This window comes from Pseudomonas sp. A-RE-19, assembly GCF_019956555.1.
GTDB lineage: Bacteria > Pseudomonadota > Gammaproteobacteria > Pseudomonadales > Pseudomonadaceae > Aquipseudomonas.
Genome location: NZ_JAHBDQ010000002.1, coordinates 1 through 115343, shown reverse-complemented (window position 1 = coordinate 115343; position 115343 = coordinate 1). Strand labels below are relative to the sequence as shown.

Annotated in this window: 102 protein-coding genes (1 of these 102 running past the window's edge); 34 read left to right on the top strand and 68 right to left on the bottom strand. The window is 56.6% G+C overall.

Annotated features, from left to right (window positions below; translation table 11 throughout):
- Positions 1-414 carry the 5' portion of a DEAD/DEAH box helicase gene (locus tag KGB14_RS01630; RefSeq protein WP_223483799.1) on the bottom strand. It extends 1260 nt beyond the left edge of the window, so the window shows 414 of its 1674 coding nt (coding positions 1-414); its start codon is at positions 412-414; its stop codon lies off the left edge, out of view.
- 421 nt (positions 415-835) lie between these two features.
- Here KGB14_RS01630 and KGB14_RS01625 point away from each other — a divergent pair, with 421 nt between their 5' ends.
- On the top strand, positions 836-1627 hold the full coding sequence (locus tag KGB14_RS01625; protein WP_223483798.1) for a crotonase/enoyl-CoA hydratase family protein: 792 nt from the start codon (positions 836-838) through the stop codon (positions 1625-1627).
- Between the two features lie 159 nt (positions 1628-1786).
- Here the strand turns inward: KGB14_RS01625 and KGB14_RS01620 are convergent, their stop codons facing one another.
- Complete coding sequence (locus tag KGB14_RS01620) at positions 1787-2542, bottom strand: spermidine synthase (RefSeq protein ID WP_223483797.1); 756 nt, start codon at positions 2540-2542, stop codon at positions 1787-1789.
- 151 nt (positions 2543-2693) lie between these two features.
- Here KGB14_RS01620 and KGB14_RS01615 point away from each other — a divergent pair, with 151 nt between their 5' ends.
- A complete protein-coding gene (locus KGB14_RS01615; RefSeq protein WP_007899909.1) occupies positions 2694-4040 on the top strand; it encodes a class II 3-deoxy-7-phosphoheptulonate synthase in 1347 nt (448 codons plus the stop codon).
- Positions 4041-4126: 86 nt separating this feature from the next.
- Here KGB14_RS01615 and KGB14_RS01610 read toward each other — a convergent pair whose 3' ends face one another.
- Together KGB14_RS01610 and KGB14_RS01605 are read right to left on the bottom strand one after the other, a co-directional pair.
- Entirely contained in the window at positions 4127-5356 is a 1230-nt protein-coding gene (locus KGB14_RS01610; protein ID WP_223483796.1) for a winged helix-turn-helix domain-containing protein, read from the bottom strand.
- A gap of 64 nt (positions 5357-5420) precedes the next feature.
- Positions 5421-5636, bottom strand: a complete 216-nt coding sequence (locus KGB14_RS01605; RefSeq protein WP_032835366.1) for a DUF1127 domain-containing protein — start codon at positions 5634-5636, stop codon at positions 5421-5423.
- A gap of 96 nt (positions 5637-5732) precedes the next feature.
- Here KGB14_RS01605 and KGB14_RS01600 point away from each other — a divergent pair, with 96 nt between their 5' ends.
- Positions 5733-6587, top strand: a complete 855-nt coding sequence (locus KGB14_RS01600) for a LysR substrate-binding domain-containing protein (RefSeq protein WP_007899911.1) — start codon at positions 5733-5735, stop codon at positions 6585-6587.
- Here KGB14_RS01600 and KGB14_RS01595 read toward each other — a convergent pair.
- Positions 6577-7311, bottom strand: coding sequence for a sulfite exporter TauE/SafE family protein (locus KGB14_RS01595; RefSeq protein WP_223483795.1), 735 nt, complete (start codon positions 7309-7311; stop codon positions 6577-6579). The two genes, KGB14_RS01600 and KGB14_RS01595, sit on opposite strands and share 11 nt — an antisense overlap.
- Positions 7312-7436: 125 nt before the next feature.
- Here KGB14_RS01595 and KGB14_RS01590 point away from each other — a divergent pair, with 125 nt between their 5' ends.
- The 3 genes from KGB14_RS01590 (at position 7437) to KGB14_RS01580 (ending at position 9709) form a co-directional block, all read left to right on the top strand.
- The gene (locus tag KGB14_RS01590; protein ID WP_223483794.1) at positions 7437-8393 is read left to right on the top strand and encodes a LysR family transcriptional regulator; all 957 of its coding nucleotides are present in this window, start codon (positions 7437-7439) and stop codon (positions 8391-8393) included.
- 69 nt (positions 8394-8462) lie between these two features.
- Positions 8463-8924: a MarR family winged helix-turn-helix transcriptional regulator gene (locus tag KGB14_RS01585; protein ID WP_223483870.1), complete on the top strand. Its 462-nt coding sequence runs from the start codon at positions 8463-8465 to the stop codon at positions 8922-8924.
- 365 nt (positions 8925-9289) lie between these two features.
- Positions 9290-9709: an organic hydroperoxide resistance protein gene (locus KGB14_RS01580; RefSeq protein ID WP_223483793.1), complete on the top strand. Its 420-nt coding sequence runs from the start codon at positions 9290-9292 to the stop codon at positions 9707-9709.
- Positions 9710-9874: 165 nt separating this feature from the next.
- Here the strand turns inward: KGB14_RS01580 and KGB14_RS01575 are convergent, their stop codons facing one another.
- A complete protein-coding gene (locus KGB14_RS01575) occupies positions 9875-10444 on the bottom strand; it encodes an elongation factor P (RefSeq protein WP_223483792.1) in 570 nt (189 codons plus the stop codon).
- A 48-nt stretch (positions 10445-10492) separates the two neighbouring features.
- Positions 10493-11635, bottom strand: coding sequence for an elongation factor P maturation arginine rhamnosyltransferase EarP (gene earP, locus KGB14_RS01570; protein WP_223483791.1), 1143 nt, complete (start codon positions 11633-11635; stop codon positions 10493-10495).
- Between the two features lie 124 nt (positions 11636-11759).
- Between earP and KGB14_RS01565 the strand changes: the two genes are divergently transcribed.
- Both KGB14_RS01565 and KGB14_RS01560 read left to right on the top strand, forming a co-directional pair.
- Complete coding sequence (locus tag KGB14_RS01565) at positions 11760-12158, top strand: hypothetical protein (RefSeq protein WP_223483790.1); 399 nt, start codon at positions 11760-11762, stop codon at positions 12156-12158.
- Between the two features lie 2 nt (positions 12159-12160).
- Complete coding sequence (locus tag KGB14_RS01560) at positions 12161-12643, top strand: transcription elongation factor GreAB (protein ID WP_223483789.1); 483 nt, start codon at positions 12161-12163, stop codon at positions 12641-12643.
- 16 nt (positions 12644-12659) lie between these two features.
- Here KGB14_RS01560 and cysB read toward each other — a convergent pair whose 3' ends face one another.
- The 5 genes from cysB to KGB14_RS01535 form a co-directional block, all read right to left on the bottom strand.
- Positions 12660-13634 (bottom strand): HTH-type transcriptional regulator CysB, encoded by a 975-nt coding sequence (gene cysB, locus KGB14_RS01555; protein WP_007899921.1) that lies wholly within the window; start codon positions 13632-13634, stop codon positions 12660-12662.
- Between the two features lie 113 nt (positions 13635-13747).
- On the bottom strand, positions 13748-14251 hold the full coding sequence (locus KGB14_RS01550; protein ID WP_223483788.1) for a universal stress protein: 504 nt from the start codon (positions 14249-14251) through the stop codon (positions 13748-13750).
- Positions 14252-14354: 103 nt separating this feature from the next.
- On the bottom strand, positions 14355-15260 hold the full coding sequence (locus KGB14_RS01545) for a 5'-nucleotidase (RefSeq protein WP_223483787.1): 906 nt from the start codon (positions 15258-15260) through the stop codon (positions 14355-14357).
- Positions 15261-15285: 25 nt separating this feature from the next.
- Positions 15286-16239: a putative 2-dehydropantoate 2-reductase gene (locus KGB14_RS01540; protein ID WP_223483786.1), complete on the bottom strand. Its 954-nt coding sequence runs from the start codon at positions 16237-16239 to the stop codon at positions 15286-15288.
- Positions 16236-16622, bottom strand: a complete 387-nt coding sequence (locus KGB14_RS01535; RefSeq protein WP_223483785.1) for a thioredoxin family protein — start codon at positions 16620-16622, stop codon at positions 16236-16238. The genes KGB14_RS01540 and KGB14_RS01535 overlap by 4 nt, the downstream gene beginning before the upstream one ends.
- Between KGB14_RS01535 and KGB14_RS01530 the strand changes: the two genes are divergently transcribed.
- Together KGB14_RS01530 and KGB14_RS01525 are read left to right on the top strand one after the other, a co-directional pair.
- Entirely contained in the window at positions 16621-17049 is a 429-nt protein-coding gene (locus KGB14_RS01530; protein ID WP_052964035.1) for a PilZ domain-containing protein, read from the top strand. The genes KGB14_RS01535 and KGB14_RS01530 overlap by 2 nt on opposite strands.
- Positions 17050-17212: 163 nt before the next feature.
- On the top strand, positions 17213-18289 hold the full coding sequence (locus KGB14_RS01525) for a 3-deoxy-7-phosphoheptulonate synthase (protein ID WP_038982203.1): 1077 nt from the start codon (positions 17213-17215) through the stop codon (positions 18287-18289).
- Between the two features lie 66 nt (positions 18290-18355).
- Here KGB14_RS01525 and KGB14_RS01520 read toward each other — a convergent pair whose 3' ends face one another.
- Complete coding sequence (locus tag KGB14_RS01520) at positions 18356-18637, bottom strand: GNAT family N-acetyltransferase (RefSeq protein ID WP_030132333.1); 282 nt, start codon at positions 18635-18637, stop codon at positions 18356-18358.
- A 632-nt stretch (positions 18638-19269) separates the two neighbouring features.
- Here KGB14_RS01520 and oprI point away from each other — a divergent pair.
- Positions 19270-19521 (top strand): outer membrane lipoprotei OprI, encoded by a 252-nt coding sequence (gene oprI / locus KGB14_RS01515; protein ID WP_002553018.1) that lies wholly within the window; start codon positions 19270-19272, stop codon positions 19519-19521.
- 123 nt (positions 19522-19644) lie between these two features.
- Here the strand turns inward: oprI and KGB14_RS01510 are convergent, their stop codons facing one another.
- From KGB14_RS01510 to KGB14_RS01500, 3 genes are all read right to left on the bottom strand, one after another.
- Positions 19645-20616 (bottom strand): L,D-transpeptidase family protein, encoded by a 972-nt coding sequence (locus tag KGB14_RS01510; protein ID WP_223483784.1) that lies wholly within the window; start codon positions 20614-20616, stop codon positions 19645-19647.
- Positions 20617-20749: 133 nt separating this feature from the next.
- Positions 20750-21043, bottom strand: coding sequence for a hypothetical protein (locus KGB14_RS01505; protein ID WP_007899882.1), 294 nt, complete (start codon positions 21041-21043; stop codon positions 20750-20752).
- A gap of 56 nt (positions 21044-21099) precedes the next feature.
- Complete coding sequence (locus KGB14_RS01500) at positions 21100-21705, bottom strand: arylesterase (RefSeq protein ID WP_223483783.1); 606 nt, start codon at positions 21703-21705, stop codon at positions 21100-21102.
- Positions 21706-21715: 10 nt separating this feature from the next.
- On the opposite strand from KGB14_RS01500, the gene KGB14_RS01495 reads away from it, so the two are divergent.
- From KGB14_RS01495 to greB, 3 genes are read left to right on the top strand one after another with little or no spacing between them, the layout of a single operon-like run.
- A complete protein-coding gene (locus KGB14_RS01495) occupies positions 21716-22399 on the top strand; it encodes an ABC transporter ATP-binding protein (RefSeq protein WP_223483782.1) in 684 nt (227 codons plus the stop codon).
- A complete protein-coding gene (locus tag KGB14_RS01490) occupies positions 22399-24903 on the top strand; it encodes an ABC transporter permease (RefSeq protein ID WP_223483781.1) in 2505 nt (834 codons plus the stop codon). The genes KGB14_RS01495 and KGB14_RS01490 overlap by 1 nt, the downstream gene beginning before the upstream one ends.
- A gap of 46 nt (positions 24904-24949) precedes the next feature.
- A complete protein-coding gene (gene greB / locus KGB14_RS01485) occupies positions 24950-25447 on the top strand; it encodes a transcription elongation factor GreB (protein WP_223483780.1) in 498 nt (165 codons plus the stop codon).
- A gap of 18 nt (positions 25448-25465) precedes the next feature.
- Here greB and KGB14_RS01480 read toward each other — a convergent pair whose 3' ends face one another.
- The 3 genes from KGB14_RS01480 to KGB14_RS01470 form a co-directional block, all read right to left on the bottom strand.
- Complete coding sequence (locus KGB14_RS01480; protein WP_223483779.1) at positions 25466-25774, bottom strand: class I SAM-dependent methyltransferase; 309 nt, start codon at positions 25772-25774, stop codon at positions 25466-25468.
- 258 nt (positions 25775-26032) lie between these two features.
- On the bottom strand, positions 26033-26467 hold the full coding sequence (locus KGB14_RS01475) for a DoxX family protein (protein WP_223483778.1): 435 nt from the start codon (positions 26465-26467) through the stop codon (positions 26033-26035).
- 103 nt (positions 26468-26570) lie between these two features.
- Positions 26571-27992 carry a transglycosylase SLT domain-containing protein gene (locus KGB14_RS01470; protein ID WP_223483777.1) on the bottom strand — a complete coding sequence of 474 codons (1422 nt, stop codon included), beginning with the start codon at positions 27990-27992 and terminating at the stop codon, positions 26571-26573.
- Between the two features lie 236 nt (positions 27993-28228).
- Between KGB14_RS01470 and KGB14_RS01465 the strand changes: the two genes are divergently transcribed.
- The 3 genes from KGB14_RS01465 (at position 28229) to KGB14_RS01455 (ending at position 31304) form a co-directional block, all read left to right on the top strand.
- Complete coding sequence (locus KGB14_RS01465) at positions 28229-29038, top strand: TatD family hydrolase (RefSeq protein WP_223483776.1); 810 nt, start codon at positions 28229-28231, stop codon at positions 29036-29038.
- Between the two features lie 204 nt (positions 29039-29242).
- On the top strand, positions 29243-30724 hold the full coding sequence (locus tag KGB14_RS01460) for a methyl-accepting chemotaxis protein (protein ID WP_223483775.1): 1482 nt from the start codon (positions 29243-29245) through the stop codon (positions 30722-30724).
- Between the two features lie 211 nt (positions 30725-30935).
- Positions 30936-31304, top strand: coding sequence for a terminase (locus KGB14_RS01455; protein ID WP_223483774.1), 369 nt, complete (start codon positions 30936-30938; stop codon positions 31302-31304).
- Here KGB14_RS01455 and KGB14_RS01450 read toward each other — a convergent pair whose 3' ends face one another.
- From KGB14_RS01450 to KGB14_RS01440, 3 genes are all read right to left on the bottom strand, one after another.
- Entirely contained in the window at positions 31305-32102 is a 798-nt protein-coding gene (locus KGB14_RS01450) for an acyl-CoA thioesterase (protein WP_223483773.1), read from the bottom strand.
- Between the two features lie 221 nt (positions 32103-32323).
- The gene (locus KGB14_RS01445; RefSeq protein WP_223483772.1) at positions 32324-33091 is read right to left on the bottom strand and encodes a CHAD domain-containing protein; all 768 of its coding nucleotides are present in this window, start codon (positions 33089-33091) and stop codon (positions 32324-32326) included.
- Between the two features lie 45 nt (positions 33092-33136).
- Complete coding sequence (locus tag KGB14_RS01440) at positions 33137-33415, bottom strand: hypothetical protein (protein ID WP_223483771.1); 279 nt, start codon at positions 33413-33415, stop codon at positions 33137-33139.
- A gap of 219 nt (positions 33416-33634) precedes the next feature.
- Here KGB14_RS01440 and KGB14_RS01435 point away from each other — a divergent pair, with 219 nt between their 5' ends.
- Positions 33635-34675, top strand: coding sequence for a patatin-like phospholipase family protein (locus KGB14_RS01435; protein ID WP_223483770.1), 1041 nt, complete (start codon positions 33635-33637; stop codon positions 34673-34675).
- A gap of 140 nt (positions 34676-34815) precedes the next feature.
- On the opposite strand, the gene KGB14_RS01430 is transcribed toward KGB14_RS01435, so the two are convergent.
- The 6 genes from KGB14_RS01430 to kdpF all read right to left on the bottom strand — a co-directional run bounded on the left by KGB14_RS01430 (position 34816) and on the right by kdpF (position 42946).
- The gene (locus KGB14_RS01430; RefSeq protein ID WP_223483769.1) at positions 34816-35514 is read right to left on the bottom strand and encodes a response regulator; all 699 of its coding nucleotides are present in this window, start codon (positions 35512-35514) and stop codon (positions 34816-34818) included.
- A 48-nt stretch (positions 35515-35562) separates the two neighbouring features.
- On the bottom strand, positions 35563-38214 hold the full coding sequence (locus tag KGB14_RS01425; RefSeq protein WP_223483768.1) for a sensor histidine kinase: 2652 nt from the start codon (positions 38212-38214) through the stop codon (positions 35563-35565).
- Between the two features lie 141 nt (positions 38215-38355).
- Entirely contained in the window at positions 38356-38901 is a 546-nt protein-coding gene (gene kdpC / locus KGB14_RS01420) for a potassium-transporting ATPase subunit KdpC (RefSeq protein WP_223483767.1), read from the bottom strand.
- A 184-nt stretch (positions 38902-39085) separates the two neighbouring features.
- Positions 39086-41143, bottom strand: coding sequence for a potassium-transporting ATPase subunit KdpB (gene kdpB, locus KGB14_RS01415; RefSeq protein ID WP_223483766.1), 2058 nt, complete (start codon positions 41141-41143; stop codon positions 39086-39088).
- A gap of 10 nt (positions 41144-41153) precedes the next feature.
- A complete protein-coding gene (gene kdpA / locus KGB14_RS01410) occupies positions 41154-42848 on the bottom strand; it encodes a potassium-transporting ATPase subunit KdpA (protein ID WP_223483765.1) in 1695 nt (564 codons plus the stop codon).
- 8 nt (positions 42849-42856) lie between these two features.
- Positions 42857-42946, bottom strand: a complete 90-nt coding sequence (gene kdpF / locus KGB14_RS01405) for a K(+)-transporting ATPase subunit F (protein WP_007899818.1) — start codon at positions 42944-42946, stop codon at positions 42857-42859.
- 404 nt (positions 42947-43350) lie between these two features.
- Between kdpF and eat the strand changes: the two genes are divergently transcribed.
- Together eat and KGB14_RS01395 are read left to right on the top strand one after the other, a co-directional pair.
- Entirely contained in the window at positions 43351-44715 is a 1365-nt protein-coding gene (gene eat, locus KGB14_RS01400) for an ethanolamine permease (protein ID WP_223483764.1), read from the top strand.
- Positions 44716-44976: 261 nt separating this feature from the next.
- Complete coding sequence (locus KGB14_RS01395) at positions 44977-45144, top strand: DUF2897 family protein (protein WP_111450692.1); 168 nt, start codon at positions 44977-44979, stop codon at positions 45142-45144.
- Between the two features lie 108 nt (positions 45145-45252).
- On the opposite strand, the gene KGB14_RS01390 is transcribed toward KGB14_RS01395, so the two are convergent.
- The 8 genes from KGB14_RS01390 to KGB14_RS01355 form a co-directional block, all read right to left on the bottom strand.
- On the bottom strand, positions 45253-46104 hold the full coding sequence (locus KGB14_RS01390) for an urea carboxylase-associated family protein (RefSeq protein ID WP_223483763.1): 852 nt from the start codon (positions 46102-46104) through the stop codon (positions 45253-45255).
- A 15-nt stretch (positions 46105-46119) separates the two neighbouring features.
- Positions 46120-46773: a GntR family transcriptional regulator gene (locus KGB14_RS01385; RefSeq protein ID WP_223483762.1), complete on the bottom strand. Its 654-nt coding sequence runs from the start codon at positions 46771-46773 to the stop codon at positions 46120-46122.
- Positions 46774-46843: 70 nt separating this feature from the next.
- Complete coding sequence (fabF, locus tag KGB14_RS01380; RefSeq protein ID WP_223483761.1) at positions 46844-48118, bottom strand: beta-ketoacyl-ACP synthase II; 1275 nt, start codon at positions 48116-48118, stop codon at positions 46844-46846.
- Between the two features lie 32 nt (positions 48119-48150).
- Entirely contained in the window at positions 48151-48945 is a 795-nt protein-coding gene (locus KGB14_RS01375; protein WP_223483760.1) for an SDR family NAD(P)-dependent oxidoreductase, read from the bottom strand.
- Between the two features lie 209 nt (positions 48946-49154).
- Entirely contained in the window at positions 49155-49490 is a 336-nt protein-coding gene (locus KGB14_RS01370) for a ComEA family DNA-binding protein (RefSeq protein WP_223483759.1), read from the bottom strand.
- Positions 49491-49603: 113 nt separating this feature from the next.
- Positions 49604-51598, bottom strand: coding sequence for a polysaccharide biosynthesis protein (locus KGB14_RS01365; RefSeq protein ID WP_223483758.1), 1995 nt, complete (start codon positions 51596-51598; stop codon positions 49604-49606).
- 103 nt (positions 51599-51701) lie between these two features.
- A complete protein-coding gene (locus KGB14_RS01360; protein ID WP_223483757.1) occupies positions 51702-52730 on the bottom strand; it encodes an MraY family glycosyltransferase in 1029 nt (342 codons plus the stop codon).
- Between the two features lie 2 nt (positions 52731-52732).
- Positions 52733-53695 (bottom strand): UDP-glucose 4-epimerase family protein, encoded by a 963-nt coding sequence (locus tag KGB14_RS01355; protein WP_223483869.1) that lies wholly within the window; start codon positions 53693-53695, stop codon positions 52733-52735.
- Between the two features lie 328 nt (positions 53696-54023).
- Between KGB14_RS01355 and KGB14_RS01350 the strand changes: the two genes are divergently transcribed.
- The 7 genes from KGB14_RS01350 to KGB14_RS01310 all read left to right on the top strand — a co-directional run bounded on the left by KGB14_RS01350 (position 54024) and on the right by KGB14_RS01310 (position 62894).
- A complete protein-coding gene (locus KGB14_RS01350; RefSeq protein WP_223483756.1) occupies positions 54024-55121 on the top strand; it encodes a DegT/DnrJ/EryC1/StrS family aminotransferase in 1098 nt (365 codons plus the stop codon).
- Positions 55118-56065: a glycosyltransferase family 2 protein gene (locus KGB14_RS01345; RefSeq protein WP_223483755.1), complete on the top strand. Its 948-nt coding sequence runs from the start codon at positions 55118-55120 to the stop codon at positions 56063-56065. Before KGB14_RS01350 ends, KGB14_RS01345 begins: the two co-directional genes overlap by 4 nt.
- Positions 56058-57011: a WxcM-like domain-containing protein gene (locus KGB14_RS28510; protein ID WP_317851005.1), complete on the top strand. Its 954-nt coding sequence runs from the start codon at positions 56058-56060 to the stop codon at positions 57009-57011. Before KGB14_RS01345 ends, KGB14_RS28510 begins: the two co-directional genes overlap by 8 nt.
- Positions 57011-57424, top strand: a complete 414-nt coding sequence (locus KGB14_RS01325; protein WP_223483754.1) for a GtrA family protein — start codon at positions 57011-57013, stop codon at positions 57422-57424. Before KGB14_RS28510 ends, KGB14_RS01325 begins: the two co-directional genes overlap by 1 nt.
- 6 nt (positions 57425-57430) lie before the next feature.
- Positions 57431-59617 (top strand): hypothetical protein, encoded by a 2187-nt coding sequence (locus tag KGB14_RS01320; protein WP_223483753.1) that lies wholly within the window; start codon positions 57431-57433, stop codon positions 59615-59617.
- Positions 59618-59705: 88 nt separating this feature from the next.
- On the top strand, positions 59706-61061 hold the full coding sequence (locus KGB14_RS01315; RefSeq protein WP_223483752.1) for a hypothetical protein: 1356 nt from the start codon (positions 59706-59708) through the stop codon (positions 61059-61061).
- Between the two features lie 132 nt (positions 61062-61193).
- On the top strand, positions 61194-62894 hold the full coding sequence (locus tag KGB14_RS01310) for a hypothetical protein (RefSeq protein ID WP_223483751.1): 1701 nt from the start codon (positions 61194-61196) through the stop codon (positions 62892-62894).
- Between the two features lie 502 nt (positions 62895-63396).
- Here the strand turns inward: KGB14_RS01310 and KGB14_RS01305 are convergent.
- The 25 genes from KGB14_RS01305 to mtnA form a co-directional block, all read right to left on the bottom strand.
- Positions 63397-65487 (bottom strand): acyltransferase family protein, encoded by a 2091-nt coding sequence (locus KGB14_RS01305; protein WP_223483750.1) that lies wholly within the window; start codon positions 65485-65487, stop codon positions 63397-63399.
- 618 nt (positions 65488-66105) lie between these two features.
- Positions 66106-67215: a glycosyltransferase family 4 protein gene (locus tag KGB14_RS01300; RefSeq protein WP_223483749.1), complete on the bottom strand. Its 1110-nt coding sequence runs from the start codon at positions 67213-67215 to the stop codon at positions 66106-66108.
- The gene (locus tag KGB14_RS01295) at positions 67212-67841 is read right to left on the bottom strand and encodes an acetyltransferase (RefSeq protein ID WP_223483748.1); all 630 of its coding nucleotides are present in this window, start codon (positions 67839-67841) and stop codon (positions 67212-67214) included. Before KGB14_RS01295 ends, KGB14_RS01300 begins: the two co-directional genes overlap by 4 nt.
- Positions 67838-69490, bottom strand: coding sequence for a glycosyltransferase (locus KGB14_RS01290; RefSeq protein WP_223483747.1), 1653 nt, complete (start codon positions 69488-69490; stop codon positions 67838-67840). The genes KGB14_RS01295 and KGB14_RS01290 overlap by 4 nt, the downstream gene beginning before the upstream one ends.
- Positions 69481-71778, bottom strand: coding sequence for a glycosyltransferase (locus KGB14_RS01285; RefSeq protein WP_223483746.1), 2298 nt, complete (start codon positions 71776-71778; stop codon positions 69481-69483). Before KGB14_RS01285 ends, KGB14_RS01290 begins: the two co-directional genes overlap by 10 nt.
- Entirely contained in the window at positions 71756-72526 is a 771-nt protein-coding gene (locus KGB14_RS01280; RefSeq protein WP_223483745.1) for an ABC transporter ATP-binding protein, read from the bottom strand. The genes KGB14_RS01285 and KGB14_RS01280 overlap by 23 nt, the downstream gene beginning before the upstream one ends.
- Entirely contained in the window at positions 72523-73305 is a 783-nt protein-coding gene (locus KGB14_RS01275) for an ABC transporter permease (RefSeq protein WP_223483744.1), read from the bottom strand. The genes KGB14_RS01280 and KGB14_RS01275 overlap by 4 nt, the downstream gene beginning before the upstream one ends.
- A 101-nt stretch (positions 73306-73406) precedes the next feature.
- Complete coding sequence (locus tag KGB14_RS01270) at positions 73407-74492, bottom strand: DegT/DnrJ/EryC1/StrS family aminotransferase (RefSeq protein ID WP_223483743.1); 1086 nt, start codon at positions 74490-74492, stop codon at positions 73407-73409.
- A 12-nt stretch (positions 74493-74504) separates the two neighbouring features.
- A complete protein-coding gene (gmd, locus tag KGB14_RS01265; protein ID WP_074874785.1) occupies positions 74505-75599 on the bottom strand; it encodes a GDP-mannose 4,6-dehydratase in 1095 nt (364 codons plus the stop codon).
- A 100-nt stretch (positions 75600-75699) separates the two neighbouring features.
- Positions 75700-77073, bottom strand: a complete 1374-nt coding sequence (locus KGB14_RS01260; protein ID WP_223483742.1) for a phosphomannomutase — start codon at positions 77071-77073, stop codon at positions 75700-75702.
- A 150-nt stretch (positions 77074-77223) separates the two neighbouring features.
- On the bottom strand, positions 77224-78666 hold the full coding sequence (locus tag KGB14_RS01255) for a mannose-1-phosphate guanylyltransferase/mannose-6-phosphate isomerase (protein ID WP_223483741.1): 1443 nt from the start codon (positions 78664-78666) through the stop codon (positions 77224-77226).
- 385 nt (positions 78667-79051) lie between these two features.
- Positions 79052-79939 carry a glucose-1-phosphate thymidylyltransferase RfbA gene (gene rfbA / locus KGB14_RS01250; protein WP_223483740.1) on the bottom strand — a complete coding sequence of 296 codons (888 nt, stop codon included), beginning with the start codon at positions 79937-79939 and terminating at the stop codon, positions 79052-79054.
- Positions 79936-80829: a dTDP-4-dehydrorhamnose reductase gene (rfbD, locus tag KGB14_RS01245; protein ID WP_223483739.1), complete on the bottom strand. Its 894-nt coding sequence runs from the start codon at positions 80827-80829 to the stop codon at positions 79936-79938. Before rfbD ends, rfbA begins: the two co-directional genes overlap by 4 nt.
- Positions 80826-81902 carry a dTDP-glucose 4,6-dehydratase gene (gene rfbB / locus KGB14_RS01240; RefSeq protein ID WP_223483738.1) on the bottom strand — a complete coding sequence of 359 codons (1077 nt, stop codon included), beginning with the start codon at positions 81900-81902 and terminating at the stop codon, positions 80826-80828. The genes rfbD and rfbB overlap by 4 nt, the downstream gene beginning before the upstream one ends.
- 225 nt (positions 81903-82127) lie before the next feature.
- The gene (locus KGB14_RS01235) at positions 82128-82367 is read right to left on the bottom strand and encodes a LapA family protein (protein ID WP_223483737.1); all 240 of its coding nucleotides are present in this window, start codon (positions 82365-82367) and stop codon (positions 82128-82130) included.
- Positions 82368-82394: 27 nt separating this feature from the next.
- A complete protein-coding gene (ihfB, locus tag KGB14_RS01230; RefSeq protein ID WP_003369729.1) occupies positions 82395-82691 on the bottom strand; it encodes an integration host factor subunit beta in 297 nt (98 codons plus the stop codon).
- Positions 82692-82841: 150 nt separating this feature from the next.
- Positions 82842-83120 (bottom strand): hypothetical protein, encoded by a 279-nt coding sequence (locus KGB14_RS01225; RefSeq protein ID WP_223483736.1) that lies wholly within the window; start codon positions 83118-83120, stop codon positions 82842-82844.
- 317 nt (positions 83121-83437) lie between these two features.
- Positions 83438-85129 (bottom strand): 30S ribosomal protein S1, encoded by a 1692-nt coding sequence (gene rpsA / locus KGB14_RS01220; protein WP_008148721.1) that lies wholly within the window; start codon positions 85127-85129, stop codon positions 83438-83440.
- A 120-nt stretch (positions 85130-85249) separates the two neighbouring features.
- Complete coding sequence (gene cmk, locus KGB14_RS01215; RefSeq protein ID WP_223483735.1) at positions 85250-85939, bottom strand: (d)CMP kinase; 690 nt, start codon at positions 85937-85939, stop codon at positions 85250-85252.
- Complete coding sequence (locus tag KGB14_RS01210; protein WP_263294490.1) at positions 85936-88143, bottom strand: bifunctional prephenate dehydrogenase/3-phosphoshikimate 1-carboxyvinyltransferase; 2208 nt, start codon at positions 88141-88143, stop codon at positions 85936-85938. The genes cmk and KGB14_RS01210 overlap by 4 nt, the downstream gene beginning before the upstream one ends.
- A gap of 28 nt (positions 88144-88171) precedes the next feature.
- Positions 88172-89284, bottom strand: a complete 1113-nt coding sequence (gene hisC, locus KGB14_RS01205) for a histidinol-phosphate transaminase (RefSeq protein WP_223483733.1) — start codon at positions 89282-89284, stop codon at positions 88172-88174.
- A 12-nt stretch (positions 89285-89296) separates the two neighbouring features.
- A complete protein-coding gene (gene pheA, locus KGB14_RS01200; protein ID WP_030128742.1) occupies positions 89297-90391 on the bottom strand; it encodes a prephenate dehydratase in 1095 nt (364 codons plus the stop codon).
- Complete coding sequence (serC, locus tag KGB14_RS01195) at positions 90391-91476, bottom strand: 3-phosphoserine/phosphohydroxythreonine transaminase (protein WP_223483732.1); 1086 nt, start codon at positions 91474-91476, stop codon at positions 90391-90393. Before serC ends, pheA begins: the two co-directional genes overlap by 1 nt.
- Positions 91477-91725: 249 nt before the next feature.
- Positions 91726-94395: a DNA gyrase subunit A gene (gene gyrA, locus KGB14_RS01190; protein ID WP_223483731.1), complete on the bottom strand. Its 2670-nt coding sequence runs from the start codon at positions 94393-94395 to the stop codon at positions 91726-91728.
- A gap of 418 nt (positions 94396-94813) precedes the next feature.
- Positions 94814-95890, bottom strand: coding sequence for an S-methyl-5-thioribose-1-phosphate isomerase (gene mtnA, locus KGB14_RS01185; protein WP_223483730.1), 1077 nt, complete (start codon positions 95888-95890; stop codon positions 94814-94816).
- Positions 95891-95997: 107 nt separating this feature from the next.
- On the opposite strand from mtnA, the gene KGB14_RS01180 reads away from it, so the two are divergent.
- The 5 genes from KGB14_RS01180 to KGB14_RS01160 all read left to right on the top strand — a co-directional run bounded on the left by KGB14_RS01180 (position 95998) and on the right by KGB14_RS01160 (position 100936).
- On the top strand, positions 95998-97332 hold the full coding sequence (locus KGB14_RS01180) for a TRZ/ATZ family hydrolase (protein WP_223483729.1): 1335 nt from the start codon (positions 95998-96000) through the stop codon (positions 97330-97332).
- A 56-nt stretch (positions 97333-97388) separates the two neighbouring features.
- Positions 97389-98087 carry a bifunctional 2-polyprenyl-6-hydroxyphenol methylase/3-demethylubiquinol 3-O-methyltransferase UbiG gene (gene ubiG / locus KGB14_RS01175; protein WP_223483728.1) on the top strand — a complete coding sequence of 233 codons (699 nt, stop codon included), beginning with the start codon at positions 97389-97391 and terminating at the stop codon, positions 98085-98087.
- A gap of 4 nt (positions 98088-98091) precedes the next feature.
- The gene (gene mupP / locus KGB14_RS01170; RefSeq protein ID WP_223483727.1) at positions 98092-98763 is read left to right on the top strand and encodes an N-acetylmuramic acid 6-phosphate phosphatase MupP; all 672 of its coding nucleotides are present in this window, start codon (positions 98092-98094) and stop codon (positions 98761-98763) included.
- A 132-nt stretch (positions 98764-98895) separates the two neighbouring features.
- Positions 98896-99636: a YciK family oxidoreductase gene (locus KGB14_RS01165; RefSeq protein WP_223483726.1), complete on the top strand. Its 741-nt coding sequence runs from the start codon at positions 98896-98898 to the stop codon at positions 99634-99636.
- Between the two features lie 373 nt (positions 99637-100009).
- Entirely contained in the window at positions 100010-100936 is a 927-nt protein-coding gene (locus KGB14_RS01160) for a GGDEF domain-containing protein (protein WP_223483725.1), read from the top strand.
- Positions 100937-101071: 135 nt separating this feature from the next.
- Here KGB14_RS01160 and KGB14_RS01155 read toward each other — a convergent pair whose 3' ends face one another.
- Positions 101072-101833 (bottom strand): iron-containing redox enzyme family protein, encoded by a 762-nt coding sequence (locus KGB14_RS01155; protein WP_263294485.1) that lies wholly within the window; start codon positions 101831-101833, stop codon positions 101072-101074.
- 77 nt (positions 101834-101910) lie between these two features.
- The gene (locus KGB14_RS01150) at positions 101911-104370 is read right to left on the bottom strand and encodes an EAL domain-containing protein (RefSeq protein WP_223483723.1); all 2460 of its coding nucleotides are present in this window, start codon (positions 104368-104370) and stop codon (positions 101911-101913) included.
- Between the two features lie 156 nt (positions 104371-104526).
- Between KGB14_RS01150 and KGB14_RS01145 the strand changes: the two genes are divergently transcribed.
- Entirely contained in the window at positions 104527-109179 is a 4653-nt protein-coding gene (locus KGB14_RS01145) for a hypothetical protein (protein WP_223483722.1), read from the top strand.
- Between the two features lies 1 nt (position 109180).
- Here the strand turns inward: KGB14_RS01145 and KGB14_RS01140 are convergent, their stop codons facing one another.
- From KGB14_RS01140 to KGB14_RS01120, 5 genes are all read right to left on the bottom strand, one after another.
- Positions 109181-110998, bottom strand: a complete 1818-nt coding sequence (locus tag KGB14_RS01140) for an ABC transporter ATP-binding protein (protein ID WP_223483721.1) — start codon at positions 110996-110998, stop codon at positions 109181-109183.
- Positions 110991-111593, bottom strand: coding sequence for a DsbA family protein (locus KGB14_RS01135; protein WP_185022063.1), 603 nt, complete (start codon positions 111591-111593; stop codon positions 110991-110993). The genes KGB14_RS01140 and KGB14_RS01135 overlap by 8 nt, the downstream gene beginning before the upstream one ends.
- A gap of 39 nt (positions 111594-111632) precedes the next feature.
- Complete coding sequence (locus KGB14_RS01130; RefSeq protein ID WP_223483720.1) at positions 111633-112574, bottom strand: rhodanese-related sulfurtransferase; 942 nt, start codon at positions 112572-112574, stop codon at positions 111633-111635.
- 188 nt (positions 112575-112762) lie between these two features.
- The gene (locus KGB14_RS01125; RefSeq protein ID WP_052964137.1) at positions 112763-113062 is read right to left on the bottom strand and encodes a BolA family protein; all 300 of its coding nucleotides are present in this window, start codon (positions 113060-113062) and stop codon (positions 112763-112765) included.
- A gap of 12 nt (positions 113063-113074) precedes the next feature.
- The gene (locus tag KGB14_RS01120; protein WP_223483719.1) at positions 113075-113599 is read right to left on the bottom strand and encodes a DUF2059 domain-containing protein; all 525 of its coding nucleotides are present in this window, start codon (positions 113597-113599) and stop codon (positions 113075-113077) included.
- A 191-nt stretch (positions 113600-113790) separates the two neighbouring features.
- Here KGB14_RS01120 and KGB14_RS01115 point away from each other — a divergent pair, with 191 nt between their 5' ends.
- The gene (locus KGB14_RS01115; protein WP_223483718.1) at positions 113791-115185 is read left to right on the top strand and encodes a class II fumarate hydratase; all 1395 of its coding nucleotides are present in this window, start codon (positions 113791-113793) and stop codon (positions 115183-115185) included.
- The last annotated feature ends 158 nt before the right edge of the window (positions 115186-115343 follow it).

Here is a 115343-nt window from a genome sequence, read left to right as displayed (position 1 = left end):
GTCGCACAGACGGCCCGGCGTGGCGACAACGATCTGTGCGCCATTACGGATTGCTTTCAGTTGCGGGCCCATAGGCGCGCCGCCGTAAACGGCCACAACGGTAACGCCCGGCATTTGCTTGGCGTAGGTTTCGAAAGCGGTTGCTACTTGCAGCGCCAACTCACGGGTTGGCGCCAGGATCAGGGCTTGCGGCTCGCGCTTGGCAGGATCGATGCGGTGCAGGATCGGCAGGGCGAACGCGGCGGTTTTACCCGTACCGGTTTGCGCCTGACCAATCATGTCGTGACCGGCCATGATGATCGGGATCGATTGCTGCTGAATAGCCGAAGGCTCTTCGTAGCCGGTCGCAATGACGGCTGCAAGAATATTCGGATTAAGATTAAAAGCGGCGAAGCCGCCGGTTTCCTGGGTCATGGGTCTGCCTCTAAGTGCATCCGCAAAGACCCATGCTCCAAAGCTGCGCATGCCGTGTAAGACTCAAGAGTCGCCCTGGCTGCTTTGTCGGCGGGGATTTGCGAAAACGAATGAATGAAAAAGATTCGTCAAGGAAGAGTCCGCTGTGCGGACATGCAGCCGAAGCTGGCTTCGGGGAATTGCGCTACCTAAACGCGGCCCGGTTAAAGGCCGGCGCGCACTATACCGGAATTCGCCCGAAAAGGGAGCTTTTTTTATCGGAAAAAACCGGCGTACGCCGTTCTGTCACGGGCTTTGCGGATAATTGTGCGACAGTCTATTTTGCAAAGGCCCGGCCCTGCTGGCGACGACGCTAAAACGGTTCACCCTGGGGACGCAGACCTCTGGTCTGACACACCCTTCCCGCCCGAGGAAATGCTCCATGAATCAGCCCAGCCCCAGTCGTGTAACCCGTGAACGGAACGGCCATGTCCTGATGATCGGCCTGGATCGGGTGGCCAAACGCAATGCCTTCGATCTTGAGCTGCTCAACGAACTCAGCCTGGCCTATGGCGAGTTCGAGGCTGACAGCGAGGCGCGCGTAGCGGTGGTGTTCGGGCATGGCGAGCATTTCACCGCCGGGCTCGATCTGATCAGTGCCAGCGCGGCCCTGGCCGAAGGCTGGCAGGCACCCCCCGGTGGTTGCGATCCATGGGGCGTGTTCGCCGGCCCCAGGGTCACTAAACCGGTGATTGTCGCCGCGCAAGGTTACTGCCTGACCGTGGGCATCGAGTTGATGCTGGCCGCCGACATCAACCTGTGCGCCAGCAACACCCGTTTTGCCCAGAAGGAAGTGCAGCGCGGGATCTTCCCGTTCGGCGGCGCCACCTTGCGCCTGCATCAGGTCGCCGGTTGGGGCAATGCCATGCGCTGGCTGCTCACCGGCGATGAGTTCGACGCTCATGACGCCTTGCATCTGGGGTTAGTGCAGGAGGTCATGGCCAGCGAGGACTTGCTGCCACGGGCAATTGAATTGGCGGAGCGGATTGCCCGGCAGGCACCGCTGGGGGTTCAGGCGACTCTGATGTCTGCCCGGCAGGCGCGCTATGAGGGTGAAATGGCAGCAGCTCAGGCCTTGCCGGCGCTGGTGAAGACATTGCTGAACAGCGAGGATGCCAGGGAGGGTGTGCGGTCGATGATCGAGAAACGGCCGGGCGTCTTCAAAGGCTGCTGACACCTGTTGATACAACAATCACCCTGTAGGAGCTGCCGAAGGCTGCGATCTTTTGATCTTGATTTTCAGCGCATTCAAGGACCCCGGAAGATCAAAATCAAAAGATCGCAGCCTTCGGCAGCTCCTACACGGATTCCATTCGCAAAATCGGTCAGGCCTTCAAGTTGCCGGCCGAATCGCCTTGATCAACGACTGCAACGAATACCCCAATCGCGGTGCCAGACCTTCAGCGCGCGCGATCAGCCCATCGCTATCCAGTTCCTGATCCAGCTCGGATGGCACGATCAGAATCACGTTGCCCTCCTTCACCGGCAGTTCCCAGTAATGGCGGTGATAAAGGCCGCGCAACAATGCTGCCCCCAACGGCTTGCCGTCGTCGGTGGCCCACTGGTTGATCACCAGCCAGCCCCCCGGATTCAACCGTTTCTGACAGTTTTCCAGAAAACTCCAGGCCAGATGCCCGACACCTGGCCCGACATCGGTATAGAGGTCGACGAAAATCAGATCGGCCGGTTCAGCCGTATCGAGCAATTCCAAAGCATCGCCGACGCGAATGTACAGCCGCGGATCATCATCGAGCCCCAGATACTCGATGGCCAGGCGCGGCACGTCGGGGCGCAGCTCAATGGCTTCGACGTCCTCCAGCGGCAGGAATTTCAGGCAAGCCTGGGTCAGCGTCCCGGCGCCGAGGCCGAGGAACAGCGCGCTTTCCGGTTGTTCGTGGCACAGCGCGCCGATCAGCATCGCGCGGGTGTAATCGTATTCGAGCCAGCTCGGGTCAGCGGTGAACACGCAGCTCTGTTCGATGGCATCACCGAACTCCAGGAAACGGTAATCGGCCACTTCCAGCACGCGAATCACGCCGAACTCATCCTGTACCTCGGCGAGCAGATGCTCGACGCGCTCCTCAGTCATTTCGTCTCCTGATCGTCACCGTGACCCGGTAACGCAATAAGACCGCGTGGGTGGCGCGGCAAAGGCGCGATTGTCCGCGAAGCAACGGGAACAGGTCACGCACTAATTGCTGATAACATAACCGTCCGAGCGTAAAACACTAGAGACTGCAATGAGCCAACCCTGGAGCCCTGACAGCTGGCGCGCCCTGCCGATCCAGCAACAACCTCAATATCCCGACGCGGCGCATTTGCTGCACGTCGAGCAAACCCTGGCGAGCTATCCGCCGCTGGTGTTTGCCGGCGAAGCCCGGGAGTTGCGCCGTCAGTTTGCCGAAGTGACCCAGGGCCGGGCGTTTCTGTTGCAGGGCGGCGATTGCGCTGAAAGCTTTGCCGAGTTTTCCGCCGCGAAAATTCGCGACACGTTTAAAGTGTTGCTGCAAATGGCGATCGTCATGACCTTCGCCGCCGGTTGCCCGGTGGTCAAGGTCGGACGCATGGCCGGCCAGTTCGCCAAACCCCGTTCGGCCAACGATGAAACCATCAACGGCGTGACGCTGCCGGCCTACCGTGGCGACATCGTCAATGGTATTGGTTTCGACGAAAAAAGCCGCGTACCGGACCCGGATCGCCTGCTGCAGTCCTACCATCAGTCCACTGCGACCCTTAACCTGTTGCGCGCCTTCGCCCAGGGCGGTTTCGCCGACCTGCATCAGGTACACAAGTGGAACCTGGACTTCATCGCCAACTCGGCGCTGGCCGAGAAGTACAGCCACCTGGCTGATCGCATCGATGAAACCCTGGCCTTCATGCGCGCCTGCGGCATGGACAGCTCGCCGCAACTGCGCGAAACCAGTTTCTTCACCGCCCATGAAGCGCTGCTGCTGAACTACGAAGAAGCCTTCGTGCGTCGCGACAGCCTGACCAACGACTACTACGACTGCTCGGCCCACATGCTGTGGATTGGCGACCGCACCCGTCAACTGGACGGTGCTCATGTCGAATTCCTGCGCGGGGTGCACAACCCGATCGGCGTGAAGGTCGGCCCGAGCATGAACCCTGAAGACCTGATTCGCCTGATCGATGTGCTCAACCCGGACAACGACCCGGGTCGCCTGAACCTGATTGCGCGGATGGGCGCGAACAAGGTCGGCGATCACCTGCCACAGCTGATCCGCGCGGTGCAGCGCGAAGGCAAGCAGGTGCTTTGGAGCTCCGACCCGATGCACGGCAATACCATCAAGGCCAGCAGCGGCTACAAGACCCGCGACTTCGCACAGATCCTTGGCGAGGTGAAGCAGTTCTTCCAGGTTCACGAGGCGGAAGGCAGTTATGCCGGTGGCATCCACATCGAAATGACCGGGCAGAATGTCACCGAATGCATCGGCGGCGCACGGCCGATTACCGAGGACGGGTTGTCGGATCGCTACCACACCCACTGCGATCCACGGATGAATGCCGATCAGTCGCTGGAATTGGCGTTTTTGATTGCTGAAACCCTGAAGCAGGTTCGGCGCTAAACCGCATTGAACCCATCGCGAGCAGGCTCGCTCCCACAGGATTGCGCTGTACCTGTGGGAGCGAGCCTGCTCGCGATGGCGCCAGTTCAAACAACACTGAATTGAGCCAATGCCACCCGCAACCGCGCCGCACTCGCCCGCGGGCAATTCAACTGAACCTGCGCCAGCCCCAACCAATCGGCCATCTGCCGCAGATTGACCGCCAACGCCAGCATCCCCGCCTCATCCAGCCCCGGCGCCTCCTCATGCACGGCGTGCACCGCCAGCCGACCCAACGCTCGCTCGGCGCGCAAGTCGACCCGTGCGGCAATCCGTTCATGGTGCAAAAACGGCAGTACGTAATAGCCATAGACGCGCTTGTGCTGCGGCGTATAAATCTCCAGCCGATAACGGAAATCGAACAATCGCTCGGTACGGCTGCGTTCCCAGATCAGCGAATCAAACGGTGAAAGCAGCGCACTGGCCTCGACCTTGCGGGGGACTTTCGGCGATGGCAGGCAATAGGCCGGTTGCCGCCAGCCTTCAACCTCACACACCAACAGACCACCCTCCTCGACCAGCTCCGCCAGACGCGGTCGGCTATCGGCAGGGTTCAAGCGAAAATAGTCCCGCAGGTCCTTTTCCGTGCCGACGCCCAAAGCCGAGGCGGCGTGCAATAACAGTCCGCGCTGAGCCTCGGCCTCGCTGAGCAAGGGCTGTTGAAGTATTGCCGAAGGAATCACCCGCTCTGGCAAATCATAAAGCCGTTCGAACCCGCGCCGACCGGCCACGGTCACTTCACCGGCAGCGAACAACCATTCCAGTGCATGTTTTTCCGCGCTCCAGTCCCACCACGGTCCTGCCCGTTCCTGACGGGTCGACAAACTGCCGGCACCCAGCGCACCGAGTTCCTGAACCGACGCCAGAACGCGGCGAATCGTGTCTTGCTGCTCACGACCGAAGCGCGCCAGTTGCTGATAGATGTATTCGCCACGGGTCGCGCGCTGCATCCGCCAGCGCATCAGGGGGTACATCGACAAGGGCAGCAGCGACGCTTCGTGGCCCCAATACTCGAATAACGTGCGTCGACGACCCTGACTCCAGGCAGCCTGATCAAGCAAGTCGGATGAGTAATTGCCAAGACGGGAAAACAAGGGAAGGTAGTGCGAACGCACTAACGCATTGACCGAATCGATCTGCAGAATCCCCAGGCGTTCGATCAGCCGGTTGAGCTGAACCGCTTTGATCGCCGCTGGCGGCTGGCGCCCGTTGAATCCTTGGGCGGCCAGCGCCAGACGCCGAGCCTGTTTAAGGGAAAAGGACAGTGTGGCGGGCATGAGCATCTCCTTGTCTGCTCGCAACCTACCTCACCCACAAGCGGTTTGTGTAGCGATGGCATCATCATTTATGCATCGGATCATCCCAGAACGGTCTTACCGTCTCATGCTCCACATCCGCACGGCTCACGCCGATATCCTTCAGTGCTTCGTCGCTCAAGCTCGCCAACATTTCACGTTCGCGGTGAAGTTCGTACCAGCGACTAAACTTGTGCAGCAGATCGGATACCGCGTGGATTGAAAATTTTTGTTCCGTTACATGCTCGTTATGACCTTTCATCGTATTGCCCTCCTTTTGGGATGGCTCAAGTCTCGCGTCAGCGATAAGATCAATCCAACGAATGTTTCTGATGGCATACATCTCGGAGATTGATGAATGTCCGCCTACCCCAGTATCGACACCGATGTACTGCGCACTTTCGTCGCGATCGCCGATCAGGGCGGTTTTACCCGCGCCGGTGAAATGGTCAACCGCACCCAGTCGGCGGTGAGCATGCAGATGAAACGCCTGGAAGAGGACGTGTTGCAGCGCCAACTGTTCGAACGCGACGGGCGCCAGGTCAAGCTGACCGCCGAAGGCCAGGTATTGCTGGGCTATGCGCGACGCATCCTCAAACTCCACAGCGAAGTCTTCAATACCCTGCGCGAGCCACACATGGTCGGCACGGTGCGCATCGGTACGCCCGATGATTACGTCATGCGCTTTCTGCCGGGCATCCTGTCGCGCTTCGCGCAGTTCTACCCGCTGATCCAGATCGAGGTTCACTGCGAATCGACCCGGCAACTGTTGCAGCGCCAGGACCTGGACCTGTCCATCGTCACCCGAGAGCCGGGTAACGAGATTGGCCAATTGTTGCGCAAGGAGCGTTTTGTCTGGGCCGAAGCCCAATGCTTCAGCGCCCACGAACAGACGCCGCTGCCGCTGGCGATGTTCAACAGTGATTGCTTCTGCCGCCTCTGGGCGTGCAATGCCCTGGATGCCATGGGCCGCGATTACCGCATTGCCTACAACAGCTCCAGCCTGTCGGCGTTGATGGCCGTGGTCAGCGCGGGTCTGGCGATCACCGCGCAGCTGGAAAGCCTGATCACACCGGACATGCGCATCCTCGGCGCCAACGAAGACCTGCCGCTGTTGCCGGAAGCCAGCATCATGTTGATCCGCAACCTGAACAACCCTTCGCCCATCACCGAATGCCTGGCCGAGCACATCGTCGAAGGTTTCAAACTTTAAGTGCGAGCATGACCGCGCAGAACACCAGAAAACCACAGAACAGCCCACGCAGGAGTCGCTCCGGCAGTGCGTGGGCAATTCTCACGCCCCAACTGATACTCATCAATCCACCGATCGCCAACGGTAGGCCGATCGTCCAGTTCACCTGATGATGCACCGCGTAGGTCACCAGAGTGACGCCGGTACTTGGCAACGCCAGGGCCAGCGACAAACCTTGGGCAACCACTTGAGTGGTGCCAAACAGGCTGGTCAACACCGGCGTGGCCACCACTGCCCCGCCCACCCCAAACAATCCGCCCATCGTCCCGGAAGCTGCGCCGAGCACACCCAGCCACGGCCAGGAATAGTGCATCTGCGAAGAAGCGGGTGGGGTGGCGGTGAACATTCGCACCAGGTTGTAGGCCGACAGGGCAATCAGGAATGCGACGAATCCCACGCGCATGGTCTGAGCGTCGATACCCACCGCCCAAATCGAACCGATCCAGGCAAAGCAGAAACCCATTGAGGCCAGTGGCAACGCATGACGCAATTCGATGCGATTGCGCTGGTGATAGCGCCACAGCGCCAGCATCACATTGGGCACCACCATCACCAGCGCCGTGCCTTGGGCGATCTGTTGATCGAGCCCGAACAACACCCCTAGCAGCGGAATGGCGATCAAGCCACCACCAATGCCGAAGAGCCCCCCGAGGGTTCCCAGGGCAGCGCCAAAGATCAGATACATCACAAACTCAATCACAGGCAATTTTCCTTTTGTCGGGCTGTTCATCCTACGCAGTCCGCTCTGGCGGGGAAACGCACAGCAACGCACAATGGCTGTGCCAAATTCGCACAAGCGCTAACAAAACCATGAACCCAAATCAGTTGACCGAACAGCTTGGTCTGTTTCTGGACGTGTTGGAAAGCGGCAGTTTTTCCGCCGCCTCCCGCCGTCATCCACTGACGCCATCGGCGGTGGCACGACGCATCGACAGCCTGGAAAGCGCGGTCGGTAGCCAGTTGTTCATTCGCAGCACCCATGCGGTGCGCGCCACCCCGGCCGGCCTGGCCTTTGCCGAGCGTGCGCGGCGGATCGTCGCTGAACTGCGCCTGGCCCGGGCAGAAGCGGTGTCCTTGAGCAGCGCGCCGGAAGGACTGATTCGGGTCGATGCGCCAGCAGCGTTTGGACGACGACACCTGGCGCCGGTGATTGCCGATTTCCTGACGCTTTATCCTGGCCTCGACGTGCAACTGCACCTGATCGACAGCTTTGTCGACATGCAGGGCTCGAACCTGGGCAAGGTCGATCTGGTACTGCGTGCCGGGCAAATGGCCGACACCCGACTGGTGGCCACGCCGCTGGCGAGCATGGTGCGCATCGCCTGCGCCAGCCCCGATTATTTGCAACGCCGTGGCGTGCCGACCGACCCGGCGCAGTTGAGCGAACACGATGGCCTCGACTGGGAGGGCCTGGCTCCGCCCTTCGCCTGGCGTTTCGAGCGTGATGGACAGATGCATTTGCACCGGCCAGCGCGAATCCGCATGAGCGCCAACAATGCCGAAGCACTGGCCTGCGGGGCGCTGGCCGGGCTGGGCATCGCACACCTGCCGACCTGGCTGGCCAGCGAATATTTATTACGTGGCGAACTGCTGCCACTGTTCTGCGAAAACGGTCTGCCAAAACCGGAAAGCACCGGCATTTATGCGTTGCGCCTGGAGCAGCAACCCAGTTCGCGCAGCCGACTGTTACTGGAATACCTGAAGACTCGTTTCAGTCCCATCCCGCCGTGGGATCTGGCACTGCAAACCAACCTGGATCGCCACTAATCCAGAATTATCTGGCGCATTAAAGATTCGCCCGCTAGATTCATGACGATCACTGATCAAGGCTTTGAAATGAACACCGAGCGCAACACCCCGGACAACTGCGACAACCTGCTGCTGGACAATCAGGTCTGCTTCGCCCTGCATTCCACCTCGCTGCTGATGACCAAAGTCTACAAGCCGTTGCTACAAGCGCTGGGCCTGACCTATCCGCAGTACCTGGCGATGATGGTGTTGTGGGAAAAGGATGGGCTGACGGTCGGCGAAATCAGTACCCGGCTGCTGACCGATCCTGGATCACTGACTCCCTTGCTCAAGCGCCTGGAAGCCGAAGGTCTTTTGAGCCGCACTCGCAGTCGTGAAGACGAACGGGTGGTGATTGTCGAACTCACCGAACAAGGCCGTGCGCTGCGAGACAAGGCCCGCGACATTCCCCAATGCATCCTCGGTGCGAGCGGGCAGACGCTGGAACAGTTGAAGAAGCTGCAAGCGGATCTTCAAGAGTTGCGTGGCCATCTGCAAGACAGCCTCTGACCTCCAAAACACCATCAATCCTTTGTGGGAGCGAGCCTGCTCGCGATAGCGGAGTGACTTTCAGCATTGATGTTGACTGACACACAGCTATCGCGAGCAGGCTCGCTCCCACATTTGTTTTGTGGAGCGCTCAAAAATCGCCTCGCCAGCCCTCTCCTCGAAAAAAATCTTCGCTGAACAATCCCACCTAGACCTTCTATCTCGGCACTTTCAACCCCACGCACTCACTGACCAGCAGGTTCTTGCCAATTTTTTTCGAAAAATTATATTGCACACTAAACATTTGCGGACTACATTCACCTCGCACTTACTTAGCGCGCAAACATATTGCGCTAAATACTCAGAATCCGAATGAGGCTCACCCCATGCAAACTCTCTACACCGCAATCGCAACCTCCACCGGCGGCCGTGACGGTCGTGCGATTTCCAGTGACAACATCCTCGACGTCAAACTCGCCACGCCTAAAGAACTCGGTGGTGCTGGCGGCGCGGCAACCAACCCTGAACAACTGTTTGCAGCCGGCTACTCCGCCTGCTTCATCGGCGCGCTGAAATTCGTCGCCAGCCAGACCAAGCGTAAAATCCCGGACGACGCCTCGATCACCGCCCATGTCGGCATCGGTCAGATCCCTGGCGGTTTTGGTCTGGACATCGACCTGCACATCAGCCTGCCGGGCCTTGAACAAGCCGATGCACAGAGCCTGGTCGAAGCCGCCCACCAAGTCTGCCCGTACTCCAATGCCACCCGTGGCAACGTCGATGTACGCCTGCACGTTAGCGTTTAATCACTGAGCAAAAGATCGCAGCCTCGTTTCACTCGACAGCTCCTACGAAGGTTTGATTGATTCCCTGTAGGAGCTGTCGAGTGAAACGAGGCTGCGATCTTTTGATCTTGCAGGCACAAAAAAGCCCGACTCAATGGTCGGGCTTTTTCATTCCTGAGGCTGTGCTTATTTAGCACGGCCTTTGTAGGAACCGCCTTCGCGGGTATCGATTTCGATCTTGTCACCGATTTCGATGAAGTCAGCAACTTGCAGCTCAGTACCGTTGCTCAGCTTGGCAGGCTTCATCACCTTGCCGGAAGTGTCGCCGCGAGCCGAACCTTCGGTGTAGTCAACTACGCGCACGATGGTGGTCGGCAGCTCTACGGAAACCAGACGCTCTTCGAAGAAGATCGCTTCGCAAACATCGGTCATGCCTTCTTCAACGAAAGGCAGAACGGCTTCGATATCTTCAGCGTTCAGCTCGTACATGGTGTAGTCAGTGGTGTCCATGAACGTGTAGGAGTCGCCGCTGATGAAGGACAGGGTCGCTTCTTTACGGTCGAGGATTACGTCGTCCAGTTTGTCGTCGGCGCTGTAAACGATCTCGGTCTTGTAACCGGTCAGCAGGTTCTTCAGCTTGGTCTTCATGATCGCGCTGTTACGACCCGACTTGGTGAATTCAGCTTTCTGAACCAGCCAAGGATCGTTTTCGAGACGGATCACCATCCCGGGTTTAAGTTCTTTACCAGTTTTCATTGCGAATATCCGAATTTGGATGGGATTTACAAAAATCTAGGCCGCGTATCATATCCAATTTAGGTAAAACTGTACCAGCGCTGCGGCAAGATCTGCCAGCAAGGCTTGTTCCAGACACCATGTCTCGGCATGTTTTTCCAGTTCAGGCCAGTGTTTGCGGGTTGATTTCCAGTGATCGGTCATTGTCTCACCTGCATTCCACGCCCGCCATAGACCGCTGATCGCCTCGCGGGCAGGCTCGGACAGGTCTTGGGTGTACAGGGCCAGGAAGGCGTCGAGCTTGTCCAGATGGATGTCTTCGTCCTGCCGATAGATGTGCCAGAGCAGCGGCCGACCTGCCCATTGGGCGCGGACAAAGGAATCTTCGCCGCGCACGGCGTTGAAATCGCAGCACCATAGCAGCAGGTCATATTGATCCTGTCGGATGAACGGCAGCACTTGCACGGTCAAGGCGTCGCGCACATGCACCGCCCCGGCCTTCAGCCCATCCACCCCGAGCCAGCGTTCGACATCGCCGAGAATCCGCCCCTCAGGCACCAGCAGATGAGTGGACGTCGAATCGGCGGCCATGGTGTCGAGCCAACTGGCCAGGCCGGTATTTTCGTAGGCAAACAACGAAATCAGTTGTGCATTCGGTGCGCGATCAACCCCCAAGCCTTGCAGGAATTCTCGCTGAGCTTGCGGACTTTGCTGAAACTGCCGACGCCGCTCAAGCAATCCTTTTTCACGCAGCAAACCACCGGTGCCGTTGCGGAACCCCGGGAAGAAGAAATACTTCTGCACATTCCTGTACTTCACCGACGGCAAGCCGTGGCAGCCGACGACCCAGTCTTCGGCACTCAGATAATCCAGATTCATCCACAACGGCGGCTTTTCCCGCTCGGCCATGGCCTCCATGTAAGCACTCGGCAACTGGCAAGCGAATGCGGCGATCACGACATCAGCGGCCTCGGTGGGTTGCCAGTCCGCCGGCCACTGTCGTACCTCGACACCCTGCTGCCACTGCTGCGAAACATCGATGTCAATGTCCGGGCATAAACGCTCGAAGGCCCGCAGGTCGTCAACCCACAGACGCACCGCCACTGAATGTTCGGCCACCAGTTGTCGGGCCAGGCGCCAGGTCACACCGATGTCGCCGAAGTTATCGACCACGGTGCAAAAAATATCCCAGCGGGTTTTCATTTCAAGCATTCCAGGCTCCCGTTGGCAAAGGCGCCGATTGTCCGCATAAATTACCCCGTGCAGAAGAGCCGACGGCGATTAATCTTCATGCGACAATCGCCACTTGCCCGCGACCACCCGCCAGGAGGCAGTAATGCCCTACCGTCCCAACCCGCGCCGTCCCTTGCCGATCCAGTTTAATGCACTGCAACTGACCGGCAGCATTGCCCTCGGTTTGTGGTTGGGCTTCATCGCGATCGCACTGACCTGCTGGCTCGCCTGGCGCTTGTTGTTCAACGAGCAATTGGCACCTTTGGCTCAAGCGGTGGAGCAACTGGCCAAACCGCCGGTGATGGAGCAACCCGCCCCACAGAACCCGATGTTCGACCAGTACGAGGAACACCTGCGCAGGAACGAGCAGCAGCAAATGGTGGAGCAGGCCAGAACCAGCAAACACAATCTGTCCAATCCAAAATGCCAGTTCTGGCTGCAACAGGATCAGACCGCGCCGAGCGAAAAAAGCCGCGCCAACGTCCTGCAATTCTGCGATTGATCATGAACAAACAAACTGTCCACCAACTGATTATCGACAAGCTGCGGATCGATCTCGATATCGCCGAGCGTGCCGCGCAAACCGCTTACGAAACGGCGACCCACGAAGAAAACATCGCCGAAAACAAATACGACACCCTGGGGTTGGAGGCGTCTTATCTGGCGGCTGGACAGGCCAGACGAGTGGAAGAAATCAGGCAGTCATTGACCCTTTGCCAGAACCTGACACTGCGACCTTATGACGATCAGCGTGGTATCGAAGTCGGCGCCCTGCTCGGTCTGGAAGACGAAAAAGGTCGCGAGCAATGGCTATTCCTGGCCCCCGACGCGGCGGGATTGAAGGTTGATCTGGTGGGGCAATCGATTACCGTCATCACCCCCCGCTCGCCGCTGGGCAAAAGCCTGCTGGGCAAGTTCGAAGGGGATGAAGTGGAGATTCTGGTAGCGGGTGCTCGGCAACAGTTTTCTGTCACCGAGGTGGTCTAGGCAAGACGATTGACGATTAATGCACCGGCAGTTCGACGCCGTCGAACAGCTCTTCCAGTTCCTGCTTGTTGTGGCACTGAATGGCCTTGGCCATCACTTCGCGAGTCAGGTGCGGAGCGAACTTCTCGATGAAGTCGCACATGAAGCCACGCAGGAAGGTGCCGCGACGGAAACCGATTTTGGTAATGCTGGATTCGAACAACTCGCTGGCATCGAGTACCACCAGGTCGCTATCGAGTTTGGTGTCGACCGCCATTTTCGCCACGATCCCCACGCCCAGACCCAGGCGAACGTAAGTCTTGATCACGTCGGCGTCGGCGGCGGTGAATACCACTTTCGGCGTCAGGCCGCGATGGCTGAAGGCTTCATCGAGTTTCGAACGGCCGGTGAAACCGAACACGTAGGTCACGATCGGGTATTCAGCCAGGGCTTCGAGGGTCAGCTTCGACAGCTTGGTCAGCGGGTGGCCCTGAGGCACGACCACGCAACGGTTCCAGCGGTAGCACGGCATCATCACCAGGTCACCGAACAGCTCCAGGGCTTCGGTGGCGATGGCGAAGTCGACAGTGCCGTCAGCGGCCATCTCGGCGATCTGCATCGGCGACCCCTGGTGCATGTGCAGGGCGACGTCCGGGTATTGCTTGATGAAATTGCTGATCACCGGCGGCAATGCATAACGCGCCTGGGTGTGCGTGGTGGCGATCGACAGGGTGCCCTTTTTCTCGTTGGAGAACTCCTGGGCGATCTGCTTGATGCTTTCAACCTTGCGCAGGATTTCGCCGGCGGTGGTGATGATGCGCTCGCCGGCCGGGGTAACGCGGGTCAGATGCTTGCCGCTGCGGGCGAAAACCTCGACCCCCAATTCGTCTTCCAGCAGACGGATCTGTTTGCTGATGCCCGGTTGCGAGGTGTAGAGGCTTTGGGCGGTAGCAGAAACGTTGAGGTCGTGGTGCGCCACTTCCCAGATGTAGCGCAATTGTTGAAGCTTCATATGAATCCCTCAAAGCAGGTGGACGCCACGGGCATCAGCGAAGATATATAACTATATTAATGGTTTGATTAATAAATCTAGAACTTTTTTGTCAAAATGCCAGTATTCGTGCCCTAGCGATCCCCTTTGCGGCGACGCTCCATCAGCGGCACCAGATAGACCGGCACCCTGGCCAGTTGCAACACTCGCGCAGCGGTTCTGCCCAATGGCGTTTCCGCGCCAGCACCATGGCTGTGACTTCCTACGATCAGCAAATCGACAGAGAGTTTCTGTGCCTGGTCGAGAATCACCTGCGACGGATCGCCCTGCAGCACCCGCACCGCCCGAATCCGTTGCAAATCCTGCCCCCCCTCATCCCCCAGCTCTTCACGAAAGCTGTCGAGCACTCGTTGCTCGATATTGGCGATCACCGTGTTCAACCCCTGACTGTGGAACTCGTTCAAGGCCTGCTCATCGAGGTAACTCTGAAGCACCGATTCAGCGAACAACCCCATGGGTTCAACCGCGTGCACCACATACAAATCGGCGTTGAATGTTCGAGCCAGTGCCAACGCATGCTGCATCACAAAAGGTGCATACAGACCAAGGTCAGTGGCATACAGCATCGAATGAATCATAGTGACCTCCTTGAATGCCAACTTGGCGGAGATTGATTCAGCTTAGCAGTGCCGTGGCGAGTGCGGCGTCCTGGCGTCCGGCGCAAGGCATTGAACCGTGGGCTTAAACCTTCTGCTCGTTACTGATGCCATGCGGCACATGACCGGTGGCGACCACTTCGCGAGCCAGCTCGCAATGGCCGGCCTGATCGTCGAAAAACACGTCGGCCGCGAAGGCTTCGAGAAAGGCCGATTTGGTCAGGCCGCCAAGGAACAGCGATTCGTCCAGACGGATGTCCCATTCGCGCAAGGTGCGAATCACCCGCTCATGGGCCGGTGCCGATCGCGCAGTCACCAGCGCGGTGCGGATCGGACAGGCGTCATCGGGAAACTCTCGCTGCAACAGATTGAGCGCCGCCAGGAAACCCTTGAACGGCCCACCGCGCAAAGGCTCACGGGCCGCTTCACGCTCGCTGGCCTGAAACGCCGCAAGGCCTCCCGACTGATAGACCCGCTCCGACTCATCGGAAAACAACACCGCGTCACCGTCAAAAGCAATGCGCAATTCATCGCTGGCGGCGCGACTGGCACCGCCCGAGAGAATAGTCGCTGCAGCGAACCCGGCATCCAGCGCACTGCGCACGTCTTCGGCATGGGTTGAAAGAAACAGGTCACAGCCAAAGGCCTTGAGATACGGATAAGGACTGCGCCCACCGACAAATGCCGCGCGCGAGATCGCCAGGCCATAGTGATGAATCGAGTTGAAAACCCGCAGGCCGGTGTCGGCGCTGTTGCGCGACACCAGGATCACCTCGACCCGGGCACGACCAAGACGAGTGTTCAGGTTCAGGAGTTTTTCCACCAACGGGAATGCATCGCCGGGCTCGAGGATTTCGTCTTCGTGTTCGATCTGGTACTGCCGATAGGCCTCGACGCCGCTCGACAGATAGACCTTGTGGCTCTCGCTCAAGTCGAACAGCGCCCGCGAAGAAATCGCCAGCACCAGTTTGTCGTCGATTGCATTTGCCATCCCTTTCCCCTTCAGGTTGACCGACTCAGTTGCGTCGGTCGATAAAACTCAAGCTGCGATACAAGGCCTCGATTCGCGGCAACTCACATCCAGCCGCCTTCGCCGCTGTCAGGGGTCGAGTGTAGATCGCGTCCAGCTCCAGCGGCCGCTTGTGCAGAAAATCGTGGTACATGCTCGGCCAGTAGTCGGGCATTTTCTCGGTCATCATGAACAGATAGTCGGCGTAACCCGTTGGTATCTCATGACCACAGGCCTTGGCCCCCTGCACCACTTCAGCCATCAAGGCCTGAATCAGCGCGCGGCTGTCGACATCCGCCATCAACGGGGTGGTGCTGGCCCCGAGCAAAACCGACAAACCGTTGTAGGGAATATTCCAGACCAGCTTCTGCCAACGCGCCTGGTACAGGTTCGCCATGGCCTGGGCGTCGATGCCGGCAGCGCGAAACAGCCCGGCGCCCTCCTCGACGATATTCATGCGCGCCTGTTCATCGGCGGCGGTGCCGCTGTGGTAGCCGACGTTTACCGCACCGAGCGCCTGATGGGTGATCACGCCAGGGCCGGCGCGATGAACGCAGATCAGACAAAGCCCACCGAGCAGGTGCAGTGAATCGGGGAGCAACTCGCGCAGGCTGTCTTCGACGTCCAGGCCATTTTGCAGCAACAGCACTTTGGCGTCGGGTGCCGCGGCTTGAATAATGATCGGTGCCAGGTCCACGTTACTGGTGGTCTTGGCGCCCACGAGTAACCAGTCACAGGGCGGCATGTCTGCCGCCGACGAATACGCCTGGACCGGGTTCAGAGCCAGCGGACCCAGCAGCGCATGGTCGAGATGCAAGCCGCGCTCGGCTACCGCCGAGAACTCACTGCGTAACAGAAAGTGCACATCGAAGCCGGCACGCGCCAGCATCACCCCATAGAAACCGCCGATCGCGCCGGTCCCGATAATGCCGATCGTCGGCCTGGCCTTTTTGCCTGTCATGGCAACTCCTCTGCTTGTCGACTCAGCGCCTGACCCACGGCTTCGTTGAGCGCCGCGCAGGTCAGGCGCGACTGTAGCGCCCCGAAGAACTCACCGTCGCGCACCACAAACAGCGCCGGTAAATGAAAGACCCGATAACGCTCGACCACCCCGCCATTGTTCCCGGCATCGATCCAGCACAGTCGATCGACCGCCAGATCGAACCAGGGCAATTGCTCACGGGCAAAACGACAAGCGGCACAACCGACGCTGGTAAAAATCACCAGGGAAATGCCGTTCATCGCCAGCAACCGTTGGTCGGCGTCGAAATCGGTCAGTTCCGATTCGACCACTATACTGGGAGAAACGATGTCAGATGGCCGACACAGGGAGTCCGTGTTCATGAGACGTTATCTTCCTCATCCTGACGATGTACCCGTTGAATTAACGTTGTTCAAACACGAGTGTATTTCTCGACAACAGCTGCACACTATCAGCCTCGGCGGCATGGCTTGCAATTACCACCGCGCGTGGCGCCACGGTACGGCGCTGGAAATACGCATGCCGACCCTGAACCCGGACTTGCGTTTTCTGGGTTATGTGGCTTGGTGCCTGCGACGCAAGCGTGGCTATCTGGTCGGCATCGCCTTTGTTGACGAACAGATGCTGTTCAGTGCCAGGATGGGCGAACAGGTGTGTCAGATCGAACGTTACCGCCGCCAGCATGACGCGCACGACGACCTGCAGGACATTCAGGCCCTCGCTCTCGAATGGGTCCAGCAGCACGCCGACGAGTTCTCCCACGACACGGTTCGCAAGGCATTTGCATAGCCAGTGCCGGTTTAGGGGGCGTTCTGCCCCCTAACCGGTGTCTGCCCATTGTCGAGCCACGGTGTAACGCGCTAAGGTTCAGCTCCCCGACGCGCTTAAATCTGCTGTGCTCCGCCGCGCGGGGATCGCTGGCGGCCGGCACCCGTGACCTGACGAGTAAACGATGGCTGATTTACCGATCAACGACCTTAACGTCGCCTCCAACGAGACCCTGATCACTCCCGATCAGCTCAAGCGTGATATCCCTCTGAGCGACGCTGCCCTGCGCACCGTCACCAAGGGCCGCGAAGTCATTCGCAACATTCTTGATGGCACCGACCACCGCCTGTTCGTCGTGATCGGGCCGTGCTCGATCCATGACATCAAGGCTGCCCACGAATATGCCGAGCGCCTGAAAGTGCTCGCAGCCGAAGTGTCCGATACCCTGTATCTGGTCATGCGCGTGTATTTCGAGAAGCCACGCACCACCGTCGGCTGGAAAGGCTTGATCAACGACCCGTACCTGGACGACTCGTTCAAGATTCAGGATGGCTTGCACATTGGTCGTCAGTTGCTGCTGGACCTGGCCGAGATGGGCCTGCCAACCGCGACCGAAGCCCTCGACCCGATCTCCCCGCAATACTTGCAGGACCTGATCAGCTGGTCGGCGATCGGTGCACGCACCACCGAGTCCCAGACTCACCGTGAAATGGCTTCCGGCCTGTCCTCGGCCGTCGGCTTCAAGAACGGCACCGATGGCGGCCTGACCGTGGCGATCAACGCCCTGCAGTCGGTCTCCAGCCCACACCGCTTCCTGGGCATCAACCAGGAAGGTGGCGTGTCGATCGTCACCACCAAGGGCAACGCCTACGGTCACGTGGTGTTGCGCGGTGGTAACGGCAAGCCGAATTACGATTCGGTCAGCGTCGCGCTCTGCGAGCAAGCGCTGAACAAGGCGAAGATCAAGCCGAATATCATGGTCGATTGCAGCCACGCCAACTCCAACAAGGACCCGGCTCTGCAACCATTGGTGATGGAGAACGTCGCCAACCAGATCCTCGAAGGCAACCAGTCGATCATCGGCCTGATGGTCGAAAGTCACCTGAACTGGGGCTGTCAGGCGATCCCGAAAGACCTCGCCGACCTGCAATACGGCGTGTCGATCACCGATGCCTGCATCGATTGGACCGCCACCGAAAACACCTTGCGCAGCATGCACGCCAAGCTCAAGGATGTGCTGCCTAAACGCAATCGCAGCTGATCGTCGTTTCACGCATAAAAAAACGCCAGGCTTAAACCTGGCGTTTTTTTTATGCGTGGGTTTTGTTCACAGCTTGGCGGCATGCCGCTGGTGACGTTCCATGTAACGCTCCACGTAGGAGCACGATGGAATGACTGTGTAGCCCATTTCCTCAGCGTATTGCAGTGCCTGCTCGGTCAATGCCGCTGCGATACCGCGACCACGCAATGCGTTGGGCACAAAGGTGCGATAAATATCCAGGGTCTGTTTTCCCAGATCCATATAGGTCAGGTAGGCACGATAACCGTCCACAGTGGTCTCGAACTGATGACCAGCCTGGTCATGGTGGATGGACAACGCCTCGCTCATCACTACTCCTCGCGGGTCTTTAATTCTGACCCCTACCTTACCGATGTTTTTCCGGCGAAGGAACCTCTACGCCACCCCGTGCCTGAATGGACACCGAGAAGAGCTGCACCAATCTCGCGCAACCGAGCACGTATCAAATAGTAGGCACCATTGGCAGAAATGCTCAAGGGACGCTCGTCATTGTGTTGGCAGGCGGGTGCAGCTGCGGGTGAGCAGGGACGGCTCGACCGGGATCTTCCCGGGTCGAGCCTGAACATTGCCGGACATTGAGACATAAGACGAGCACCCTTTGTTAAAGTCACTCAACATGGATAAAGATATGAGAGCCGCTGCGCAAAAATCGAACAAAAGTATGGACGAATCCATCTAGACAGACTTTAGCCAAGACCGAAACACAGCGACCGACACGGGGAACTTTTCCCAGGCGGATCGCTCAGCTCGGGCCTTGCAGCTGGATATTTTTTATACAACGCAGTTAAAAGTTGCTCGAAAAAGAATCAACGCCTACAATTTTTTTTGCTTCTTGCGCTACGTCAGTTTACTTACTACAAGTAATGGGTAGTATGTACGCCGGCTATTTCCTCACTCTGAGGAGATAGCTACTTAATAGAAAGTCCTTGAAGGGGAACACGATGAACAACGTTCTGAAATTCTCTGCTCTGGCTCTGGCCGCAGTTCTGGCTACCGGTTGCAGCAGCGTATCGAAAGAAACCGAAGCACGTCTGACTGCTACTGAAGACGCAGCAGCTCGCTCCCAGGCTCGTGCAGACGAAGCTTACCGTAAAGCTGATGAAGCTCTGGCTGCTGCTCAAAAAGCACAACAGACTGCTGACGAAGCTAACGAGCGTGCTCTGCGCATGCTGGACAAAGCTAGCCGCAAGTAATAATCCTTCGGGATTGTTATCAAGCCGACCCATTTTTTGGGTCGGCTTTTTTATTGCCCGCCGTTTCTGCAGACAATAAAAAACCCGCCGACGTGACCTGCGTCGGCGGGCTCCTTTAAAGCATTACTGCTGCGGGTCGATCGGTGCACTCGAAACTATCGGTACCGAGGTATTCGGCACGGCGATTTCCACCGGCAGGCCATCTTCAGCGGCGACCACGTCACGCACCACATCCCAGTTCATGCGCAAGTTGTTGGTGATGTCCTCACGCTTGAGCATCGCATTGATCACTGCGGTGTGCTTGTCGACCACCGAAGGGTTGCCCTTGTCGTCCAGCGGCGTATGCGCTTCCAGATAAACCTTGCCGCCACTGAGGCCGAACTTGTACGGGTCGTTGAGGATCCGCACGGACGTCCCTACCGGCACCATGCTGGCCATCTCCAACACGTTGTTGTTGAACATGCGGAAGCAACCGTGGCTGGTGCGCATGCCGATACCGAACTTCTTGTTCGAACCGTGGATCAGGTAGCCCGGAGTGCCCAGCGTGAATTTGAACGGCCCCAGAGGGTTGTCCGGGCCGGCCGGCACCACGTTCGGCAGTGGATCGCCATCGGCGGCGTGCTCGGCCTTGATCGAGGCTGGAGGCGTCCAGGTCGGGTTCGGTGTCTTGGCGATGATGCTGGTGTGGGCGATCGGCGAGCCCCAGCCTTCACGACCGATACCCAGCGGGAAGGTGTACACCACGTTCCGCCCTTTCGGGTAGTAGTAGAGACGGTATTCAGCCAGGTTGATGACGATGCCTTCGCGCGGGCCCGGCGGCAGGATGAAGCGCGTCGGCAGCACGACTTCGGTACCTGCGCCCGGCAACCATGGATCGACACCAGGGTTGGCCGCGACCATTTCCAGATAGCCCAGATCGTAGGTGGTGCCAAGGTCGGCGAAGGTGTCTTCGTACTTGGCCTTGATCACTTGCACCTGGCCGACAATGTCTTCACCGGGTGGGGGCAGGGGCAACTCCAACGCTGCTACAGGACCCGCGACGCAGAGGGCGGCAAGAGACAGGCAGCGGGTGACGGCGGGAAAGCGCGGCAACATCCGGAAAATCCTTCGCATGATCGACAAGGGTATAAAAACGGGATTGTACACCGCCTCCCGTTATTTCGGGGAGACGTAAAGACCTGCGGTTGTGGGGCTTGCCTGTGGCGAGGGAGCCCCTCGCCACAGGGTCTTAAAGCTCGAACCGCAACTCAGGCCAGATCGGTGAGGTGCCGCGTTTTTGCGACTCCAGAATGGCCCGGCACAATGAGCACAGACGCTGGTCCTGGAACACTGTACGGTCAACGCTCGACCAGCGCGGTTGCGCCGGCAGCAGGCTGCCGCACAAGGTCCGGTCCGCCGAGCCGCCCAACTCCAGTTGACGGGTCACCAGATGCACCCGCACTTCCTGGCAGGCGAACAGATCCAGCTGTTCGTCAGGCTCGATCAGTTGGTAGGCAAAAAGGGACCAGGCAGGACGTGGCATCGGGGGCTCCAAATCGGGGGCGCCACCTTAGCCGAAACACCGCCACTAGAAAAGCGTCAAAGCAGCGGTTTCAGTGTCGGCCAGACATTTTCCAGCAACTTGTCCTGAGCCGCCGCAGCCGGGTGCAGACCGTCGCCTTGCATCAGGTCTGGATGACCGCCCACGCCTTCGAGAAAAAACGGCACCAGCGGGATCTTTTTCTCGTTGGCCACCCTGGTGAAAACCTCGGCAAATGCCTGGGAGTAGCGGACGCCGTAATTGGGCGGCAATTGCATGCCCAGCAGCAACACCTTGGCACCACTGACACGGGAGCTCTCGATCATCGACGCAAGATTTTGTTGCAATTGCGTTGGCAGCATTCCCCGCAACCCATCGTTGCCCCCCAACTCAAGGATAACGAGTTCCGGCTTATGCTCTGCAAGCAGCGCCGGCAGGCGCGCCCGGCCTCCGGCGCTGGTGTCGCCGCTGATGGACGCATTGACCACCTTATCGTCGAAACCTTCGCGCTTGAGCCGTTGCTCGAGCAGGGACACCCACCCCAAGCGGGTATCCAGGCCGAAACCGGCGCTGATACTATCGCCAACGATCAGGACTGTACCCGCCGCTGCGTTCTGGGCCATGCACATCAAGGCCAGGCCAGCACTCAAAAACCACACACGCATCGGATTCTCCATGGGCGCAAGCATTCTCACCGCGAAGAACCTCAGCAAAGTGGTTCCCAGCGCGGAAGGTGAACTGACTATCCTGCACGAACTCAGCCTGGAACTGAACAAGGGCGATAGCCTGGCCATCGTCGGCGCCTCCGGTTCCGGCAAATCCACCCTCCTCGGCCTGCTTGCCGGCCTCGACCTGCCGAGCAGCGGCGAAGTCACCCTGGCCGGGCAAGGCCTGAGCAATCTCGACGAAGATCAACGCGCGCGCATCCGCGCCGAGCATGTGGGGTTTGTCTTTCAATCATTCCAGCTGCTCGACAGTCTCAACGCTTTGGAAAACGTCATGCTGCCGCTGGAACTCGATGGCCGCAAAGACGCCCGCGAGCGCGCCACCGAACTGCTGCAACGGGTCGGTCTGGGCCAGCGCCTGACTCACTCGCCGCGCCAGCTCTCCGGCGGTGAGCAGCAGCGCGTGGCGATTGCCCGGGCGTTCGCCGCCGAGCCCGACGTGCTGTTCGCCGACGAACCCACCGGCAATCTCGACAGCCACACCGGCGAGCGCATCAGCGATCTGCTGTTCGAACTCAACAAGGAAAGCGGCACGACCCTGGTGCTGGTGACCCACGACGAACGCCTGGCACATCGCTGCCGGCGCCTGATCCGACTTGAAGCCGGCCTGTTGGTCGCCCCTCTGGAGCCTTGATGGCACGCCTGCCGCTGTTGCGCCTGTTCAGTCTCGCCATCCGCCAATTGCTGCGCGATGCCCGCGCCGGTGAGTTGCGGGTATTGTTTTTCGCCTTGCTGGTGGCTGTGGCGGCGAGTACCGCTATCGGTTACTTCGGCGCTCGCCTGAACGGCGCCATGATGCTGCGCGCCACCGAGTTTCTCGGGGCCGACCTGGTGCTCGAAGGCAGCTCACCGGCGCGCCCGGAACAAATAAGAAGCGGCACAGAACTGGGCCTGGTACACGCTCAGGTGGTGGAGTTTTCCAGCGTCATCGCCACCGACAATGGCATTCAGCTGTCCAGCATCAAAGCCGTCGATGACGTCTACCCGTTGCGCGGCGAACTGAAAAGCGCCCCCGCGCCCTTCGCGCCGGAACAACCCGGAGGCAGTCCGAAACCCGGCGAAGCCTGGGTCGAAGCGCGACTGCTGACCGCACTGGACTTGAAGATCGGCGACAGTATCGACGTCGGCATGAAAACCCTGACGCTGGCGCGGGTGCTGACCTACGAACCGGATCGCGCCGGCAACTTCTACAGCCTGACGCCGCGGGTACTGATCAACCTCAGCGACCTTGAGGCGACCGGCGTGGTGCAACCCGGCAGCCGGGTCAGTTACCGCGAACTCTGGCGCGGCAACGCCCAGGCGCTGGAAACCTATCGTCAGTTGACCAAACCCGGCCTGGCCGCCAATCAGCGCATCCAGGATGCTCGCGATGGCAATCGGCAGATCGGCGGTGCCCTGGGCAAAGCCGAACGTTATTTGAACATGGCCAGTCTGGTGGCGGTTCTGCTGTCCGGCGTGGCAGTGGCGTTGTCGGCGACGCGCTTCGCAACTCGCCGATTCGATGCCAGTGCATTGCTGCGCTGCCTGGGCCTGTCCCGTCGGGAAACCATGGTGCTGTTCAGTCTGCAACTGACCGTACTCGGATTGCTCGCCAGCATCAGCGGTGCCCTGCTCGGCTGGCTGGCACAGCTCGGGCTGTTTGCGCTGCTGCATGATTTACTGCCGACCGATGTCCCACCGGGCGGCCTGCTGCCGGCCATCGCCGGGATCGGCACAGGGTTGGTTGCGCTGGCCGGTTTCGCCCTGCCGCCGCTGGCTGCGTTGGGTCGAGTACCACCGCTGCGCGTGTTGCGTCGCGATATGCTGCCGATTCCGTCCAGCACCTGGATGGTCTATGGCGCAGCGTTGGGCGCACTCGGCCTGATCATGTGGCGCCTGAGCCTGGACCTGGTGCTGACCTTCGCCCTGCTCGGTGGTGGCGTGATCGCGGCGCTGGTGCTGGGCGGCTTGTTATTGCTGCTGCTCAAGAGCCTGCGTCGGATGCTGGCGCGCGCCGCATTGCCATGGCGCCTCGGGCTGGGCCAACTGTTGCGCCATCCACTGGCGGCAGCGGGCCAATCCCTGGCCTTTGGTTTGATTCTGCTGTCCATGGCGCTGATCGCTTTGCTGCGCGGCGAGCTGCTCGACACCTGGAAAAACCAGTTGCCGAAAAATGCCCCGAACTATTTCGCCCTGAACATTCTGCCCGCGGACAAACAGGCCTTTACCGATCGATTGATGGAATTGTCGGCACAGTCCGCGCCGCTGTACCCGGTGGTGCCGGGACGGCTGATCAGCATCAATGGCGAACCGGTGCAGGACATCGTCAGCAAGGATTCGGCCGGTGATCGAGCCATTCAACGCGACCTGAGCCTGACCTGGGCGGCAGACCTGCCGGCGGGCAATAAACTCACCGCCGGCAACTGGTGGGATCAGCAACCCGCGGATGAAATACCCGGTGTTTCGGTGGAAGGCAAAGTCGCCGAAAGCCTTAAACTCAAGCTCGGTGATCACTTGGTGTTTACCGTCGGCGGGGTCAATCGGGAGGCGAAAGTCACCAGCCTGCGGGAGATTAACTGGGATAACTTCCAACCGAATTTCTTCATGATTTTCCAGCCTGGCACCCTCAAAGACTTGCCGGCGACCTACCTGACCAGTTTCTATCTGGCGGCCGGTCACGATCAGCAGATCGTCGACCTGTCCCGCAGCTTTCCGGCAGTGACCATTCTGCAAGTCGAGGCTTTGCTGGAGCAACTGCGCAGCATCCTCGCTCAGGTCACCCTGGCGGTGGAATACGTGCTGTTGTTTGTGCTGGCGGCGGGGATGGCGGTGTTGTTTTCCGGTTTGCAGGCGACCCTCGATGAGCGCATTCGCCAAGGCGCGTTGCTGCGAGCGTTGGGTGCCGAGCGGCAGTTGCTGGTCAGGGCACGGCGGATCGAGTTCGGCCTGCTCGGCGCGGTCAGCGGATTGTTGGCGGCACTGGGGTCGGAACTGGTGAGCCTGGTGCTCTACCGCTACGCCTTCGACCTGCCCTGGCATCCGCATCCATGGCTGCTGGTGTTGCCGCTGATCGGCGCCGTGTTGATCGGTGGTGCCGGTGTGTTCGGTACGCGTCGCGCCTTGAACGCCAGCCCCCTGACAGTCTTGCGCGAGGGTTGATAAACTCAAGCGCTCTGCCCCCTGTCCTCAACCACAAGAAGTCGTCATGAGCCGCTATCGCCCTCCCCGCACCGCCGGCACCGCGCTGATCACCCCCGAAGGCGAAGCGCGGATGCGGGCCGAATTTCACGAACTCTGGCATGTGCGCCGACCGCAAGTGACGCAATCGGTCAGTGAGGCGGCGGCACAGGGTGATCGCTCGGAAAACGCTGAGTACACCTACGGCAAAAAAATGCTGCGCGAGATCGATAGCCGCGTGCGCTTTCTCACCAAACGCCTGGAAGCGCTCAAGGTTGTCAGTGAGAAACCCAGCGATCCGAACAAGGTTTACTTTGGCGCCTGGGTCACGATTGAAGATGAAGACGGCAAAGAGTCGCGCTATCGCATCGTCGGGCCGGATGAGCTGGACTTGAAACTGAACCTGATCAGCATTGACTCACCACTGGCCCGCGCCTTGATCGGCAAGGCACTGGACGCCGAAGTACGGGTCCAGACGCCAACGGGTGAACAATGCGTGTATATCGTGGCGATCGAATACCTTTGAGCCGCAGCGCTCTGAGCCTTAGCGGCGGGCAATCAGCCCTTGGCGCGCAACACGGGCCAGCTGTTTGATCATTTCAGGTGCATCCTCGGCGCTGGGCGCCTGAATGACCGCCAGATCGAAGCTGTCGTTGGCAAACCGTGCCAATGACTCGCCATCATCGACAAACTGAATCAGGAACGCTGCGGGGCCGCCGGTACGTCGTGGCCAGCCATCGAGATAACGCAACAGCGTTGGCTGATGTTTGCCGCCAAGCAGGATTTTTGGATTGCGCTGGGAGAGGTGTGCCGTGATCGGCGCGGGGCGTACAACTGGGCTTAATGCATTCATTGTGTCGTGTCTCTGCCTCAAAAGTCTGCATGGCAGGTGAGAGGCAACACCGAACCAGCGCTTTAGCGGTATTTCGAAGCCTGTTTCAAGCTTCTATCGGCAACTGGATGAGTCACCTGGCGCCCCGCAAGTAGCTGTTTAAATCGGCGCATGAGCAGCATCCTAGAGAAGCTGACCGGACAGTGTCAAGAATCACCAGCAACAAAAAGGCCCGCACAGTGAGCTCACCGTACGGGCCTTTTCGTTGAACCAGAGCAGTCAGCCGGTGATGGCGCGGTCTACCGACAGCTTGCCTGCACCTTCGATCAGCACCGCGAGGCTGCCACCGAGCAAGGCCAGGGCGAATTCATAACCGTTGTTGGCCATGAACAGGCCGTTGCCGATGTGCACCGTGAAAATAGCCACCAGCGAGAGGAAGGTCAGCCCCAGCGCTGCCGGGCGTGCCAGCAGGCCGATGATCAGCGCCAGACCACCAAAGAACTCGGTACCACCGGCCATGATCGCCATCAGGTGACCGGGTGCCAGCCCGATGCTTTCCATGTACTGCGCAGTGCCGGCAATTCCGTAGCCACCGAACGCGCCGAAGAGTTTCTGTGAGCCGTGGGCCGCGAAGATGATGCCGACGAAGATCCGCAAAATGGTCAGACCGTAGCCCGCGCGGGTGGACAGTACCTTGTTGATCAGTGTGCTCATGCTGTGTCATCCATTGTGAGTGTGTGTTGGTTGGCCGCTATATTAATCAATAAAACTCATGTTAAAAGCGCAAAAAACGCACCATAACAATCAGATTAATCGATTATTTCCGTGAGGCAACTTTTTGCCCCTGGGGCTCCAACGACTCCCGCTCCCGATCGAACGCCAGGTAATACTTGTTCACGCTATTAACATAGCTGACGGCGCCCATCCCCACCTGCTCCATGGCAATGCGCTCGACCTGGAAGAACCACTGATTAGGATTCAAGCCGCGCCGCCGGGCCTCGGCGCGCATGCCCTGAACCCGCTCCGGCCCCATGTTGTAAGCCGCCAGCACGAACGCCATGCGCTCGCGCTCGTTGAGTTTGGGGCTGGCAAAAAACTTGCGGCGGATCATCGCCAGGTACTTGGCACCGGCCTGCACATTGGCATCGAGGTTCTCAATGTTACTGACGCCAACCCGCTCGGCAGCGGACGGGGTGATTTGCATCAGGCCGGTGGGGCCATTGCCGCTTCTGGCATTGGGTTGCAGGGCCGACTCCTTGAAGGCCAGCGCCGCCAGGTTCAGCCAGTCCATGCCTTGGGCCTCGGCATGTTTTTGCAGCACCGGTCGAAGTTTTTCCAGGCGCTGCCGGTCAGCCTTGGCCAAGGGGTAATGCACTTGATACAAGCGCCGATAGATCCGCAGGAACGCCGCATCCTGATCCGACGGCGTCTTGTAGGTGGTCAGGAAGCGATCGATGCTTGCGCGAAGCATCGAGGCGTCGCGGCGCACGAACCAGTATTCCTCACCCGGCTCGCTGATGAGCACCTGGCGATCAAAGCGCAACTTGGGCAGGATCTTGCCCCAGCGCTCGGCAATCGGTTGCTCGACGATCGTCAGATGAAAGATTCCGCCCTGGACCATTTCCAGCACGTCCTCGACGGCCAGGCTTGGATCGACCCACTCGATCTTCACCGGGGGCAGTTTGTGCAGCGTGAGTTTCTGATTGATCTGACTGATTGCATCCCCGGCAGCACTGCCAGTGGGTAGCGCCAGGGTTTTACCCGAGAGTTGCTCGAGTCGGGTGTAACGTCGTTCGCCTTTGATCCCCACCAGTAGCATCGGCACGTTACTGGCGATTGGTTCACTGGTGCTGACGCCGTGGCCCGATTGCGGATCGAGCAGTTCCCCCGGCGCAACCAGATCCCCTTCCCCGCGCTGCAACGCGCCGAGCAGTTGATCCTTGGCCTTGGGGATGATTTTGAGGGTGACTTCCTGGCCATCACGGGCGTGGCCATTAAGGTATTGCTCGAAAGCGCGCAGACGGTGGTATTCGACGCCGATGGTCTGGCCCTGGACTTCGCCGGAGCTGTTGCGGCTCTGGTTGACCAGCACCCGCAACACGCGGCTGCTGCGAATGTCCGCAAGGTCGCGGACCTTGGCCGCGGGCACGGTTTGCAACGGCCCGGCCAGACGCGCAACCGCCGGCATCGGCAGCAGCAACGAACAACACAGCAGTAACAAAACCGAGGGACGAGTCATCCACTCTCCGGAAAGAATACTGGCCGACCTCATGGGTGATTTCATGACATCGGGCAACAGAAACAGAGCGCCTGAAGCGCTGGTAAAGTGCGAGAGAGTGGCACAGTGATGGCAATTCTACCAACCCGACCTGTCTCGCGGCCTCAACAGACAGCTTTAACTCGTTGTAGTTCTTGGCTTTTCTTATAAATCTACAGCTCTGATATGCTTTCCGGCCTTTGGTCTGAGGTAGCACCATGCAACTCATCGATATCGGCGTCAACCTGACCAACCCCAGTTTTGCCGACAAACACCAGGCTGTGCTCGACCGCGCGTATGCTGCCGGGGTCTGCCAACTGGTGCTCACCGGTACCAGCGTCGAGGGCAGTGAACAGGCGCTGGAGCTGTGCCAGCAACTGGACGAAAGCGCTCAACGGCTGTTCGCCACGGCCGGTATTCACCCGCACTCGGCCAGTGACTGGAACGCCGACAGCGCTCAGCGTCTGCGCGGTTTGCTCAAGGAGCCAAATGTGGTGGCCGTAGGCGAATGCGGTCTCGATTTCAATCGTGATTTCTCGCCCCGCCCGAAACAGGAAAAAGTCCTCGAAGAACATCTGGCGATGGCAGTCGAGCTGCAATTGCCGGTATTCCTGCATGAGCGCGACGCCAGTCAACGGTTGCTGGAGATCCTGCGCGATTATCGCGACCAGTTGCCGGCGGCCGTGGTGCACTGCTTCACCGGTGAAAAGAAGGCGCTGTTCAGCTATCTCGACCTGGATTTGCACATCGGCATCACCGGCTGGATCTGCGATGAACGCCGAGGCACGCACCTGCATCCGTTGGTCAAAGAAATTAAACCCGGGCGTTTGATGCTGGAGAGTGACGCGCCGTATCTGCTGCCGCGCAGTCTGCGTCCCAAGCCGAAGAATGGTCGCAACGAACCGGCGTATCTGACCGAAGTGTTGCGTGAGGTGGCGTTGCATCGTGGGGAAAGCCAAGAAGAGCTGGCCGCCCACAGCACCGCCTGTGCGCGGGCGTTCTTCGGGTTGCCTTCGATCCCCCAGTAACCACAAATCCCCTGTGGGAGCGAGCCTGCTCGCGATAGCGGTCCGTCAGCAACATAAATGCTGCAGGTGCCACCATCGCGAGCAGGCTCGCTCCCACATTGGGATAGGCTGTGCTCGTTGACCTGCATCAACATCTGAATCCCTGAATAGCGGCACAATGCTGGCACCTTGCCAAAACTGTTTCCGCTATCAGAGAAGACCTCCATGGGTGCCTGGCTTAGCAACATCTCGCTGAAATACAAATTCTGGGCGGTCAATGCGGTCGCCTTCGTCACCACCCTGTTGCTGGTGCTATACGCCGTACAGCTTGAACAGCAGGCTCGCAGCCACGCCGCCCAGGCTTCGGCCCAGGCCCAGGGGCGATTGCTCAATGCCTGGCCTGCCGGGCAACCGCTGCCCAAGGCCGATAACCTGCTGACCTTCAATCGCGGGCAGGCGCCGTTGCTGAATGGGCAACCGGTGCTGGAGCTGGCCGACACCAACGGTTGGGTCGAGATCAACGCCATGCCACTGTTCGGTGAAAACCCGTTGATGGGCGCCGAGGTGTTCACCCGCCCCGACGGTCAACAGGTCGCGGTGATTGCCTACGGCCCGAGCCTGAGTCAGGTGTTCGCCGAACGCTTCACCCATTACGCGGTAGCGGTATTTATCCTGATGCTGGCGATGCTCGGCGCGTCGCAACTGTTGATCCGTTTCCTGCTCAGCCAGCTCAATACCTTGAAAGACGTGATGCTCCACGTCGAGAAAACCGGTGACTTGTCGGCCCGTGTACCGCTGGCCTGCCAGGATGAAGTCGGACAGATGGCCAACGCGTTCAACGCCATGCAGGCCGGTTATCAACGGGTGGTCAACACCGTCGCCAGCACCGCCCGACAATTGGATGTCGGCGCTGCGCGGCTGGCCTCGAGCATGAACGAGGTGCGTCACGGCATGCTCGGTCAACAAAGCGAAACCGATCAGGCCGCCACGGCGATCAACGAAATGACCGCCACTGTCCATCACATCGCCCAGCACGCCGGCGCCACCCGCGACCTCTCGCAAACCGCCGACACCCTGGCCGGCAGCGGTCAGGAAGTGGTGACTCGGGTGCAAAAATCGATTGGCGGATTGTCCTCTGGCGTACAGCAAACGGCCGAGATGATTCAGCGTCTGGCCGAGGACAGCCAGAAGATCAACGGCGTGGTCAGCGTGATCCACAGCATCGCCGAACAGACCAACCTGCTGGCCCTTAACGCGGCCATCGAAGCGGCCCGGGCCGGTGAAATGGGCCGCGGGTTTGCGGTAGTCGCCGATGAGGTGCGCAACCTCGCCAAGCGAGTCCAGACGTCCACGGACGAAATCACCACCATGGTTTCAGCGCTGCAAGCCGGCACTCGGGACGCGGTGGACTTCATGCAGGAAAGCTCATACAAGGCGGACGACTGCATGCAGCAGGCTCAGGAAGCCAGCGTGGCCCTGGCCGAGATCACCGGCGCGGTGGCGCAGATGCGTGAAAGCAATACGCAGATCGCGGTGGCAGCCGAGCAGCAGAGCCATGTGGCGGAAGAAATGAATCGGGCGGTGGTGAGCATTCGCGATGTGACCGAAAACACCGTGCAGCAGACCGTGAATTCGGCGATCACCAGCAATGAGTTGGCGATGTTGGCCGGGGAATTGAGCAAGGCCATCGGGCAGCTCAAGCTTTGAGGGCCTCTTCGCGGGCAAGCCTCGCTCCTACACGAGATGGGTGCGTTCACAAATCCTCGTAGGAGCGAGGCTTGCCCGCGAAGGCGTCAGCCCGGTCAACATCAATATTGCCCATGACCCCTATCACTTCGATAGCCAGCCTTGATTCGCCGATGACTTGTGCCGGGCCTATTCTTTGTTCAAGAGCCTCAACGAACCAAGGATAAGCACCATGGGCAAACGTCACCCCAACCTTCCCGCCTGGCAATGGCGAGCGTACCCGCACAATCACCAGCACCCGACCAATCTGGTGCTGCACCTGATTGCCGTGCCGTTGTTCATCGTGGCGTTTTTGCTGATGGTCTCGGGTGTGTTCAGCCTGGACCTGGCGAGCATCGCGATCGGTGTCATCGGCCTGCTCGCCGCCCTGGGCTTGCAGCGCCACGGTCACAGCCTGGAAGCGCAAGCCTCCGAGCCGTTCAGTGATCGCAAAGATGCGGTATCACGCTTGCTGGTCGAGCAGTTCCTGACCTTCCCACGGTTTTTCCTCAGCGGCGGCTGGTGGCGCGCCTGGCGTGAGCGCCACCGTCGTCGTCATTGATCAGGCGAAAATCGTGACGGTCTGCCGGCTCATGGCGATCAACTGACCATCTTCGCTCCAGAGTTTTGCCGCGGCGTGCCCGTAGCCGTCAGCGGCATACTCGATTTCCACCAGGTACTTGCACCAATCCAGCGTGCTCAACGCAAGCAACGGCTGGACGAACTCGATGGTCCAGGTCAGCGTGCTGCCTGCCGCCGGCTTCTTCAGATGCGACAACAAGGACGGAGGCCAGGCGTCGACCAGCGCCAGAATATGCGCCTCGCTGACCGCCTCGTCCTCCCCACCCTCGCGCAAGCGTACCCAACCACCCATTTCCCGCGATTGGTTACCCGTGAACGGCAGGCCACCGACACTCCAGCGCATGGCCAGGTAACGCATGAATTCCGGGGTCACGCCTTTGATATAGGGCATTTCCTGGCAGTCGTCCCAGTGCTTCATCTCAGGCGCTACGTTGGCCGTAACCGCCACTTCGGATGGCCGCGAAGCGCCGAAGCTGCCCTGAATCAACGTCACCACTTGCCCCTTCTGCATCGCCCGACCCAGCACCTGGCTGACGGCTTTGCCTTCGCGCAGTACATCGACTTCAAAGCTGACCGGCACATCGGGCTCGACCGGGCCGACAAAGGTGATTGCCAGCGAACGCACCGGACGATCCGCCGGGACTTTTGCGCGCATGGCTTCGTATTGCAAAGCAGCTATCAGCCCGCCAAAACTCGCCCGCCCCTGACCCCATTCGGCCGGAATAGACAGCTCCAGCGGCTGGCTTCGAACAGCGTCGAGCAGATCGGAAAAGCGCATGGGAACCTCAGAGGCAGGAAATGGATGGAGCGATCTTAACCAGCCCGCAAAGCTGGCACAGCGCTTATTCCGGCCAAAGAGCCCGACAGATAGGCCGGATAACACCGCCGCCCCCGTAGGCGCTGCCGAAGGCTGCGATCTTTTGATCTTTAGCGTCATCACTTACGCTGAAAATCAAAAGATCGCAGCCTGCGGCAGCTCCTACGGGGGCGGTGGGGTTTTCAGGATTTGAAGCAGGCGGCGCTGAATTTTTCGAGGACGCGGTCGGCGCGCTCTTCGGCCGTGGCCAGGGTGGTTTTCCAGACCGCGACACACGGCTGTAAATCGGGTTCTTCTTTGGCCCGGTCCAGCCACTGCCAGCTGTCGTGCCAATCGCCCAAAGCAGCCTGGGCCGATTTCAGTCTGGGCAGGGCCGCCTTCGGCAAGCGGTCCAGTTCGGGGTAGGCTTCGATGCCATAGCGCACGCGCTTGATCAGCAAGCGCAAACGATGGCGGTCATGGGCGGGATCGTGCAGGGCCTGGTCGAGTTTCTTCCATTGTTTGGCCAGGCGTTTTTCGATGCGCTTGCGCAATCCCTTGAGCAAGCCCTGACGCTGGGAAGCCCGCAGAAAGCGCGGAAAGGCATCGAAAATCATCAGCAACTGCGCCAGCTCCGGGCTTGCCGCCACCGCCGGATAAGCCTCGGCCATCCGCGCCATGCGCCGGTGAGCGGCCTCAGGTTGATCGTGCTGGAGCAAGTACGCCGCCAGCACTTCGCGATCGCGCAATGGTGTGGTCAGGTCACCGACCCGGGACGCCGCTGCTTCCAGTTGCTCCACACCCGGCAAACCGCGCAAGGGCCGCACCAGGCTACGCAAACGCCGCACAGTGGTGCGCAGATCGTGCAACGCTTCCGGGTCGGTACGAGCACTCAAGCGCGCCTGACAAGCGAGCAGGCGAACGTCCAGGCTCAGAACCTGAGCCACCAACCGATCAACCAAGTCAGACATCGCTTGCTCCCTGAATCGAATGCCCTTTAGGGCCTATACCATGCCTCAACGGCCGGCGCGGGACTCACGAATATAGAAGCGTGCCTTCTCGGCCTTCCTGGTACACCCCTCGTATGCTTCGAATTGCTGCTGGGTTTTGGCACCGGTCAGTAACGAAAGCGCCTTGGAGTAGCTGACAGTCCCGGCGAAACCTTCGGCCTTGGCCAGGTCCAGCTCATGCCAGGCGGCGTCGAGCTGACTACCGCAGCTATCACGGTAAGCGGTTTTACCAGCACAACCGGCGAGCGCCAGGGCAATCAACGGCACACAAATCCAAGCTTTCATCACTCACACCTCAAAGGTAAATAAACAATCGTGCAGGTAAGACGGTACGGCGCATGAAAAGTGCCTTGCTCCGAAGTACAAACTATAGCGCTCGCGAGCGCTACCCATTGATCTTCTTGCAGTGTCGAAAAACGACGCCCAGCCCCCTCGAACGACCATAGTGATTGAAGCCTGTCCCTCGATGGGTGCATTGTTGAACCTTGTCAAAGAGGGCGATTCATGAAAAAGCGTGTCGCACTGGTACTGGGCTCAGGCGGAGCCCGGGGCTACGCTCACATTGGGGTCATTGAAGAAATAGAACGACGTGGCTACGACATCGCCTGCATCGCCGGTTGTTCCATGGGTGCGGTGGTCGGTGGGATTTATGCCGCCGGTAAACTCAACGATTATCGCGACTGGATCGAGAGCCTGGATTACCTCGACGTCTTGCGCCTGGTGGACGTCAGTTTTCGCCTGGGCGCGATTCGCGGGGAGAAGGTCTTCGGGCAGATCCGCAAGATCGTCGGCGAGGTCAACATCGAAGACTTGCGCATTCCCTACACGGCGGTGGCCACAGACCTGACCAACCAGCAGGAAATCTGGTTCCAGGAAGGCTGCCTGCACCAGGCCATGCGCGCTTCGGCGGCGATCCCCAGCCTGTTCACGCCGGTGATGCAGGGCAATCGGATGCTGGTGGACGGCGGCATTCTCAACCCTTTGCCGATCGTGCCAGTGGTGTCGAGCCATTGCGACCTGATCATCGCGGTCAACCTCAACTCCACCAACCAGCGTCACTATCAACTGCCGGTGATCCAGCGCCCGGCCGCGTTCAGGTCCCGCTTCGACAGCCTGATCAACTCGCTGGGTTCGAAGATGCCATTCCGCCGTAAACAGGCCGAACAATTGCTGCTGATTGAACAGGAAGCGCTGAAGGCCGACGCCGCGGACATTAACCCGTGGATCGAATCCGCCGAGCCCGAAGGCCAGCAACCGGCGGCGGCCCCGGAAAGTAATGGCGCACCGAAATCCGCCACCGGATCGTTCATTATCGACAACGTGGGGCCAGCGTCTTTGCTGGACTTGATCAACCAGAGCTTTGAGGTGATGCAGACGTCATTGGCGCAGTACAAGATTGCCGGGTATCCGCCGGATATCCTGATCAACGTGCCCAAGCGGGTGTGCCGGTTCTTCGAGTTCTACAAGGCACCGGAACTGATCGCGCTGGGGCGCGAAATTGCGCGCGATACGCTGGATCGGTATGAGAATGAACGGGAATCTTGAGGTTCTCGGGTGAATCAAAGGGCCTCATCGCGGGCAAGCCTCGCTCCTACAGGGTTTGAGTCGGTCATATGTGTTGTGACCGACATCAATCCGTAGGAGCGAGGCTTGCCCGCGAAAGCAATCGCCCGAACAACACAAAACTAAAGACTTCCCTCACTCAACAACCGATACCCCACCCCCGCTTCGGTGACGATGAACCGTGGCTGAGTCGGATCATCCGCCAGTTTCTGCCGCAGGTGCCCGACCACAATCCGCAGATAGTGGCTGTCCTCGGTGTGGGTCGGGCCCCAGATGTCCTTGAGCAATTGCTGCTGGGTGATGACCCGCCCCGGATGCCGCGCCAGTTGCGCCAGTACGGCGTATTCCTTACGCGTCAGCGCCACTTCGGCGCCGTCCAGTAGCACCCGGCGATAAGCCAGGTCCACGGTGAGCGGACCGAAACTGAGTGCCGCTTCCTGGGCTTCACCGGCCGGTGCCTGACGCAGCAAGGCGCGTACTCGGGCCAGAAACTCCTGGATGCCGAATGGCTTGGTCACGTAATCGTTGGCGCCGCCATCCAGGGCTTGTACTTTCTGCCCTTCGCTGGCGCGCACCGAGAGCACCAGGACCGGCACCGTCGACCACTCGCGAAACTCGCGCAACACCTGCTGGCCGTCCATGTCCGGCAGGCCGAGGTCAAGCACCAGCAGGTCGGGTTGGTTTAACGCGGCCTGGGCCAGGCCTTCCGTGCCGGTGCCGGCTTCCAGCACTTTGTAGCCCTGGGAGGCGAGACTGATGCGCAGGAACTTGCGGATCTGCGGTTCGTCGTCGATGACCAAAATGGTCGTGGTCTGGTTCATGAATTCACATCAACACAAAGAAGAGGCAAGAGAGTAGCGCAGACGAGTTCAGGCTTCACTGTCCAGCCCCGGTTGAGTCTGCAGCGGCAAGTGCAAGGTGATGCAGGTACCGCGCCCTTCGATGCCGTCGGCGATGCTGATCCGCCCGCCATGGGCACCAATCATACCCTGACAGATGGCCAGCCCCAGCCCGGTGCCCTGCCCGCCCCGATCACCGCGAGCGGCGGTGTAGAACATGTCGAAAACCTTCGCCCGTTCCTCCTCCGGAATGCCCGGCCCTTCATCGCTCACCGAGAAAAACAGCTCGCTGTCATTGACCCCGGCACGCAACTCAAGACGCCCGTGGGGCGGTGAGAAACGCGCGGCGTTTTCCAGCACATTGACCAGCGCTTGCTCGATCAACGCGGCATGCACATAGAGCAGCGGCAGTTCGCCCGGCACTTCGGTGCTGACCTGCAACGACGCCAGCACCGCGCGCAGACGATTGAGTGCACTGCCGACGATGTCTGCCGGCGACACCCAATCGCGCGCCAGCTTCAGGGCACCGTGACCGAGGCGAGTCATGTCCAGCAGGTTCTGTATGTAGCGATCCAGCCGCTCGGCTTCATCGCGAGTGCCTTCGAGCAGTTCGCGACGATCCTCCAGGGGAATGGCCTCACCAAGCGCCAACAGGCTGTCGATGCTGCCGCGCATGGACGTCAGCGGCGTGCGCAAATCGTGAGACACCGAGGCCAGCAGCGCACTGCGCAGTTGCTCGGTTTCGCCATGCAAACGCGCAGCTTCAAGGTCATCGGCCAGTTGCGCACGGGCCAACGCCTGGGCCAACGGTTGACTCAGCGCGGTCAGCAAGCGTCGACGCTGGCCACTCAGGGTCTGACCTTCCTTGGCGCACACGCCGAGCAGCGCCAGCGGCCCATCATCCACCGACAACGGCCACCACCACCAGCGGCCAAACGGCAAGGTACCGGTGCTCGCGCCGGCCGGTTGATCATGCTGCCAGGCCCAATCGGCGGCGGCGCGCTCGGTTTCGGAGAACTCCAGCGGCCCACCGGTTTCAACTTTCCAGCTATTTTGGCCATCGCGATTGAGCAGGCACACAGTCAGGTCGTTCCAGCCATTGAGGTGCTGCGCCGCGGCACTGACCACAGCCTGACGGTCGGTGGCGGCGGTGAGTTTGCGCGACAGGTCGAGCAGTTCACTGGTTTCTTCCTGGGTATCGCGCAAGGCCTGCAACTGCCGCCGTTGCCGGGCCGCAAGGTTGCCGGTGAGGGCCGCCATCAGCAGGAAGAACAGCAAGGTCAGCACGTCTTCTTCACGCTGGATGCTGAAGGAGAACGTGGGGGGGATGAACAGAAAGTCATAGGTCAGAAACGACAGCGCCGCGCAGGCCAGCGCCGGGCCGAGGCTGCTGCGCACCGCCACCAGCAACACCGCCGCGAGGAACACCAGCGAGATGTTCGGCAATGGCAGAACACTCGCCACCGCCCAGGCCAGGGCACTGGCGAGAACGGTCGCCAGCAGCGCCAACGCGTAGTCGAACCAGACCAGCGATAGCGCCGAGCGTTGGCGCGGTTGATGCTGTTCGTGATCGCTGTCGAGCACGTTGATTTCCAGCCCACGGGCATCGCGCAGTAAACGGGACGCCAGACCACCGCCGAACAACCGTCGACGCAACCGCTGGCGGGACTGCCCCACCAATATCAGACTGGCGCGACGTTCGGCGGCGTGCTGGATCAAGGTTTTCACCACTTCACCGGCGCGCAGCAACACCACTTCCCCGCCGAGGCGTTCGGCCAGTTGCTGAGCGTTTTGCAGGCGCAGGCGTGACTGCTCGTCGCGCACACGGCCGTTGTCCACATGCACCAGACTCCACGGCAGATGCCGGCGCTGGGCGACACGGCTGGCATGACGCACCAGACGCTCGGCCTGAGCATCGCCATCGACGCCCACCAGCAAGCGACCGCGCACGGTCGGCGCGGCCTGCCCCAACTGGCGATAACCCTGGGCCAGATCGTTATCCACCTGAGCGGCCGCGGTTTGCATCGCCAGTTCGCGCAGGGCAGTGAGGTTGGTCTGGGTGAAAAACGCATCGATGGCCGCCCGCGCCTGCTCCGGCACGTAGACCTTGCCGTCGCGCAGACGCTCCAGCAGTTCACGCGATGGCAGGTCGATCAACAGCAGTTCATCAGCTTCTTGCAGCACCCAGTCCGGCAGGGTTTCGCGCACCTGCACGCCGGTGATGCCGCGCACCTGATCGTTGAGGCTTTCCAGGTGCTGGACGTTGACCGTGGTGTACACGTTGATGCCGGCGGCCAGCAGTTCCTGGATGTCTTGCCAGCGTTTGGCGTGCCGACTGCCGGGGGCGTTGCTGTGGGCCAGCTCGTCCACCAGCACCAGTTTCGGTTTGGCGGCAAGCAGACCGTCGAGGTCCATTTCTTCGAGCATCACGCCGCGGTATTCCGAGCGCACCAACGGCTGCTGCGGCAAGCCAGCCAGTAGCGCTTCGGTTTCGGCGCGACCGTGGGTTTCGACCACCCCGGCCATGACTTTCACGCCTTGGCGCAGTTGAGTGTGGGCGGCTTGCAGCATGGCGTAAGTCTTGCCAACCCCCGGGGCTGCGCCAAGGAACACCTTGAGCCGGCCACGGCCATCGCGGGGCAGGTCTGCTAACAGCGCGTCGGCGCGGCCGGAGTCACTCATGCTTGGGGATCTCTTTTTTCATATGTTGGTGTAGTGATTGTTCAGCCGCCATCGCGAGCAGGCTCGCTCCCACAAGGGATCTTCAGTGTTCACAGATCCAATGTGGGAGCGAGCCTGCTCGCGATTGGCGGCGCCACCGACTTACAACTTTTCCAGCGCCATATTCAGCGCCAACACATTCACCACCGGCGGCCCCACCAAGGGCTTCTCGATGTGCGCGTTCAGCAGTTGCTCAAGCGTAGACACCGGTAGATTGCGCGCCGCCGCGACATGCGCCAGTTGATAGGCAATCGCGGCCGGTGGCAAGTGCGGATCGAGGCCGCTGCCGGAGGTGGTCAGCAGGGCCAACGGCACCGGGCCTTGCCCTGGCACCTGCAATTTATTGGCCTCCTCGATAACCCGAGTGGCCAACGCCGGATTGCTTGGCGAAAGGTTGCTGGCGCTACTCGACACGGTGGCAAACGCACCGGCCGACGGCCGTGGGTGGAACCAGGCGTCACCGACGAAATCCTGGGCAATCAGCGACGAGCCGCGGACCTTGCCGTCGGCATCACGCACCAGGCTGCCGTTGGCCTGATCCGGGAAGGCGACCTGGGCGACACCGGTGACCACCAAGGGGTAAGCGACGCCGGTGATCAGGGTCATCAGCACCAGCAGGCTCAGGGCCGGACGTATCAATGTGGACATTTCAAAATCCTCGGATTCGGATAACAAATACAGCATTCAGTCAGGTGCACCGTGGCGCATTCATCGCGAGCAGGCTCGCTCCCACAATTAGATAGCTGTCGTGCGCACAATTTGTGGTCAACGAAGATCCCCTGTGGGAGCGAGCCTGCTCGCGATGGCGGCGCAGCTGGCACACCGCTCGGGGTCAAACCAGATGCAACGCCGTCAACAGCATGTCGATCGCCTTGATGCCCACGAACGGCACCAGAATCCCGCCCAACCCGTAGATCAGTAGATTGCGCCGCAGCAACGCCGCCGCGCTCACCGCTTGCACCCGCACACCGCGCAATGCCAACGGAATCAGCACCACGATGATCAAGGCGTTGAACACGATCGCCGACAGAATCGCGCTCTGCGGACTGCTCAGGTGCATGACGTTGAGCACACCCAGTTGCGGGTAGATCGAGGCGAACAGCGCCGGCAGGATCGCAAAGTACTTGGCCACGTCGTTGGCGATGGAAAACGTGGTGAGCGCACCGCGGGTCACTAGCAATTCCTTGCCGATCTGCACCACGTCCAACAGCTTGGTCGGGTCGCTGTCGAGGTCGACCATGTTCGCCGCCTCCCGCGCCGCTTGCGTACCGTCGTTCATCGCCATGCCCACGTCTGCCTGGGCCAGGGCCGGGGCGTCGTTGGCGCCGTCGCCGCACATGGCGACCAGGCGACCGTCGTTCTGCTCGTGACGAATGCGCGCCAGTTTTTTCTCCGGTGTGGCTTCGGCCAGCACGTCATCCACGCCCGCTTCGGCGGCAATCGCGGCGGCGGTCAGCGGGTTGTCGCCCGTGACCATGACCGTACGAATCCCCAGTTTGCGCAGTTCAGCGAAACGCTCGCGGATGCCAGGCTTGACCACGTCCTTGAGGTGGATGACACCAAGCAATTTACCGTCGGCGCAGACCAGCAACGGCGTGCCGCCGCTCTGGGCGATTTTGTCGATTTCCCGGGACAGGGCCGGCGCCAGGTCGGCACGTTGCAGGCCGACGAAGGTCAGCAGCGAATCCACCGCGCCTTTGCGATAGACCCGGCCTTGATAGTCGACACCGGACAAGCGGGTTTCAGCGCTGAACGGGACCGCGGTCAGCACCTCGGCGGATGGCTCGGGTTGCGGGTGCAGACCACGCAGGTAGTCGACGATGGATTTGCCTTCAGCGGTGTCATCGGCCAGTGAGGCGAACAACGCGCCTTCGGCCAGTTCTTTGGCGCTGACGCCAGGGGCGGCATAGACCGCGGAGCAACGACGGTTGCCGAAAGTGATGGTGCCGGTCTTGTCCAGCAGCAGGACGTGCACGTCCCCCGCAGCCTCCACGGCGCGACCGGATTTGGCGATCACGTTCAGGCGCACCAGACGGTCCATCCCGGCGATACCGATGGCCGACAGCAAGCCACCGATGGTGGTTGGAATCAGCGTGACCAATAACGCCACCAGAAACACCAGCGGCAGGCTGCCGTTGGCGAAGTGGGCGAACGGTTGCAGGGTCACCACCACCAGCAGGAAGATCAGGGTCAGGCCGATCAGCAGGATATCCAGCGCCACTTCGTTGGGGGTTTTCTGGCGTTTGGCGCCTTCGACCAGCGCGATCATGCGGTCCAGGGTCGACTCGCCGGGGTTGGCGGTGATGCGCACCAGCAGCCAGTCAGACACCAGTCGAGTATTGCCGGTGACGGCCGAACGGTCGCCACCGGACTCGCGAATCACGGGGGCCGATTCACCGGTAATCGCCGCCTCATTGACCGCCGCGATGCCTTCGATCACCTCGCCGTCACCGGGAATCATCTCCCCCGCTTCGACGCGCACCACATCGTCCTTGCGCAGGCTGGTGGCGGGCACGATCTGAAAGCTGCCGTTGGCATTTTTGCGCCGGGCACTCAAGCCTTCGCTGCCGGCCTTGAGGCTGTCGGCGCGGGCCTTGCCGCGACCTTCGGCCAACGCTTCGGCGAAGTTGGCGAACAACACGGTGAACCACAGCCACAACGCGATTTGCGCGGCGACGAAGGTCGGCACGGCGCTGTCGGGAATGAAGCACAGCACGGTGGTCAGAATCGCGGTCAGTTCCACCACCAGCATCACCGGCGCACGCTGCAATTGCCGTGGATCAAGTTTGACGAAGGCTTGCACCAGCGCCGGGCGCCAAAGGGCCGAGATCGCGGTTTTCGGTTGTTCCGGCGCCTTGACGACGGCGGCTTTAGTTGCGGGCATATTCATCATTGACTCCTTAGAAGCCCAGGCTCAGGTGTTCAGCAATCGGACCCAGCGCCAGCGTCGGCAGGAAGGTCAAACCACCCACCAGCAAAATGGTCACGGTCAACAAGGTCACGAACAGCGGGCCGTGGGTCGGGAAGCTGTTCTGGCCGATCGGCGCGGTTTTCTTCATCGCCAGGCTGCCGGCCAGGGCCAGCACCGGGAGGATGTAGCCGAAGCGACCGATCAACATGCCCAGGCCCAGCATCAGGTTGTGGAACGCGGTGTTGGCACCGAAGCCGCCAAACGCCGAACCGTTGTTGGCACTGGCGGAGGTGTAGGCATAAAGCAACTGACTGAAACCGTGAGCACCAGGGTTACTCACCGCCGCGACCGGGCCTGGCAGGCTGGCGGCAATCGCACCCAGCACCAGCACGCCGACCGGCATCACCAGCAAGGTCACCACCAGCAACTGAACTTCCCGGGCCTGCAGTTTCTTGCCAAGGTATTCCGGGGTGCGGCCGATCATCAGGCCGGCGAGGAACACCGCGATCAGCACGTTGAGCAACATGCCATAGAGCCCGGCTCCGACGCCGCCGAAGATCACTTCGCCAACCATCATGTTGACCAACGCGACCATGCCGCTCAGTGGGTTGAGGCTGTCGTGCATGCCGTTGACCGAACCGTTCGACGCCGCAGTGGTGGTCACCGACCACAGCACGGTGGCGGTGGTGCCGAATCGCGCTTCCTTGCCTTCCAGTGGCGCGGTCTGCTCGACGGCGACGTTGGCCAGGGTCGGATTGGGTTGGTATTCAGCCCACAAGGAGGTCGCGCCGCCGATCAAGAACAGCGCCAGCATGCAGGCGATGATCGCGCGGCTCTGACGCAGGTCTTTCACGTAGTGGCCGAAGGTGAACACCAGTGCCACCGGAATCAGAATGATCGAGGCAACTTCGAACAGGTTGCTCCAGGCCGTCGGGTTCTCGAACGGGTGCGCCGAGTTGACGCCGAAGAAACCACCGCCATTGGTGCCCAGTTGCTTGATCGCAATCTGGCTGGCAGCCGGGCCGAGTGGAATCACTTGATCGACGCCCTGCATGGTCACGGCATTCACGTAATGAGCGAAGGTTTGTGGCACGCCCTGCCAGACCAGAAACAGCGCCAGCAACAGGCACAACGGCAACAGGCCGTAGAGGGTAGCGCGGGTCATGTCGACCCAGAAGTTGCCCAGGGTCTTGGTGGATTTGCGCCCGATGCCACGACACAGCGCAACCAACACGGCGAGCCCGGTGGCGGCGCTGACGAAGTTCTGCACGGTGAGTCCGACCATCTGACTCAGGTAGCTCAGGGTCGCTTCACCGCTGTAGGACTGCCAGTTGGTGTTGGTCATGAAGCTGACGGCGGTATTGAACGCTTGCGTCCATTCCTGACCCGGCAGGTTTTGCGGATTCAGCGGCAAGTAATCCTGGAACAGCAGAATCGCGAACAACAGCAAAAAACCCGCGAGGTTGAAGGCGAGCAAGGCCAGGGTGTATTTCTGCCAGCTCTGTTCGGCCTGCGGATCGACGCCGGCCACCCGATAGCAACCACGCTCCACCGGCCCGAGAATCGGTGAAAGCCAGGTGCGCTGACCTTCCATCACCTTGTAGTAGAAGCGCCCCAGGAACGGTGCCGGGATCAGCACCAGGGCGAAGAAGGCGAGGATCAGCCAATAGTCATAACTGTGCATAGCCGCTCCTAGTTCCGGTCCGCGCGCAACAGCGCAACCAACAGATAAATGAACAGCCCCACTGCCAATAGCAGTGACACCCCGTCCAGAACGCTCATGGAAGTTCTCCGTGTTACGGCGTATTGCCGTGTGTGGAGTGATTGTCTGCAGGGAGGCTGTAAAGGCGCGAGATCGAGGGAGGTGGCGGGGCATAAAGAATGCGTAAAGAGTGGGTTTATACCGGGCTTGCAGCGGTGTCAGGACGACCGCTATCGCGAGCAGGCTCGCTCCCACAGGGTATCTGCGGTGTGTCGGCAAACACTATTCCATGTGGGAGCGAGCCTGCTCGCGATAGGGTCAGAACAGGCAACACCGCCCTCAACTGGCGCACAAAAAGCGCCCATCCAGCCGCGAACATCCTCGATACGACAGCTTTCAGCGCTTTACGACGCCCACCTGCAAAATGGCACGCCCGCTGCACACGCCCTCCCCCGAGCTTTCCAAACCGTTCAGGGAGCAACGCATGAACACACAACTCAAACCCACGCTGGGCACGCTGCACCTGTGGGGTATCGCGGTCGGGCTGGTGATTTCCGGTGAGTACTTCGGCTGGAGTTACGGCTGGGGCGTGGCCGGCACCCTGGGTTTTCTGGTGACCTCCTTTATGGTCGCCACCATGTACACCTGCTTCATCTTCAGCTACACTGAACTGACCACGGCGATCCCCCATGCCGGCGGTCCCTTTGCCTACAGCCGCCGCGCCTTTGGCGAAAAAGGTGGATTGATTGCCGGGCTGGCAACCCTGATCGAATTCGTCTTCGCCCCACCGGCGATTGCCCTGGCGATCGGTGCCTACCTGAACGTGCAGTTTCCGGCCCTCGACCCGAAACATGCGGCGGTCGGTGCCTACATCGTGTTCATGGGCCTGAACATCCTCGGCGTGAAACTGGCCGCGACCTTCGAACTGGTGGTCTGCGTATTGGCGGTCGCCGAATTGCTGGTGTTCATGGGTGTGGTCGCCCCGGCGTTCAGCTTCAGTAACTTCGCCCTCAACGGCTGGGCCGGTTCTGATGTGTTCGGTGCGCCGGCGATTGCCGGTATGTTCGCGGCCATTCCGTTCGCCATCTGGTTCTTCCTGGCCATCGAAGGCGCGGCCATGGCCGCCGAAGAAGCCAAGGACCCGAAACGCACGATTCCCAAGGCCTATATCAGCGGCATCCTGACCCTGGTGCTGCTGGCCATGGGCGTGATGTTCTTTGCCGGCGGCGTTGGCGACTGGCGCACCCTGTCGAACATCAACGATCCGCTACCCCAAGCCATGAAAGCCGTGGTCGGCGAAAGCTCCGGCTGGTTGCACATGCTGGTGTGGATCGGTCTGTTCGGTCTGGTGGCGAGTTTCCACGGGATCATCCTCGGCTACTCGCGGCAGTTTTTCGCCCTCGCCCGGGCCGGTTATCTGCCGACATCCCTGGCCAAACTGTCGCGCTTCCAGACCCCGCACCGGGCGATTATCGCCGGTGGCGTGATCGGCATTGCGGCGATCTATAGCGACGGTTTGATCAACCTCGGTGGCATGACGCTGACGGCGGCGATGATCACCATGGCGGTATTCGGCGCGATCGTGATGTACATCATGAGCATGCTCAGCCTGTTCAAACTGCGCAAAACCGAACCGAACCTGGAACGCACCTTCCGCGCGCCTTGCTACCCATTGGTGCCATTCATTGCGCTGGTGCTGGCGGTGGTGTGCCTGGTGGCGATGGCCTGGTTCAACACCTTGATCGGGTTGATATTCCTCGGCTTCATGGCAGTGGGTTTCGTGTACTTCATGCTCACCGCGCAACTACGTGCCGATGCGCCGGCCGATGCGATGTTGACCGGGCTCTAACTTCACACACCGCTTCCGCGTAGGAGCTGCCGCAGGCTGCGATCTTTTGATCTTCGGTGCCAGATGTATCGCTGAAGATCAAAAGATCGCAGCCTGCGGCAGCTCCTACCCGGGAATGTGCAGGTTTCGAAGACGTGGCGCAGATGAACGGGGCATAACAGGCCTAGAATGGAACCACTGCGAAATTCCATCGCTCAAAAGTGGTATGCAGGATCGATCGGCGAACCTTCGCCCACCGGCCTGCCTTTAAGGAGAGCCGTTATGCCCTGGTATGCCTGGTTGATTCTGATCGTTGCCATTGGCTCGATCGTTGGCGGTTTGATGATGCTGCGCGATACCGCCAACAAGGTCGAATTGACTGAAGAGCAACGTAAACGCGTCGCCGAACGCAATGCGCAAGCGGATGCCAAGGATGCGCAGGACCGCTAGACCGCTAGACCGCTAGATCAAAAGATCGCAGCCTTCGGCAGCTCCTACATGGAATATGCGTTTCCCTGTAGGAGCTGCCGAAGGCTGCGATCTTTTTGCTTTTAAGGCTTACTTTTCCCAATCCGCCTTGGCAATGTGCAAGCCATGCATCCCTTTGTAAGCCGCACGCTCCGGCTGGCTCCAGCCCTCAAGCAACGAATCCTCCAACCGGTAAATTTCCACCCCCAGCGGACGACACACGCTCAACGGATCCTGCGCATCCGGCCCCCACATGGCGAGCGACAGATCGCCACCCGGGCAGGTCGACAGCGCGCACAGCAAATCAATCTCGGCAAAGAACTCCAGGTAATCGCCCTTTTGCGCCGGGCAGGCTTTCATGAAGTACATGTCGTCGTGATTCAAGCCGGTGCACTGAAAAATGTTCAGCACATCATGCACGTCAAACTCGGTCAGGCCATGGGGCAACACTGCGCGAGTCAGATTGGAGTGGCAGTGATGATGGAAATCCTCGCCCGTGAGCATTTTGTTCACATAGGGATCGCAGCGCGTCCCCAGCAAATCGTGCAAACGCCCACCATGTTCGTCGATGCCATAACCCGCCAGGCTGTCGTCGGTAATGGTCACCAGCGGCCGTAAAAAGGGCAGGTTCGACCAGAGCCGGTCATGGGTGCTGACATGCGCGCCCTGCAACTGCCGGGTCCGCGCGGCCCACAAGCGTTCGCGCGGGTCGTGGGCATTCCAGACATTGAAGTCCCCGACTTGCGGGCCGACAGGCGTCGTGACCCTGAACACATGCCCCGCCGGCACATTCCAGGCACGGCCGGTGCGGATCGGCACTTCAAACTGCTCGATCAGCGTGCGCCCCTCTTTTTTGTCGCGGATCCTTTCGTAGAAGGCTGTATCCACCTGCAAGGCCGAGCCTTTGCTGACTTGGTAGGCCGCCGGATAGTCTTTGTACATGGCACAAATCCTCGATCAGTGATGGGAAGAAGGGGCAAGCATCTGCAACAGGAGGTGTTCGGAGTCATCGAGATAAAGGCTCATGGCGTCCCCGGCCGCACGCTTATCGCCGTCGGCCAGCAAGTCATGTATTTGCCGATCGCGAGCCAGCCAGGGCGCCTGAAAACGTGATTCATCGGGAGCGGCGCAAAACACCAGGCGCAGTTGCGCGACGACGTTGGTGAAGAACTCATCGAACAACGGGCTGCGCAGCAACCCGACGATGTGTTGATGAAACGCCAGGCTGTGGGTGCCGACGGCGCGCCAGTCCTCACGCTCCCGGGCCAGCTCGGTGGCCTCCAGCGCTTCGAGCATCCGATCGGACTGATACTCACGCAATGGCTGACTGGTGCTGATGGCTTGCAGTTCCAGAGTGCGACGGACCTTGAACAGATCGCGCACATCATCGACTCCCAGCCTGCGCACCATCACGCCCTTGTTGCGGACATAACGGGTCAGCCCTTCCTGCCCCAGACGGTGCAACGCCTCGCGAATCGTGTTTCGCGAGGCGTTATAAGCCGACACCAGATCGTTTTCCACCAGCGCCATGCCAGGCAGCAAACGACCACCGATGATGTCAGCGCGTAACTCCAATGTGATGTGGTCGGCCAGGGACAGTCCGCTGCTCATACTCAATGCCTCGTGATTGTTCAACAATCGTCAGCGAATGAGTAATCACTATTCGTGCCATCCCTGCGAACTAGCCCTCCCAGCGCTTGAACAACACACTGGCGTTCACGCCACCAAATCCGAAGCCGTTGGACAACGCATACTCGATGGCCATCGGACGCGCCTGACCGTGAACGATGTCCACCCCTTGCGCCGCCGGATCCGGGTTATCGAAGTTGAGCGTCGCCGGCGCCACCTGATCGCGGATCGCCAACAGGGTAAAGATCGCCTCGATTCCGCCAGCAGCGCCGAGTAAATGCCCGGTCGCGGACTTGGTCGACGTCACGGCTATCTTGTTGTCCGAGCCGAACAACGACTTGATGGCCGCCAACTCGCCCAAATCCCCAATCGGTGTCGAGGTGGCATGAGCGTTGAGATGCTGCACCTGTGCCGGCGAAATGCCCGCCTGGGCCAACGCCAGTGACATCGCTCGTCGTGCACCGCTGCCATCTTCAGGACCCGCCGTCAGGTGATAGGCATCGGCAGTGGTGCCATAACCGACCAGCTCGGCCAAGGGTTGAGCGCCGCGCGCCAAGGCATGCTCCAGGGATTCGATCACCAGAAGGCCCGCGCCCTCGCCCATCACAAAGCCATCGCGGCCACTGTCGAACGGCCGCGAGGCGCGTTCCGGTGTGTCGTTGTAACCGCTGGACAAGGCTCGAGCCGCCGCAAACCCGGCGAGGCTGACACGATCGATCGCCGCCTCCGCACCGCCACACACCGCAATGTCCGCCTCGCCACATCGAATCAGCCGCGCCGCGTCACCAATCGCCTGAACCCCGGCCGCGCACGCTGTTACCGGAGCCCCCAAAGGCCCCTTGAAACCGTGCTGGATCGACACATGGCCCGCCGCAAGGTTGACCAGAAACGAAGGAATGGTGAACGGCGACAAACGTCGCGGGCCACGGCTATCGGTAGTGCGCACCGCGTCGGCAATCGCGCCAAAACCACCCACGCCCGAGCCAATAATGGTGGCGGTGCGCTCCTGGGCATTGGCGTCCAGCGCTTGCCAACCGGCCTGCTCCAGCGCCTGACGCGCCGCCTCCATGGCAAACATGATGAAGCGATCCATCTTCTTCTGCTCTTTGGGCGACGTCGCCCGATCCGGGTCAAAACCCGCCTCGGCGTCTTCCGCCAGCGTCTGCACCGCGCCACCGACCTTGGCCGGCAGATCGGCCACCACTTCGTCCGGCAACACCCGCAACCCCGAGCGCCCGGCCAACAGGCGTGCCCAAACCGCTTCGACACCGCTACCCAACGGCGACACGAGGCCCATACCCGTGACGACTACTCGACGATTACTCATAACGCAAATACCTCAAGCCGATTCATGGTGCCTCACTTGTAACGCGTGGCGGCCGTGCTTCTGGACAGATTCGGCGCCATCGCATGACGCGCCGCTACATAGGACTCCCACTCAGAGAGATTCGGCAAGGAAGGAATGGTGATCAACTCACCCTGATCCAGCCCCGACAACGCCGCATCGACCATCTCCTCTGCTTCCATGACCATCTCCGCCGGAATCTGGGTTGCATCGATACCGGAGCGCTCCCAGATTTCGGTGCGTGTTACGCCCGGCAACACCGCTTGAACCTGAACCCCGGTGCCGTCCAGCTCAGCGTTCAACGACTGGGTCAGACTCAACACATACGCCTTGCTCGCGCTGTACGTCGCGTTGAACCGCTCAGGAAACAACGCCACCACCGACGCGATATTAATGATCGTCCCGCGACCGGCCTTGGCAAAGCTGGCAGCCGCTGCCGAGGCCAGACGCGTCACCGTGGTGACGTTCAGCTGAATCAACCGTTCCAGTTGATCCATGTCGGCGTTGGCCAACAAACCGTCCGCTCCAACACCGGCATTGTTCAGTAACAGACTGATGCTCGAATCACTGCGCAGACGCTGCTCGACCTTCAACACATCATCCTTTTGCGTCAGGTCCGCCTTCAGCACCTCCACCTGAACACCATGCGCGGCGCGCAACTTGCTCGCCGCGGCCTCTAGCCGTTCCTGATCACGGGCCACCAACAATAAATCAAAACCACGCGCCGCCAACCGCTGCGCGTAAACCGCACCAATGCCGGAAGATGCGCCGGTGACAAGGGCCGTACCTTGGCTCTGGACAGAATTCATGACTGTGCTCCCGAGAGGAATGCTGGAGGGAAGGCAAGCGCCTGAGAATCAGGGCGTCTGCGCGAATTACGAATTTATTATAGGCATAATTTAATCACCGTATGATAGCCGTAATTTTTTTCATTCCGATGAAAGGAGCCAATCGCTCACTGCGGCAATATGCAAAAAAGGCCAGTCAATGACCGGCCTCTTGTGGTGGACTTACAAGCTTAGTTCACTTCCAGTTTCTCGCGATTCTTGTCCAGAATGGCTTTGCCGATCCCTTTCACTTCCAGCAATTCGTCGACGGACGAAAACGGCCCATTATTCTCACGATACGCAACAATCGCCTTGGCCTTCGCCTCACCAATCCCGGACAACTCGCGCTGCAGAGTCGGCGCATCGGCCCCATTGAGATCGACCTTACCGGTTTGAGCCTTGGCGGCAACGTCCAGCATCAAGGGTGCCTTGGCAGCCTCTGGCGCAGCCGTCGGCGCAGCAATGGCCGCAATAGAGGCGCTAGTGAGAAGGGCAAAAACCAGAGAGTAGAAATAGCCAGTACGCATAAATGAAGCTCCATGACATCGATTGGAAGAAGCAGCTTTTCCGAAGCTGCCTTCCAAACTTAGGCGATGTGGTGGAGCTGTCAAAAATGTGTCCGTTACAGGATGTGAAACAATCAGGGTTCGAGGCGACGTTGCTGGTGGATCCAGTCGACAATCTCGCCGTCGGGGGTATAGCCACTGACCGTTTCGCGCAAGAGCTGGCGCACGCGGGAGTAGTCGTCCTGCTCGACCGCCAATAACAGCTCAGTCAAACGCCCCTTGAGCACGTCCCAGGGAAGATGGTCTTCGTTGGCGGTCATGATCATCGGATGTGGCGTCGCTGCGACGTTATCCCCAATCAGCAACTCTTCGTAAAGCTTCTCGCCCGGACGCAGCCCCGTGAACTCGATCGAAATATCGCCCTGGGGATTTCGCTCGGAGCGAATGCTCAAACCGGACAGGTGAATCATCTTCTCCGCCAGCTCGACAATCCTCACCGGCTCGCCCATGTCCAGCACGAACACATCGCCCCCCTGCCCCATGGAACCGGCCTGAATCACCAGTTGCGCGGCTTCGGGAATCGTCATGAAGTAACGGGTGATCTTCGGGTGCGTGACCGTCAGCGGCCCACCGGACTTGATCTGGCTATGGAACAACGGAATCACCGAACCGGACGACCCCAACACATTGCCAAAACGCACCATGGTGAAACGGGTTTTGTTGACCCGAGATACATTGGCCTTGTCACCAAACAGCACAGGAGCAATTTCACGACTGAGGGCCTGAAGGGTCAACTCCGCCAAACGCTTGGTGCTGCCCATGATGTTGGTCGGACGAACGGCTTTATCGGTGGAGATCAACACAAAGTTGGCCACACCCGCCTGCAAGGCAGCCTGAGCGGTGTTCAATGTGCCGATGACATTGTTGAGCACGCCTTCGGCAATGTTGTGCTCGACCATCGGCACATGCTTATAAGCGGCCGCGTGATAAACGGTATCCACACGCCAGGTCTTCATCACATCAAGCAGCTTGTGCGGGTGACGGATGGAACCGAGGATAGGCAACAGCTTGACCGACACCGACTCACGGCAGCCGCGCTGCTCCAACTCCGACAGAATGCTGTAAAGGTTGAATTCACTGTGCTCGAACAACAGAAGCGTGGTTGGGCCGAGGGAGAAAATCTGCCGACACAACTCCGAACCGATCGAACCGCCCGCGCCAGTGACCATCACCGTTTTGCCTTTGATACAACGCTTGAGCAAATCGGCCTGGGCCGGCACGGCATCACGGCCCAGCAAATCGGCGATATCCACTTCCTGAATGTCTTCAACCTTGACCCGACCGCTGGCCAGATCGGTGAAGTTCGGGACGCTTCGTACGTGAAGCGGATAAGCTTCCAGCAGATTGAGAATTTCCCTGCGTCGTGCGCGGGTGGATGACGGTAGGGCCAAGAGGATTTCCTGGGCGCCGGTTTCGTCGATCATCTGTTGGATGTGTTTGGGTTTGTAGACTTGGAGACCTGCGATCGAACGATCCGCAATGCTCGGATCATCATCGATAAACGCCACGGGACGCATTACTCGACCCATCCGAAGTGCCGCTACAAGCTGGTTGCCGGCCACACCTGCACCGTAGATGGCGACTTTGGTAAGGCCATCATCTCGGTTGGTGAACGGTACATGTTGGGCGGCGGTGAACCAGTCGCCCATGAAGTATTGGCGCATGCATAGGCGTAGGCCGCCGATGATGACGAGGCTTAGCCACCAGTAGTTGAAGATGATGGAGCGTGGGACGACAGCTTCATGGTTGCTGTACCAGTAGACCACGACCGTCAGAATCAACGAAGACAGGCTGACTGCCTTGATAATGGCGATGAGAGCGTCATTACCGAAATAGCGCATGACGGCACGGTACATGCCAAAGCGCACAAACAAGGGAATTGCGATAACCGGAGCACAGACAAAGAGCCAAAAATGGACCTTCAAGGGGTTGTACATATCATCCAGGCCCAAGCGCACGATAAATGCTAACCACAGGGCAATCCAGACCAGCAGGATGTCTGTAGCAACCTGTATCAACCTTTTTCGACGCCGAGGGAGCCCTACCAGGTACGCTCTGATTTTATCCATAAACCCTTCAAACACCTTAGTCCCCTCCGCTCAGCAGCCCCGTCACCCGGAACCTCAAAGGCGCGCGCAATCACTCTAAACCTAATGACAGAGTAGTCGCTGCTTAGTTCTTTACCGCTGGATCTTCCAGATCTCCGGCGCGAAATATTATTGCCATCACGATTAGAGGCACATAAGCCAAAATGACTCCCAAAGCTCCGTCCAGACCAAAACGTGTCACGCACACGGCTATGGGCAACAGCCAGAACAGATTGATCATGCCAACAGCGATAGTTACCGGTAAATGTTTGCCGAAACGGCGTGAGGCAAATTGGTAGGCATGACTGCGATGCGCTTCATAGACTTTCTCCCCTCTAAACAAACGGCGAAACAGCGTAAATGTTGCATCGACGATGAATACCCCAAGCAAAATCATCCAGGCCCATAGCATGGGCGCACTCACCAACGCAGCCTGCAGAGAAAGACCACCCAGCATAATGCCAAGAAATCCGCTGCCGGCATCCCCCATGAAAATCCTCGCGGGCGGGAAATTCCAATAAAGGAAACCTGCCACAGAAGCGGCGAGCAGCAATGGCCCCCAAATCAGGCTGTCCAGACCTGCCAACCAATAAAGCAAACAGGCTCCCAGACAGGAACACATCGCTTCTACGCTGGCAATGCCATCGATTCCGTCCATGAAATTGTAGAGATTGAGTAGCCACACCAGATAAAAAGCGGCCAGCACATGACCCACCCAGCCCAGATCGACATGGATGCCAAACAATTTGATTGGAGGTAGACCACCCATCCAGCCCAGCAGCCACGCCGCTGCTGCAAAATGCCCCAACAAACGCCAACGTGCGGCGATATGTCCGTGATCGTCCATAAAGCCAATCAGTGCTATCGAGAGCCCTGCCCCTGCACTTGCAAAAAAGGCGGATGGCGTAATCAGGTCAGCGGCGGACAGGAATATCAACGAGGCAATAAAAGCCACGACAATTGCGACGCCACCGCCACGCGGTGTGGCTATCAAGTGAGAGCTACGGGCGTTCGGTACATCCATCAAACTTCGAGAAATCGCGTATTTGCGTAACGCCGCCGTCAGCAAAAAGGAAATACAGACAGCCACCGGAATGAACCACGCATAATTCATTTTTAGCGAGACTCCAGAAAATGCTGCGCCGTCAATTTCAATCCATCATCCAGACTTGTTGGTGGACGCCAGCCCAATAGTTCCTGGTTTTTCTTGATATCCACTTGCAACGAGCCAAAAAGCCGCTGTGCTGTTGCACGTCGTCCAAACAGACCGGCCAGGGGCATCAGTACCCAGACGGGAACAGGTACGAGTCGGCTTTTCACACCTAAACAGGCGATCAGGCGCTGCATTAGCTGAGTCGTTGAAATATCCTCATCATCGCTCACCAGAAATATCTGATTCACAGCCTTGGGATGATCGACGCATATATTGATCAGATCAACGACATTTTCCAGCGAAACGAGACTTCGTTGATTTGTCACCGCTCCGAACGGTAACGGAATGCCCTTCACAAGCCAGCGCATCATTTGCTGAAAATTCGCGCCTACACCCGCACCGTAAATCAGGACCGGACGGATAATGACAACTTCAATCGCTCCGGTATTGGCGAGTTGCATGAGTTGCTGTTCTGCTTCGTACTTGGAAATACCGTAAGGATCCAATGGGTGCGGAATGTCATCCGCCGAAAATGCGCTGCCTGACTCCGTCGCTTCCCCATTAACCTTGATTGAACTGATAAAGATAAATCTTTTAACACCCGCCTGTATGGCTTGGCGTGCAAGATTAAGTGTTCCTTCAACATTAATCGCGCGAAACTTTTCCAACGATTGCGTAGGATCTTCGTGCATGACATGCACCCGTGCTGCCGAATGCACCACTACATCTACACCAGAGAGGGATTGCGTCCAGTCGGTGGTTTTATCTATGTTTGATATATAAGTCTTTTCTACTACGTCAGGTAATTTGCTATTTATATTTCTAAGGGGCGCCACAACCGATGTTTCCGGCAAAGTGCAAAAACGCGTTACCAGAGCATTCCCCAGAAATCCCGTCGCACCGGTCACAAGTATTTTTTTCGACATTCCGAACCGATTCAAAAATAGATAGCAATGGAATAATCTATCACAAAAAGGCGTCATTTTGACCCCTGAATTTGGATGCTAGAGTCCCCCTCCTCACCCTGACTGTCCGGCAACTGGCTCGAAGATGAAAAATTCAACGCCTTTCGATCCAAGACCAGTTGTCATCACACAGGTTGGAGCAAACACCCAAGAGAGATAGAATCCCCCCAATTTTGACTAAACGCTCACTGAATAGAGCCCTAGACACCTCGCCAAGATGGGTGGCGTCAGCAAATTTTTCAAAATAAATACTAATTTCAGCAGGTTAGGCCTCGAAGGGAGCATATCGATGCAGCAAATCAATAATCTCAGCGCGAAAATCGCCAAATACCGAGATCAGATCGATGCATCCATCCAACGCGTGGTGTCCAGCGGATGGGTTGTGCTGGGTCCGGAGGTCAAACGTTTTGAAGCGTCCTTTGCCCAATACCTGGGCGCTGACCACTGCATAACCGTCGCCAATGGCACCGATGCAATTGAATTGGCCCTCAAGGCTCTGGGTGTTGAAAAAGGTGACGTGGTCGCTACTGTCGCCAACGCCGGCATGTATACCACCACTTCGGTCCTGGCCATTGGTGCCGTACCCACCTTCATGGATGTCGACTTCGATACCCAGGTCGTAACGCTTGCCCAAGTCAAACGTGCCGTTGAGGCAGGCGCCAAAGTCGTTGTCGTCACTCACCTTTATGGTTTGGCTATCCCGGAAATTCAGGAAATCGCCACTTTCTGCGCGGACAACGGCATTGCGCTCCTGGAAGATTGCGCACAAGCACACGGAGCCAGCCTGCATGGCAAACGTGTGGGGACGTTCGGTGACGCTGCCAGTTTTAGCTTCTACCCTACAAAAAACCTCGGCGCGCTTGGCGACGGCGGTGCAGTAGTCACCAACTCTGCTGAAATTGCGCAGCGCGTCGCACAATTGCGTCAATACGGCTGGTCCTCCAAATATTGCGTGGAGTTGGACGGTGCCAGAAACAGTCGCCTGGACGAAATGCAAGCTGCCATTCTCTCCGAGTTCCTGCCCCATCTTGATCAGGGCAATGCCCGACGCAACGAAATTGCCGAACGTTATCGCAATGAAATAAATCAACCCGACATTGTTCATCCGCAAGGGAAAAGCGATGCCTGGGTCGCTCACCTGTATGTCATCAAGAGCCCGAAACGGGACTCCTTGCAGCAACATCTGCGCGGCTTGCAAATCGCTTCCGAGGTCCACTACCCGATTCCTGACTACAAACAACCTGTATTCAAGAACGTGAACGTTGACTGCCACTTGGCCAACACCGAGCGTTTGGCAAAAGAGATTCTGACATTGCCATGCTATCCAGAAATGGAAGAGCATGAAGTCAGCGCAGTGATCAAAGCAGTCAATGGATGGGCTGCATGACGTACTCGATCATCATCCCGGTTTATAAAAACGCAGAATCCATTCCACGCTTGATTCAAGCACTCAGCGAAATCAACGAGAGCCTGAACAACGAGGTAGAAGCGGTTTTTGTCGTCGATGGCAGCCCGGATGCATCGTTTGAGTTGATTCAAAAAGAACTGCCAAACCTGCCGTTTGCCGCGCAGTTAATCGCTCATTCGAGGAATTTCGGCTCCTTCCCGGCCATTCGTACGGGCCTGATGGCAGCAACCGGGGAATATTTCGGCGTCATGGCGGCCGACTTGCAGGAACCACCGGAACTGTTGATCAGCTTCTTCCAGTCGCTGTCAAACGATGAGTGTGATGTGGCCATCGGGACACGTAACGCCCGTAAGGATCCGCTTTTCAGCCGACTGGCCTCTTCAATGTTCTGGGGCCTCTATAGAAAGCTGGTGGTCCACGACATGCCTAAAGGTGGCGTGGATATCTTTGGCTGCAACAACGTCTTCAAAGAGCAGCTTCTGAAGCTTGAAGAATCTCGTTCGTCTTTGATCGCATTAATATTCTGGCTCGGCTTCAGAAGAAAATTCGTCGACTACGATCGCCAGGTTCGCCAGGAAGGCAAGTCAGCCTGGACGTTCAAGAAGAAGCTGGAATACATGATGGACAGCGTCTTCGCTTTCACCGACTACCCTATACGTCTATTGATAAAAATGGGCGCGATAGGCTCATTGATATCAGCAGCAATAGGCCTGCTGGTCATCATTGCAAGAATTCACGGCACCATCGCAGTACCAGGGTATGCCGCCACCATGGTCGTGGTCCTGCTGCTGGGCACCTTGAATCTACTGGGCCTGGGACTTGTAGGCACTTATGCCTGGCGCGCTTACGAGAACACCAAACAACGACCGTTGGCAGTCGTAAGCATACAGTTGAACAACCGAGAGCAAATCAGCCATGTCTAATCCGACAATCCACCCTAGCGCAGATGTCAAAAGTACCAACATTGGCCAAAACACCCGTGTTTGGCAGTACGTTGTCATTTTTCCTGAAGCGGTGATCGGTTCGGATGTCAACATCTGCTCTCACTGCCTGATTGAAAATGATGTCGTGATCGGCGACCGAACGACGATCAAGTCGGGTGTATATGTTTGGGATGGCCTGAGAGTTGGCAATGATGTGTTCATTGGTCCAAATGTCACCTTTACCAATGACAAGTTTCCTCGCTCCAAGGTCTACCCGGAAACGTTTCTGCAAACCGTGATACACGACAAGGCTTCGATCGGCGGCGGTGCTGTGATCCTCCCTGGCGTTACTATCGGTATGGGGGCGATGGTTGGAGCGGGCGCAGTGGTCACCAAATCCGTGCCTCCGTATGCGATCGTGACAGGGTCACCGGCACGGATTACCGGATACGTAGAGAATTCAGCTGCAAGCGACAACAGCGAAAAACCGAAGCTCGTTGGAAATGCAGAGTCGCAAGAAGGGATTACAAGGGTTGGAGTGGGCGACGTCACCTCACACAACTTCAAATTCGTTGCGGACATGCGGGGCGACTTGTCAGTCGGGGAATTTGAAAAAGAAATACCATTTGTTCCGAAGCGCTATTTTCTGGTGTTTAACGTACCCAGCCAAAAAACCCGCGGCGAACATGCTCATCACAAATGCCATCAGTTCCTTATCTGCGTCAAAGGGAGTTGCGCTGTAGTGGTAGATGACGGTCAAAGCCGCGCAGAAGTAATGCTCGACGCTCCGAACAAAGGCATTTACTTGCCGCCCTTGATCTGGGGTATCCAGTATAAATACTCGGAAGATGCTGTCCTGCTGGTATTCACTTCCGACTACTATGACGCGGCAGATTACATTCGGGATTACTCTGACTTTTTAAAAATAACAGGCTCGAAAAACTAGTGCGCATTACCATTTCAAAAGAACATGTACGCCGATGGGTATCGTTCCTGGCAGGAGGTTTTTTAAACACCCTCCTGACCTATGGAATCTATTTATTGCTTAACATGTATATAAGCTATCAAAAATCTTATGTCATCGCTTATGTAACCGGAATCGTATTTTCGTATCTGTTTAATGCACAAATTGTTTTCAATGTAAAAAAATCATGGAAAGGCTTGATGGCCTACCCTTTAGTGTATTTGCTCCAGTATATATTGGCTGCCTTAATGCTTAGTCTTATGGTGGAGAGATTAGGCATACCTAAAGAAATAGCGCCGCTTTTGATCATTGTCCTGCTTCTGCCTGTAACTTACTTGCTGAGCAAAACAATACTTAAAGCTACACATCAGTCCAAGACAGAAATAGACCAGTAGGACTCAATGACAAATACAACTGAGCAAATCTTATCTCACAGGTATTCCTGGCTGCACCCGTCTGGCGTGACAAAATTCTGGATGGCACAAATTATCCCGGTTGCTTTTTTGGTCTTTGCGTTGTGGTTACCCTACGGTTTCTCGCTGATCGGCCTGATAGAAGAGTGGGGATTACTAGGGTTGTTCACAACTAGTGGATTATTCTTTTTTGCCGATACTTCTAGCCCTCTGGCCGCCCACGCACTTAGACCTTTAACGATTTTTCCTCAGGCACTTGCATACTTTCTTGACCCATACTCATTCAAGTATTGGAACTTATTGCTCGCATTATCGCTATGCGTAAAAGGCTCGAGTCTTAGCTATATAACAACTCACCTCACAGGCTCCTTGAAATGGGGAGTGATCGCGGGACTGTTAATCGTAATTTACCCAGCTGACACCATGCAGTTGTCGTTTAGAGCACTCCATATAAATTGGGCGCTTAGCTCGATTCTACTTGGAACCGCTGTATTCATAGCTGCTAAAAATTCGACAACGCCAATCGCGTCATATCTGATGGCAGGTCTGTCAGCCATACTACTGCTGACCGCCTGTGCAATGTATGAAGCGTCACTATTACTGACGGCACTACCATTCCTGATTATGTTTGCGAGATCAGGCATCAAACTGGCCATATCTCAACTACGTCAACAGATCTGGAAACACCTTATTTGGTTTACTGGCGCGCTCACTTATATTGTTTATGCAATCTATACCGCACCATTAATTAAGAGCTATCAAGGTGCTATAGCTGGCACGAACACAATCAGCACGATCAAACTCTCACTGCCAAACCTGTTCTCGATTGGATTACTGAGGACAACCTTGGGTGGTTGGTATGACGCGTTACAAATTACCACTATCGAATTCAATACGTACTGGTACGCGCTAAGTGTACTAGCAATAGCGACCATCATAACCCTTGCACTGCTACATAAACTTAAAAGAACAGATGTCTCAGCTTCACCCTCGCTAATGCTTTCCGCCCGCTTATTGATAGCTGGCATTATCCTGGTTCTTTTAGGCTACGCGCCTTTCTTACTATCTCCCGCTCACCAATCCATAAGCCAGCGTACATTCCTGTTCGCAACGCCTGGTGGTGTATTCGCGACTTTAGCCACACTCATAGCCATTAGCAAAATCAATAAACACCTCGCCACGTGCTGCATGGCCTTTTTGATTTTCATCGGATTTTCAACACAACTATATCAGTTCCACCACTATGTTAAGCTCTCAGATAGACAACGCAGCATTCTAAAAAATATCGTTGAACGATTTGATGGCGACATCAAGGACAAAACGCTAGTAATTATTGACAAAACAAACCAACTCAATCACACATGGATGTTTATCAATGGAAACCTCCAAGCCACCCTTAACTATATTTATGGCCATCCATTTAATAAAGTGGAGGTATGCCATGCGCTGGGTAACGAGTGGCAGCAAATCGACAGTCTTGCACGAAAGGGGACATGCGAAGAGACTGCTACCGAGTGGTTATTTCATTACCCAACGCCAGTTAGTGGTCCCGGGATAGAAAAAGGCCCGCAACTAGAAGCTAAAAAACTTGTAAAGTCACAGACTGCGACCATCCTAGTAAACCCAGATGAAGTTACAAAAGTTGATTCACTCCGTACGGACATGTTACGTAGTGACCAAGGCCATACAGGCTCGATCTATCGTGGATTCATCGACAAACCGGACTATCATAATTCGCTAGTAAACTTTACTGACCAGGGATCCAGCGACCATTACTTCTGGAGTTTCGGTGACTGGTGGAGCATGGAGTTACCAACAGCCGGTTCTGGATGGCGCGAAGCCGACTGGACTATCAATAAATTTCAGCACAAGTCTTTAGCTTGGAAGAGCAATAAAAACGCTTTCCTCGACTTTAAGTTCTCGCCTTCTGCGGATCGCTATTATTTACAAGGGCTGTTCGATGTAATGGCCAGTCCAGAAATAACAACCAGTATGAAAATCGAGTTAAACGGCGTTGACACCCCACTAAAATGGACGGACGGCAATAAATTCAAAGCTGAGCTTGTTAGAAGCCAACTTAGAAACGGAATGAACACTATTACATTTATTAGCGACACTGATGAGAAATACTACGGTCTTGCTGGAAAGTTAGATTGGATCGAGATAAAAAAATAAACCCACTCGAACCAATACATTATTCGTCAGTACTAATAGATGACTCTGGGCCTGCGACGCTGGCCCAGAGTAAAACAAAGGATCACCAATGGAAGTACTAGCAAAGCTAGAGAGCAAACCGAATATTTATTCGTTCTGCATAGTATTTTTAATATTACTGATTACCCACCAAACTCTTGGCATTAAAGAGTTTCCCTTTGACTCTAGTACTTATTGGACGCTGAGCACTCCCGCATCTGTAGCGAATTTCCCAGATATCGTTAGGGGTTACGTCTATGCCTACCTGCTATTTCCAATACATGCTTTAACTGATGCTATAAACGACTCAGGCCGTATTGTTTTCAGGGTCAGCACCTCTGCTATCTACGCCTACCTTTTGACAGGCCCTGTGGCAAATTTTTTCCTGCAGTGCTTCGGTGGCCGCCTTACCGTTTTACGCCGGATTTTATTTGCATTACTTACAATTGGCGTTTTTCCAGGACTGTTCCTGTATCCGCTTTCTGACATGCCCGCAGTATTAACCCTTATAATAGCGATTGCATTCGCGGAAAGGGCTAAAGGAAAGTACTGGTTAGCATTCCTGTTTTTTTCCGGCGCGGCAGCTAGCGCAGCTTACAATATCAGAACCATTTACATTTTTTCCTTAATCGCCTTGCTGTTTATCATTCCATTTGTATTCCTGCGTAGCAAACCATGGAGCGCTCGCAGACTTGGTATAATTTCGTTTATTTTGGGAGCTTTTATTGTAGCTTTGCCGCAAATGGCAATTAACAAACGCATCCATAACGTCGCGACCCCTTTAGTTTTCGCTACAGTACAAGGTAAATCCTTGATGGCGACACAATTGTATTGGGGAGTAACAATACAGCGTTATGAAACATATAATGGCGGCGACACTCCCGCACCTAGCCTGTACTATAAGGACTCCGCCGGAATTACCGTGCGCTCACTTTATGAGTCGCAATTCACCGACGATCCAACTATAGTCGGCTACATTTCATTGGTTGCCAAACACCCAGTACAGTTTATTGGAATCTACGGAAGGCACTTCATTAACGGTATTGATGTTCGTGACGGATTGGTTTACGCCACAAAACCATCAGCAAATAAAAGCATCGTCGCTTTCTTCTGCTTTAGTCTATTCTTTTTCGGCGCTTTGATTTTTTGTACAAGACCAAAACCTCGTTGGATGGAGATGGCTTATCTGGCCCCACTACTCATTCCTGTTCTGGCGATAATACCAGGTGCAGTTGAAACCCGATTCTTTATGCCTCTCTATCTGGTTTTGTTTGGATCCGTCGTTACACAGTTCGAATGGCCCGAATTTTCTAAACTGCTTAAAAGGCATTGTTTACCGATCCTTGCCTCTTATGCATTGCTCGCCGCTTCGTTCCTAGCTGTAACAACTGCTGCCATGGCTTGCGTATCATATACCCTACCCTAATCTTCCAAGCCAGTGGACTTCCGAAAATCTATCGACGGCCTAGCCACCATGAATCGGTAAAACCCTCTACTGAAAGCCCAACGGTGTCTGGTACCATGACGACCTTTTGCGCGCTCACAAGAGATTTCAGGGATGTCCGCACCGACTTCGAATAACGATGGTTGCCGCTCCGATATTGCGCTTCGCGCCGGAATGATTTTACTTGCGGTTGTCACATCCCTTTTGCTTTGCTATCGCATGACGATAGGCGTAGACCTCACGGACGAGTCCTACTACTTGTCTTTTTTGGATGGTTGGCTAAAGACCGGCTTTCGGCACAGCAACGCTCTGGGGCTACATCAGACCGCTGAATTGCTGGTCTTTCCTTTTGTCAAAGTCTTTGCCGCGGTGCTGCCAAACCAGGAGGGCTTAGCTCTTTTCAACAGATTTATATATCTGGTTGCGAGTCTTGTCTCAGGCTTTTGCTTTTTCCGCTTTGCTCGTACTCGCCAAACATTTCCGGTCGCAGTGCTTTGCGGCATCGCGGTGACGAGCTTCATCCCGTTCAGTCTTCCTTCTCCGTCGTACAACACCCTGGGTATGCTAGGCATGCTATGCGCGGTCGCAGCTTATGCATCCTTTGCAGAAACGCAGCAGCCTCGCTGGTTAATAACATCCGCAGCAGCGTGGATGGTGTCCGTGATCGCCTACCCCACGTTCGTGGTCGTTTTGGCAAGCTTTTTGATTGCCATTGCAGTCGTACCTGTGTTGCGGCCTAATTTTCGACGTTATGTTGTGTGGTGCCTTACATTTCAGATCGTCGGACTTGGCCTCTTATTGTCTGCGTACGGCGTGAACCGCTTTATGCAGATCATCGAGTTCACCAATTCATCACTTCAAGTTTCTACCGGGCTTGGAGGAAAATTATCGAAGGCAGCTACCTTACTTGGCGCGAGCAACATCTTCGTAACCTTGTGTCTGACATCAATCGCCATAGGTATCTTCGCGGGGAGAAGACCACATCGCGCGCTCCACGGGTGGATCACAGGTGCAGTCATTAGCGGAATTCTTGTAGCTGCCCGGCTCGCAGGTCCGTTCCTTTACGCTACATCGCATGATTACGTGTTCTTACTCGCGATCGCAGGGACTGCCTTCTTTCTTACTGAAGCGATCACGAAAGCTCGCAATGACCATGCAATGACTGCGTATTTTTTCGTAGGACTCTTCGCTGGCATTGTTACGTCGCTAACCGCCACAAATAGCATCGTTAACTTCGCTATTGGCGGGTTCATCTGTGTCTGCGTGTTTCTTCTCGCCATATTCCCGAAAAGAGAAGTTGAGCGTCATTCTCACATGGCGCTCCTCTGTGTCGTCGTCGCTCTTTTTTTCATGAGCAACTTCAACTTCATTTACGGGGAAGGTGTGAATCCGTTAGGTCCGGCACCTGCGACGCGAATCGAGAATGGGGTCTTTGCCGGTCTGCTTACTACCGAAGATAAAGCCCGGACTATTAGCCAGACCACTGAGTTTTTAGCAACAATTCCCGGCGATTCAGTCGCAGTGATCGGCCGATTTCCTAGCATCTATTTACTCACTCGAATGCGGCCCAAAACGCTGTCAACGTGGGATTTCAGTCAACAAAACGGGGCCACTCCCAAGATCGACAGTGCAATCTCTAGATTTTATGGACTCGACGCCAATTTGCCGTCAGTGGTATTGAACGTCACCGATCCCTGGACGGTTGCTCCGTCAGAGTCCGGCAAGCAGTTGCAGGCGCGTTATGTACAGAATTCCCACATTGATACTGGTCAATGGAAAATCGACGTACTTGTTCGGCCGTCTCTCATAAAATGACTCGGCGCGACGGGCTCCACAGCCGTTCGAAACCGCCTCGTGACACGGCGGCGATTGAGTGCGACAGTACCATTTACGAGCACCGCTTCCCCGCTTCGCCTGGAGTGATGGGTACCTCTACAGTTATTCGTGCATCCATTCCAACATGAGCAACCAGTTAGAAGCGGCTCCGTGCCGGTAGATATCGATCGACTGGAGCGGGTAATGCGATGCACCCGGCCAATCGGGCCCTGGCGCCTGACGAGGTTGTTGCTCTTGTTGCTCTCCCATCAATACATCAATCCAGAGCAGCTTCGTAGGTTGGAAGCGGATGGCGAGATATTTCTGCTGGGAAGGTTGTTGGAGCAGCAGGGCGTCAAGCGCCCTACGCATGGGACCTTGCTTAGGGATTACGAAGCCTTGCTGCCCTAGAACCGCGGAAAAAATGGCAACACGAGAAAAACTTCGTAATCTCACTTTCCATCAGCCTCAAGTACGTACAGCAATTGAGACCTTCATTTACCTAGCGGTCGTTTATACCTAGCTCAGGTGCAATTGCCTTCATTGCGAAATTTGCACCATGAGGAGTGAAATGAACAATATCTAAATAGAACGCCTCACCACTGGATGCAGACTCTCTCATGAGACAACCGTCTTCGTTGCACATCTTTTCAGCAACAGATATATAAAGCGCACCCGACTGTTGAGCCATAGATCGCAGATTTTGCTCCGCAATCTCTGTTCGGCTATCAAGCCCCTCCTGTACTTGACCGCCATGGCCCCTTCCATATTTGGCGTAATCCAATCGCTCCGAAGGAACCCGATGTAGAGGATCACTACTCCACAAATTGAAGGCTATGCGAGACGGCGTATCTTTCCATGCAGGGGACGGCCCCAGGATTATCACTCTGCGCACTCCCGTGCTCTGTATTTGTTTGATCGTAGAAGGCAGAAGCTCCTTGTTATACTCCCCCCACATCCCGGCTAGAATCACTGTATCGGGCACCAGTTCCCGAACTTTTTCGAGGGTCCACTGATTATTGCGGCTGCATGCCAAATTATCTCCCTCATAACCAATCATTGGGGGGCAGGCCGAGGAAGTAAATTGTGCGAGCCGGAATTGTCCGCTGCGATCTGCAAGACCACGCAGGCCCGAATAAATGGCAGCTGCCCCTGAGTCCCCCCACAACACCCACAACGGTGCAGTCCCTTTATCTATGCACTCTGGGGCGTACTGCGATGCATCCTGCCCCATATCCATAAAACAAACTCGATTACGCAACGCTGCGCGATAGCCATCGAGATTGTACTCAGTTGCCCGTTGAATAATTTCGGGATAACGGGATGCGAAACCACCTGACTTTAATATGCCCCCTGATATGACGGCTGCCACGCACATGGAAACGCATAGAACGGAGACTTTGAATCGTGTACGCAAGCCTGAACGAAATGGCCTTTCAATATAAAGATAGGTGAGGGTCGCCAGCACAGCACTCGCAACCAATACCCCCAAGCGGGCAGACCAAGGTAAACCTTCCGGGTAGGAGCTTCTTGCAAACGTCAACAACGGCCAATGCCAGAGATAAAGAGGAAAGCTGATCAACCCTACCGCAATCATCGGACGGCTACTGAGCAACACTCTGTTGACCCATGCACTTGATCCTGCGGCTATTAGCAGGATGGTACCCACGGTCGGCAACAGAGCCCACTTGCCAGGAAATGGAAGCGTGTCTTTAATCCGAAACATTGCATAAACAATGAACAGTAAGCCAATAATTGAAACAGCTGAGCGCACCTTTGCTGAGCCGAAAGTCGACGTAATAACCGCGAAGTACCTGTTGTGTGAAATAACTTTGGTACCGGAGTCGGACGTAAGGCATGCCAACGCAGCTCCGATGATCAGCTCCCAACCGCGAGAGAGCGGAGAGTAAAAGGTCGCGGTTGGGTTCTCATGAATCCCAACCATATTCATCGCAAAGGATGCCAAACCAATAAGCACTACAACCGGTAGGAGGGGGATCCGCAAACGCCATCCAGCCCACAACAATAGTGGCCAGACAACATAAAATTGCTCTTCAATTCCTAATGACCAGAGATGTAATAGAGGCTTCAACTCTGATGCTTTGTCGAAATATCCTGCCTCGCTCCACAATACAAAATTGGACACAAAGCTGGCCCCCCCCAAAACATGCTTTGCCAGAAGGGCCAAGTCATCAGCCAGCATCGTATTCCAGCCGAATACCAAGCAACTGGCTAATACGGTCACAAGAGCAGGAAGTATTCGACGTATGCGACGAGAATAAAAGTCAGCGATGGTGAAAGTATCCTGATACAACGTAGTCAGAATAACCTTGGATATGAGGTAACCAGAAATAACAAAGAAAATATCAACGCCTACAAAACCGCCGCGCAGCACCGCCGGGAATGCATGAAAAATTAAAACAGCCAGAACAGCAATAGCACGAAGACCATCGATATCAGGTCTGTACCCAATATGTCTTATTGAACCACTGGTGATTTTTGAAGGAGATATTGCGGTTTGAGCTTCACTAATGGTCATCGTTTTTTTCACCAAAGCACGATCTTGTTCGATTTTAAGTTGGGCCAACTTCATACTTTAAGTTCGGGCACCGTATAAGGCTCGGCGACGGCTGATCTCGCTCAAAACCATTGGAATAATATCATATGACGGCCTGGCTGCTCTGGTCGAACTGAATATAAAGCTAGCGGTATTCGACTCGACGCTTTTTGTTTTTCTAGATCGCCCCATAATCTAATGGAAGCTCTCTACTGAGAGCGCAAGGGCGTCTGGTAGCATAGCGTAATCATGCGATGTAGCGTTAAGGCAATGATCGGACGATTTCCTAGCATCTATTTACTCACTCGAATGCGGCCCAAAACGCTGTCAACGTGGGATTTCAGTGAACAAAACAGGGCCACTCCCAAGATCGACAGTGCAATCTCTAGATTTTATGGACTCGACGCCAATTTGCCGTCAGTGGTATTGAACGTCACCGATCCCTGGACGGTTGCTCCGTCAGAGCCCGGCAAGCAGTTGCAGACGCGTTATGTACAGACTTCCCACATCGATACTGGTCATTGGAAAATCGACGTACCTGTTCGGCCGCCTCCATGAAATGAGACTCGTGGCAATGGGATTCGGCAGCCATTCGAAACCGCCTCGTGGCGCCATAGCGATAATCGAGCGTGACAATATGAATGAGTGCCTTAATCACTTCAAAAGTGAATGATAAATTTCGCTGTACGACTTAACCATATCATCCGCCTTGAAATACTCCTCATAACGCTTCAGAGCATTCTCCCCCATTTTGGCAGCCCCCAATGGATCATCCCATAACTTCATCATAGCCCTTGCGAGAGACGCACTGTTGCCTGGGAGTGCCACACAGCCCGTTTCACCTTCGATATTGATGTACGTTGTACCCGTTCCAATTTCGCAGGAAATGAGTGGTTTTCCATACATCGCTCCTTCCAGTAGAGAAATCCCGAAGGCTTCAGATCTGAGGTGAGAGGGAAATACCAAAGCGAAACACAGGGTCATCAGTGCGGCCTTGTCACTGTCGGGCAAGGCACCGACAAAAAAGACATTATCCAGGCCCGCGTCTTTAGCCTTCTGTTTCAACGCCATTTCCATGGGGCCTTTGCCCATGATCACGATAGGCAGCTTTGTCTGCTGAGCCGCTTCCAGAAGAAAATCGAGGCCTTTGTAATAGCGAAGCGCCCCAACAAACAGGAAAAAACGCTCACCCACTACCTCACGCCAATGCGCCAATGATGTATCAGTCACCTCGGGGTATGTATTGCGATCTATTCCGATGGGGATGACTTTAACCTTATCTACATACTTGCCCAGTGTTTCGCTGCTTGCGACATAGTTAGGTGAGGAAGCAACGATCACATCCACATTTCGAAGAAATGCGTGCAAGAGCGGATTATAAAGCCGGAGCAATGACTGCTGTTTCACTATGTCCGAGTGATACGTAATAACGGTTGGCTTCTTGATTCTGGTTAGAAAATGCACAATATCCATAAACGGCCACGGGAAATGGTAATGGATAATATCGGCTTGCTTTGCGAGTTCGAAGAAGTCCTTGATCGCTCCGATTGAAAAGCCAGTAGAAGCGATCTGAAAATTCTCATATGACCGATGGGTAATATGGTGCCCGAGCCTTTCGTCACGCATTGCGCCACGGGGACTCAGGTAAAGGACTTCAGACTCGATACCGTGCTGTATCCCCCCCTCAGCGAGCTGAAAGATAACCTGTTCTACACCACCCATAGTGTCTGGGTAGTAAGTCTTGAAAAAATGCAGGATTTTCAATGCTTACGCCCCAAAACCTTCGCGGGAACTCCCACATAGGTACCCGTCTCTTCCAGATTGCGATGAGCACACGCACCGGCGCCCAGCATGACATCGTCTGTGACCTGCAGCCCGTCGATCACCGTTGAGCCAGCCCCCAGGAAGCAGCGATTACCAATACGGCTCCGGCCAGCAACTACAGCGCCGACGGAAATGTGGTTGTAGTCACCCACCATACACTCATGCTCTACAATTGCGCCGGTATTGATGATACAACCGCGTCCGATGGATGCCATCGGCCCAACATGTGCATGATGAGCAATAAAGGTCCCTTCACCGATTTGGGCTCCGACGCCTATGGTGGCACTGGGTGAGATGAGTGTCGCTAAACGCCATCCCTGCTGAATGACCCATTCGCACTGCTCTATTCTCTTTTTATTGTCACCAGCTGCGGGAATGACTAACCAGTCCTCGGACAGCTCAAAGTCCACGGACGCTTTCACTGGAAACGAACAAAACGATTCATCTGGTTTAGCGTTAGCGTCGATAAAACACAACTGCGTTATCCCCGATGCAAGTGCGACGTCAGCCACACTCCGGGCATGACCACCAAACCCCAAAATGAGCAACCCCGTGTCTGGACTCATCGCTGGACCTCCGAAGGGCTACCGTCGCCCGCAGAAATGGCTTCAAGAACAGTGATATGCTCATTCACCACATCTGTCCAAGTACGCTTAATCAGGCGCTGATAGATATTTTTCTGCAGAGTAAGAAGTTTTTCTCGGTGAGAAAGAGCCCATTCAATACGGAGCGCCATATCTTCCCAATCAAACGGGTCAAAAAAGGTCGTATCTTGCAGTTCCGGATGATCAAGTATTTCCTCAGTAACGGCGATTCGAGCCATGACTACAGGAGTGTCTACGGACAGAGCCTCGGTGAAGGTAAATGGGCAGCCCCCTTCGCTCAGACTAGGGTTTACTGCCAGATCTGCTAACTTGTAACAAGCTGCAAGCTCCTGCACCGTCAAACCGTGCAAGCATAAAACATCATTCTCCAAACCGTGTTCGGCAATAAATTTTTTGACCGTTGGATAACGCTCGGGATCACCGGTTAAAATCAGCTTGTGGCTGATATATTTCTTTCTTAAAAGAATTTCGTACGCTCGCAACAACATCAACAAGTTTTTGTTCGGCCTAAACTGGCTTGCATAAAATATAAACTTGAACGAGGCATTTGCGAAACCCACCGTATAGTTCTTATTAGAGGACTTACGCATCGCACTGGCGAGAAGTGTTTGTGAATAATGGAGCGAGGTGGCTTCCAGATCCGCAAACCCTCGAGTTGTCACCCATTGGTTTAACATATTCGGCGCATGATGAATCACCGATACATTAGAAGCGCGTATTGAATACTGATCGACCAATGTTTCCCACTTGATCGCATTACTATAGGTGACGTAATGCTGCCCCGTCTGGATCGATCTGCGGACATCCTCATAGGTCTGCAAAAAGCGTTCGCCTCCCACATTTGAGAACCCTACAGGGAAATCCGATAGAACTACATCCGGCACACACATCAGGCGAGGACGATCTATTTTGTTGAAGGCTGGCCAAAAAGCCGTAGGACTGTACCAGGCTTTTACATCAGCCAGATTATCAATCAAGTGAAGCATCCGCTCTGACTCAATTCGCTCCATACGCTTATAAAGTCGGAATATGAAGGCGTCGTCTTTCGGTTCCCCAGCAGCCCGTTGGACGCGAGATAAATAACGCCGAGCAGGTCGCGTCAGTCGTTTAAAAACAAACTTGAATTTTATGAAAGAAAGAGCGATCAACGCCAAAATAACGATTGGACTAAACAGAATCAGAAGGCTGGCAAGAAGAACACCTTCCATAAACAGCAACGTCAGCCCAGCATAAGAATTGGTCGTCACCAATTGTTGCTCAACGTGATCAATGGCAGCTCTTTTAATCGCTGAGAGACCATTGGAAATCCTTTTGAATATTCCTGGCTTTCGTTTTCGTTTCTTTCTAGCGATATAGGCTTCGTAGACGCGCAAGACCATCGGTTTTTTTGAGGGTGAAACTAATTCGAAGCGCTCTTTAGAAACACCTTCGCTGCGAAATAAATCTTCAAGCCCTTCTTTAGACCAACTTGGACAGACCAGTACAAAGCGCACATCTTCTCGGTCCCCTGCCCCCTTCAGAAAGGCAGCCAGATATCTACCCAATCCTTCATGACGAAGATCCAAGCCCGGCGCGTATGCCAGGTAGATACCGTATTTTTTTATAGACACTCTCGTATGACTCCCCAATATTGTGCCGCCAACTTCTCAACACCTTGTTCTGCCAAAACCTCAGGCGATGGAAGCAGGGCCTTCTTGGACAAGTAAGTCAATTCCATCTCTTTTAGCTTATGCGCCATCTCTTTATAGTCGGCGGCATTCATCCACGATAACTGCAGTGAAAACTGGTCGTCCATTTCTCGCATAGCTGGATAATTACTGCTCAGAGCCGGCACACCTAAACTAGCGGCTTCAACAACACTGAAGGAGCCGTTGTCGATCTTGCCTGCATGCCAAAGAAACTTCGCATTTGCCAAAGCACAGGTGTATTCAAAGTCAGGGAGTTCACCCAGCCATTTAACTTTTTCCTGCAGCGTACTGCTTGACTTAACAAGAGCAGACAGGGATTTAAGGTGAGGGGCATCATGGTCTAGCAGGTTTTCGGTATTCACACCCGTCACATGACAGGAAAACTGGCCATCCAGAGATTCATAGTAAAATTTCAGCGCTTTTAATGCATTCTCATGATTTTTGTGAGCGCCAGCATTAGTTGTCCATAAAAAATAGGCCTGGTCAGGTGCCGATAATATTCCAGTCTCAACTCTTGAGAACTCGGGAGCAAGCATAGGAACCTTAGCTACTCGGTTTACTTCTACGCCGGCATATTGAATGGCGTCCTGCTTCGTAAACTCAGTCGTGACAAGAATTTTCTGCGCTCTACGCACGGCACTAATAAAATTCTGATCTCCGCTTTTCGAAAGTACCTTTTCATACCGTTGAAGGTAATCATAGACCATGAATATGCAGGGGCGCAGAGGCAATAATGGTGCCTGTACCCGATCAGAAACTACAATCCATGCATCGCAGTCCAAAAGCTGTTTGATACCATCATCCGGGACTATATATTTTCCAGAATCCGGCTCCCAGCCCTCGTGACCTGCATAGCGCATTGCCCTACGTGCCGTCTGTGCGTCAAGGGTTTTCCACCGAAATGTGCGCTGCAGAATTCGCTCATCCTTCTCGGGGGAGTCTTCTGATTGATCGTCAGCAGACTTCAAATGCAAGAGGACTACGTCAACATCTTCTCCCCATTGCCTGCTCCCTTCATGCAAAGCCTCCGCTAATAGCTTGGCCCCCCGAAGGCTGCCCCCTCGATACTCGACGGGGACCACCACAGCAATTTTCTTTCGTTTGGCTGGCCGCTGGCTTTGTTCCAATCGGCTGACTTCCAACTCTTGCAGGATTTCCTTGAAACTACTTTTCCAGGCGGCTTCGCAGTTTTCTGCTCGCATGGGTTCCAACAGGACTGCCTGACTGCTGCGGACTTGTGCAATGAATTTCGTATCGTCATTCAAGATGCGACGAATTTTCTCTCGCGCTTCTTTGATAGACCCGCATCGGCCAGGAAGGGTCGTCCCACCCATGCGGTCGAGGATGCCACCCCCCATGAAGATCAACGGCATGCCGACGCGAATGGCTTCGAAGGGATGATAATGAATGTGATTAGGTTCGCTTGAATGATAAAACATCACTCGCGACTCTCTCATATTGCTTTCATGTTCTTCGTTCGTAACAAACCCCAATACATTTGGATCATCTACCTCTATCGGCTGAGATCCACCGATTTTGTATGGCAACCCTTGCATATCCGAAACAAAATCTTCATATACTTTTTTATAGTAACTACTAAAACCAATATCTGGACAGACGAAAAAAATATGTTTACGGCTGCCGTTCCAGATGTCATTGATCGTGCAATTACTCAGGCCCAACGGCAAGAATGCCTTTCGCTTCTGCAGGTACATGGATTCAGAGTCGGCAAGATGCTCGTACGCGATACCCAACCAAAGGCGTCGTCCAAGTTTCTTTACTGACTGCGTACCTAACGTCAAGACCTTCACGACTTCGGAGTAGCTTAGTGTTTTATCCAGCCCGTAAGCGCGCCAAATAGCCGCGCCGGTGAATGATCGTGAAACTTCATTCATGAAGCCTTTCGAGTGACAGATAAAAAAACAAACATCGAAATATTTATTGGCTATGTCCCAAGCTTCTTTCGACGGTGACACAAACCAGTTTTGCTGATTTAACACCTCTAGATCTTCAGCCGGAATAGTAAGATTCGCATCCTCCGAACAATCTATGCTTGCCGAACGAAAACCGATTTCCTGTGGAAATGACTTTGGTAGAAAAAATTCTTTAACACCCAAGGTCTTGAGCATTTGAAGCTCGAATTTACGAGCCGCGCCATGGTTCAGCAGCCACATCACACGAAACGGTTTAGTTTGCATCAGCAAGTCCATTTATCTTCTTGTATTCAGCTATCGCGTCCGTTATCTCACCGTCGAACAATAACTCGCCATGGTGAAATACCAAGCCCCGCGTGCATATAGATTGCAATGCTCCAAAATCATGAGAGGCCAGAACAAGTATTTCGGCCTTTTCGATCAGACTGGTAATGCGCAATTTAGCCTTTGCCATAAAATTGGCATCGCCCGCACCAATAACCTCATCCAGCAACAAAATATCACCACCAACGGTGGTTGAAATAGCAAAAGCGAGTCGTACTTGCATACCCGCAGAGTACGTTTTAATCGGATAATCAATAAACTCGCCCAGATCGGCAAACGCTACAATTTCATCGATCTTCTCTCGCATGAACTTGGGAGACAGACCAAGCAGCAGACCACGATAAAGAATATTCTCGCGTCCCGTCGCGTCTGGCTCGAAGCCCAAACTCAAGTCAAACAAGGAGCGAACCTGGCCTTGTACCACCAACTCACCGCTGGAAATTGGATAAAGGCCGGCAACAGTCTTGAGGAATGTACTCTTGCCCGCGCCATTGTGACCCAGAAGCCCCACACGTTCACCGCTGACAATTTGAACATTTATGTTCTTGAGCGCGTGAATATCAGCCACATGATTACTGGCATCTTTTTTTGAGAAGATGTTAGCCATCAATGATTTTAATGAACGTTCTTTATAAGCCGCGGCCGCGTAATGAAGATTTACGTTCTTTACACTGATCTGATTGATCTTATTCATTCTCATAGGTAAAAAATCACCTTACGCTCTGCTTTGTAACCCACATACATCGCGATTAGCCCAAAGACCAAGGCAGTGCCTAAACTGAAAGCGTAGTTTGCGAGCGTTGGCCATTCCCCATGCAGTAGTGGCGCTCTAAACAACTGTAGAATGTGATAAATCGGATTGTAATCAACCAGTGCGTGCAACCCACCGTTTTGAAACATTTTCGCTTCAAAGTAAACTGGAGATACAAACCACAATGACTGCATCACAAGCCCCAGCGCGTGGGGTACATCTCGAAAACGGGTACTGATATAAGATAGAAGTGTCGATACAGGCCAGGCTATCAACGCGACGACGGGGAATATCGTTAGCGTTGCCAACCAACTCCATCCAAAATTCTGAGGCATCATGATCGCCACCCATAGATAGAGTGAAACGCTGGCCAGCATGAGCACGATTGAACTACCGAGCACCGTTCGCAAGGTATAAATGGCGAGGGGATGATTACATTGTTTAATGTAGGCATCCGCCTGAACGAAAGACAATGAGCCACCGATTGTATTAGCGGAGATGAACTCCCACACGACTATCCCTGAGAGAACATAAGGGGCGTAGGTTAATACATCCGTATTGAACAGCTTGCTAAAAACCAGCGTCAGGAGCACGGTCATACCCAATGGCTGGATAATTGACCACGTTACGCCAAAAAAAGATCTCCGCCAGCGGGAGCGCAAATCAGCTAGAGCAAGATGCACCCAAAAGTATCGAGCAGCCCAAACGCGAGAAAAATACGAAAACATTACTTCCCCTGAATAATTAAATTCGAAAGCCTGGACATTATTCGTCCTCTTTGAATTTTATGAGAATTGAGGCCGTCGCCAGCCTCAATCCCAACGCAACATCAGCTGACAAAGTAAGATCGAATTTCTTCTACTACTTGCTGCACCTGTTCACGGCTCAGGGTCGGATAACTCGGAAGGTTCATCCCTCGCGAGCTAAGGTCCTGCGCTACCGGAAAGGTTTCATCCGTCTTGCAATGCGGCATGTTATGAGCAGGAGCGAACAGAGGGCGTGTCTCAATGCCCTTGTTCTTCAAATGATCACGCAATGCCTGACGCTGACTAGGATCATCCAACAGCACAGAGCACATCCAGTAGGAATGACGTGTACCTGGTTGCTCTGCATGCATCTGCAGCGGAAGCCCTTCGAGCGCTTCGCGATACCAGTCCGCAACCTGACGTTTAAGCGCGATGATCTCGTCTGCACGTTCCAACTGGGCAAGTCCAATGGCTGCGCAGATGTTGGTCATCCGATAGTTGAACGCCAACTCGTCATGCCAATACTCGCGGGTCTTGGATACGCCCTGGCTTTTAAGGTGACAGGCTTTCTCGTGGACGTCCTTGTTTTTGGAAACGACCATTCCCCCCTCACCGGTGGTAATGGTCTTGTTACCAAAAAAGCTGAACGTGGCGACATCGCCAAAAGTCCCTACATGCTGGCCTTTATACAGAGAGCCGAAAGCTTCTGCACAGTCTTCGATCAGCAGCAAATTATGCTCTTTACACAGAGCAACGACCTCATCCATGTCACACGCCAGACCGTACAAGTGCACGACCATGACGGCTTTGGTTTTAGACGTTATACGGCTTCGGATGTCTGGAACGCTGACGTTCCAGGTATCCGCCAGGGATTCAGCGTAAACAACGCTGGCCCCGGTTTGCATGATGGTGTTGACCGACGCCACGTAAGTAAGCGTTGGAACAATCACCTCATCGCCAGGCCCAAGTCCCAAAGCGGCCATTGCCAAGTGCAGGGCAACGGTGCCATTGCTCACCGTGGTCGCATGTTCGGCACCGATGTATTGGGCAAACTCGCTCTCAAAGCGGGAAATAAATTCTCCGCGAGAGGAAATCCAGGTCGAATCAAGACACTGGTTTACATATTCCTTTTCGCGTCCGCCCAGAAAGGGCTGATATACCGGTATCATCACAGCCCCCTTTTATTCCTGACCCTTGAAGTATTTAAAGCCATGTTCAGCGACCAGTTTGTCACGCTTGGCTTCATTCATGTCTTCACGCATCATTTCTTCTACCAACTCATTGAAGGAGGTAGTTGGTACCCAGCCTAACTTGGCTTTGGCTTTGCTTGGGTCACCCAACAGCGTCTCAACTTCGGCTGGACGGAAATAACGCGGATCGACGGCAACGATACATTTGTTGGTTGCGACGTCGTAACCTTTCTCGTCTACACCCGTACCCTCCCAACGAATCTTGATATCGATTTCCTTCGCTGCAACCTCAACAAACTCCCGAACCGAATGCTGCTCACCGGTCGCGATCACAAAGTCTTCCGGAGTTTCTTGTTGCAGCATAAGCCATTGCATTTCCACATAATCACGAGCATGACCCCAGTCACGCAGGGCGTCCATATTCCCGAGGTACAGGCAATCTTGCAGATCGACCTTGATACGTGCCAAGGCGCGAGTGATCTTGCGGGTTACGAAGGTTTCACCGCGGATGGGCGATTCGTGGTTAAAGAGAATACCGTTGCAGGCATACATGCCATATGACTCACGGTAGTTCACAGTGATCCAGTAGGCGTACATCTTGGCGACGGCATAAGGGGAACGCGGATAGAACGGCGTGGTTTCTTTCTGTGGAATTTCCTGAACCAGACCGTACAGCTCGGATGTGGATGCCTGATAGAACTTGGTCTTTTTCTCAAGACCAGCAATGCGGATTGCTTCAAGGATGCGCAATGTACCCATGGCATCAGTATCGGCAGTATATTCTGGCGATTCGAAGGAAACCGCAACGTGGCTTTGCGCCCCGAGGTTGTAGACTTCATCTGGTTGTACTTCTTGCACGATACGAATCAGGCTACTTGAATCGGTCAGGTCGCCGTAGTGCAGCTTGAGATCATAGCCTTGGTTGTGCGGGTCGTGGTAGAGATGGTCAATACGCTGAGTATTGAACAGGGAGCTACGGCGCTTGATGCCGTGTACCGAATAACCTTTTTTAAGCAGGAACTCAGCAAGGTAAGCACCATCCTGACCAGTAATACCCGTAATCAACGCTACTTTCTTGTCGCTCATTTTCTCACCAATTTAATTAATCAATCGAACAGTAATTCTCTACCAGAGAGACAACTTATTGCTGCCCCTCACCTTCCTTGTGGAAGTGAGAACCGTTTTGTCATTCCAGATATCTACTGTTCAGCAGTCCCTCAATTTCTTTGACTTTCAACGCCACCAGCGCTGGATCCCCTCTGCTTTCCACATTCAACCTCAACAGAGGTTCTGTGTTCGAACCTCGGAGATTAAATCGCCAGTAGGGAAACTCCAGACCAACGCCATCGGTTTGATCAAGGTGAGGCCCTTGAGGTAGATAATGTGCCAGGACCTCCTCCAGCGCCGCAGATACATCATTCACTCGATAGTTGATTTCACCGCTGCATGGATAGGCGGCAACGCGCTCATCAACAAGCTGGGCCAAGTTTTTTCCCGACGCTGACATCAATGCGGTCACCAGCAGCCAAGGGATCATACCGCTGTCACAATAGGCGAAATCCCGGAAGTAATGGTGAGCGCTCATCTCACCGCCGTAGATCGCATCCTCCAGACGCATGCGCTCTTTTATGAAAGCGTGGCCGGTCTTGCATTGTACTGAAACACCACCCGCCAATTGAACTTGATCGATCGTGTTCCAGGTCAACCTCGGGTCATGGATGATCCTGGAGCCGGGGTTTTTCTTGAGCAGCATTTCTGCCAGCAGGCCAACCAGGTAATAGCCCTCGATGAAGCGGCCTTCCTGGTCGAAAAAGAAGCAACGATCGAAGTCACCATCCCACGCAATCCCCAAATCGCAGCCGTTTGCCAACAACGCTTGGCGTGTCAGCGTGCGGTTCTCTGGAAGAAGCGGATTGGGTACACCGTTGGGGAAATGGCCATCAGGCTCGGCGTTAATGATCACCCATTCGAATGGCAACTTTTTGACCAACTCCTGCAACACGGGGCCGGCAGCGCCATTGCCCGGATCAGCAAGTATTTTTAACGGGTTGAGATCCGCCACATTGACGTAACTCAGAAGATGTTCGATGTAAGTCGTCTTATCCAGTTCGAATCGCACTTCGCCGGGGCTTTCAGCCAAGGCTCCCAAATCACCACTTTCCACACGGTCGCGTATGGCATTGAGTCCTGTGTCGCCGCTGATCGGTCGAGATTCAGACTTTACAAGCTTCATCCCGTTATAACCCTTGGGATTGTGGCTGGCAGTGATCATCACTCCGCCGTCCGCCTTGAATGCGCTGGTTGCAAAGTAGACTTCTTCGGTTCCGCATAAACCGATATCAATGACATTTGCGCCCGCCTCCAGCAATCCACGCGTCATCGCCTCTGCCAGCATCGGGCTTTCGAGCCGCATATCACGCCCCAGCACAATGCTTTTGCCTTGCAATTCGGTAACCATGGCCCGGCCGATCCGGTAAGCCACATCTGCATTGAGATCGGATGGCACCTGACCACGAATGTCATAGGCTTTGAAACACTGGGTATTGATCGGGGTATTCATACCGCTCTCTTGCTGAGGTATGTGGAGGCGAGGCCGATTTAACGGCGTCGTACGCTCGCCACGATGGAAATGAATCAGGACCAGGCCGAATGCAAAAAAGCCCGGCCGGTGGAAACCTCACCGACCTGACTTAGCAATGCCAAAGTACTGTTAATTATCGACGCGGCCGTAATTATCTTCGAAACGAACGATATCGTCCTCGCCAAGATAGTCGCCACTTTGCACTTCAATCATCACAAGGTCTATGACGCCCGGGTTCATCAAACGGTGCTGATGACCAGCACGAATAAAGGTGGACTCATTGGTGTTCAACATCAACTCCTGCTGGTCGTTGATAACCTTAGCCATCCCGCTGACGACGATCCAGTGTTCGCTTCTGTGATGGTGCATCTGCAAGGACAACGAAGCCTTGGGCTTCACCACAATGCGTTTGATCTTGAAGCGTTCGCCGTTTTCCAGGGTTGTGTAAGTCCCCCAAGGACGATGAACGGTACGATGAAGCAAATGCACCGTGTGGCTGGCCGCCTTGAGCTGATTGACGATATGTTTTACGTCTTGGGCGTGATCTTTGTGGGCGATCATCACCGCGTCCGGTGTATCGATGACCAGCAAGTCCTCAACCCCCACCAGCGCAGTCAGTCGATCCTCACTGTTAACGTAGTTGTTACGGGAGTTGTGGGACAACACCTCGCCCTCAAAACGGTTGCCGTTTTCATCAGGCTCGGTCAGCTCACTGACGGCGTTCCAGGAACCGATGTCACTCCAACCGATATCACAAGGGATAGTCGCTACTTTGGAGGAGCGCTCCATCAACGCGTAATCGATGGAGATGTCCGGAACCTCTGCGAATGCATCAGGGTCGAGTGCCAGGCAACGATATTTGTCAGAGGTAGTGAGGCGCGAACTTTCAATGGTTTTGCTGACAGCTTCGACTACGTCCGGGGCATGCTGGCGAAGTTCTTCCAGCACAGTGCCTACCCGGAAGCAGAACATCCCGGAATTCCAATAGTAGTTACCTGCACTGACGTAGCCTTCAGCGGTTTCAAGATTGGGCTTTTCGACGAAGCGCGCAACCTTCAGGCCACCCTTCAGGGGTGCATCTTTCTGCGCTTCGATGTACCCGAACCCCGTTTCAGGATAGGTCGGCTGAATACCAAAGGTTACCAGCCAGCCTTCAGTGGCAAGCGCTACCGCATCGGCTACTGCCGCAGCAAATGCTGTCTCGTCTTTTATCAGGTGGTCTGCCGCCAGCACCAGCATTTGGGCGTCGGGACCATGTGTGGCTTCCAGCTGAAGCGCAGCGGCGGCAACGGCGGCAGCCGTATTACGTCCGAAAGGCTCAAGGATGAAACCTTGCGAATGTTTGAGCGTGTTGACTGCGCCGTACTCGTCTTCGGTCTTGAACAGGAGTTCCCGGTTGGTCACCGTAAGAACCTCCACAACACCTTCCAGACGCGAAGCACGAAGGAAAGTTTTCTGGATTAGATTCTGGCCATCTGGCAGATCCATGAACGGCTTTGGATGGGCCTCTCGAGAAACGGGCCACAACCGGCTACCCACTCCGCCAGACAAAATTACGGGAATCAGTTCCATACTCTAAATCCTTAATCCCCATCTGGCAGACGTAACCAGAAAGCGGGGCTCAGTTATAATCCAGTCGTTCCTGCATCGTAATCAATGCAAAATATTGCTTGAAGCGAACGACAGGTGAAAGCTTAACTTCAATCCAACACCTATCGGCTCACCTGACCCGCTCAATCACTTTTCACACATCCACATCTGCTCTCTTATTCGAGGCAGTCACGGCAACGAATTAGTTCCCGAAAAATTGCTCAGTGAACGGAGCCGTAAATTCTGTCGGCCATTCTACAGGTAGCATCGCAAATTAATAACTCAGACGCCGACCGGTGAAATAAAATCACCTGAGATAATATGAATATGCCATCAAAACGGCATTACACTTCTGCATTGATCAACCTCAGCGGGAATGGGTTTCCAGTAGCCTTTCCAAGTATTGACCATAACCAGTCTTTCCGAGACGCTCTGCTTGAGCTGACAACTCGGCTGCGGAAATCCACCCGTTGTTATAGGCAATTTCTTCCAGACAAGCCACCTTCAAGCCTTGACGCTTCTCTATGGTATGCACGAAGTGGCTAGCTTCGAGCAGCGAATCGTGCGTACCAGTATCCAGCCAGGCGAAGCCGCGACGAAGCATTTCGACTTTTAGCGATTTCTGTTCAAGATAAACACGATTTATGTCAGTGATTTCCAGCTCACCACGGGCGGACGGCTTGATATTTTTGGCGATCTCGACAACTTGGTTGTCATAGAAATATAAGCCAGTCACCGCATAGCTGGACTTGGGATTCAGCGGCTTTTCTTCGATGCTCAACACCTGCCCACTTGCGTCGAACTCCACCACACCAAAGCGTTCCGGGTCAGACACGTGATAGCCGAAAATGGTCGCGCCGTGAACCTGACCGCTGGCGGCGCGCAGATGCTCCGCAAACTGACCATAAAAAATATTGTCACCCAGTATCAGACAGCAAGGATCTTGGCCAATGAACTCTTCGCCGATAATGAAGGCTTGCGCCAAACCGTCCGGGCTAGGTTGTTCGGCATAGGTCAGGTTGATACCGTAAAGAGAGCCATCTCCCAACAGCTTTCTGAAGTTAGGCAAATCATCGGGCGTGGAGATAATCAGAATTTCACGCATTCCAGCGAGCATCAGCACCGACAGCGGATAAAAGATCATCGGCTTGTCGTAGATCGGCAGCATCTGTTTGGACACGCCGAGGGTCAATGGGTGCAGACGAGTGCCCGAGCCGCCAGCGAGGATGATGCCTTTACGATTTGTCGTGGTCATTTATTCAGGACTTCCATAAGCATTCGGGTGACACCACTTTGCCAATCCGGCAAATATAGAGAAAAATTGTCACGCAGTTTCTGAGTGCTCAACCGGGAATTCAGAGGGCGGCGCGCCGGTGCTGCATAAGCGCTCGCATCTATCGAATTGATCACCATGACAGCAAGCTCTTCGCCATTGGCCTTGGCAAAATCGATCACATGGCTGGCGTAACCGTGCCAGGACACTTCGCCACTGGCCGCCAGATGATACAGGCCCGCCAGCTCAGGGCGCTGCAAGACCTGCCGAATGGCCAGCGCCGTCACATCGGCAATCAAATCTGCGCCGGTCGGGGCACCGATCTGATCAGCGATGACGCTCAGAGTGTCGCGATTCTTCGCCAGACGCAGCATGGTCTTGGCAAAATTATTGCCACGAGCGCTATAGACCCAACTGGTGCGGAAGATCAGGTGTTTGCAGCCCGAAGCAGCAATCGCCTGCTCGCCGGCAAGTTTGCTGGCGCCGTAGTGATTCAGCGGGGCAACGGCATCTGTCTCTTGCCATGGTGTCAGCCCTTCACCATTGAACACGTAGTCGGTCGAATAGTGGATCAGCCAGGCACCCAGGGATGCAGCCTCTTCAGCCATCACTTGGCTTGCCTGACCATTCACAAGGTCGGCCAGGTGAGTATCGGACTCAGCCTCATCCACAGCGTTGTAAGCGGCAGCGTTGACGATAATGTCAGGTCTCACCTGACGGATCGTCGTACGCAGTGCGTCAAGGTCGGACAAGTCACCGCTCAAACCATCAACTGGGTGACGATCCAGCGCAATCAACTCGCCAAGCGGCGCGAGAGAGCGTTGCAGCTCCCAGCCGACTTGACCGTTTTTTCCCAGCAGTAGGATTTTCATGCCTTGCTCGAGCGATCTGCGTAGTTCTGGTCAATCCATTGCTGGTAGCTGCCGCTCTTCACATGAGCAACCCATTCAGTATTGTTCAGGTACCACTCGACGGTTTTGCGAATACCGGTTTCAAATGTTTCTTCCGGCGTCCAACCCAGTTCGCGTTGAATTTTGCTGGCATCGATTGCGTAGCGCTGATCGTGGCCCGGGCGATCCTGAACGTAGGTGATCAGGCTGGCATGTGGACGATGAGCGGAGTCAGGACGCAGTTCGTCGAGCAATGCGCACAGGGTATGCACCACTTCGATGTTTTGCTTCTCGTTATGGCCGCCGATGTTGTAGGTCTCGCCGATCAAGCCTTCGGTCACGACTTTGTACAGTGCGCGAGCGTGGTCTTCGACGTAGAGCCAGTCACGGACCTGGTTGCCTTTGCCATAGACTGGCAGCGGCTTGCCTTCCAGTGCATTGAGAATGATCAGCGGGATCAACTTCTCGGGGAAGTGGCAAGGACCGTAGTTGTTCGAGCAATTGGTGACCAGGGTCGGCAGGCCGTAGGTACGGCTCCAGGCGCGAACCAGGTGATCGGAGCTGGCCTTGCTGGCCGAGTACGGCGAGCTTGGCTGATACGGCGTGGTTTCGGTGAAGAGGTCTTCCGGACCTTCTAGGTCTCCGTAGACTTCGTCGGTGGAAATATGGTGGAAACGGAAGTTGGCTTTACGCGCATCATCCAGTGCCGCCCAATAATGGCGCGCAGCTTCCAGCAAGGTGTAGGTGCCGATGATGTTGGTCTGGATGAACTCGGATGGACCGGAGATTGAGCGATCAACGTGGGACTCTGCGGCCAGGTGCATGATGGCATCCGGTTGGTGTTCACGCAGGACACGATCTACTTGGTCGCGGTCGCAGATGTCGACGCGTTCGAACACGTAACGCGAGTTCTGGCTGACTTCTGCCAACGATTCAAGATTACCGGCATAAGTCAGTTTATCGACGTTAACGACAGAGTCGGCAGTGTTGGAGATGATATGACGAATGACTGCCGAGCCGATAAACCCGGCGCCGCCGGTTACTAGAATTTTCACGCGAAACCACACCCTTGAGTTGCTGACAGGGCCGCCAACCGCGCACTGTCTAATCCATGAATGCAAAAGCCATCAAGTTCGCCGAGGCTTCTGACAGAGTCAGTCTGAACCGATTAGGGAATGCCCTATCGACCAAGCGCAGCATTTTACAGCTTAATGAAGGTTTTACTAATGGATATGGACAAGCTGTGACGCAATTCGGTGCATATAAAGGGTTTATCGCAATCAGACAAGACGCTTGCGTGAGGCTCTGGACATACGTCCCAGAAACCAGCCGAGAATCGGCCCGATCACCATGCCAATCAGCAGCGCGATCACCATGATCAGCGATACTGGTAACTGTGGGCCCGCCCAGCCCAGGAACAGCAGCGACACGCCTTGCTGGTTCTCCAGAACAAACGCCAGGATCACAAGAACAAGCAACAGGGCAAATACAGCGAGAAGTACGCGCTTGAGGTTATGCATCAGCGGTTCCTTGAAGTGCAGCAGCTGTCAAAGCCCTTCTTCCTCGTCCTCGTTCACACGATCGCGCAGTTCTTTGCCTGGCTTGAAATGCGGAACGAACTTGCCGTCGAGGCTGACGGACTGACCGGTTTTTGGATTGCGACCTACGCGCGGCGCGCGATAGTGCAGGGAGAAGCTGCCAAAACCACGGATCTCGATTCGATCACCGGTGGCCAGACATTGGGACATTTGCTCAAGCATGGTCTTGATGGCCAGCTCCACATCCTTGGATGAGAGCAGCCCTTGATGGGTGACAATTCGTTCGATCAACTCCGACTTCGTCATATTTTTCCCTTCTTTTTCAAGCAGCTAGATCAGCGCTTCAAAGGTTTTAGCATGCCCGGAGGAATTTGAACAGCCCGAGTGCTTGACATATCTTTCCTGGCAATACGATGCCCGATTTCAGAGCACCGCAAGCTTGCTCAAGCCCCGCATTCATCTACAGATAACCAGCATGGTCCGCGTCAGGTAACCCGCGGGATTGAAGCCGAAAGGGAATTCATCTTCTTCTTTCGCGTCATCGGACCTCACGACGACTTTATAGCCCGCGCCCTTGCACTCCCTGGCGGCTCGTTTGTGACACTTATCCCATCCTGAACCCAACCCTGAACAATCGATCTCTATGCCACTGACTCCGCGCACCGCATGAGTCTTGGCATTGGTGGTACAGCCAGCCAATGTCAGTACTGCTATCACGACAAAGAGCTTGTTCATTCATTTCCTTATGCCAGACGCATTGCCTGGCGGTCGTTCACTTCAGACTAAGCCTAGCCTTGAATAGACGATTGACCTGCATGAAGTAACAGACAGCTTATGTAGATCATTGGTTTCACGAAAGAAATAAGGCGGCGAGCAAATCTCTTTTCGCAGGAGCCAGGCTGCCGGCGAAGGAGCCCTTAAGAGCGCCTTCGCCGGCAAGCCTGACTCCTGCGAAAAGCGGTGGCGTCAGCCCTCCCCTCCCTGGGATTCACCAAATCGCAGACACAAAAAAGGGCGACCGAAGTCGCCCTTTTTCTATGGTCTGACAGAACTCAGTTCTGTTTTTCCATTTGTGCACGCAACAGGTCGCCCAGAGTGGTAGGACCAGCAGCGATGCTATCCGAAGGCTTGTCTTTCAAGCTCTGGATGGCCTCTTTCTCTTCAGCATCGTCTTTCGACTTGATGGAGAGCTGGATTACACGGCTCTTGCGGTCAACGCTGATGATCTTGGCTTCTACTTCCTGGCCTTCTTTCAGAACGTTGCGCGCGTCTTCAACGCGGTCACGGCTGATTTCGGAGGCTTTCAGAGTCGCTTCGATATCGTCGGCCAGAGTGATGATGGCGCCTTTAGCGTCAACTTCTTTCACGATGCCTTTAACGATGGCGCCTTTGTCGTTCTCTTGAACGTACTCGGAGAACGGATCGCTTTCCAGTTGCTTGATACCCAGGGAGATGCGCTCGCGCTCTGGGTCAACCGACAGGATAACGGTGTCCAGCTCGTCACCCTTCTTGAAGCGGCGAACGGCTTCTTCGCCCACTTCGTTCCAGGAGATGTCGGACAGGTGAACCAGACCGTCGATGCCGCCGTCCAGACCAATGAAGATACCGAAATCGGTGATCGACTTGATGGTGCCGGAGATTTTATCGCCCTTGTTGAACTGGCCAGAGAAATCTTCCCACGGGTTAGATTTGCACTGCTTGATGCCGAGGGAGATACGACGACGCTCTTCGTCGATGTCCAGAACCATGACTTCCACTTCGTCGCCGACTTGTACGACTTTCGAAGGGTGGATGTTCTTGTTGGTCCAGTCCATTTCGGAAACGTGTACCAGGCCTTCAACGCCTTCTTCCAGCTCAGCGAAGCAGCCGTAGTCGGTCAGGTTGGTTACACGAGCGGTAACGCGAGTGCTTTCTGGGTAACGGGCTTTGATAGCAACCCATGGATCTTCGCCCAGTTGCTTGAGGCCCAGGGAAACACGATTGCGTTCGCGATCGTACTTCAGAACCTTGACATCGATCTCGTCGCCAACGTTGACGATTTCGGAAGGATGCTTGATACGCTTCCAAGCCATGTCGGTAATGTGCAGCAGGCCATCGACGCCACCCAGATCGACGAATGCGCCGTAATCGGTGAGGTTCTTGACGATACCTTTGACTTGTTGGCCTTCCTGCAGGGATTCCAGCAGAGCTTCACGCTCGGCGGAGTTCTCGGCTTCGAGGACGCTGCGACGGGAAACGACAACGTTGTTGCGTTTCTGGTCGAGTTTGATGACCTTGAATTCCAGCTCTTTGCCTTCCAGGTGCGTGGTGTCGCGCACTGGACGGACGTCAACCAGAGAACCTGGCAGGAACGCACGGATGCCGTTAACGTCGACAGTGAAGCCGCCTTTAACCTTACCGTTGATAACGCCCTTGACCACTTCTTCGGCTGCGAAGGCTGCTTCCAGAACAATCCAGCATTCAGCGCGCTTGGCTTTTTCACGGGACAGCTTGGTTTCACCAAAGCCGTCTTCAACCGAGTCCAGAGCAACGTGAACTTCGTCACCGACGTTGATAGTCAGTTCGCCAGCATCGTTGTAGAACTGCTCAAGCGGGATGAGTGCTTCAGACTTCAGGCCAGCGTGAACGGTTACCCAGCGAGCTTGGTAATCGATATCAACGATAACACCGGTGATGATGGAGCCTGCCTGAAGGTTCAGGGTTTTTAGGCTTTCTTCAAAGAGTTCCGCAAAGCTTTCGCTCATTTTAATTCCTGTTGATGAGGGCGAAGAATACGCCCATCTCCACACCCCAGACGGTGTGGGTTAGTTTCATTTAAAAGAAGCCACCGCAGGACTATGACTGGTCCCCTGCGGCCTTCTTGGTCACCCGGCGATATCGCGAATGGCGATCTCACTCATGATGCGTTCCAGCACCTGGTCGATGGACAATTCCGTGGAATCCAGCTGTATGGCGTCAGCCGCCGGCTTGAGCGGGGCTACCGCTCGCTGGGTGTCACGCTCATCGCGCGCACGTATCTCATCTAGCAGACTCGACAGACTAACACCATCGACTTTGCCCTTCAACTGCAAGTATCGACGGCGCGCACGCTCCTCGGCACTGGCAGTGAGGAATATCTTCAACGGCGCGTCGGGAAATACCACCGTGCCCATGTCGCGACCATCGGCCACCAGACCCGGCGACTCCTGAAATGCCCGCTGGCGCTGCAGCAGTGCCTCACGCACGGCAGGCAATGCAGCGACCTGCGAGGCACCCGAACCGATACTTTCGGTGCGGATGACATCACTGACTTCATCCCCCTCCAGAATAATGCGCTGCAGCTGACCTTCGGTCGCCGCAATGAATTGCACATCCAGATGAGCGGCGAGCTTCTTGAGCAGCTCCTCATTGGTCAGATCGACGCCATGGTTATACGCCGCGAACGCCAGCAATCGATACAGCGCACCGGAGTCCAGCAGATTCCAGCCCAGACGCTTGGCCAGTATCCCGGCTACAGTGCCCTTGCCAGAGCCACTTGGCCCATCAATGGTGATGACCGGTGCGATGACTTTCACGACTGCGCCTCTTGTGCAACACGAATACCGACCTGCGCGCACAGCGCGAGGAAGTTCGGGAACGAGGTCGCAACGTTGGCGCAATCATGGATGCGGATCGGTGCGCTGGCGCGCAGCGAAGCCACGCTGAACGCCATGGCAATCCGGTGATCGCCGTGACCGTGCACTTCGCCGCCGCCGATCTGGCCGCCGTCGATGATGATGCCATCCGGGGTTGGCTCGCACTTGACGCCCAGCGCCAGCAAACCATCCGCCATCACCTGGATCCGGTCCGACTCCTTCACGCGCAGCTCTTCGGCGCCACGCAGCACGGTGCGCCCTTCGGCACACGCAGCGGCCACGAACAGCACCGGGAATTCGTCGATGGCCAGTGGCACCAGCGCCTCAGGGATCTCGATACCTTTGAGTTTAGCTGCCCGTACGCGCAGATCCGCTACCGGTTCGCCGCCCACTTCACGCTGGTTTTCCAGGGTGATGTCAGCACCCATCAGGCGCAGGATGTCGATCACGCCGGTACGGGTCGGGTTGATGCCGACGTGCTCGAGCACCAGCTCCGAACCTTCGGCAATCGACGCCGCCACCAGGAAGAACGCCGACGACGAGATATCGCCCGGTACTTCAATATGGGTCGCGGTCAATTTGTGGCCGGACTCGACCGAGGCGGTCGCGCCATTGACGGTCACCGGATAGCCGAAGCCGCGCAGCATGCGCTCGGTGTGGTCGCGAGTGGGTGCCGGCTCGGTGACGGTGGTCTTGCCTTCGGCATACAGACCCGCCAGCAGCAGGCAGGATTTAACCTGGGCGCTGGCCATCGGCATGGTGTAAGTCAGACCCTTGAGCTTGTTGCCACCACGAATGGTCATCGGTGGACGACCTTCAGCGGCGGTCTCGATCACGGCGCCCATCTCGCGCAGTGGATTGGCCACGCGATTCATCGGACGCTTTGACAGCGAAGCATCGCCGGTCAGCGTGCTATCGAAGTCCTGCGCAGCCAACAGGCCAGACAGCAGACGCATAGAGGTGCCGGAGTTGCCCAGATAGATCGGGCCTGGCGCAGGCTTCAGACCGTGCAGGCCAACACCATGAATGGTCACACGACCGTGGTGCGGGCCTTCGATGACGACGCCCATGTCACGGAAAGCTTGCAAGGTCGCCAGGGCGTCTTCGCCCTCGAGGAAACCTTCCACTTCGGTGACGCCTTCGGCCAGGGAACCGAGCATGATCGAACGGTGGGAAATCGATTTGTCGCCCGGTACGCGAATCCGCCCAGTCAGGCGGCCACCAGGTTGTGCCAGGAAAATCAGATCGTTGGAATTCATAGCGTCCACATAGGCCCGGCGGGCCAGGATTTTACTGAAATGCTCGCGGGCAACCCGGGCGCGTGTGAACACGCCCAATAATTGGTGCCCATCCCCTGCATCGACCGCGTCGCGCAAGGCGTCGAGGTCGCTGCGAAATGTATCGAGTGTGCGCAGGACAGCTTCGCGGTTGGCGAGGAAGATGTCGTGCCACATGACCGGGTCGCTACCGGCGATTCTTGTGAAATCGCGGAAACCGCCCGCAGCGTAACGGAAGATCTCAAGATTTTCATTGCGTTTGGCCAACGAATCGACCAAACCGAACGCCAGCAAGTGCGGCAAATGGCTGGTCGCCGCCAACACTTCGTCGTGACGCTCGACCTGCATGTGCTCGACGTCGGCGCCCAATTCGCGCCACAACCGGTCGACCACCGCCAGCGCGGCCGGGTCGGTCTGATCCAGCGGCGTCAGAATCACTTTATGGCGACGGAACAGCTCGGCATTGGAGGCTTCCACCCCGCTCTGCTCGGAACCGGCAATCGGATGCCCCGGCACGAAACGCGCCGGCATGCCGCCAAACGCCTCGGTCGCCGCGCGCACCACATTGCCCTTGGCGCTGCCAACGTCGGTCAGAATCGCTTGCCCCAGATCCATGCCCGCCAACTTGGCCAGCAGCTTCTCCATGGCCAGAATCGGCACCGCCAACTGAATCACATCAGCGCCCTGGCAAGCTGCGGCCAGGTCTTCTTCGCAGCGATCAACCACGCCCAACTCGACCGCCAACTTGCGCGACTGCGGGTCGAGATCGACCCCGACCACTTCGCGGCACAGACCGCTTTCACGCAAGCCTTTGGCAAACGAACCGCCGATCAACCCCAGACCGACCACCACCAGGCGACCGATCATAGGTTCAGCAGATTGCAGTGCAGTGACATCAACCACGAGCCATAACCTTGGTCAGCGCCTCGAGGAAGCGGCTGTTTTCCGCCGGCAAACCGATGGTGATACGCAGGTGGTTCGGCATGCCGTAGTTGGCCACCGGACGCACGATCACGCCTTCACGCAGCAGCCCCTCGAATACCGGAGCGGCAACGCGCCCCAGATCGACGCAGATGAAATTGCCTTTGGAGGGAATCCAGCTCAGCCCCAGTTCACGGAAACCCGCTTGCAACTGTTGCATGCCGGACTCGTTCAAGCGACGGCTTTCGGCCAGGTACTCGACGTCTTGCAACGCAGCACAAGCGGCGGCCAGTGCGAGGCTGTTGACGTTGAATGGCTGACGCACGCGATTCAGCACATCGGCGACGATGGCCGAGGACAAGCCGTAACCGACCCGCAACGACGCCAGACCATAGGCCTTGGAGAAGGTGCGCGAAACCAGCAGGTTCGGATAGGCCGCCAGATAGTCCAGGCCATCCGGCAAGTCGCTGCCTTCGGCGTATTCGATGTAGGCCTCGTCCAGCACCACCAGCACATGGGCCGGTACGTCCTGCAGGAAATCATCCAGCGCTTGGGCGTCGAACCAGGTCCCGGTCGGGTTGTTCGGGTTGGCGATGAATACCACACGAGTATTGGCATCTATCGCGGCCAGCATGGCCGGCAGATCATGACCCCAGTCTTTGGCCGGAATCACTTTTGCCTGAGCACCAACGGCTTGAGTCACGATCGGATAGACCGCAAACGCATGGGCGCTGAACACCGCGTTCAGGCCCGGCGCCAGGTAGGCGCGCGCCACCAGCTCCAGAATGTCGTTGGAGCCGTTGCCCAACGTCACCTGGTTCAGCTCGACGCGGCACTGATCGGCCAGCAGGGTCTTGAGCGCAAAACCGTTGCCGTCCGGATAGCGGGTCAGCTCGGTCAGCGCTTCGCGAATCGCTGCCAATGCCTTGGGGCTGGCGCCCAGCGGATTTTCGTTGCTCGCCAGTTTGACGATATTGGCCGGATCGAGGTTCAGCTCACGGGCCAGTTCGTCCACGGGCTTGCCCGGAACGTAAGGCGAAAGTTGTTGCACGCCCGGCTGTGCCAGAGCGAGGAAGTTGCCACTCATTTGCTACCGCCCTTAGAGAACTGCTTTCGGGTAGGAACCCAGCACTTTGAGTGCCACTGCTTCCTGACTGATCTTTTCCAGCACACCTTTGATCAGCGGATCGCGATGGTGGCCGACGAAGTCGATGAAGAACACGTAGGTCCATTTACCGCTGCGCGACGGACGGGTCTCGATGCGCGTCAGGTCGATGCCGTTGTCGTGGAACGGCACCAGCAGCTCGTGGAGCGCGCCGGGTTTGTTGCTCATGGAGACGATGATCGAGGTCTTGTCGTCGCCGGTCGGCGGTACTTCCTGGCTGCCGATCATCAGGAATCGCGTGGAGTTGTCCGGGCGATCCTCGATTTTCTCGGCCAGGCGAGTCAACCCGTACAGACCGGCGGCCATGTCGCCGGCGATCGCCGCCGAGTTCCACTCACCCTTGACCCGCTTGGCCGCTTCGGCGTTACTCGAAACCGCCACGCGCTCGACATTCGGGTAATGGGCGTCCAGCCACTTGCGGCATTGGGCCAGGGACTGGGCGTGGGAATAGATACGGCTGATGCTGTCGGTCTTGGTGTTTTCACCAACCAACAGATGATGGTGGATGCGCAGCTCGACTTCGCCACAGATCACCATGTCGTGCTCGAGGAAGCTGTCGAGGGTGTGGTTGACCGCGCCCTCGGTGGAGTTTTCCACCGGGACCACGCCAAAGTTCACCGCACCGGCCGCCACTTCACGGAACACTTCGTCGATCGCCGCCATCGGCTTGCTGATCACCGCATGGCCGAAGTGCTTCATGGCCGCTGCCTGAGTGAAGGTGCCTTCAGGGCCGAGGTAAGCCACTTTCAGTGGCTGCTCGAGGGCCAGGCACGAGGACATGATTTCGCGGAACAACCGCGCCATCTCTTCGTTGCCCAGCGGCCCCTGGTTACGCTCCATCACACGCTTGAGCACCTGAGCTTCACGCTCAGGACGATAGAACACCGGCACTTCGCCTTCGGCCAGCGAGGCCATCTTTACTCGCGCAACTTCCTGGGCGCAGCGTGCGCGCTCACTGATCAGCTCCAGGACTTTTTCGTCCAGAGCGTCAATGCGCAGGCGCAGTGCCTTGAGTTCTTGCTCAGACATTAACCGTGTTCCTTCTCGAACTCTGCCATGTACGAAATCAGTGCGTTGACCGCAACGATATCGACGGCGTTATAGATGGAGGCACGCATGCCGCCCACGGAACGGTGGCCCTTGAGATTCAGCAGGCCGCGTTCGTCGGCGCCAGCCAGGAACGGCTTGTCCAGACGGTCGTCAGCCAGACGGAACGGCACGTTCATCCACGAGCGGTCGGACTTGTTGATCGGGTTGCTGTACAAGCCACTGGCGTCGATGAAGTCATACAGCGTGCGCTGCTTCACTTCATTGAGTTTGCCGATGGCTTCGACACCACCCTGCTCTTTCAGCCACTCGAACACCAAGCCGGACAAGTACCAGGCCAGGGTTGGCGGCGTGTTGTACATCGAGCCGTTATCGGCCGCGACCTTGTAGTTGAGCATGGTCGGGCAAATGGAACGGGCGTGACCCAGCAGGTCTTCGCGAACGATGTTCACGACAACGCCACTCGGGCCGATGTTTTTCTGGGCGCCGGCGTAGATCATGCCGAAGCGCGAGATATCCACCGGACGCGAGAGAATGTCCGAGGACATGTCGGCCACCAGCGGCACATCACCGGTTTCCGGAATCCACTGGAATTCCAGGCCGCCAATGGTTTCGTTCGGTGCGTAGTGAACGTAGGCCGCGTCGGCAGACAGACTCCATTCGTTCTGACCGGGAATAGCGAAATAGTCGTAAGGCTTGGCGGTCCCGGCAACGTTGACGTGGCCGTAGCGCGAGGCTTCCTCGATGGCTTTCTGCGACCAGATACCGGTGTCGATATAGTCGGCGGTGCCGCCTTCCGGCAACAGGTTCAGAGGAATCTGAGCAAATTGCTGGCTGGCGCCACCTTGCAGAAACAGCACTTTATAGTTCGAGGGGATATTCAGCAGATCACGAAGATCCTGCTCGGCCTTGGTGGCAATGGACACGAACTCATCGCTGCGATGGCTCATTTCCATGACCGACAGGCCCTTGCCGTGCCAATCAAGGAGTTCACCCTGGGCGCGCTTCAGGACAGCTTCGGGAAGCGCCGCAGGACCGGCACAGAAGTTATAGGCTCTCTTGCTCACATCCAATCTCGCTCTGATTTGGTGGTATCACGCAATAAATCACAACATCAATCGACACGGGTCCCTGCTGAAGCAAATATTTGTGGGAGCGAGCCTGCTCGCGATTGCATCACCGCGGTGCTTCGGACGTATCGCGGCGCCTGCATCGCGAGCAGGCTCGCTCCCACAAGGGATCTCCAAAAGGTGTCGATATTTCATTATGGACAAACAACAAGGGGGCGAATCTTCATCCGCCCCCTGCTTGCCCGCTTACTCTTGCGGCTCTTCGTCAGCGGCGGCGTCGAGTTGCTGGTCTTCGGCAACGTCGTCGATCACGACTTCACCGTCAAACACGACACCCTCTTCACCTTCGAGCCCTTCGCCCTCCAGCTCTGCGCCTTCGACTTCCGACGGCTCCTGAACCCGCTCCAGGCCCACCAGCGTTTCATCGCTGGCCAGCTTGATGAGGGTCACGCCCTGGGTGTTACGACCCAGGCTGGACACTTCGTCGACACGGGTACGAACCAAAGTACCCTGGTCGGAAATCAGCATGATTTCCTCCCCATCGAGCACCTGGACCGCGCCGACCAGACGGCCGTTACGCTCGTTGCTGACCATGGCGATAACGCCCTGACCGCCACGCTTGTACTCGGGGAACTCGGTGATCGCCGTGCGTTTGCCGAAACCACGCGCCGAAGCGGTGAGGATCTGGCTGCCTTCTTCCGGGATCAACATGGAAATCAGCTTCTGGCCTTCCGGCAGACGCATACCGCGGACACCGCGAGCGGTACGGCCCATGGCGCGGACGTCGGTTTCCTTGAAGCGAGTGACCTTGCCACCGTCGGAGAACAGCATGACTTCGCGCTCGCCATCGGTAATGGCGGCAGAGATCAGTACGTCACCTTCGTCCAGCTCCAGCGCGATCAGACCGACGCTGCGTTGACGACTGAAGGATTCCAGCGGGGTCTTCTTCACGGTGCCTTTAGCAGTGGCCATGAAGATGAAGTGACCTTCGGTGTATTCGTCGACCGGCAGCATGGTGGTGATGTATTCATCACTGTCCAGCGGCAGCAGGTTGACCAACGGACGACCACGGGCAGCGCGGGACGCTTCCGGGATTTCGTAGGTTTTCAGCCAGTACACTTTGCCTTTGCTGGAGAACAGCAGCAGCGTGGTGTGGCTGTTGGCGACCAGCAGGTGAGCGATGTAGTCCTCATCCTTGACGCCGGTGGCCGATTTGCCTTTACCGCCACGACGCTGAGCCTGGTACGCAGCCAATGGCTGGGTCTTGGCGTAGCCACCGTGGGAAATGGTCACGACGCGCTCTTCTTCCGGGATCATGTCACCCAGGGTCAGGTCGAGACGGGCATCGAGAATCTCGGTGCGACGCACGTCGCCGTATTCGGCGCGAATCACTTCCAGCTCTTCGCGGATCACTTCCATCAGGCGCGTGGCGCTGTTGAGGATGCGGATCAGCTCGCCGATCTGGTTGAGGATCTCTTGATACTCGGCCAGCAGCTTTTCATGTTCCAGACCGGTCAGACGGTGCAGACGCAGTTCCAGAATGGCTTGCGCCTGTTCCGGCGACAGGAAGTACTTGCCGTCGCGCAGACCGTATTGCGGATCGAGGTTTTCCGGGCGGCACGAATCGGCGCCGGCACGTTCGACCATCGCGACCACGGCGGAGGATTCCCAAGGCGTGCTGATCAGCGCTTCCTTGGCTTCCGACGGCGTTGGCGAGGCCTTGATCAGGGCGATGACCGGGTCGATGTTCGACAGGGCAACCGCTTGACCTTCCAGAATGTGGCCACGTTCGCGCGCCTTGCGCAGTTCGAACACGGTACGCCGGGTCACCACTTCGCGACGGTGACGAACGAATGCTTCCAGCAGATCCTTGAGGTTCAGGATCCGTGGACGGCCGTCGATCAGCGCGACGATGTTGATGCCGAACACCGCTTGCAGCTGGGTCTGGGCGTAGAGGTTGTTGAGGATCACCTCAGGCACTTCGCCGCGACGCAGTTCGATCACGACGCGCATACCGTCCTTGTCGGACTCGTCGCGCAGCTCTGTGATGCCTTCGAGCTTCTTCTCTTTTACCAGCTCGGCGATCTTCTCGATCAGACGTGCCTTGTTCAGCTGGTAAGGGAGTTCGGTGATGACGATCTGCTGACGGCCACCGACCTTGTCGATGTCTTCGATCATCGAGCGGGCACGCATGTAAATGCGCCCGCGACCGGTGCGGTAGGCTTCGATGATGCCGGCGCGACCGTTGATGATCGCAGCGGTCGGGAAGTCCGGACCGGGGATGTATTGCATCAGTTCATCGACGGTCAGTTCCGGGTTGTCGATGAGTGCCAGGCAACCGTCGATGACTTCACCGAGGTTGTGCGGCGGGATGTTGGTCGCCATGCCCACGGCGATACCGCTGGAGCCGTTGACCAGCAGGTTGGGAATACGGGTCGGCATGACCGCCGGGATCATCTCGGTGCCGTCGTAGTTCGGCACCCAGTCCACGGTTTCTTTGTGCAGGTCAGCCAGCAGCTCGTGCGCCAGCTTGGTCATGCGCACTTCGGTGTATCGCATGGCCGCGGCGTTGTCGCCGTCCACCGAACCGAAGTTGCCCTGACCGTCCACCAGCAGGTAGCGCAGGGAGAATGGCTGCGCCATCCGAACGATGGTGTCGTACACCGCGGTATCACCGTGCGGGTGATACTTACCGATCACGTCACCGACAACACGGGCAGATTTCTTGTACGGCTTGTTGAAGTCGTTGCCCAGCTCGCTCATCGCGAACAGCACACGCCGGTGCACGGGCTTCAAGCCATCGCGCGCATCCGGCAGTGCCCGCCCGACAATTACGCTCATCGCGTAGTCGAGGTAGGACTGCTTCAGCTCGTCTTCGATATTGACCGGGAGGATTTCTTTGGCCAGTTCGCCCATGAGAAGCCTGATTCCTTTTTCTGGTGAAACTTCGTCACATCCATATGGGACGAACGAAGCTCGCCGATGCAGACTGAGTGCCATGCACCGACTTACGACAAATCAACGAGTTATGCCATGGATCTGCGCAGTAAAGGCAGCCACATCAGGCTACCCTGGAAACCGCCGGATGTTATCACAAGAGCCGCCACGCACCTATCCCCCAGATGCGCATGGAGCATAGTTAGTTGACCGGTGACAGGCTTAAAGGGGACGAGAGGGGCTTAGAGGAAAATTCCAGAGGGGATTGACGCGTATTTGTTGGCTGTCAGGGCCTCATCGCGAGCAGGCTCGCTCCCACATTGGATCTGCATCGTTAACAAATCCCCTGTGGGAGCGAGCCTGCTCGCGATGGCAATCTCTCAGGCGCCAAAAATCATTAATGCAGACGCTTACGGCACATCAACTGCGCCATTTTCGCCGTATCCGGACGCTCGACGATGCCCTTTTCGGTGACGATTGCATCGATGAGATCGGCCGGGGTCACGTCGAACACCGGGTTGAAGGCATCGACATCCGCCCCCAGCCGCTTGCCGCCAACCTCCAGCAACTCGCGACCATCGCGCTCTTCGATTGGAATTTCGTCGCCACTGGCCAGGTTCATGTCGATGGTCGAGCTCGGCGCCACCACCATGAAGCGCACACCGTGGTGCATGGCGTTGACCGCCAGTTGATAGGTGCCGATCTTGTTCGCCACATCGCCATTGGCGGTGATGCGGTCGGCGCCGACGATCACCCAGGTCACACCCTTGGTTTTCATGATGTGCGCGGCGGCGGAATCGACATTGAGGGTCACGGGGATGCCTTCATTGGCCAACTCCCATGCCGTCAATCGTGAGCCTTGCAGCCATGGCCGGGTTTCGTCGGCGTAGACGCGCTCGACCATCCCCTCGATGAAAGCGCCGCGAATCACCCCCAGCGCCGTGCCGAAACCACCGGTGGCCAGTGCGCCAGTGTTGCAGTGAGTGAGGATCGCCTGGGCATTGCCCTGATGCTTGCGGATCAGGTCGACACCCAGTTGGGCCATGGTCAGGTTGGCTTCGCGATCACTTTCATGAATGGCGATGGCTTCGGCTTCCAGCGCCGCCAGAGGGTCTGCGTCTTCCTTGAGGCGGTCCAGGCGGTCACGCATGCGATTCAAGGCCCAGAACAGATTGACCGCTGTTGGACGGGAATCAGCCAGCAACGCGTAATCCTCTTCCCATGCTGCCTGCCAATCACCGCCCTCGGCCATTCGGACGCGGGCTGACAGCACCATGGCATACGCCGCACTGATGCCAATGGCCGGCGCGCCGCGCACCACCATTGAGCGAATGGCCTCGGCCACACCCGCGGCGCTGGTGTAGGCGATCCAGGTTTCCTCGAATGGCAAAATACGCTGATCCAGCAGGTACAGGGCGCCATCTCGCCAATCGATGGCCTTCACCTTCTCCGCAGCCAACAGTCGATCGCGCATCCACTTACCCCGCACTCATGAACAAAAGCCGCCGATTATAGCGATCCCCCCGCGAAGACGCTCGGGTATACTTCGCCATCCTTTACAAAAGCTGGAACCGACTCTCGATGCCGACCCCCACCGCTGCGCTCGACCTATTATTGCTGCCGACCTGGCTGGTACCCGTCGAACCGGCTGGCGTGGTCCTTAAAGAGCACGCCCTGGGCATCCGCGACGGTCGCATCGTGTTTATCGGCCCACGCGCGGTAGCCTTGAAGCTTAACGCAACCGAAGTCCGCGAATTGCCGGACATGCTGCTCGCCCCCGGCCTGATCAATGCCCACGGGCATGCGGCAATGACGCTGTTCCGCGGCCTGGCCGACGATCTGCCGCTGATGACCTGGCTGGAAAAGCACATCTGGCCGGCCGAAGCCAAGTGGGTCGACGAGGCGTTCGTTCGCGACGGCACTGACCTGGCCATCGCCGAGCAGATCAAAGGCGGCATCACCTGTTTCTCCGACATGTATTTCTTCCCGAAGGTCGCCAGCGAACGCGTACATAACAGCGGTATTCGCGCCCAGATCGCCATTCCGATCCTCGATTTCCCGATTCCAGGCGCCGCTACGGCGGATGAAGCCATTCGTCAGGGCGTCGAATTATTTGGCGACCTCAAGCATCACGAACGGATCAAAGTCACCTTCGGCCCCCATGCACCCTACACTGTGGGCGACGAAACCCTGGAAAAAATCCGGGTCATCGCCGAAGAGCTGGACGCTTCGATTCACATGCACGTCCATGAAACCGCTTTCGAAGTGCAGCAGTCGGTCGAGCAGTATGGCGAACGCCCTTTGGCTCGCCTCGGCCGCCTGGGCCTGCTCGGCCCGCGCCTCCAGGCCGTTCACATGACCCAGATCAGCGATGAAGACCTGGCGCTGCTGGTAGAAAGTAACAGCAATGTGATTCATTGCCCGGAGTCGAACCTGAAGCTGGCCAGCGGTTTCTGCCCGGTCGAGCGTTTGTGGCAGGCCGGGGTCAACGTGGCGGTCGGCACCGATGGCTCGGCCAGCAATAATGACCTGGACCTGCTCGGCGAAACCCGCACCGCCGCGTTGCTGGCCAAGGCCGTTGCCGGCTCTGCCACCGCGCTGGACGCCCATCGCGCCCTGCGCATGGCCACGCTCAACGGCGCCCGCGCATTGGGGATCGAAGCTGAAACGGGTTCACTGGAAGTCGGCAAAGCGGCGGACATCGTCGCGTTCGACCTGTCGGGCCTGGCGCAACAACCGGTCTACGATCCGGTTTCGCAGCTGATCTACGCCAGCGGCCGCGATTGCGTGAAACACCTTTGGGTCGCCGGCAAACAACTGCTCGACGACCGCCGTCTGACTCGCCTGGATGAAGCGCAGTTGTGCGCCACCGCCAAGGCCTGGGGTCGGCGCATCAGCGGCCATACCGAATCGTAAGTCCCCCGGATCGAAACCGGGGCAACAGGATTTTTCAAGTTTTAGAGGACTTAACCATGAGCAACGTCGACTACGCCGAAATCGCCAAATTCGAAGCCCTGGCCCATCGCTGGTGGGACCGCGAAAGCGAGTTCAAGCCGCTGCACGATATCAACCCGCTACGGGTCAACTGGATTGACGAACGAGCCAGCCTGGCCGGCAAGAAAGTCCTCGACATCGGTTGCGGTGGCGGCATTCTGAGCGAAGCCATGGCCCAACGTGGCGCCACCGTCATGGGTATCGACATGGGCGAAGCGCCGCTGGCGGTCGCGCAGCTGCATCAGCTGGAATCGGGCGTAAACGTCGAGTACCGGCAGATCACCGCCGAAGCCCTGGCCGAAGAAATGCCTGAGCAGTTCGACGTGGTCACCTGCCTGGAAATGCTCGAGCACGTGCCGGATCCCTCTTCGGTGATCCGCGCCTGCTTCCGCATGGTCAAGCCTGGCGGCCAGGTGTTCTTCTCCACCATCAACCGCAACCCGAAGGCGTACTTGTTCGCCATCATCGGCGCCGAATACATCATGAAGCTGCTGCCGCGCGGCACCCACGACTTCAAGAAGTTCATCCGCCCTTCCGAGCTCGGTGCCTGGAGCCGCATGGCCGGCCTGACCGTCAAGGACATCATCGGCCTGACCTACAATCCGCTGACCAAGCACTACAAACTGGCGGCCGATGTCGACGTCAACTACATGATCCAGACCCTGCGCGAGGAGTAAGCCGATGCGTATCAGAGCAGTCCTTTTCGACATGGACGGCACCCTGCTCGACACCGCGCCGGACTTCATTGCCATCTGCCAGGCGATGCGCGCTGATCGTGGTTTGCCGCGGATCAACACTCAACACATTCGCGACGAAATTTCCGGCGGCGCCAAGGCGATGGTCGCCGCGAACTTTTCCATGGACCCGGAATCACCCGGGTTCGAGGAACTGCGTCAGGAGTTCCTCGAGCGCTACCTCAAGGGTTGCGCGGTTCACAGCCATCTGTTCGACGGCATGGCCGAGGTGTTGGAAAAAATCGAAAAGGCCAACCTGATCTGGGGCGTGGTCACCAACAAACCGGTGCGTTTCGCCGAGCCGATCATGCAGCAGCTGGGTCTGGCCGAACGTTCGAAAGTGCTGATTTGCCCCGATCACGTGAAGAACAGCAAACCGGACCCGGAGCCGTTGATCCTGGCGTGCAAGATGCTCGACCTGGACCCGGCCAGCGTGCTGTTTGTCGGCGATGATCTGCGGGACATCGAGTCCGGCCGCGATGCCGGCACCAAAACCTGCGCAGTAACCTATGGCTACATTCACCCGGATGACAACCCGAAACACTGGGGCGCGGACGTGGTGATCGATCATCCGCTGGCGCTGCTTGAGGTGTTGGATAACGCTTTGTGCAGTTGCTGATTCAGATCAAAAGATCGCAGCCTGCGGCAGCTCCTACAGGAGACCGCGATCGGCGTAGGAGCTGCCGAAGGCTCGGGCCGCGTTCGGACGATCTTTTTCGGCCCTGTTAACGGATTATATTGAGGTTTTTTTATGTTTGATTATTCCGCCCGCCCTGAATTGCTCAAAGACCGGGTCATCCTGGTCACCGGCGCTGGCCGTGGCATCGGTGCTGCCGCCGCGAAAACCTACGCCGCTCACGGTGCCACCGTGCTGTTGCTGGGCAAGACCGAAGCCAATCTGACTCAGGTCTACGACGAAATCGAAGCAGCCGGGCATCCACAACCGGTCGTGATCCCCTTCAACCTGGAAACCGCCCTGCCCCATCAATACGATGAGCTTGCAGCGATGATCGAAACCGAGTTCGGCCACCTCGACGGCTTGCTGCACAACGCATCGATCATCGGGCCGCGTACACCGATCGAGCAGTTGTCTGGCGAGAACTTCATGCGAGTCATGCACGTCAACGTCAACGCCATGTTCATGCTCACCAGCACCCTGCTGCCGCTGCTCAAGCTGTCTCAGGACGCCTCGGTCGTGTTCACCTCCAGCAGCGTCGGCCGCAAGGGTCGAGCGTATTGGGGCGCTTACGGCGTGTCGAAATTCGCGACCGAAGGCCTGATGCAGACCCTGGCCGACGAAGTGGACACAGTGGCGCCGGTGCGTTCCAACAGCATCAACCCCGGCGCTACCCGCACCAGCATGCGCGCTCAGGCCTACCCGGGTGAAAATCCGCTGAACAACCCGACTCCCGAGGAGATCATGCCGGTCTACCTTTACCTGATGGGTCCCGACAGTACCGGCATCAATGGCCAGGCGTTCAACGCCCAGTAACGCCCGTGCGTCGCTTTTCTGCCGCGACGGCTTCCCGCCGCGGCACTGAAACGCGCTAGTAACCGCCCTGTTTCAAGTCAAATAAATGTCATCACTCGCCGCGACCTCCCTCGTACGACGTTCCAGCTTTTTGATTTTTAACGCTTTTTATGCGAATGAACCGAATGGCATGACTTTCGCTCTAATTTTGTTCAGACACGCCGTGTGAAAGCAGACGGGGCAACGCTTGAGCCGGGAGGTTACTAATCTTCGGCAAAGCGGACTAAACTCGTGCCAAATGTCCTACGGGACTGATGGACCAGTATGACGCGCAGCCCAAAGCCGCTCTCACCCAGCCTGTAAGACAGCCTTACTGCTTAGGGGCTCACGCCATATGAAATCACTTTCCCAGACCAACGCAATTGACTTCGACAGTGCCAAATTGCAGCGCCTGGGCTTTGGTCAGCAGCCTTCCCTTCTGGAGCGGCCCGTCAGTCTTGCGCTGTTGCGCCAGGAGCTGGGCCTGCAATTGCAAACCAGTCTTGAGCCGCAACGCATCCTCGGACTTTTCTTCCGCGAAATTCAGCGTCTTGTCCCTCTGGATGCGTTGAATTATGAGCATCAGCCCAGTGACTTGCGCCTGCTGTTCGGCCTGCGGGGTCATCATTCCATCAGCTACAGCCTCAGTCATGAAGGCGAGCAATTGGGTGAACTGGTGTTCCGCCGCAATCAGCGCTTCAGCGACGAGGAACAGGGCAATCTGGAGTCACTGCTGTCCACCCTGCTCTTTCCCATGCGAAATGCCCTGCTCTATCGAGCCGCGACCCAAAGTGCATTGCGCGATCCGCTGACCGACACTGGCAACCGCATCGCCATGGATCAGACGCTGCAACGGGAAATCGAAATGTCGCGGCGACATTCGCAACCCCTGTCATTGCTGATGCTGGACATCGATCACTTCAAACACATCAACGATACGTACGGGCACAGTGCCGGCGATGAAGTGCTCAAGGCCGTTGCAGCCTCGATCAAAAACCAGTTGCGCAACGTGGACATGGTGTTCCGGTTTGGTGGCGAAGAATTCCTGATCCTGCTGTCCAACACCAGTCGGGACGCTGCCGCCATGATCGGCGAACGACTGCGCTTTGCGGCGCAGGCTCAGGAGTATACGGCCGACGGCAAGGCGATCGAATTGACGGTCAGCCTGGGTTGCTCGACCCTGCTGCCCGGCGAGTCTGCCGACAGTTTGTTGCGACGGGCTGACAGTGCGTTGTATGTGGCCAAGCGCGAGGGGCGTAACCGGTTGGCGATGGCGGGTTGAGTCATCAGCAGTCCCAGGAACCAATGTGGGAGCGAGCCTGCTCGCGAAAGCGTTTTAACATTCACTCTTTCAGTTGAATGTTAAGCAGCCTTCGCGAGCAGACTCGCTCCCACAGTTGTTTTACGACCCTTCCAATCAGCTTTCAGCCAACGCCATCCGCTCACGGACTACCGGAGTTTTCACTGCCTGTTCCAACTGCATGCAACGTTCCAGGAACAGATACATGTAGTCGTAACTTTTGCAGACCGCCTGACGCAATTCCACTTGCAGGGATTTGCTCGGGTTCATGCCTGCCAGGCTGCAGATGATTTCCAGTGCTTCCCATGGATGGGCATCGTCGTACTGAGCATGCATCTTCAACCACTTCATGGCTCGCTTGCGGTCTTCCTCGGGAAACGAGGCCGCATAGATGCCGCTGGAGCAGACCAGTGCCGACCACTCCCCGGTCGCACCTTCGATGGCGTAGTTGGTGGCGGCGATGGCCACGATCAGCGAGTCGGATGAACTGGTGTGCCAGCACCAATGGCTCAAGGCGTGAAGTTCGGGGGCAACCTGTTGCGCTTGCAGATCTTCCAGGCTGATGCCGTGAGCACGGCTCCAGTGCACCCAGTAATCGGCATGGTTCAATTCGACGCGTATGTTGCGCATCAGCCAGCGACGCGCCATGTCTTCGCCAGGGTGGCGCGCAAAACGGGTCTTTGTCAGATTCTGTGCCATGTATAACGCGAACTGCTCGACCACCGGCCAGCCACCAATAAGGTAGTGGCGCATGGTTTTTGCGCTGAGTTTGTTATCACGCATGCGTTGATACAGTTCGTGTCCGACTACCCGGCGCTTGCTCTCGCTGCAATCCTGGATCAGTTGCTGAGCCCAGGCGGGATAACTTGCAGCTTCCATGAGTGGTCCGGTTCTGTTGAATGTGTCGATCACTGTCGCGCTCCTTTTGATTGTGATTTTAAGATCAGCAAGAGATTTCAACGGAACGTGCCTGGCGCCTTGAATAACAAAGGCTGAGACCTGGCAGGACGACTCAACAAACTATCGCTGGTAAACAGATGCGGGCGTTCAATCACATACCCTTGAGCGTAATCTACCCCGATCTCAAGCAATGCCTGCTCGATCTGAGGTGTTTCAACGAACTCGGCAATCGTGCGCTTACCCATGACATGACCGATGTGATTGATCACTTCGACCATGGCGCGGTTAATCGGGTCGTCCAGCATATCCTTTACGAAACTCCCGTCGATCTTCAAGAAGTCTACAGGTAAATGTTTCAAGTAAGCGAACGAAGACATCCCGGCACAAAAGTCGTCCAGCGAAAAATGACAACCTAAGCCTTTGAGTTCATTGATAAATCTAATTGCACTTCCCAAATTGGAAATGGCACTGGTTTCCGTAATTTCAAAACAAATCATTTCAGGTGGAATTGAATATGCAACAAACTGTTCACGAAGGAAGTCCAGAAACGCGTCATCTCCGATAGTAATACCTGACAGATTTATCGCACACATGGCCAGCGGCTCTTTGCGCTCTTGCGCGATGCATTGGGCAATGACCTTGAAAACGTTCTCCACAACCCAGCGATCGAGCGTTGTCATCAAACCATAACGCTCGGCGGCCGGAATGAAACTGTCCGGCAGAATCATGCGCCCGGCTTCATCATGCAGGCGCAGCAGGATTTCGATATGCCCGCCGCCCTGTTCGGTACGGCCAAGGGGCGCGATTTCCTGGGCGTACAGGCAGAAGCGATCTTCCTCCAACGCCATGTGCAGGCGCTGTACCCAGGCCATCTCACCAAAGCGCAGGGACAGCTCCGAGTCATCGGCGTGATAGACCTGAACCCGATTGCGTCCCTTTTCCTTGGCCATATAACAGGCCATGTCAGCGGCGCGCAGCGACGCTTCGAGGGTGGCCGGGCTCTGCGTCACATGCACCAGACCGATGCTCACGGTGGTCACGAACGGCCGACCTTTCCAGACAAAGTGCAAATTCTGCACGGTCTGACGCAGGCCTTCGGCAATCTTCTCGGCCGCTTCCGGCGCACAGTTCTCCAGCAAAATGCCGAACTCATCGCCACCTAGCCGGGCCAGGGTGTCGCCTTCACGCAAACCTGATTGCAGCAACGCACAGATATGCCGCAACAATTCGTCGCCCGCGGCATGACCGCAGGTGTCGTTGACCAGTTTGAATTGATCCAGATCGAGGAACATCAAGGCGTGACGCCCCACCTGGCGCGTCAAGTTATGCAGAGCCTGCTCCAGGCGATATTCAAACTCGCGGCGGTTGGCCAGCCCGGTCAAGGCGTCATGGGTTGCCTGCCACGACAGATTAGCGATGTACTGCCGCTCCTGGGTCATATCATGCAGCACCAGCACGGTGCCACTGACCTTGCCCGCGTTGCGGATCGGCGCGCCGACCAGCGTGACCGAGACCGTGCTGCCATCCAGACGCTGGATCAGCTTCGAATGCTCGCTGCCACCGCCGAGTTGGCCGCTCAAAATGTGCTCGATCAAGGTAAACCCGTCGGCCTGAGCGTCCTCATCCAACAAATTGAACAACGCGGCCAGCGGCAACCCCGCCGCCTGTTCGGCTTTCCAGTGAGTCAAGGCCTCGGCGGCCGGATTCATATAAGCGATCGCACCCTCGACATTCGTGGTGATCACTCCATCGCCAATCGATTGCAGCGTGATTTGCGCCCGGTCTTTCTCCAACTGCAACGCATCGGCGAAGGCATGGCGCTGCTTGAGCAGCTTGTGAGTACGCAACAGGGCCAACACGATCAGACCCAGCGCGGTGGCGAGGTTCGTCATCAGCAACAGCCGCAGAATCATGCGCGAGCCTTCGCCCAAGGCATCGCTGAATGCTTTGGCAGCAGGCGTCACGCCATCGTTAATGGCAAGAATCTGTTCTTTCCAGCGCTTGATGTCGGCATCGTTGGCCTGGCTATCGGCAATGCGCTGATGCATCTCCCGCGCGACATCATCAAGTCGCACCAGGTACGCGTCACCGACCGTCCAGAGCTCGATGGCTTGTTCAAGGTAACTGAAGTGCCGGAAATTGAGGTACAGCCAAATCAAGCTGGGGACGTCGTCCGGATGGTTGCCGCCTTTGAGGATCGCCAACCGTGCCGCCTCGATATTCGGCGGTTGGTGATCCAGCGCCAGACGTAACTCATGGCCACCCTGAGGTACCGCAATCGCGCTCTGGTATTTGAGAAAAATCGTCTCGTCACGACTGTCGGCGTAAAGATTGAGGTAATAGATGGCGTCCTTCTGGCCCTTGGACCACAGGCTTTCACCGCCAACGTAGCCGCGAACCGCCGAAAGAACGTACAGACTGACGCCTCCCAAAAGCGCCTGAAATAACACGACGGCGATAAAGGGCCAGACAATCCCCAACAACCGTGGCGTTCCGAGAGTCCGCTTTTGCTTCATGAGGTCCCTTGCGTAAGCACTGCCCGATCGCTACAGCTAGACTAGGGTGCGTTTGTCATCCCGACAAGCTGACAAAGCTCGAACATATATATGTACCGCCAAGGCTGCCCCCGGATGCATCAATACTGACGTCTCCTTTGAAGAGCCGTCACTTTTATGAATACCACAAATGCTTCGACAACAACCCCACACCAACAATATCTGGGTCAACTCGCAGAATATGATGCGCTGTTAGACCATCTCCGTGATGCCAAGGCCAGGAACATTGCTTTGGCCGGCATTTATTTCACTCCCCAGCCCCATTCCCCCCTTGCCCAAGAGCACGACGTCGGGCAAATACACCTGCACAGCTTGCTCGGACACCCGGATTACCTGGCACTTTCCGAAAAATTGAACATCACGAACTTTCTATCCGTTTCTACGGCAGAAGGGCGCAGCGTATACGAGACGGCTGACCAGCACGGAACCGAAGTCATTCTATCCATGACTGAAAATCCAGGCTGGCGCGAACTGACCGGAAAAATCGAGCAGATAGCCCTCAGCATAGGCGGACAATTGCGTTCGGATAAGTTACTCAGCCTTCCTCAAGTTCTGGTGTATTACGGATTGCCGGCAGCACAACCTCAAAGCACCGCCGAAATGGATTCAGTAATCCGAAAACTGGAAGAAAGACGCGCCAATCACTCACTACAACTCGCCAATGGCGTTGATATCGACGCCCTGAATCGTGCGCCCACTGCTAAAGACCGGAAAATACTCAAGTCCATAAAGAGAGTCTTTCCAACATCCACTATGACCATGGACAGGTTGATCACTCAACGGACGAACAGAAATATCATTGATATTGTCAGGCGTTTTCTTCCCGAAACCGAAAACTCGTTATTCAGCCACTTGCTAAAAGAAGCACTGCCCAGCGCGACTTACGCACAAGTTGGTGCAACGCCAACGGTTGTGTTGGAAAAAATTCTGCGCTCCGCTGCGTCAGAGCGACTGGGAAAGGCGCTATTGGAAGGTTTGAACTGGTACGGCGGAAAAACTGACGAAGAGACCTCTTCAGGAGTACAAATCAAACTGGTCAGTAAAGCCATTCGCTTATGGACACATAGGGATGGCAAACCACGCGATATTGCTGGATACCCTTGGCATCGGCGCTCGAACTGGGGAAAGAGTTACCCGAGTATGTGGGCTGAGTTTGAACAGCATCTATTCGACTCACGGCGCGCATCATCAATGACTGAGGCGATCTTGCTCGCACGCTTGTTGCAACCCGAATTTCCACGAGAGTTTCAAGTCCCCGACATTCCACTTGATCTCCCCTATAGAAGCTCTGTGGTCTGGGTAAATTTTGTCCATGGCGTAACGCTGGCCGAAGCCATGGACTCAGACATGATCGAGCGAATGACCTTCCAACAATTAGTCGATTTCCCGCTTCGGCAGTCTATGCGAGCCAGTCCACAAGAGTTGGAGCTAATAGCGTTATGCAGGATACCCCCTACTGTCGAGTGGGCTATTACCAACGGCATCATAGCTGAGAGCGTCGACACGGATTACTCCCCGGAGGAAAAAAAAGAATCCATAAAGGCACTCGATGAACACACCGACGCTTTGAAAAAAGCAATTATTCAACTGGATGTCAGTCACCCAGAAAGATCGGCCATTGCCGAAAGGGAAATGAAAAAGTATTTCAAGGACCGCTGGGAAAAAGATCACAATGGGAGATATAGAAAAGTCTTTAACCCCAACCAAACCTACATCACGTTCATCTCCGACGGACGAAAGTTGATTGAAGACTTTGAAAGTGGTGGAGGTGGCGTAATACAAACACCACCACCAAGGGACAAAGCTTATTCCTTTCGAGATGTATACATGTCTGGGAGGCTGAATAAAAACTGGTTCATAACCCTCAGCGACGGGATACGCAGAAGCGAGTACTCACTTAGCATTAATGCTGATCGCACAATAAAAACCACTGCTCCCTGGCTTCCTGCCGAGCTGACTAAAAACCCCCTTCCCGATGCTGAAAAAATATTTGAGTCGGAATTCAAGGACTACCTTGAACTCAGTAAAAGCGCCTATCAAACACTGCTGAAATCTCTTTTTTTCTCACTCCCCTACGCTGATCGGCAAGCCATCGAACAAGGAGAGATAAAAATCCATACCTTGAGGAAATCCACCAGCGGGATAAAACACGAAGACGAGACACCGGAGATGAAGCTGCCGCTCCGGCTCCGAATGGGCTTCATCCTTCAGGTCACTTTCAATACCAAGACGTCTTACTATGAGTGTTTGCCTCGAGCCGGGATTATTCGAAACCGTGTGGACTTTTCATCAGCCATGCTTGATGGACACATCCAAGCCGAACAGATCAAAGGCTCGTTTCTTGGAGAAATGGAAGTCATTGCCGTAAGACGCGGCAAGAGGATTCCATGTGATTGGCGGGCCCATGAAAAGGGTAGCTTGCCGAGGGATGCCGCACGGTGCGATGCGATCATCGATCAATTTGGTGAAACATTTGCCCCCCCTTCCCGGGCTAACGAGGACGAGTTGTCTGCGCTTGCGACCGTAACGCTTTCGCGCACGACGGATCTTGCCAATTACATTGCCAACAATCTTTTCTATTATGACGAAAGACTGCTTCATGCCGCGGCCAGGGGCGAAACAGAGCTTGAACGTATCGCCGCTAACCCCCATTGGTTGGAGTCAGTTAAAGGGTTCATACCTTTTTGGGGCAGTATCAGCGACCTGGATTCAGACGATCCGAAAAAAAGAGGATGGGCCATTTTCGGCCTGATTGTGGATGTGGTTTCGTTCGCGTTTCCTCTGGGAAAGTTTGCATCCGGCTCGATGAAGCTGATCTCTACTGCCGTCCGATCAGGCGTACGCGTTGCACTTCCGAAATTTGGAGCCCTTTCTCAAAAACTACTTGTTTCATCCGTACAGAACATGATTCCTTTTTATGGCGCTCCGACCTTAGCCCTACGGCTCTCCCGAGGTGCCTTGGGTGGCATGTATGCAGGCATAAAATTCACGGTTAGAAAGTCATACAACAGTTTGATGCCTTCCCTCGGCAGAGCTGGCAAATACCATTTCATCGAGGGTTTACCTCAGGTCACTGATCCTGGCCGCTGGACTCCCCTCACATACGGCGACCAACTGGCGACCTTGCGGGGAGTCGAAGATGTCCCCGTACGCAGTATCGGATCAAGCACCAGATCGACCCACTATCTGATCGACCCTGTTTCTGCCAAACCTTACGGCCCTGCTCTGAAGGTTTCCGCAGACGAACTGTCCATCGGGCCATCGTTATACCCGACCGTTGGAAAGAACAGCGATAGCCTGCTGTTCAACATTCCAGAAGAAACCCGCGTACGAGAAATGCTTGAAGTCGATGGGCGAACCACTCTGTTTATCGACGACGTACCGTATCGACTGGATGGCGACACGCTGCGCCGCGCGGACATGCTTGATGTCAGTGATACGCTCAGACCGATACCGTGCCGACCACTGCGCGCCCCGGGGGCAGTATGCGAAACGCGCTACGTAACGCGCGACCCCGCTCCCACGCCAGCGACCGGTTCTTTCGACGAAAGCAAGGGTTGGGCCCCCTGGTTCGGAGACAGTATCTATACGAATGGCGCCAGGGGTGCACCGATGAAACGCGCATCGATTGCTACACACAGGACTCTTGGTGCAACCATGGAGTTTCGCAAGGGTATTTATGGACGCGTCAAAGTCAGCGTTCCCGATCGGGGAGTAATGGATACCCTCGAAGAGGGCGCCATCATTGTCGACGCGTCGGATGGGGCGAAACAGTATGTGTTCACACGCCTCAACGCCGGAGACTTTCTCGTTGCCGAACTCGCAACAGGACAAAGTCTGCGTGAGGCGCTGACATTCAAACAGGCATCTACGCTTCCCGCCGCCCTGAGGGAGGAACTGATGGTGGTGTACACAGGCTCGCTGAATGCCAACAACATGGTGCGAATCCATGGCCAGGAGTTGGTGGAGCGAGCATTGAGAACCATGGATGACATTGCCATTCCCATCGGTGGCCATGCCAATCCGCCTGACACGCTTAAACTGCTCAGAGTTGATACCAGCCCAGCGGAAGCAGTCCTGTTCGATCATTCAACACGAATGATCGTGTCCCGACTGCCAGAAGGCGCGAAAAGCTGGACACGAAGCAAGGACGCACCCAGAGCCCTGCGCCACAAAACAGTGGAAATTTTCAATACGTTATTCCTCGAACCGACCGTCGTACTGAGAAATCCGCGTAGTGCCTTGCAAATCAATAAAACGATGCAAAAGCTTCAAAACCTGATCCCGAAACGCGAGCGCTCAGTTAATGCAAGAAACATCGCCTACGCCGAAGTGACCACCACTGCAGGGACACGGGAAGTTTATATCAGCGTTTCGGGAGCACAGGGTACAACCGGGCATTTGCCATTATTCAAGCAGAATGGCGGACTGGATCATGTCAATGTGGGTGAAACGACGTACTTCAACATCGATTACAAACGGACATTTCCCAATACTTCGCTAAACGTAACCAGCGAAGGCAAGCTGCTGGCCGTGCCGCACACTATAAAAGACATCGACACCTACACACCGTCTTTTACCCGCAAACCCACCTCACTGGACAGCGAAAGCAAACTGATTAGTTTTATTCGCGAGAAATACCCGGATCCGCAGTCGATTAAATCGGTTGATGTTGCCACCACCATGCGATCTTGCGACTCATGCTCGGTGGTAATAAAAGAGTTTGGTTACGACGGTGGGGAAAATGCCCTGAACGTCCTGTGGAACTAATCTAGTGCTGCTGCAAATGCCCATAAAGCCTGGCATACAAACCACCATCAGCAATCAATTGCTGATGGTCGCCGTCCTCGGCAACCTGACCACCGTCGAACACTAGCACCCGGTCGGCCTGCTTCACGGCCGATAACCGGTGCGCAATGATCAACGTGGTACGGTTGCTCAAGAACCGCGCCAGTGCCTGATGCAAGTTGTATTCGGTGGCCGCGTCGAGGGCGGACGTGGCCTCGTCGAGGATGACGACCTTGGGTTCGGCCAACACCATCCGCGCTATCGCCAGGCGCTGACGCTGCCCGCCGGATAAACGCACACCGGAGCGCCCGACAATACTGTCCAGGCCGTTGGGCAATTCACGCACCGTGTTGTGCAGTTGAGCAATTTCCAAGGCTTGCCAGCAGGCCTCGTCGCTGCGTTCACGGCCCATGGTCAGGTTGGCGCGCACGGTGTCGTTGAACAGTGCCGGATGTTGCAAGACCACGGCGACATTTTCACGCACGGTCTCCAGGCCGATCTCTTCCTGAGTAGAACCGCCAAAACGGATGGTGCCGGCCAGCGGCGTGTACAAGCCCAGCAGCAACTGCACCAGCGTGCTTTTGCCACCCCCGCTGGCACCGACGATCGCGACTTTTTCCCCGGGGGCAATCGACAGGTTCATCTGGTTCAACACCAGCTCGTCACCGTAGCCAAAACTCAATCCCTGAACCTCGATGCCCACCGTGTCGCGTCCTTGAAACGGGTCGACGCTGCCGGTGTATTGCGGCTCGTCGCCGCGGGCCAGCAATTCGTTGATTCGCGACAGTGCACCGCCGGCGGCGTAAAAGGCATATTGCAGGTTGAGCAGTTGTTCCACCGGACCGATCATGAACCACAGGTAGCTGAACACCGCCAGCATCTGGCCGATGGACAGGTCGGAGAACAGCACGGTGAGCATGGCCGCGGCACGAAAAATATCGATGCCGAACTGGAACAGCAAACCACTGGCGCGGTTCGATGCATCGGTTTTCCATTGCGAATTCACCGCGTAATCGCGTACCTCACGCGCTCGCTGCCCCAGCCGTCCGAGGAAAAAACCCTGACGGTTACCGGCGCGCACTTCCTGGATGGCATCCAGGGTTTCGGTCAAGGCCTGGGTGAAGCGCGAGGTGCTGTCGTTCTCGAGTTTCTTCAGGTGTTTGACCCGCTTACCCAACTGCACCGTGGCATAGATCACCAACGGGTTGAACAGCAAAATCAGTAGCGCGAGTTTCCAGTGCATCCACATCAGGATCGAGGCGGTGCCCACCAGCGTCAGCATCGCTACGAGGAACCGGCTGAGGGTTTCGCCGACGAATTTGTCCAGCGTATCCAGGTCGGTGACCAGGTGCGTGGTCACCGTGCCGCTGCCCAGGCTTTCGTATTCGCCCAGCGAGATACGCTTGAGCCGTTCGATCAGCCGCACCCGAATCCGATACACGATGTCTTTGGCCAGCGCTGCAAACAATTTCGCCTGCACAACGTTGAATAACAACGCGGCGCAGCGCAGTGCCAGGGTCACCAGCAGCATCAGGCCGATGTAACCCGCGGCTTTCTGCCAGACGTCGGGCAGCGCGAGGTTCATGATTTTCAGCGCGGCGTCACCGTGGCCCAGCAGCACTTCATCCACCAGCAATGGCAACAGCAACGGGATCGGCACGCTGCACAGCGTTGCCAATACCGCGACGCCGTTGGCGATCCACAGGGATTTTTTATGGTGAAGGGCCAGACGACGGATTTCCGCCCAGCTCAGACGGTCGACACGTTTTGGAGCAGCTGCATCATCGGGCAGGTCATGCACAGGCAGCGCGCTCCAGCCAGCGGCCGAGCAACGGTGACAACACGTTCAGGGGCTGATACCCATTGGTCAGCAACGCCAATTGACCATCACGTTCTGCCAGCAAGGTCGGGAAACCGGCAATGCCCAGGTCCTGGACCCAGGTAAAATCGGCGGCGGTCGCCGCGTGCTGATCGGCGCGGTCGAACGCGGCGGCGAACTCGATGCGCGGCAAACCGGCCTGCTCCGCCAGCTCCACCAATACGCTGGCGTGGGTGACATCGCGGCCTTCGGCGTAGAACGCATGCTGAATCAACCCGAGCAGTTTCCAGGCGCAATCCGGTGCCAGGCTGCGCGCCGTGACCAGCGCCCGACACGCAGGTTCGGTGTCGTAGACAAACCCGTCAGGCAACGCGCCTTCAAATTTGAACGGCTGGCCAGTGGCCTCATGGACCGCCTGCCAGTGTTCAAGGATGTAGCGCCGAGTGGTCGGTTCCAGCGCCGAGCCGCTGCCAGTGCGCAAACCACCCACCACCAGATGCACGTCCACCCCCGCCGCCTGCGCCTGCTCGACCAGCGCGTTGGCCACTGGCGCAAAACCCCAGCACCAGGAACACATCGGATCCATCACATAGAGCAGGCGACGTGTGGACATGATTCAAGCCTCGGAAGGGGTTTGCTTGTAGTTGTAACCGATCGGGTGCGGCATGTTGCGCGCCTTGGCCAGTTCGATCTGCTTCTGCCGATCGATGGCACTGCGACGGGTTTTCTCGCTCAGCTTATCCCAGCAATGGGGGCAACTGATGCCGGCCACATAGTGCTCGGATGCACGGTCTTCCACGCTGACAGGTGTACGACAGGCATGACATTGATCGTAGTCGCCTTCGCTGAGATCGTGGCGCACAGTCACGCGGTTATCGAACACAAAGCAGTCGCCCTGCCATTTGGTTTCTTCCTGCGGCACCTCTTCGAGGTACTTCAGGATGCCGCCCTTGAGGTGATAGACCTCGTCGAAACCCTGACTGAGCATGTAGCTCGAAGCCTTCTCGCAACGAATGCCGCCGGTGCAGAACATCGCGACTTTCTTGTGCACGGCCGGGTCGAAATTGGCTTTGATGTAGTCGGGGAATTCGCGAAAACTGGTGGTCTTCGGATCGATGGCGCCTTCGAAGGTGCCGATCGAGACTTCATAGTCGTTGCGGGTGTCGATCAACAATACTTCCGGGTCGCTGATCAGGGCGTTCCAGTTTTCTGGATCGACGTAAGTGCCGACCTTTTTGTTCGGGTCCACGCCTTCGACGCCGAGGGTGACGATCTCTTTTTTGAGTTTGACTTTGGTGCGATAGAACGGCTGCTCGTCGCAGTACGATTCTTTGTGATCGATGTCGTCCATGCGCGGGTCGTTCTTGAGCCAGGCCATCAGCCCGTCAATGCCTTCGCGGCTGCCGGACACGGTGCCGTTGATGCCTTCTTCGGCGATCAGCAGGGTGCCTTTGATGCCGTTGTCGACCATCGCTTTGAGCAGTGGCTCGCGCAGGGCGACGTAATCTTCCAGGGTGACGAACTTATACAGTGCCGCCACGACAATCTGTTGTGTCATGGGTGATTCTCCAGGTGGCTACCCTCGTAAGGGGTGAACCGGATGCGAAAAAAAACGCGCCGGGTGAGCGGCGCGTTCGGATTCTAGCAAAAAACAGCGGCGATTGGCTTCAGATGGCCAAGATCGCAGCCTTCGGCGGCGCCCACAGGCGCGTAGGAGCTGCCGAAGGCTGCGATCTCTTGATCTTCTTAATGCTTACTGCCGCCAGCACAGGTCGGCGAGGCCGGAGCCGCGTCGATCTGTGCCCATTCTTCCGGCGTGTAGGTATGCAGCGCCAACGCATGGAACTCGCCCATCAGCTCGCCGAGCGTGCCATAGACTTTCTGGTGACGCTTGACGCGATTGAGCCCTTCGAACTGCTGGCTGACCACCACGGCCTTGAAGTGGGTTTGCAACCCACGGCTGTGCATGTGGCTTTCATCCAGCACTTGCAGGTGCTCGGGCTGCAACAGCCCCAGCGTCGATTCGATGCGTTGTTGCATGGTCATCCCGAACTCCGCTTATGGCTTTTTCTTGGCTGGAGCGGCCGCGTCTTTCGGCGTCAGCTCGGCCGTCATGTCAGCCAACAGCTTGTTGACCACAGGCACCGCGCTTTCCAGCTTGGCTTGAGTCATCTGGGCCGATTGCTGAGTCAGCTGCGGCATTTTTTCCAGGACTTTCTTGCCCAGTGGCGACTGGTAGAACGCAACCAGGTCTTTGAGCTCGGATTCGCTGAAGTTGGTGGTGTACAGCTTGACCATGTCCGGCTTCAGCTTGTTCCAGCCAATGGCTGCGTCCAGAGCGGCGTTGGCCTTGGCCTGGTAGGTTTCCAGCAGGGCCTTTTTCGATTCAGGGGCTTTGGTCTGTTCAAAGCGCTGAGCGAACATTTGCTGCACTTGCATGTACACCGGAGTGCCCAGTTTGTCAGCGTGCGCCAGAGTCAGGAAAGCTTCGGCACTGGCGTTGTGGCTGGCGGTATCGGCAAAAACCTGGCCGCTGGCGCAAACCAGTGCAACCGCGGTACAGATGGCACGAAGACGAGTCATCGAGTTTCCTTTTCTAGCAGGCGAGGTAAACCTCAAGGGCGACCATTCTGCACCTAAAAAAGTGTGTCGCTCAACCCCAAGCCTTGTCGCGCCTGATTTAGAGGGGTTGAACGGTCAAATTCCAGACTGATGGAACCACGAACGACGATCACGGCCTAAACTGCGCTATCAGACCTACAGGAGTGTGCATGATGAGCCGTATTGAAACCGACAGCCTGGGCCAAGTGGAAGTCCCGGATGACGCTTACTGGGGCGCTCAGACGCAACGCTCGCTGATCAACTTCGCCATCGGCAACGAGCGTATGCCACTGGCGGTGCTGCACGCCCTGGCGCTGATCAAGAAAGCCGCGGCGCGCGTCAATGATCGCAATGGCGACCTGCCCGCCGACATCGCGCGGCTCATCGAGCAGGCCGCCGATGAAGTGCTCGACGGCAACCACGACGACCAGTTCCCGCTGGTGGTCTGGCAAACCGGCAGCGGCACCCAGAGCAACATGAACGTCAACGAGGTGATCGCCGGTCGCGCCAACGAACTGGCCGGCAACCCGCGCGGCGGCAAGACGCCGGTGCACCCCAACGATCACGTCAACCGGTCCCAGAGTTCCAACGACTGCTTCCCCACGGCCATGCACATTGCAACGGTTCAGGCGGTGCAGCAGCAGTTGCTGCCGGCGATCAGCGAGTTATCTGGCGGGTTGGCGGAGCTGTCCGCGCGGCACATGAAACTGGTCAAGACCGGTCGTACCCATATGATGGACGCCACGCCGATTACCTTCGGCCAGGAACTCTCGGCGTTCATCGCGCAACTGGATTACGCCGAACGGGCGATCCGTAGTGCGTTGCCGGCCGTCTGTGAACTGGCTCAGGGCGGCACCGCAGTCGGCACCGGTCTGAATTCGCCCCACGGTTTTGGCGAAGCGATTGCCGCCGAACTGGCCGCCCTCTCCGGCCTGCCGTTCGTCACGGCCCACAATAAGTTTGCCGCCCTGGCCGGTCATGAGCCGCTGGTTACCCTCTCTGGCGCATTGAAAACCCTCGCCGTGACCCTGATGAAAATCTCCAACGACCTGCGCCTGCTGGGCTCCGGCCCGCGAGCAGGGTTTGCCGAAGTGAAACTGCCGGCCAACGAGCCTGGCAGCTCGATCATGCCCGGCAAGGTCAACCCGACCCAATGCGAAGCCCTGTCGATGCTGGCCTGTCAGGTATTGGGCAACGACGTCGCCATCGGTTTTGCCGCCAGTCAGGGGCACCTGCAGTTAAACGTGTTCAAACCGGTGATCATCCACAACCTGCTGCAATCGATCCGCTTGCTGGGCGACGGCTGCAGCAACTTCCAGCAGCATTGCATTGCCGGGCTGGAACCGGATGCCGAGAAAATGGCTGAGCATCTGGAACGAGGCTTGATGCTGGTGACGGCGCTGAATCCGCACATTGGCTACGACAAATCGGCGGAGATTGCCAAGAAGGCTTACAGCGAAGGGCTGACCCTGCGAGAGGCGGCGTTGCAGCTGGGCTATCTGACGAATGAACAGTTCGATGCGTGGGTGAGGCCGGAGAATATGCTGGAGGCTGGTAGCAAGGGTTGAGATGAAGTGAAGCAAAAAGATCGCAGCCTTCCAGACTGTGTGAAAACCTAGCCATTTGCGCAACGATTCAAGAAAATGCCCCGTATTGAAAGATACGGGGCATTTTTGCTGTGGCGTATATCCAAGGTGAACCACGAAACCAGACCAGCCTATTCCCG

Coding starts and splice junctions, on each gene's coding strand:
- KGB14_RS01625 (WP_223483798.1), top strand. CDS start 836: ATGAATCAGCCCAGCCCCAGTCGTGTAACCCGTGAACGGAACGGCCAT.
- KGB14_RS01620 (WP_223483797.1), bottom strand. CDS start 2,542: ATGACTGAGGAGCGCGTCGAGCATCTGCTCGCCGAGGTACAGGATGAG.
- KGB14_RS01615 (WP_007899909.1), top strand. CDS start 2,694: ATGAGCCAACCCTGGAGCCCTGACAGCTGGCGCGCCCTGCCGATCCAG.
- KGB14_RS01610 (WP_223483796.1), bottom strand. CDS start 5,356: ATGCCCGCCACACTGTCCTTTTCCCTTAAACAGGCTCGGCGTCTGGCG.
- KGB14_RS01605 (WP_032835366.1), bottom strand. CDS start 5,636: ATGAAAGGTCATAACGAGCATGTAACGGAACAAAAATTTTCAATCCAC.
- KGB14_RS01600 (WP_007899911.1), top strand. CDS start 5,733: ATGTCCGCCTACCCCAGTATCGACACCGATGTACTGCGCACTTTCGTC.
- KGB14_RS01595 (WP_223483795.1), bottom strand. CDS start 7,311: ATGTATCTGATCTTTGGCGCTGCCCTGGGAACCCTCGGGGGGCTCTTC.
- KGB14_RS01590 (WP_223483794.1), top strand. CDS start 7,437: ATGAACCCAAATCAGTTGACCGAACAGCTTGGTCTGTTTCTGGACGTG.
- KGB14_RS01585 (WP_223483870.1), top strand. CDS start 8,463: ATGAACACCGAGCGCAACACCCCGGACAACTGCGACAACCTGCTGCTG.
- KGB14_RS01580 (WP_223483793.1), top strand. CDS start 9,290: ATGCAAACTCTCTACACCGCAATCGCAACCTCCACCGGCGGCCGTGAC.
- KGB14_RS01575 (WP_223483792.1), bottom strand. CDS start 10,444: ATGAAAACTGGTAAAGAACTTAAACCCGGGATGGTGATCCGTCTCGAA.
- earP (WP_223483791.1), bottom strand. CDS start 11,635: ATGCTTGAAATGAAAACCCGCTGGGATATTTTTTGCACCGTGGTCGAT.
- KGB14_RS01565 (WP_223483790.1), top strand. CDS start 11,760: ATGCCCTACCGTCCCAACCCGCGCCGTCCCTTGCCGATCCAGTTTAAT.
- KGB14_RS01560 (WP_223483789.1), top strand. CDS start 12,161: ATGAACAAACAAACTGTCCACCAACTGATTATCGACAAGCTGCGGATC.
- cysB (WP_007899921.1), bottom strand. CDS start 13,634: ATGAAGCTTCAACAATTGCGCTACATCTGGGAAGTGGCGCACCACGAC.
- KGB14_RS01550 (WP_223483788.1), bottom strand. CDS start 14,251: ATGATTCATTCGATGCTGTATGCCACTGACCTTGGTCTGTATGCACCT.
- KGB14_RS01545 (WP_223483787.1), bottom strand. CDS start 15,260: ATGGCAAATGCAATCGACGACAAACTGGTGCTGGCGATTTCTTCGCGG.
- KGB14_RS01540 (WP_223483786.1), bottom strand. CDS start 16,239: ATGACAGGCAAAAAGGCCAGGCCGACGATCGGCATTATCGGGACCGGC.
- KGB14_RS01530 (WP_052964035.1), top strand. CDS start 16,621: ATGAGACGTTATCTTCCTCATCCTGACGATGTACCCGTTGAATTAACG.
- KGB14_RS01535 (WP_223483785.1), bottom strand. CDS start 16,622: ATGAACACGGACTCCCTGTGTCGGCCATCTGACATCGTTTCTCCCAGT.
- KGB14_RS01525 (WP_038982203.1), top strand. CDS start 17,213: ATGGCTGATTTACCGATCAACGACCTTAACGTCGCCTCCAACGAGACC.
- KGB14_RS01520 (WP_030132333.1), bottom strand. CDS start 18,637: ATGAGCGAGGCGTTGTCCATCCACCATGACCAGGCTGGTCATCAGTTC.
- oprI (WP_002553018.1), top strand. CDS start 19,270: ATGAACAACGTTCTGAAATTCTCTGCTCTGGCTCTGGCCGCAGTTCTG.
- KGB14_RS01510 (WP_223483784.1), bottom strand. CDS start 20,616: ATGTTGCCGCGCTTTCCCGCCGTCACCCGCTGCCTGTCTCTTGCCGCC.
- KGB14_RS01505 (WP_007899882.1), bottom strand. CDS start 21,043: ATGCCACGTCCTGCCTGGTCCCTTTTTGCCTACCAACTGATCGAGCCT.
- KGB14_RS01500 (WP_223483783.1), bottom strand. CDS start 21,705: ATGCGTGTGTGGTTTTTGAGTGCTGGCCTGGCCTTGATGTGCATGGCC.
- KGB14_RS01495 (WP_223483782.1), top strand. CDS start 21,716: ATGGGCGCAAGCATTCTCACCGCGAAGAACCTCAGCAAAGTGGTTCCC.
- KGB14_RS01490 (WP_223483781.1), top strand. CDS start 22,399: ATGGCACGCCTGCCGCTGTTGCGCCTGTTCAGTCTCGCCATCCGCCAA.
- greB (WP_223483780.1), top strand. CDS start 24,950: ATGAGCCGCTATCGCCCTCCCCGCACCGCCGGCACCGCGCTGATCACC.
- KGB14_RS01480 (WP_223483779.1), bottom strand. CDS start 25,774: ATGAATGCATTAAGCCCAGTTGTACGCCCCGCGCCGATCACGGCACAC.
- KGB14_RS01475 (WP_223483778.1), bottom strand. CDS start 26,467: ATGAGCACACTGATCAACAAGGTACTGTCCACCCGCGCGGGCTACGGT.
- KGB14_RS01470 (WP_223483777.1), bottom strand. CDS start 27,992: ATGACTCGTCCCTCGGTTTTGTTACTGCTGTGTTGTTCGTTGCTGCTG.
- KGB14_RS01465 (WP_223483776.1), top strand. CDS start 28,229: ATGCAACTCATCGATATCGGCGTCAACCTGACCAACCCCAGTTTTGCC.
- KGB14_RS01460 (WP_223483775.1), top strand. CDS start 29,243: ATGGGTGCCTGGCTTAGCAACATCTCGCTGAAATACAAATTCTGGGCG.
- KGB14_RS01455 (WP_223483774.1), top strand. CDS start 30,936: ATGGGCAAACGTCACCCCAACCTTCCCGCCTGGCAATGGCGAGCGTAC.
- KGB14_RS01450 (WP_223483773.1), bottom strand. CDS start 32,102: ATGCGCTTTTCCGATCTGCTCGACGCTGTTCGAAGCCAGCCGCTGGAG.
- KGB14_RS01445 (WP_223483772.1), bottom strand. CDS start 33,091: ATGTCTGACTTGGTTGATCGGTTGGTGGCTCAGGTTCTGAGCCTGGAC.
- KGB14_RS01440 (WP_223483771.1), bottom strand. CDS start 33,415: ATGAAAGCTTGGATTTGTGTGCCGTTGATTGCCCTGGCGCTCGCCGGT.
- KGB14_RS01435 (WP_223483770.1), top strand. CDS start 33,635: ATGAAAAAGCGTGTCGCACTGGTACTGGGCTCAGGCGGAGCCCGGGGC.
- KGB14_RS01430 (WP_223483769.1), bottom strand. CDS start 35,514: ATGAACCAGACCACGACCATTTTGGTCATCGACGACGAACCGCAGATC.
- KGB14_RS01425 (WP_223483768.1), bottom strand. CDS start 38,214: ATGAGTGACTCCGGCCGCGCCGACGCGCTGTTAGCAGACCTGCCCCGC.
- kdpC (WP_223483767.1), bottom strand. CDS start 38,901: ATGTCCACATTGATACGTCCGGCCCTGAGCCTGCTGGTGCTGATGACC.
- kdpB (WP_223483766.1), bottom strand. CDS start 41,143: ATGAATATGCCCGCAACTAAAGCCGCCGTCGTCAAGGCGCCGGAACAA.
- kdpA (WP_223483765.1), bottom strand. CDS start 42,848: ATGCACAGTTATGACTATTGGCTGATCCTCGCCTTCTTCGCCCTGGTG.
- kdpF (WP_007899818.1), bottom strand. CDS start 42,946: ATGAGCGTTCTGGACGGGGTGTCACTGCTATTGGCAGTGGGGCTGTTC.
- eat (WP_223483764.1), top strand. CDS start 43,351: ATGAACACACAACTCAAACCCACGCTGGGCACGCTGCACCTGTGGGGT.
- KGB14_RS01395 (WP_111450692.1), top strand. CDS start 44,977: ATGCCCTGGTATGCCTGGTTGATTCTGATCGTTGCCATTGGCTCGATC.
- KGB14_RS01390 (WP_223483763.1), bottom strand. CDS start 46,104: ATGTACAAAGACTATCCGGCGGCCTACCAAGTCAGCAAAGGCTCGGCC.
- KGB14_RS01385 (WP_223483762.1), bottom strand. CDS start 46,773: ATGAGCAGCGGACTGTCCCTGGCCGACCACATCACATTGGAGTTACGC.
- fabF (WP_223483761.1), bottom strand. CDS start 48,118: ATGAGTAATCGTCGAGTAGTCGTCACGGGTATGGGCCTCGTGTCGCCG.
- KGB14_RS01375 (WP_223483760.1), bottom strand. CDS start 48,945: ATGAATTCTGTCCAGAGCCAAGGTACGGCCCTTGTCACCGGCGCATCT.
- KGB14_RS01370 (WP_223483759.1), bottom strand. CDS start 49,490: ATGCGTACTGGCTATTTCTACTCTCTGGTTTTTGCCCTTCTCACTAGC.
- KGB14_RS01365 (WP_223483758.1), bottom strand. CDS start 51,598: ATGGATAAAATCAGAGCGTACCTGGTAGGGCTCCCTCGGCGTCGAAAA.
- KGB14_RS01360 (WP_223483757.1), bottom strand. CDS start 52,730: ATGAATTATGCGTGGTTCATTCCGGTGGCTGTCTGTATTTCCTTTTTG.
- KGB14_RS01355 (WP_223483869.1), bottom strand. CDS start 53,695: ATGTCGAAAAAAATACTTGTGACCGGTGCGACGGGATTTCTGGGGAAT.
- KGB14_RS01350 (WP_223483756.1), top strand. CDS start 54,024: ATGCAGCAAATCAATAATCTCAGCGCGAAAATCGCCAAATACCGAGAT.
- KGB14_RS01345 (WP_223483755.1), top strand. CDS start 55,118: ATGACGTACTCGATCATCATCCCGGTTTATAAAAACGCAGAATCCATT.
- KGB14_RS28510 (WP_317851005.1), top strand. CDS start 56,058: ATGTCTAATCCGACAATCCACCCTAGCGCAGATGTCAAAAGTACCAAC.
- KGB14_RS01320 (WP_223483753.1), top strand. CDS start 57,431: ATGACAAATACAACTGAGCAAATCTTATCTCACAGGTATTCCTGGCTG.
- KGB14_RS01315 (WP_223483752.1), top strand. CDS start 59,706: ATGGAAGTACTAGCAAAGCTAGAGAGCAAACCGAATATTTATTCGTTC.
- KGB14_RS01310 (WP_223483751.1), top strand. CDS start 61,194: ATGTCCGCACCGACTTCGAATAACGATGGTTGCCGCTCCGATATTGCG.
- KGB14_RS01305 (WP_223483750.1), bottom strand. CDS start 65,487: ATGAAGTTGGCCCAACTTAAAATCGAACAAGATCGTGCTTTGGTGAAA.
- KGB14_RS01295 (WP_223483748.1), bottom strand. CDS start 67,841: ATGAGTCCAGACACGGGGTTGCTCATTTTGGGGTTTGGTGGTCATGCC.
- KGB14_RS01285 (WP_223483746.1), bottom strand. CDS start 71,778: ATGGACTTGCTGATGCAAACTAAACCGTTTCGTGTGATGTGGCTGCTG.
- KGB14_RS01280 (WP_223483745.1), bottom strand. CDS start 72,526: ATGAGAATGAATAAGATCAATCAGATCAGTGTAAAGAACGTAAATCTT.
- KGB14_RS01275 (WP_223483744.1), bottom strand. CDS start 73,305: ATGTTTTCGTATTTTTCTCGCGTTTGGGCTGCTCGATACTTTTGGGTG.
- KGB14_RS01270 (WP_223483743.1), bottom strand. CDS start 74,492: ATGATACCGGTATATCAGCCCTTTCTGGGCGGACGCGAAAAGGAATAT.
- gmd (WP_074874785.1), bottom strand. CDS start 75,599: ATGAGCGACAAGAAAGTAGCGTTGATTACGGGTATTACTGGTCAGGAT.
- KGB14_RS01260 (WP_223483742.1), bottom strand. CDS start 77,073: ATGAATACCCCGATCAATACCCAGTGTTTCAAAGCCTATGACATTCGT.
- KGB14_RS01255 (WP_223483741.1), bottom strand. CDS start 78,666: ATGGAACTGATTCCCGTAATTTTGTCTGGCGGAGTGGGTAGCCGGTTG.
- rfbA (WP_223483740.1), bottom strand. CDS start 79,939: ATGACCACGACAAATCGTAAAGGCATCATCCTCGCTGGCGGCTCGGGC.
- rfbD (WP_223483739.1), bottom strand. CDS start 80,829: ATGAAAATCCTACTGCTGGGAAAAAACGGTCAAGTCGGCTGGGAGCTG.
- KGB14_RS01235 (WP_223483737.1), bottom strand. CDS start 82,367: ATGCATAACCTCAAGCGCGTACTTCTCGCTGTATTTGCCCTGTTGCTT.
- ihfB (WP_003369729.1), bottom strand. CDS start 82,691: ATGACGAAGTCGGAGTTGATCGAACGAATTGTCACCCATCAAGGGCTG.
- KGB14_RS01225 (WP_223483736.1), bottom strand. CDS start 83,120: ATGAACAAGCTCTTTGTCGTGATAGCAGTACTGACATTGGCTGGCTGT.
- rpsA (WP_008148721.1), bottom strand. CDS start 85,129: ATGAGCGAAAGCTTTGCGGAACTCTTTGAAGAAAGCCTAAAAACCCTG.
- KGB14_RS01210 (WP_263294490.1), bottom strand. CDS start 88,143: ATGATCGGTCGCCTGGTGGTGGTCGGTCTGGGGTTGATCGGCGGTTCG.
- hisC (WP_223483733.1), bottom strand. CDS start 89,284: ATGAGTGGCAACTTCCTCGCTCTGGCACAGCCGGGCGTGCAACAACTT.
- pheA (WP_030128742.1), bottom strand. CDS start 90,391: ATGTCTGAGCAAGAACTCAAGGCACTGCGCCTGCGCATTGACGCTCTG.
- gyrA (WP_223483731.1), bottom strand. CDS start 94,395: ATGGGCGAACTGGCCAAAGAAATCCTCCCGGTCAATATCGAAGACGAG.
- mtnA (WP_223483730.1), bottom strand. CDS start 95,890: ATGCGCGATCGACTGTTGGCTGCGGAGAAGGTGAAGGCCATCGATTGG.
- KGB14_RS01180 (WP_223483729.1), top strand. CDS start 95,998: ATGCCGACCCCCACCGCTGCGCTCGACCTATTATTGCTGCCGACCTGG.
- ubiG (WP_223483728.1), top strand. CDS start 97,389: ATGAGCAACGTCGACTACGCCGAAATCGCCAAATTCGAAGCCCTGGCC.
- mupP (WP_223483727.1), top strand. CDS start 98,092: ATGCGTATCAGAGCAGTCCTTTTCGACATGGACGGCACCCTGCTCGAC.
- KGB14_RS01165 (WP_223483726.1), top strand. CDS start 98,896: ATGTTTGATTATTCCGCCCGCCCTGAATTGCTCAAAGACCGGGTCATC.
- KGB14_RS01160 (WP_223483725.1), top strand. CDS start 100,010: ATGAAATCACTTTCCCAGACCAACGCAATTGACTTCGACAGTGCCAAA.
- KGB14_RS01155 (WP_263294485.1), bottom strand. CDS start 101,833: ATGGAAGCTGCAAGTTATCCCGCCTGGGCTCAGCAACTGATCCAGGAT.
- KGB14_RS01150 (WP_223483723.1), bottom strand. CDS start 104,370: ATGAAGCAAAAGCGGACTCTCGGAACGCCACGGTTGTTGGGGATTGTC.
- KGB14_RS01145 (WP_223483722.1), top strand. CDS start 104,527: ATGAATACCACAAATGCTTCGACAACAACCCCACACCAACAATATCTG.
- KGB14_RS01135 (WP_185022063.1), bottom strand. CDS start 111,593: ATGTGTTCCTGGTGCTGGGGTTTTGCGCCAGTGGCCAACGCGCTGGTC.
- KGB14_RS01130 (WP_223483720.1), bottom strand. CDS start 112,574: ATGACACAACAGATTGTCGTGGCGGCACTGTATAAGTTCGTCACCCTG.
- KGB14_RS01125 (WP_052964137.1), bottom strand. CDS start 113,062: ATGACCATGCAACAACGCATCGAATCGACGCTGGGGCTGTTGCAGCCC.
- KGB14_RS01120 (WP_223483719.1), bottom strand. CDS start 113,599: ATGACTCGTCTTCGTGCCATCTGTACCGCGGTTGCACTGGTTTGCGCC.
- KGB14_RS01115 (WP_223483718.1), top strand. CDS start 113,791: ATGAGCCGTATTGAAACCGACAGCCTGGGCCAAGTGGAAGTCCCGGAT.